Annotated in this window: 92 protein-coding genes and 1 tRNA gene (1 of these 93 only partly in view); 55 read left to right on the top strand and 38 right to left on the bottom strand. The window is 65.3% G+C overall.

Going from position 1 to position 107145, the window contains the following annotated elements:
• Positions 1–421 precede the first annotated feature (421 nt).
• Positions 422–1195, top strand: a complete 774-nt coding sequence (gene surE / locus HNQ08_RS09160) for a 5'/3'-nucleotidase SurE (RefSeq protein WP_184130242.1) — start codon at positions 422–424, stop codon at positions 1193–1195.
• A 300-nt stretch (positions 1196–1495) separates the two neighbouring features.
• On the opposite strand, the gene HNQ08_RS09155 is transcribed toward surE, so the two are convergent.
• Positions 1496–1741, bottom strand: a complete 246-nt coding sequence (locus HNQ08_RS09155) for an antibiotic biosynthesis monooxygenase family protein (protein ID WP_184130240.1) — start codon at positions 1739–1741, stop codon at positions 1496–1498.
• A 10-nt stretch (positions 1742–1751) separates the two neighbouring features.
• Positions 1752–2588 (bottom strand): peptidoglycan DD-metalloendopeptidase family protein, encoded by an 837-nt coding sequence (locus tag HNQ08_RS09150; RefSeq protein WP_229790035.1) that lies wholly within the window; start codon positions 2586–2588, stop codon positions 1752–1754.
• A gap of 61 nt (positions 2589–2649) precedes the next feature.
• Between HNQ08_RS09150 and truA the strand changes: the two genes are divergently transcribed.
• Complete coding sequence (gene truA, locus HNQ08_RS09145) at positions 2650–3441, top strand: tRNA pseudouridine(38-40) synthase TruA (protein ID WP_184130234.1); 792 nt, start codon at positions 2650–2652, stop codon at positions 3439–3441.
• A gap of 19 nt (positions 3442–3460) precedes the next feature.
• Here the strand turns inward: truA and HNQ08_RS09140 are convergent, their stop codons facing one another.
• Positions 3461–4117 carry a class I SAM-dependent methyltransferase gene (locus HNQ08_RS09140; protein ID WP_184130231.1) on the bottom strand — a complete coding sequence of 219 codons (657 nt, stop codon included), beginning with the start codon at positions 4115–4117 and terminating at the stop codon, positions 3461–3463.
• Positions 4118–4214: 97 nt separating this feature from the next.
• Positions 4215–4448: a transcriptional regulator gene (locus tag HNQ08_RS09135; RefSeq protein ID WP_184130227.1), complete on the bottom strand. Its 234-nt coding sequence runs from the start codon at positions 4446–4448 to the stop codon at positions 4215–4217.
• 300 nt (positions 4449–4748) lie between these two features.
• On the opposite strand from HNQ08_RS09135, the gene murA reads away from it, so the two are divergent.
• Positions 4749–6026, top strand: coding sequence for a UDP-N-acetylglucosamine 1-carboxyvinyltransferase (gene murA / locus HNQ08_RS09130; protein ID WP_184130224.1), 1278 nt, complete (start codon positions 4749–4751; stop codon positions 6024–6026).
• Positions 6027–6158: 132 nt separating this feature from the next.
• On the opposite strand, the gene HNQ08_RS09125 is transcribed toward murA, so the two are convergent.
• Positions 6159–6686 (bottom strand): YqgE/AlgH family protein, encoded by a 528-nt coding sequence (locus tag HNQ08_RS09125; RefSeq protein WP_184130221.1) that lies wholly within the window; start codon positions 6684–6686, stop codon positions 6159–6161.
• 91 nt (positions 6687–6777) lie between these two features.
• Positions 6778–9228 carry an endopeptidase La gene (lon, locus tag HNQ08_RS09120; RefSeq protein ID WP_184130219.1) on the bottom strand — a complete coding sequence of 817 codons (2451 nt, stop codon included), beginning with the start codon at positions 9226–9228 and terminating at the stop codon, positions 6778–6780.
• A 333-nt stretch (positions 9229–9561) separates the two neighbouring features.
• Here lon and HNQ08_RS09115 point away from each other — a divergent pair, with 333 nt between their 5' ends.
• Complete coding sequence (locus HNQ08_RS09115; RefSeq protein ID WP_184130217.1) at positions 9562–10659, top strand: alpha/beta hydrolase; 1098 nt, start codon at positions 9562–9564, stop codon at positions 10657–10659.
• Between the two features lie 15 nt (positions 10660–10674).
• Here the strand turns inward: HNQ08_RS09115 and HNQ08_RS09110 are convergent, their stop codons facing one another.
• On the bottom strand, positions 10675–11307 hold the full coding sequence (locus HNQ08_RS09110) for an SDR family oxidoreductase (protein ID WP_184130215.1): 633 nt from the start codon (positions 11305–11307) through the stop codon (positions 10675–10677).
• A 70-nt stretch (positions 11308–11377) separates the two neighbouring features.
• Between HNQ08_RS09110 and HNQ08_RS09105 the strand changes: the two genes are divergently transcribed.
• The gene (locus HNQ08_RS09105) at positions 11378–12052 is read left to right on the top strand and encodes a lysophospholipid acyltransferase family protein (protein ID WP_184130213.1); all 675 of its coding nucleotides are present in this window, start codon (positions 11378–11380) and stop codon (positions 12050–12052) included.
• Here HNQ08_RS09105 and HNQ08_RS09100 read toward each other — a convergent pair.
• Positions 12049–13590 carry an AMP-binding protein gene (locus HNQ08_RS09100; RefSeq protein ID WP_184130211.1) on the bottom strand — a complete coding sequence of 514 codons (1542 nt, stop codon included), beginning with the start codon at positions 13588–13590 and terminating at the stop codon, positions 12049–12051. The genes HNQ08_RS09105 and HNQ08_RS09100 overlap by 4 nt on opposite strands.
• A gap of 231 nt (positions 13591–13821) precedes the next feature.
• Here HNQ08_RS09100 and HNQ08_RS09095 point away from each other — a divergent pair, with 231 nt between their 5' ends.
• From HNQ08_RS09095 to HNQ08_RS09060, 8 genes are all read left to right on the top strand, one after another.
• Positions 13822–14622 carry an ABC transporter ATP-binding protein gene (locus tag HNQ08_RS09095; protein ID WP_184130208.1) on the top strand — a complete coding sequence of 267 codons (801 nt, stop codon included), beginning with the start codon at positions 13822–13824 and terminating at the stop codon, positions 14620–14622.
• Positions 14619–16583, top strand: coding sequence for an AMP-binding protein (locus tag HNQ08_RS09090; protein ID WP_184130205.1), 1965 nt, complete (start codon positions 14619–14621; stop codon positions 16581–16583). Before HNQ08_RS09095 ends, HNQ08_RS09090 begins: the two co-directional genes overlap by 4 nt.
• A gap of 64 nt (positions 16584–16647) precedes the next feature.
• A complete protein-coding gene (locus tag HNQ08_RS09085; RefSeq protein ID WP_184130202.1) occupies positions 16648–17544 on the top strand; it encodes a branched-chain amino acid ABC transporter permease in 897 nt (298 codons plus the stop codon).
• A gap of 87 nt (positions 17545–17631) precedes the next feature.
• The gene (locus tag HNQ08_RS09080) at positions 17632–18705 is read left to right on the top strand and encodes a branched-chain amino acid ABC transporter permease (protein ID WP_184130199.1); all 1074 of its coding nucleotides are present in this window, start codon (positions 17632–17634) and stop codon (positions 18703–18705) included.
• A gap of 162 nt (positions 18706–18867) precedes the next feature.
• On the top strand, positions 18868–20055 hold the full coding sequence (locus HNQ08_RS09075; protein WP_184130196.1) for an ABC transporter substrate-binding protein: 1188 nt from the start codon (positions 18868–18870) through the stop codon (positions 20053–20055).
• Positions 20056–20160: 105 nt separating this feature from the next.
• The gene (locus tag HNQ08_RS09070) at positions 20161–21009 is read left to right on the top strand and encodes an ABC transporter ATP-binding protein (protein ID WP_229790038.1); all 849 of its coding nucleotides are present in this window, start codon (positions 20161–20163) and stop codon (positions 21007–21009) included.
• A 71-nt stretch (positions 21010–21080) separates the two neighbouring features.
• Entirely contained in the window at positions 21081–22235 is a 1155-nt protein-coding gene (locus tag HNQ08_RS09065) for a phenylacetate--CoA ligase family protein (protein ID WP_184130194.1), read from the top strand.
• A gap of 174 nt (positions 22236–22409) precedes the next feature.
• On the top strand, positions 22410–23588 hold the full coding sequence (locus tag HNQ08_RS09060; protein ID WP_184130191.1) for a class I SAM-dependent methyltransferase: 1179 nt from the start codon (positions 22410–22412) through the stop codon (positions 23586–23588).
• Positions 23589–23637: 49 nt separating this feature from the next.
• On the opposite strand, the gene HNQ08_RS09055 is transcribed toward HNQ08_RS09060, so the two are convergent.
• The 6 genes from HNQ08_RS09055 to HNQ08_RS09030 all read right to left on the bottom strand — a co-directional run bounded on the left by HNQ08_RS09055 (position 23638) and on the right by HNQ08_RS09030 (position 31008).
• Entirely contained in the window at positions 23638–23910 is a 273-nt protein-coding gene (locus tag HNQ08_RS09055; protein ID WP_184130188.1) for an M-like protein, read from the bottom strand.
• A gap of 89 nt (positions 23911–23999) precedes the next feature.
• The gene (locus HNQ08_RS09050; protein WP_184130185.1) at positions 24000–25121 is read right to left on the bottom strand and encodes a DUF58 domain-containing protein; all 1122 of its coding nucleotides are present in this window, start codon (positions 25119–25121) and stop codon (positions 24000–24002) included.
• A complete protein-coding gene (locus tag HNQ08_RS09045; protein ID WP_184130182.1) occupies positions 25118–26101 on the bottom strand; it encodes an AAA family ATPase in 984 nt (327 codons plus the stop codon). Before HNQ08_RS09045 ends, HNQ08_RS09050 begins: the two co-directional genes overlap by 4 nt.
• A complete protein-coding gene (locus HNQ08_RS09040) occupies positions 26098–27573 on the bottom strand; it encodes a DUF4129 domain-containing protein (protein ID WP_184130179.1) in 1476 nt (491 codons plus the stop codon). The genes HNQ08_RS09045 and HNQ08_RS09040 overlap by 4 nt, the downstream gene beginning before the upstream one ends.
• 339 nt (positions 27574–27912) lie before the next feature.
• On the bottom strand, positions 27913–29565 hold the full coding sequence (gene rpoD, locus HNQ08_RS09035; RefSeq protein ID WP_268240012.1) for an RNA polymerase sigma factor RpoD: 1653 nt from the start codon (positions 29563–29565) through the stop codon (positions 27913–27915).
• A 231-nt stretch (positions 29566–29796) separates the two neighbouring features.
• On the bottom strand, positions 29797–31008 hold the full coding sequence (locus HNQ08_RS09030; protein WP_342355688.1) for a lipid-A-disaccharide synthase-related protein: 1212 nt from the start codon (positions 31006–31008) through the stop codon (positions 29797–29799).
• Between the two features lie 19 nt (positions 31009–31027).
• Between HNQ08_RS09030 and HNQ08_RS09025 the strand changes: the two genes are divergently transcribed.
• Positions 31028–31525 carry a hypothetical protein gene (locus HNQ08_RS09025; protein ID WP_244977072.1) on the top strand — a complete coding sequence of 166 codons (498 nt, stop codon included), beginning with the start codon at positions 31028–31030 and terminating at the stop codon, positions 31523–31525.
• A 92-nt stretch (positions 31526–31617) separates the two neighbouring features.
• On the opposite strand, the gene HNQ08_RS09020 is transcribed toward HNQ08_RS09025, so the two are convergent.
• From HNQ08_RS09020 to HNQ08_RS09010, 3 genes are all read right to left on the bottom strand, one after another.
• Positions 31618–32469: a carbohydrate ABC transporter permease gene (locus tag HNQ08_RS09020; RefSeq protein ID WP_184130172.1), complete on the bottom strand. Its 852-nt coding sequence runs from the start codon at positions 32467–32469 to the stop codon at positions 31618–31620.
• Positions 32470–32482: 13 nt separating this feature from the next.
• Positions 32483–33430, bottom strand: coding sequence for a carbohydrate ABC transporter permease (locus HNQ08_RS09015; RefSeq protein ID WP_184130169.1), 948 nt, complete (start codon positions 33428–33430; stop codon positions 32483–32485).
• Between the two features lie 285 nt (positions 33431–33715).
• Complete coding sequence (locus tag HNQ08_RS09010; RefSeq protein ID WP_184130166.1) at positions 33716–34975, bottom strand: ABC transporter substrate-binding protein; 1260 nt, start codon at positions 34973–34975, stop codon at positions 33716–33718.
• A gap of 541 nt (positions 34976–35516) precedes the next feature.
• Between HNQ08_RS09010 and gatC the strand changes: the two genes are divergently transcribed.
• The 5 genes from gatC (at position 35517) to HNQ08_RS08985 (ending at position 40582) form a co-directional block, all read left to right on the top strand.
• Positions 35517–35807 (top strand): Asp-tRNA(Asn)/Glu-tRNA(Gln) amidotransferase subunit GatC, encoded by a 291-nt coding sequence (gatC, locus tag HNQ08_RS09005; protein ID WP_184130163.1) that lies wholly within the window; start codon positions 35517–35519, stop codon positions 35805–35807.
• Positions 35808–37085 (top strand): serine--tRNA ligase, encoded by a 1278-nt coding sequence (gene serS, locus HNQ08_RS09000; RefSeq protein ID WP_184130160.1) that lies wholly within the window; start codon positions 35808–35810, stop codon positions 37083–37085. It begins immediately after the preceding gene.
• Between the two features lie 502 nt (positions 37086–37587).
• Positions 37588–39552: an endonuclease gene (locus HNQ08_RS08995; RefSeq protein ID WP_184130157.1), complete on the top strand. Its 1965-nt coding sequence runs from the start codon at positions 37588–37590 to the stop codon at positions 39550–39552.
• Positions 39553–39614: 62 nt separating this feature from the next.
• A complete protein-coding gene (locus HNQ08_RS08990) occupies positions 39615–40139 on the top strand; it encodes a DinB family protein (protein ID WP_184130154.1) in 525 nt (174 codons plus the stop codon).
• Positions 40136–40582, top strand: a complete 447-nt coding sequence (locus HNQ08_RS08985; protein WP_184130151.1) for a hypothetical protein — start codon at positions 40136–40138, stop codon at positions 40580–40582. The genes HNQ08_RS08990 and HNQ08_RS08985 overlap by 4 nt, the downstream gene beginning before the upstream one ends.
• 111 nt (positions 40583–40693) lie before the next feature.
• On the opposite strand, the gene HNQ08_RS08980 is transcribed toward HNQ08_RS08985, so the two are convergent.
• Positions 40694–41965 carry an MFS transporter gene (locus tag HNQ08_RS08980; protein ID WP_184130148.1) on the bottom strand — a complete coding sequence of 424 codons (1272 nt, stop codon included), beginning with the start codon at positions 41963–41965 and terminating at the stop codon, positions 40694–40696.
• A gap of 292 nt (positions 41966–42257) precedes the next feature.
• Here HNQ08_RS08980 and HNQ08_RS08975 point away from each other — a divergent pair, with 292 nt between their 5' ends.
• From HNQ08_RS08975 to HNQ08_RS08965, 3 genes are all read left to right on the top strand, one after another.
• Positions 42258–43436, top strand: a complete 1179-nt coding sequence (locus tag HNQ08_RS08975; RefSeq protein ID WP_184130145.1) for a sugar ABC transporter substrate-binding protein — start codon at positions 42258–42260, stop codon at positions 43434–43436.
• A gap of 176 nt (positions 43437–43612) precedes the next feature.
• A complete protein-coding gene (locus HNQ08_RS08970; RefSeq protein ID WP_184130142.1) occupies positions 43613–45025 on the top strand; it encodes an ABC transporter permease subunit in 1413 nt (470 codons plus the stop codon).
• Positions 45022–46398 carry a sugar ABC transporter permease gene (locus HNQ08_RS08965; protein WP_184130139.1) on the top strand — a complete coding sequence of 459 codons (1377 nt, stop codon included), beginning with the start codon at positions 45022–45024 and terminating at the stop codon, positions 46396–46398. Before HNQ08_RS08970 ends, HNQ08_RS08965 begins: the two co-directional genes overlap by 4 nt.
• A gap of 84 nt (positions 46399–46482) precedes the next feature.
• Here the strand turns inward: HNQ08_RS08965 and pckA are convergent, their stop codons facing one another.
• Both pckA and HNQ08_RS08955 read right to left on the bottom strand, forming a co-directional pair.
• A complete protein-coding gene (gene pckA, locus HNQ08_RS08960) occupies positions 46483–48075 on the bottom strand; it encodes a phosphoenolpyruvate carboxykinase (ATP) (RefSeq protein ID WP_184130136.1) in 1593 nt (530 codons plus the stop codon).
• A gap of 256 nt (positions 48076–48331) precedes the next feature.
• Positions 48332–49744 (bottom strand): coiled-coil domain-containing protein, encoded by a 1413-nt coding sequence (locus HNQ08_RS08955; protein WP_184130133.1) that lies wholly within the window; start codon positions 49742–49744, stop codon positions 48332–48334.
• A gap of 233 nt (positions 49745–49977) precedes the next feature.
• Between HNQ08_RS08955 and recN the strand changes: the two genes are divergently transcribed.
• Together recN and HNQ08_RS08945 are read left to right on the top strand one after the other, a co-directional pair.
• Complete coding sequence (gene recN, locus HNQ08_RS08950) at positions 49978–51702, top strand: DNA repair protein RecN (protein WP_184130130.1); 1725 nt, start codon at positions 49978–49980, stop codon at positions 51700–51702.
• A 90-nt stretch (positions 51703–51792) separates the two neighbouring features.
• On the top strand, positions 51793–52875 hold the full coding sequence (locus HNQ08_RS08945) for a protease complex subunit PrcB family protein (RefSeq protein WP_184130127.1): 1083 nt from the start codon (positions 51793–51795) through the stop codon (positions 52873–52875).
• A 38-nt stretch (positions 52876–52913) separates the two neighbouring features.
• On the opposite strand, the gene HNQ08_RS08940 is transcribed toward HNQ08_RS08945, so the two are convergent.
• The gene (locus HNQ08_RS08940; RefSeq protein WP_184130124.1) at positions 52914–53345 is read right to left on the bottom strand and encodes a DoxX family protein; all 432 of its coding nucleotides are present in this window, start codon (positions 53343–53345) and stop codon (positions 52914–52916) included.
• A gap of 133 nt (positions 53346–53478) precedes the next feature.
• Here HNQ08_RS08940 and recF point away from each other — a divergent pair, with 133 nt between their 5' ends.
• The 10 genes from recF (at position 53479) to HNQ08_RS08890 (ending at position 63566) form a co-directional block, all read left to right on the top strand.
• A complete protein-coding gene (gene recF / locus HNQ08_RS08935) occupies positions 53479–54603 on the top strand; it encodes a DNA replication/repair protein RecF (RefSeq protein ID WP_184130437.1) in 1125 nt (374 codons plus the stop codon).
• Complete coding sequence (locus tag HNQ08_RS08930) at positions 54603–55490, top strand: DciA family protein (RefSeq protein WP_229790039.1); 888 nt, start codon at positions 54603–54605, stop codon at positions 55488–55490. The genes recF and HNQ08_RS08930 overlap by 1 nt, the downstream gene beginning before the upstream one ends.
• A gap of 79 nt (positions 55491–55569) precedes the next feature.
• A complete protein-coding gene (locus tag HNQ08_RS08925) occupies positions 55570–56280 on the top strand; it encodes a MogA/MoaB family molybdenum cofactor biosynthesis protein (RefSeq protein WP_184130121.1) in 711 nt (236 codons plus the stop codon).
• 220 nt (positions 56281–56500) lie between these two features.
• Positions 56501–57340 (top strand): hypothetical protein, encoded by an 840-nt coding sequence (locus HNQ08_RS08920; RefSeq protein ID WP_229790040.1) that lies wholly within the window; start codon positions 56501–56503, stop codon positions 57338–57340.
• A 64-nt stretch (positions 57341–57404) separates the two neighbouring features.
• Positions 57405–58475, top strand: a complete 1071-nt coding sequence (gene truD / locus HNQ08_RS08915) for a tRNA pseudouridine(13) synthase TruD (RefSeq protein ID WP_184130118.1) — start codon at positions 57405–57407, stop codon at positions 58473–58475.
• Positions 58472–58849 (top strand): hypothetical protein, encoded by a 378-nt coding sequence (locus tag HNQ08_RS08910; RefSeq protein WP_184130115.1) that lies wholly within the window; start codon positions 58472–58474, stop codon positions 58847–58849. Before truD ends, HNQ08_RS08910 begins: the two co-directional genes overlap by 4 nt.
• Before the next feature lie 5 nt (positions 58850–58854).
• Positions 58855–59277, top strand: a complete 423-nt coding sequence (locus tag HNQ08_RS08905) for a DUF3293 domain-containing protein (protein ID WP_184130112.1) — start codon at positions 58855–58857, stop codon at positions 59275–59277.
• 405 nt (positions 59278–59682) lie between these two features.
• Entirely contained in the window at positions 59683–60135 is a 453-nt protein-coding gene (locus HNQ08_RS08900) for a GNAT family N-acetyltransferase (protein WP_184130109.1), read from the top strand.
• Between the two features lie 63 nt (positions 60136–60198).
• Positions 60199–61320, top strand: coding sequence for an alanine racemase (locus HNQ08_RS08895; protein ID WP_184130107.1), 1122 nt, complete (start codon positions 60199–60201; stop codon positions 61318–61320).
• A 68-nt stretch (positions 61321–61388) separates the two neighbouring features.
• Positions 61389–63566, top strand: a complete 2178-nt coding sequence (locus HNQ08_RS08890; RefSeq protein ID WP_229790041.1) for a HelD family protein — start codon at positions 61389–61391, stop codon at positions 63564–63566.
• 58 nt (positions 63567–63624) lie between these two features.
• On the opposite strand, the gene HNQ08_RS08885 is transcribed toward HNQ08_RS08890, so the two are convergent.
• Both HNQ08_RS08885 and HNQ08_RS08880 read right to left on the bottom strand, forming a co-directional pair.
• On the bottom strand, positions 63625–64227 hold the full coding sequence (locus HNQ08_RS08885) for a hypothetical protein (protein WP_184130105.1): 603 nt from the start codon (positions 64225–64227) through the stop codon (positions 63625–63627).
• Between the two features lie 119 nt (positions 64228–64346).
• Complete coding sequence (locus tag HNQ08_RS08880) at positions 64347–64967, bottom strand: hypothetical protein (protein ID WP_184130103.1); 621 nt, start codon at positions 64965–64967, stop codon at positions 64347–64349.
• 166 nt (positions 64968–65133) lie between these two features.
• Here HNQ08_RS08880 and pgm point away from each other — a divergent pair, with 166 nt between their 5' ends.
• The 3 genes from pgm (at position 65134) to murJ (ending at position 68910) form a co-directional block, all read left to right on the top strand.
• A complete protein-coding gene (gene pgm / locus HNQ08_RS08875) occupies positions 65134–66768 on the top strand; it encodes a phosphoglucomutase (alpha-D-glucose-1,6-bisphosphate-dependent) (RefSeq protein WP_184130100.1) in 1635 nt (544 codons plus the stop codon).
• 2 nt (positions 66769–66770) lie between these two features.
• On the top strand, positions 66771–67241 hold the full coding sequence (locus tag HNQ08_RS08870) for a hypothetical protein (protein ID WP_229790042.1): 471 nt from the start codon (positions 66771–66773) through the stop codon (positions 67239–67241).
• 82 nt (positions 67242–67323) lie between these two features.
• Positions 67324–68910, top strand: a complete 1587-nt coding sequence (murJ, locus tag HNQ08_RS08865; RefSeq protein ID WP_184130097.1) for a murein biosynthesis integral membrane protein MurJ — start codon at positions 67324–67326, stop codon at positions 68908–68910.
• A 49-nt stretch (positions 68911–68959) separates the two neighbouring features.
• On the opposite strand, the gene HNQ08_RS08860 is transcribed toward murJ, so the two are convergent.
• Complete coding sequence (locus HNQ08_RS08860; RefSeq protein WP_184130094.1) at positions 68960–69532, bottom strand: YdcF family protein; 573 nt, start codon at positions 69530–69532, stop codon at positions 68960–68962.
• A 230-nt stretch (positions 69533–69762) separates the two neighbouring features.
• Between HNQ08_RS08860 and topA the strand changes: the two genes are divergently transcribed.
• Together topA and HNQ08_RS08850 are read left to right on the top strand one after the other, a co-directional pair.
• Positions 69763–72651: a type I DNA topoisomerase gene (gene topA / locus HNQ08_RS08855; RefSeq protein WP_184130092.1), complete on the top strand. Its 2889-nt coding sequence runs from the start codon at positions 69763–69765 to the stop codon at positions 72649–72651.
• A gap of 4 nt (positions 72652–72655) precedes the next feature.
• Complete coding sequence (locus tag HNQ08_RS08850) at positions 72656–72964, top strand: hypothetical protein (RefSeq protein ID WP_184130090.1); 309 nt, start codon at positions 72656–72658, stop codon at positions 72962–72964.
• A 364-nt stretch (positions 72965–73328) separates the two neighbouring features.
• Here the strand turns inward: HNQ08_RS08850 and HNQ08_RS08845 are convergent, their stop codons facing one another.
• A complete protein-coding gene (locus tag HNQ08_RS08845) occupies positions 73329–73883 on the bottom strand; it encodes an SRPBCC family protein (RefSeq protein ID WP_184130088.1) in 555 nt (184 codons plus the stop codon).
• 103 nt (positions 73884–73986) lie between these two features.
• On the opposite strand from HNQ08_RS08845, the gene HNQ08_RS08840 reads away from it, so the two are divergent.
• The 6 genes from HNQ08_RS08840 to HNQ08_RS08815 all read left to right on the top strand — a co-directional run bounded on the left by HNQ08_RS08840 (position 73987) and on the right by HNQ08_RS08815 (position 80217).
• A complete protein-coding gene (locus HNQ08_RS08840; protein ID WP_184130423.1) occupies positions 73987–74739 on the top strand; it encodes an FAD-dependent oxidoreductase in 753 nt (250 codons plus the stop codon).
• Positions 74736–75716: a tRNA (guanine(46)-N(7))-methyltransferase TrmB gene (gene trmB, locus HNQ08_RS08835; RefSeq protein ID WP_184130086.1), complete on the top strand. Its 981-nt coding sequence runs from the start codon at positions 74736–74738 to the stop codon at positions 75714–75716. The genes HNQ08_RS08840 and trmB overlap by 4 nt, the downstream gene beginning before the upstream one ends.
• 90 nt (positions 75717–75806) lie before the next feature.
• Positions 75807–76322, top strand: coding sequence for a cation:proton antiporter regulatory subunit (locus HNQ08_RS08830; RefSeq protein WP_184130084.1), 516 nt, complete (start codon positions 75807–75809; stop codon positions 76320–76322).
• A 32-nt stretch (positions 76323–76354) separates the two neighbouring features.
• Positions 76355–77536, top strand: coding sequence for a cation:proton antiporter (locus HNQ08_RS08825; RefSeq protein WP_184130082.1), 1182 nt, complete (start codon positions 76355–76357; stop codon positions 77534–77536).
• A gap of 69 nt (positions 77537–77605) precedes the next feature.
• Positions 77606–79654, top strand: a complete 2049-nt coding sequence (locus HNQ08_RS08820) for a M3 family metallopeptidase (protein ID WP_184130079.1) — start codon at positions 77606–77608, stop codon at positions 79652–79654.
• Positions 79655–79725: 71 nt separating this feature from the next.
• Positions 79726–80217, top strand: a complete 492-nt coding sequence (locus HNQ08_RS08815) for a CAP domain-containing protein (protein ID WP_184130076.1) — start codon at positions 79726–79728, stop codon at positions 80215–80217.
• Positions 80218–80359: 142 nt separating this feature from the next.
• Here HNQ08_RS08815 and HNQ08_RS08810 read toward each other — a convergent pair whose 3' ends face one another.
• The 8 genes from HNQ08_RS08810 to HNQ08_RS08775 all read right to left on the bottom strand — a co-directional run bounded on the left by HNQ08_RS08810 (position 80360) and on the right by HNQ08_RS08775 (position 90250).
• Positions 80360–81130 carry a 3-hydroxybutyrate dehydrogenase gene (locus HNQ08_RS08810; RefSeq protein ID WP_184130073.1) on the bottom strand — a complete coding sequence of 257 codons (771 nt, stop codon included), beginning with the start codon at positions 81128–81130 and terminating at the stop codon, positions 80360–80362.
• Between the two features lie 138 nt (positions 81131–81268).
• Positions 81269–84337, bottom strand: coding sequence for an AfsR/SARP family transcriptional regulator (locus tag HNQ08_RS08805; protein ID WP_184130070.1), 3069 nt, complete (start codon positions 84335–84337; stop codon positions 81269–81271).
• Between the two features lie 101 nt (positions 84338–84438).
• On the bottom strand, positions 84439–85167 hold the full coding sequence (locus HNQ08_RS08800; protein WP_184130067.1) for an ABC transporter ATP-binding protein: 729 nt from the start codon (positions 85165–85167) through the stop codon (positions 84439–84441).
• Positions 85168–85255: 88 nt separating this feature from the next.
• Complete coding sequence (locus HNQ08_RS08795; RefSeq protein ID WP_184130064.1) at positions 85256–85999, bottom strand: ABC transporter ATP-binding protein; 744 nt, start codon at positions 85997–85999, stop codon at positions 85256–85258.
• Entirely contained in the window at positions 85996–86973 is a 978-nt protein-coding gene (locus tag HNQ08_RS08790; RefSeq protein ID WP_184130061.1) for a branched-chain amino acid ABC transporter permease, read from the bottom strand. Before HNQ08_RS08790 ends, HNQ08_RS08795 begins: the two co-directional genes overlap by 4 nt.
• An 11-nt stretch (positions 86974–86984) precedes the next feature.
• Positions 86985–87845, bottom strand: coding sequence for a branched-chain amino acid ABC transporter permease (locus tag HNQ08_RS08785; RefSeq protein ID WP_184130058.1), 861 nt, complete (start codon positions 87843–87845; stop codon positions 86985–86987).
• Between the two features lie 53 nt (positions 87846–87898).
• Positions 87899–88948, bottom strand: coding sequence for an alpha/beta fold hydrolase (locus tag HNQ08_RS08780; protein ID WP_184130055.1), 1050 nt, complete (start codon positions 88946–88948; stop codon positions 87899–87901).
• Between the two features lie 141 nt (positions 88949–89089).
• Positions 89090–90250, bottom strand: a complete 1161-nt coding sequence (locus HNQ08_RS08775; RefSeq protein ID WP_184130050.1) for an ABC transporter substrate-binding protein — start codon at positions 90248–90250, stop codon at positions 89090–89092.
• A 103-nt stretch (positions 90251–90353) separates the two neighbouring features.
• Here HNQ08_RS08775 and HNQ08_RS08770 point away from each other — a divergent pair, with 103 nt between their 5' ends.
• Complete coding sequence (locus tag HNQ08_RS08770; RefSeq protein WP_184130047.1) at positions 90354–91445, top strand: alpha/beta fold hydrolase; 1092 nt, start codon at positions 90354–90356, stop codon at positions 91443–91445.
• 165 nt (positions 91446–91610) lie between these two features.
• On the opposite strand, the gene HNQ08_RS08765 is transcribed toward HNQ08_RS08770, so the two are convergent.
• Together HNQ08_RS08765 and ffh are read right to left on the bottom strand one after the other, a co-directional pair.
• Positions 91611–91686 (bottom strand) — tRNA-Lys (locus tag HNQ08_RS08765).
• An 86-nt stretch (positions 91687–91772) separates the two neighbouring features.
• Positions 91773–93110 (bottom strand): signal recognition particle protein, encoded by a 1338-nt coding sequence (gene ffh / locus HNQ08_RS08760; protein ID WP_184130044.1) that lies wholly within the window; start codon positions 93108–93110, stop codon positions 91773–91775.
• Between the two features lie 75 nt (positions 93111–93185).
• Here ffh and HNQ08_RS08755 point away from each other — a divergent pair, with 75 nt between their 5' ends.
• The 4 genes from HNQ08_RS08755 to HNQ08_RS08740 all read left to right on the top strand — a co-directional run bounded on the left by HNQ08_RS08755 (position 93186) and on the right by HNQ08_RS08740 (position 98857).
• Positions 93186–93473 carry a nucleoside triphosphate pyrophosphohydrolase gene (locus HNQ08_RS08755; RefSeq protein ID WP_184130041.1) on the top strand — a complete coding sequence of 96 codons (288 nt, stop codon included), beginning with the start codon at positions 93186–93188 and terminating at the stop codon, positions 93471–93473.
• A 213-nt stretch (positions 93474–93686) separates the two neighbouring features.
• Positions 93687–96812 (top strand): DEAD/DEAH box helicase, encoded by a 3126-nt coding sequence (locus tag HNQ08_RS08750; RefSeq protein ID WP_184130038.1) that lies wholly within the window; start codon positions 93687–93689, stop codon positions 96810–96812.
• Positions 96813–96929: 117 nt separating this feature from the next.
• Positions 96930–97742 carry a class I SAM-dependent methyltransferase gene (locus HNQ08_RS08745; RefSeq protein WP_184130035.1) on the top strand — a complete coding sequence of 271 codons (813 nt, stop codon included), beginning with the start codon at positions 96930–96932 and terminating at the stop codon, positions 97740–97742.
• A gap of 65 nt (positions 97743–97807) precedes the next feature.
• Positions 97808–98857: a hypothetical protein gene (locus HNQ08_RS08740; RefSeq protein WP_184130032.1), complete on the top strand. Its 1050-nt coding sequence runs from the start codon at positions 97808–97810 to the stop codon at positions 98855–98857.
• A gap of 105 nt (positions 98858–98962) precedes the next feature.
• On the opposite strand, the gene HNQ08_RS08735 is transcribed toward HNQ08_RS08740, so the two are convergent.
• The 3 genes from HNQ08_RS08735 to ilvA form a co-directional block, all read right to left on the bottom strand.
• On the bottom strand, positions 98963–99586 hold the full coding sequence (locus HNQ08_RS08735; RefSeq protein WP_184130028.1) for a DUF305 domain-containing protein: 624 nt from the start codon (positions 99584–99586) through the stop codon (positions 98963–98965).
• Positions 99567–100466, bottom strand: a complete 900-nt coding sequence (trhO, locus tag HNQ08_RS08730; RefSeq protein ID WP_184130025.1) for an oxygen-dependent tRNA uridine(34) hydroxylase TrhO — start codon at positions 100464–100466, stop codon at positions 99567–99569. Before trhO ends, HNQ08_RS08735 begins: the two co-directional genes overlap by 20 nt.
• Positions 100467–100550: 84 nt before the next feature.
• On the bottom strand, positions 100551–102101 hold the full coding sequence (gene ilvA, locus HNQ08_RS08725; RefSeq protein WP_184130021.1) for a threonine ammonia-lyase, biosynthetic: 1551 nt from the start codon (positions 102099–102101) through the stop codon (positions 100551–100553).
• A gap of 276 nt (positions 102102–102377) precedes the next feature.
• Here ilvA and HNQ08_RS08720 point away from each other — a divergent pair, with 276 nt between their 5' ends.
• From HNQ08_RS08720 to HNQ08_RS08700, 5 genes are all read left to right on the top strand, one after another.
• On the top strand, positions 102378–102602 hold the full coding sequence (locus HNQ08_RS08720; protein ID WP_184130018.1) for an RNA-binding S4 domain-containing protein: 225 nt from the start codon (positions 102378–102380) through the stop codon (positions 102600–102602).
• Positions 102596–103156, top strand: a complete 561-nt coding sequence (locus HNQ08_RS08715) for a DUF1684 domain-containing protein (RefSeq protein ID WP_184130420.1) — start codon at positions 102596–102598, stop codon at positions 103154–103156. Before HNQ08_RS08720 ends, HNQ08_RS08715 begins: the two co-directional genes overlap by 7 nt.
• A gap of 72 nt (positions 103157–103228) precedes the next feature.
• The gene (locus tag HNQ08_RS08710; RefSeq protein ID WP_184130015.1) at positions 103229–103993 is read left to right on the top strand and encodes a peptidylprolyl isomerase; all 765 of its coding nucleotides are present in this window, start codon (positions 103229–103231) and stop codon (positions 103991–103993) included.
• Positions 103994–104123: 130 nt separating this feature from the next.
• The gene (locus tag HNQ08_RS08705) at positions 104124–105929 is read left to right on the top strand and encodes an ABC transporter ATP-binding protein (RefSeq protein WP_184130012.1); all 1806 of its coding nucleotides are present in this window, start codon (positions 104124–104126) and stop codon (positions 105927–105929) included.
• Positions 105930–106002: 73 nt separating this feature from the next.
• Positions 106003–107145, top strand: the 5' portion of a protein-coding gene (locus tag HNQ08_RS08700; RefSeq protein WP_184130009.1) for an ABC transporter ATP-binding protein. 669 nt of this gene lie beyond the right edge of the window; 1143 of the gene's 1812 nt are visible here — the first part of the coding sequence; it begins with the start codon at positions 106003–106005; its stop codon lies beyond the right edge, outside the window.

The following is a 107145-nucleotide window of genomic DNA, read 5'->3' as shown; positions in this document are numbered from 1 at the left end:
CCTACAAGTCGGCCTGGACCCACGAAGCCGCTGTCGAGGAGCTGCGCGCGCAACGCGGACGACAGTTTGACCCCCAGGTCATCGACGCTTTCCTCTCCAACTTCAGTGAACGCGCAAAACTTGAGAAGGTCACTCAATCATCTCCTGATGACCATTCGAACTCCTCAGGTCGATAGAGCAAACACATTTTGAGCCGTAAGTTCGTAGCCGCCTTCCGAGCGGTTTTTTATTGCTGTCAGGGGGTGGGCCACTTGAATGACACTCACTTGAAAGTTTGTCGGCTCCCGCTTAGAGATATTAAAGCCCTGCGTCTCTCCCCGGACAGAAATGACGGGCCCAAACAGAATTCCCCAGGCCCGAATCAGGACATCAAACCTTTTTGCTTGACGTGCAGCAGCTATGTCGAGCGTAGGCTGAACGGATGACAGGGAAGAAGAGTCATATTCTGGTGTCAAATGACGATGGCATTTTCTCGCCGGGAATCAAGGCGCTGGGCCTCGCCATGAGTGAATTCGCCGACGTGACCGTGGTGGCGCCCGACGTGGAGCAGTCCGCCGTGGGCCACGGCATCACCATCCGTCGCCCCCTTCGGTTCAAACACACGGCGTCAGCGGGCTTTGGTGACATTCCCGCATACCGGGTGGACGGCACGCCTGCCGACTGCGTGGTGCTGGGTGTGCACTTGCTGGGCCGCCCCCAGCTGGTGGTCAGCGGTATCAACCTCGGCCCCAATCTGGGCGACGACCTGACGCATTCGGGCACCGTGGCGGCGGCCATTGAGGCGCTGTCGCTGGGGCTGCCCGCCATCGCCTTCAGCCAGCAGAGCGGGCCGGACGGCGAGTACGACTTCAGCGCTGGGGCGGCTTACGCGGCCCGGCTGGCGCGACAGGTGCTGGAACACGGCCTGCCGCCACGCACCCTTCTAAACGTCAACTTTCCCAGCCGCTCGGCCAAGGGGGTGCGCGTGACCGCCGTGGGCCACCACCGCTGGGAGGACAGCGTGGTTACCCGTCAGGACCCCGAGGGTCGTGACTATCACTGGGTGGCCGGGGTCAGTCGCGCTGAGGACGCCCACGATGAGACTACCGATTATGGCGCGGTCCAGCGTGGCTTGATCAGTGTGACCCCGGTTCGGCTGGATCTGACCGCGCGTGACCTGATGGAACAGGTGGGCAGCTATCTGCCGGAGGTTTAGAGGAACTGGACCTCAAGGTGTGCGATGCGAAAGCAGCAGCTCATCCTGGGGTCGCGCTGCTCCACAGCCCATGGGCAACCCCCCTCGTATAAGGGATCTACTTTGCTTACCGCCCGCGCAGTTTGGTTCTTGTTGCCAACCACAACGGGCGGCTTCTCCTGCCTGATGACGTCGGTGCTGTCAGGTTGCTACGGTACTCACCTGCCTCCTCGTGCACCGTATAGGGGAGAGGCATTGTTTTCCGACGTAGGGACTGCGTCTGCCCAGAAGCATCCGCTGCAGGTCCATTCCCAGGTGGACTCAGACCTCTGCAATGACTTCAAAACTCCAGGCTTTCGCGCCGTCTGGGACGCAGAGGTCCGGCCCTGTCCCGCTCCAGCGGCTCGCCACCAGATACAGTCCTGGCTGATCGGGGCTGCCCTGCAACTCAGCCCCCAGGAAGCCGGGATGGGCAGTCAGGCTGCGCAGGAAATCATGCAGGAGCGACTCGGCACCCGTTCCCCTCGCCTCGGTGTAATGCACCCGCTTTGCCGGCTTATCGTTCATGACTCTCCCCTCAGTACAGGCTCAGCGGATCGCGCGGATCCCAGCGCAGGTAGGTGCCAAAATGCAGGTGCGGCCCGGTGCTGCGGCCCGTGCTGCCCACGCGGCCAATTGGCTGTCCCTGTTTGACCAGTTCGCCCTTCTTGATCAGGTTGGCGCTCAGATGCGCGTAGCGGGTAATCCAGCCGTCCGGGTGTTCGATGACCACGGTCCAACCCCAGCCGCGCTGGAAGTCGGGCCTCGATTCCAGCACGCGTCCACTGCGGGCCGCTCGGACAATTGTGCCCAGCGGAGCCACGATATCCACCCCGTAGTGCATCTCGTCCGTTCCTTCCAGCGTGCGCTCGCCAAACCCGCTGCTGATGTACTGATATCCGCTCAGCGGCCACAGCCAGTTGCCCGCGCGGCCCGAAGTGCTGGCCCGGCGCACGGTGGCGGTGGGGGTGCGGGATGAGGACCGCGCCGAACTGGCCGACATCGGTCGGGCTGGAATCCTGACCACCGCGCCCACCTGAAGGGGTTTGCCCCCTGCATACTTGGGATTGGCCTGCAGTAGCCCCGCCAGCGAGACGCTGTAACGCTTGGCGATCACGCTCAGGTTGTCGCCTGAGCGTACCCGGTACTGGGTGGCCGCGCCAGGGCGGGCCGGAAGGGTCAGCACCCAACCGGCCTGCACACCCGTTTTGCCTCGCAAAATCGGGTTGGCGGCCTGCACCTGTGCGACGCTCAGGCCAGCCCGGGCCGCGATCTGGCTCAGCGTGTCGCCGGGTTTGATCCGGTATGAGGTGGCGGCTCCCGCCCAGCCGGTCAGTGTCAGGCCGCAGAGGACGGCGCACAGGACGTTCTTCACGTCCCAGAGCATACCTGCTGGAACCACGATTCGGTGAGACCGCAACGCTACCCTGGTCGCCATGATCGCCTCTCGCCCCGAGTATGCCCCCCCGCCCGGCCATATCCGGCTGCGGCTGACTGTGGCGTGGGACGGTGCAGCCTACGCCGGCTGGCAGTTCCAGCCCAACGCGCCCAGTGTGCAGGCATCCCTGCATGCGGCCTTCGTACACCTGACGTCGGATGCCTTTCGGCCGGTCGCCGCCGGACGCACCGACGCCGGGGTCCATGCCGAGGCCATGCCGGTGCATGTGGACGTTGGGTCCAATTTTGGTTTGCCCCTGCCACGGCTGGCGCGGGCGTTGAATGCCCACCTATCCCCCTCGCTGGCCGTGCTCGGGGTGGAAAAGGCCGCACCAGGCTTCCACGCTCGCTTTTCCTGCACCGAGCGGCGCTACGTGTACCGCCTGCTGTGTGCCCCGCAGCGCCACCCGCTGTGGGAAGGTCGCACGCTGCATGTACCAGGCAGACTGGACGCTGCCGCGATGAATGCGGCCGCCGCCTGCCTGATCGGCACCCACGACTTCGCCGCCTTCGCCACCCAGGAGGACCGCCAGACCGTGCGGGAGTTGCGTGCCCTGAGCGTTGTGCCCGGTAACCTTGTCTGGGAAATTCATGTTGCGGGCGAGAGCTTCCTGCGCCACATGGTGCGCGGTCTGGTGGGCACGCTGCTGCTCGTCGGTTCCGGTAAGCTGGAGGCGGAAGCGGTGACGGAGATCCTGGCCTCCCGGCAGCGGGCACAGGCTGGCGCGAACGTTCCCGCCCAGGGCCTGTATTTCAGTGGGGCCAGTTACGGCGAGGAGGGGAGGTGTTGATGCCAGCGTCGCCCGACCATCAGTCCCGTCCTGCCAGAACCACGTAGCGTTCTTCCTGATAGGCCCGGCCCCGTGCCCCGACGTGCGCGTCCCAGTCTTCCCGGTTGGCGGTCTCGCCCATGAATTCGCAGCGGGTCTGCCAGTCGTCCCACGACGGGCTCCATGCCCGGACAGATACGCGCCACTCACTCAGCACAGCCCAACCCACCGCCGCCAGCCGCTCGGGCACACGCGGGACGTCCAGACGTGGCCCCACATACAGAAAACGGGCGTCTGGCGCGGACACGACATTCAGGTGGTCAATCACCGAGGTTGGCCCCCGGCGCGAAACGATCAGGTCAAAGGGGCCAAGTAGCTCTGAGGGTATTTCGCCCTTGCCATCCCACAGGGAGAATTCAGCATGTGGGGCATTGGCACGGGCCAGGTCCAGCAATTCCGGCAGCCAGTCGTAAGCTGCCCAGCGGGCACACTGGCCGCCAAAGCGCAGGGCGTCGGGACCATGACCGCAGCCTGCTTCCAGCACATGGGTCTCCGGCTGCAGCCGTTCGGCCAGCAGCGCGTCAAAGGTCAGCTCCGGGTCCGGGCCGTCGAGGACACGGGCCCACGGATGACAGTAACCGCCCAGCTCGTGGGCCAGACGGGCATACCACGCCCGTGAATGGGGCCGGTCAGCCACCCAGTCTCCTTGTCGGGAGCGCGCAAGATGGTGATGGTAGACGAGGGTAACAAAGAGGGGCGGAAACGGGCTCCCTCACGTCTGCTCCCCGGCGTCCTTAATCCTCTTCCTCGCTCCCTTCGTTGCCCAGGATGGCGCGGTACTCCTCGATATGGCCGGTCAGCTGTCCCTCGCCGAGTTCGCGGGCAATTTTCTCAATGGCCAGCCGCACGACCTCGCTCTTGCTGATCAGGCGCTCGGGACTGGACAGCTCATAGGCCGTGCGCGTCAGCAGAGCGTCCTGCTCGTCGCTGATGACCACCTGCAAGCGTTTGCGTTCCTTCTTGGGCATGCCTCTCCTGGTGCGGGCCGCGTGGGGATAACCGTGGAAACAGGTCAGATGGAAAGAAAGGCGGCGGACCGTGGGCCGAGCGTAGCATGGGGGTGCACTCACCTCAACATGTTGCTCACTGGATGATCGACGATCCGCGCCCTTAACGGCTGATCATAAGGGAGAGTAGACGTACAGTGAGCAACATGTGTAACATGCACCTGTGGACGCTGGTGTGGTGAATTTCTCCCTGCGCGTCTAGACTGTCCTGGTCTGTTCCGAACTGGCCGCTTCTACCCACTTTCAAGAGGATTGAATCCTATGCAATTAACCCCACTTCACATCAAGGGTGGCCGCGCACTCAGCGGCGAAATTACCGTCCAACACAGCAAGAATGCTGCCCTGCCGGTGATTGTCGCCACCCTGCTGAGCCGTGAGCCAGTGACATTGCACGGCATTCCGCGCCTCAGTGACGTCTACACCATCCTGGATCTGATGGCGCACCTGGGCACGCAGCACAAGTGGGTGGGCGACAACAGCCTTGAACTGTACACCCCCGAAATTCTGAACACCGACGCGCCCTATGCCCTGGTGAGCAAGATGCGCGCCAGCTTTATCGTGATGGGCGCGATCCTGGCCCGCGCCGGGCAGGCCACCGTCAGCATGCCGGGAGGCTGCGCCTGGGGTCCGCGGCCAGTGGACCAGCACGTCAAGGCCTTCCGTGCGCTGGGCGTGACCCTGACCGAGGACGGCGGCAATTTCGATGCGTGGCGCGAGGGCAGCCTGAACGGGCATTTCGTCTTTGAGCTGCTGACCGTGGGCGGCACCCACAACGCCATCCTGGCCTCCGTGCTGGGCGACGGTGTCGTGGTGCTGGACAACGCGAGCATCGACACCGATGTGGTGGATATGGTGGAGTTCCTGAACTCGCTGGGCGCGGACATCACAGGTGCGGGAACCAACACCATCACGGTGCGGGGCGTGCCTGAACTGCGCGGAGGATCCTATACGGTGATCCCGGACCGCATTGAGGCCGGGACGTTCATGATGCTGGCCGCCGCCACCCGCTGCAAGCTGAAGGTCAAGAATGTGCGCCCCGATCACCTGCGCGCGGTGACTGCCAAATTGCAGGAGATGGGCGTGCAGATCACCGAGGACGGCACCACCCTGATCGTCGACGCCACCGGTACAGAGCTGAAGGCGGTCAACGTGACCACCCAGAGCTACCCCGGTTTCCCCACGGATCTGCAGCCGCAGATGAGCGCCCTGCTCGCCACTGTCCCCGGCACCAGCGTCGTGCAGGACCCGGTCTACCCCGACCGGTTGACCCACGTCGCCGAGTTGCACCGCATGGGAGCGAACATTACCGTCAGCGGCTACACCCAGGTCATTCAGGGTGCAAAGCTTCACGCCGCCCCGGTCAAGGCTGCCGACCTGCGCGCTGGAGCGGCGCTGTTCATCGCCGGCCTGACCACAGAGGGCGAGACGGTCATTGACGGCGTGCAGTACCTGAACCGGGGGTACGAGCGTCTGGCCGAACGCCTGCGCGGTATCGGGGCCAATGTGCAGCAGCACGATCTGGCCCTGGCGATGGACTGAGACGCCTATTCAGTAACGCGCCCGCCTCGGTTTGAGAGCGGGCGCGTTCTGAGAGGACTGCGGCCTTGTGCTTCCCCGAGACATCGTTCCAGGGAGTCCGAAAGATTGCCGAGAAGCAAGGTTCTTCCAGAATCAGGCCTGCGCCCCACCCGGCATGATGGTGCTGGGAACCACACCCAGCCGGCGCAGCGCCTCGCTCCAACGGTCCGCCGCCGGAACGGTCCACAGCAGATCCGGCGTGTCCTGTTCCACCCAGACCCAGGCACCTGCCCGCGCTTCCTCGGCCAGTTGTCCGGCGCTCCAGCCGGCGTAGCCCAGCACCAGCATGTAGGGCTGAGCGCTTTCCATCACGGCGCGCAGCACGTCCAGACTGCTGGACACGTTCAGGCCCTTCACCAGCTGGATCTCGCCGTCCAGTTCCAGCGCCTCCGGATACAGGCACCAGCCCAGCGTGGGATCCACCGGGCCGCCCAGCCACGCCGGCACATCCTGGCCTTCGGCCTCGGCCATCAGCTCTGAGACGGGTTGCGGCGTCGGCGCGTTGACGATCAGGCCCATGGCGCCGTTCGCGTCATGTTCCAGCAGCAGAATGACGGTGCCGCCGAAGACCTCGCCGTGCAGGTGAGGACTGGCAACCAGAAAAGTCAGGGGCCCACTCATCGCTGCACAGAATAGCGGGCAGCAGGCTTCAACGCACATCATAAAAAGACCCCCGCCGAAGCAGGGGTCTCCAAGTTATGCAGTAGAGGCTTTATGCGCTGGCGCCCGAACCGCGCCGCGCCGGACGGCGCTTGGTGGGCGGGGCGGCCGCCTCGCCAGCCCGAGGGGTTTCCAGGGCTTTCAGGCCGCCTACCAGAGCGACGTCCAGAACCTGGTCCACCGTCTCGGCAGGGTGGAAACGCATGCTGGAGCGCAGGTGAACCGGGATATCGCGCAGGTCCGGCTCGTTGGCCTTGGGCATGATGATGTGCTTGATGCCCGCGCGGCGCGCGCCCAGCACTTTTTCCTTCAGGCCACCGATGGGCAGGTACCGCCCGGTCAGGGTCATTTCGCCCGTCATGGCCACGTCGTGGCGGGCGGGGATGCCAGTCAGGGCGCTGATCAGGCTGGTGACCATCGCGCCGCCTGCGCTGGGACCTTCCTTGGGAATCGCTCCGGCGGGCACGTGAACGTGAATCTCACTGTCGTCAATGCGGGCGCGGTCGATGTGGAAGCGTTCGGCGTTGCTCTTGATATAGGTCAGTGCGGCGCGGGCCGACTCCTTCATGACGTCTCCGAGCTGTCCGGTTAACACCAGCCCCTTGCCGGGCATGATCGAGGTTTCCACGAACAGGATGTCGCCGCCGACGGGGGTGTAGAACATCCCGGTAGAGACGCCCACCATGTCCTCGCGGTTCTCTGTCTCCGGGGTATGACGGGCCTGACCCAGGTAACGCTCCAGTTCCTTGTCCGTCACCTTGACGCGCTTGACCTCACCGGTGGCGATGCGGCGGGCCACCTTGCGGGCCACTGTGCCGATCTCGCGCTCCAGATTACGGACTCCGGCCTCGCGGGTGTAGTGGCTGATCAGCCTTTCCAGCGCAGCGTCGGTAAAGGAGATCTGATTGGGCTTCAGGCCGTTCTGCGTCAGCTGACGCGGCATCAGGTACCGTTTGGCGATTTCCAGCTTCTCCTGCTCAATGTAGCTGGAGAAGTCGATCACTTCCATGCGGTCCATCAGCGCGGCGGGAATCTGCTCGGGATAGTTGGCGGTGGCGATGAACATCACTTCGCTGAGGTCGAAAGCCACGCCCAAGTAGTGATCGGTGAAGTTCTGGTTCTGCGCGGGGTCCAGTACTTCGAGCAGCGCCGCACTGGGATCGCCCTGATAGGAGCTGCCCAGCTTGTCCACCTCGTCGAGCAGGATCACCGGGTTCTTGGTGCCGGCCGTGCGGATGCCCTGGATCAAACGGCCTGGCATCGCGCCGATGTAGGTGCGGCGGTGACCGCGAATGTCGGACTCGTCGCGTGCGCCGCCCAGGGCGATCCGCACGTATTTACGCCCCAGCGCCTTGGCGATGCTCTGCGCGATGCTGGTCTTACCCACGCCGGGAGGGCCGGTGAAGACCAGGATCGGTCCCTTGTTCACGTCCTCTGCGCTCAGCTCACCGCGTTCGGCGCGCTCCTTGCGGAGGCGGCGCACGGCCAGGAATTCCAGCACGCGGTCCTTGACCTTTTCCAGACCGTAGTGGTCCTCGTCCAGCACCTGCGCGGCTTCCTCGACGTCCAGGCGGTCCTCGCTGCGCTCGTTCCACGGCAGCTCAGTGACCCAGGTCAGGTAGGTCCGGATGACCGAGGCCTCGGCGGCGTCGGGGTGCATGCGGGCCAGGCGGTTGACCTCGCGGTCAATTTCCTTCTTCACGTCGGGCTTGAGGTCCAGCGCGTCGATCTTGGCGCGGAACACCTCGGCCTCATCGCCTTCCTCGCCGTCCTCACCACCCTGCAGTTCCTTCTGGATGACCTTCATCTGCTCGCGCAGATAGTACTCGCGCTGGTTCTTGTCGATCTCTTCCTTGACCTGGGCGCGAATCTTGGCCTGCACGGCCTGCACTTCCTGCTCGGTATCCAACAACGTCAGCAGCGTGCGGATGCGGTCGGTCAGGCGCACGGCTTCCAGCAGCGCCTGCTTGTCTTCCAGCTTGAAATCCAGGTTGAAGGCGATGTGGTCAGCCATCTCGCCCACGTCGTCCTTGCCGTTGATGGTCTGCACGCTCTCGCTGCTGATCTTGCCGTTGCCTGCGATGACCTCGAAGCGCTCGCGCAGCTCTCGGCTCAGCGCCTGCAACTCCACCTGATCGTCAGCGGGGACGGGGAGTTCCGTGATGCTGGCGCGCAGGTGGTCGCCCTCGGTGTACTTGCCCACCTTGACGCGGGCCACGGCGCTGACCAGCATCTGCACGGTGCCGTCGGGGTTCTTGCGGACGCGCAGCACATTGCAAGCGGTGCCCACGTCGTAGAGATCCGCGCCCTTGGGATCATCTACATCCTTGTCCTTCTGGGACACGATCAGGATGACCTTCTCGGCGTTCATGGCCGCCTCGATGGCATTGATGGAGATGGAGCGGCTGGCGTCAATGTGCTGCACCATCGTCGGGTAGATCACGCTGCCGCGAACCGGGCAGACGGGGACGATTTTGGGAAGATTTAGATTCTCGGTGGGCATGGCGGAACTCCTTTGGCCCTTGCAGGTCAGTCGAGAGAGGAGGTTTCCGGTGGCTTTGATACTGATGATTCTGCCAGGAAACTTGAGTGCAACTATATCAAGTTTAGGAAATCAAGGCAAGTGGTTTCTGAAGCTGTGGCGAGTGGCCGGCGGCGTCTGTGTGACCCTTCAAGCGTACTCCCGGTGTGATGACATCAACCTCACGTGAGCTGACGGGAACTTAACCCGGACGGGGGTCGGCTTACGTCGGAGCCCGCTAAGGCCTCCGAGTCTAGGGTGGGGAGACTGGACGTGTCCGTCGCATGTCTCGCCGTCTGGCGCGTAACCTGTGGCATGGTCCAGGTTCGTTTCGTGATTCCTGAATTGCCGCCGCAGACGCCCGAGGGCACCCTTTTCCTGACTGGAACACACCGGAACTGGAGGGATGATCCGGCGGGCTGGACCTTCGAGCGTATGGGCGGTGAAGCTGTGCTGGACGCCCATTTGCCCGAGGGAGCATTGCTGGAGGTCAAGGTCCGGTTGCTTCATGACGGACAGGTTACCGAGGAGGGTGACGTCTGGGGAGGCCGTGCCCCCGCCCATAAGGCCGTGGTGAGCGGCGACATAGAGATTCGCCTCCACCTGGGGGGCTGGCAGGACTCTGGGCAGGGCAGGAGTCGGCCCTCCGCCTCTGCGCCGCCGCGAGAGGAGTGGGAACTGGCGGCTCCCTGGGGACCACAGGTGGTCCGGCTGTGGTGGCCTGCTTCGCCCACGGGGCAACCGTTGCCCCTGTTGATCCTGCACGACGGCCAGAACGTCTTCGACGAGGCCGTGACCTTCGCGGGACAGAGCTGGAACGTCGCCCGAGCGGCCCAGATCCTTGCCGATGAAAACCGTCCGTGCCTGATCGCTGCCCTGAGCGTGAACCACGAACGAAGCCGCCGATACGTGCCCTTTCCCTTTGAACTCAACGGCTTCCAGCCTGGCGCAGACGAGTACCTGGACTGGATTGCAGGGACGCTGAAACCGGCCTTGAGAGAACGCTTTGGTGCGGTGGACGCGCCCCACACTGCCCTGGCCGGGTCGTCGTTCGGCGGCCTGATCACGCTGTACGGTGGCCTACGTGCTCCGCTCGAGTTCGGCACGTTGGGGGTGTTCAGTCCGGCGATCTTCCCCGCCGATTTCGAGCTGTTGCGCTGGATGGAAGGGCGCACGGCCCCCCGAAGTCGCGTCTGGCTCGACATGGGTGACCGCGAGGCCGATTCCTTGCAGGGCGCGGCGGAGATGGTGGCCCTGACCCATGACCTGGCCGCTCGCCTGCGCCCAAAAGTGCGGGAAGTTCAGGTTACCATCGGGGAAAACCACTGGCACGACGAGGCGGCGTGGGCAGCGCGTTTTCCGGCGTTCCTGCGTTGGTGGCTGGAAGGCCTGTCTGTCCAGGCCTCCCGGTAACGCCAGTTCGGCCGGTTACTGAGACGCCAGACCCTCGATGGCGTCCGAGATGCCCTGATCGCCCGCCACAACCTCGAAAGTCTTGCCCACAGTGGACGGTTCGCCCAGGCAGGCCAGTACCAGAGCCGCCACATCGTCACGCGGAATGCTGCCGCTGGGCATGTGGGTGTCCACCGTGACCATGCCGCTGCCGGGCTGGTCCGACAGCCCGCCAGGTCGAACAATGGTCCAGTCCAGCTCGCTGCCCTGCACGTGGCTGTCCGCCTCGGCCTTGACCCTGAGAACCTGTTGCAGGAAGGGCGGCATCTGCTCCGGGCGGTCCACGCCCATGCTGCTGACCACCACGAAGCGTTTGGGTCCACGCTCTGCCAGCACGTCGGTCACGTGCTTAAGCGCCTCACCGTCAATGGCTCTGAAGTCGCCGCCCGCACCACCACCTGCGGCCCACACCACCGCTTCCGCACCGCCCAGCACACTCTGCCAGTCGCCTTCCAGATCACCCATCACGGGTTCTGCGCCGTACAGAGACATCATGTCGGCCTGTTCCTCGCGGCGCACCAGGGCCATCACTTCATGTCCTGCTTTGGTGGCTTGCGCCACCACCCGGCGGCCCACACCGCCCGCCGCACCGATCACTGCGATCTTCATGACCCAAGGCTAAAGCGGGGTGGGCAAAAGTAAAGGGTCTGCCTCCTTACGCTGGGCGTATCCTGCCCTCATGAGCGACGCCGCCCGCCCCGAGCCTACCGGCTCCGTACCGCTCCGCGATTCCACGCGGCCCACCGCCGCGGCCAAGCCTGCTCCAGCCGAGCCAGCACCGCCTCAGGTGGACCCCAGGGTCTACCGCGCTGTTGTGGCCCTGACCTACCTGCCGGTTATGTTCAGCGGCGCCCACCTGGAGGTGCACGGGCGCGAGCATGTGCCGCCCCCCGGGACACCGTTGGTCATCGCGGCCAACCACCGGGCCAACATCGACCCGTTTATGGTGGCCCGCGCCCTACCGCCGGGGCGCTTCGTGCAGTTCATGGCGAAAAAGGAACTGTTCGTGCCGGTCATCGGCTGGATCATCAGCACGGGCGGCAGCTTTCCGGTGGACCGCTCCGGGAACGATCTGGGGGCCGTCCGCATGGCGGTCCGGATTCTGAAGAAGGGCGGCACGGTGGGCATCTTTCCGCAGGGCACGCGCGGCGGCCCGGCCTTGCAAGGCGGCGTGGCCCTCATTGCCGCCAAGGCGCGCGCCCCGATTCTGCCCGCGGGCATCTGCCGCGAGGGCAGGCGCTGGATCGTGCGTTTCGGTGCGCCCATCGAGGCCCAGGGGGGCATCAAGCAGGTAACGGCAGAACTGGGCGAGCGCTTGCGGGAACTGGCACAACCTGTGGGTGAGCGGGTCTAGAGGGGCGTTACCAGGGCCTGCTGACGGGCCTGTGCCCGCAGGACATGCTTCAGGACCTTGCCGCTGGCGGTTTTCGGCAGTTCGGCCACCAGCTGCACCTGCTGGGGCAGGGCGTGTTCCGGCAGGTGCGGCGTGCAGAAGCTGCGCAACTCGTCGCCGCGCACGCCCGCTCCAGGGTGCAGGGTCACGAAGGCGACGGCACAGCTCCCGTCCGCGTGGTCTTGTCCGGCCACCACCACCGCCTCACGCACGCTGGGGTGTCGGTACAGTACGGCCTCAATCTGCGCACTCGATACGCTGTGGCCGTCAATGGTCAGCAGATCGCCTGCCCGGTCCAGAATGTCCACCCGCCCGTCGGGGTGAACCACCGCGAGGTCTCCGGTGTGCAGCCAGCCGCCCTCCAGTGCCCGCCGTGTGGCGGCGCGGTTCTTGTAGTAGCCCTTCATGACCTGATTGCCCCGGATGACGATCTCCCCGGGCGTGAACCCGTCGGCTGGAACGGCCTGCCCATCCTCGGCCACCACGCGCACCTGACCGCCGAACATCATCGGGTGTCCCTGGCGCGAAAGAACACGGGTGTCGGCGTCCGCCGCCTCAAGCTCGGTCACCGTCATCACCGCGTTCGTCTCGGTCAGGCCGTAACCGTGCAGCACCTCGAAGCCCTGGGCGCGCAGGTGGCCCAGCAGCTGCGGTGGCGGGAGCGTTCCAGCCACCAGCAGCCGCACCGGGTGCGGCAGGGTCAGCGGTGCGGCGGAATCTGAGAGCGGGGTCAGGATGGCGGGCGAGGCGAACAGATGCGTGATGCCGCGCGTGAGGAGTGCCCCGCGAAGCTCGTGCGTCTCATGGCCACCCAGCATCACGTGGGTGCCCCCTGCCGCCGTCACCGCCCACGCGCTGCCCCACCCGTTGCCGTGCGCCAGCGGCAGGGCGTGCAGATACACGCTGCCGGGGCGCAAATTCAGGTGGTACAGCAGGTTGCTGAGGTTGATATATGCGTTGCGGTGCGTCACCATCACGCCTTTCGGATCGCTGGTGGTGCCGCTGGTGTAATTGATGCTGATGGGAGAGTCCTCGTCCAGCGTGTCGGGCAGTTCGAGCGGGGCGGGGGAGACCGCACCCAGCCTCGCGTCCAGATCGGAGGCTGTACCAATTTCAGTGATCGGAACTCCGAGTTGCTCCAGCCGCCCGCCCACACGCGCTAAACAGGCGGTGTCCACCAGCGCAACGACCGGATCAGCGTGGCCGGCCAGAAAACCCAGGGCCTCGTCGCTGAAGGCGGGATTGAGGGGTACGATCACGCCCCCGGCCAGCGGCACAGCGTGAAAGGCCAGCAGCGCGTCCGGCGTGTTGGGCGAGATCAGCAGGACGTGTGCCCCACGAGTCAGCCCGCTGGCTTTCAGCAACGTCAGGAAACGGGCGGTCCGTCCGGCCAAGTCGGCGTAGCCCAGTGTCAGATCGCCCGCCTTGATCGCTGGACGACTGTGGTGGATGTGCAGGGCGCGCAGAACGGGTTCAAGCGGGGTAAGCGGAGTTTTCACGGCGGAGCCTCTGGCGGCAGGAGGGAATGGGGTGCTGACCAGTCTGAGGATGACAGCCATGCAGATGTCGATATTGGTCTAGACAGATAACCTTTGAAATGTTCTGGGCCGATGGAATGTCTAGATCAATCAGGGCTCCCGAATCGGATTCGCCCCCCATAATCGTTTCACCGACAACTCTTTTTGAAATCGTCTATACGCCGTTCCTTAAGCCTGTGCCCGCGAGGTGTCATGTCTCAGCCTTCAGCTCCGCAACTCGAAGTTCAGGGGGTCACCCTCACGTTCGGCGGCCTCAACGCGCTGACCGACGTGAGCCTGACCGTGCCGCCGGGTGAGATCGTCAGCATCATCGGGCCGAACGGGGCGGGCAAGACCAGCCTGCTCAACTGCATCAGCGGCTTCTATCACCCAACACGGGGCCGCATCACCTTCGGCCAGCATGACCTGAGCCGCGCCGCCCCCAACGTGGTCACCGGCTACGGCATAGCCCGCGCCTTCCAGAACCTGGAGCTGTTCCGGGGGCTGAGTGTCGTGGAAAACCTGTTGTTGGCCCGGCACACGCACCTGCGTTACGGTCTGCTGGACAGCCTGGTCTTTTATGGCCGCGCCAGTCGCCAGGAGGCCGAAAACCGCGCCTACGTCGAGCGCATTATCGATTTCATGGAACTGGAACAGCACCGCTCGCATCCGGTGGGCACCCTGGCCTACGGCATCCAGAAACGGGTGGAGGTGGCCCGCGCCCTGACCCTGTCTCCGGAACTGCTGTTGCTCGACGAGCCGATGGCAGGCATGAACGTCGAGGAAAAGGAGGACATGGTGCGCTTTATCCTAGACATCCAGCGCGAGCAGGGCGTCACGGTGGTGCTGATCGAGCACGATATGGGTGTGGTCATGGACATCAGTGACCGCGTGTACGTGCTGGATTTTGGCCAATTGATCGCGGGCGGACGGCCCGAAGTGGTGAGCGCCGATCCGCGCGTGATCGAGGCGTACACGGGCGTCGCCGAGCAAAAACATGCGGTGGGGGCATGACCGCCTACGACGTTGGCGATGTGACCGCCCTGACCATCCCCCAACTCCTTGCAAAACGTGCGGTCCAGACGCCTAAAGCCGTCGCCCTGCGCCACAAGGAGTACGGCATCTGGAACGAGACGACGTACGCGGACTATCTGGCCCGGGCGCGCGAGGTCGCCGCCGGACTGCATGCCCTGGGCGTCGTGCGTGGCGAGAAGGTCGCGGTCCTGGCCGACAACATTCCCGCCTGGGTGTTCATGGAAGTCGGCGCGCAGGCGCTGGGGGCCGTCAGCGTGGGCGTGTACCAGAGCAGCGTGGCCGAGGAAGTGCGTTACGTGCTGGACTACACCGACGCCGTGGTGGTCCTGGCCGAGGACGAGGAGCAGGTGGACAAGCTGCTCGAGCACCGCGCCAGTCTCCCCAACATCCGGAAGGTGATCTACGAGGACGCGCGCGGCATGAGCAAGCACGCGGGCGACGACTGGTTCATGTCCTTTGAGAAACTGCTGGAACTGGGCAGAGCGGAAGCGGCCACCATCTTTGACCGTGAGGCCGCCCAGGGCAGGCCCGACGACGTGTGTCACTTCAGCCTCACCTCCGGCACCACCGGGAACCCCAAGGCGGCCATGCTGTCGCACCGCAATCTGCTGTACATGGGCCGGGCGCTGGGTGAGGTGGACCCGCTGAACCCCGGCGACGATTACCTGTCCTTCCTGCCGATGGCCTGGATTGGCGAGCAGATGATGACGGTGGCGGTGGCGCTGGCCAACGCGGTGACCGTCAATTTCCCCGAAAGCAACGAGACGGCCATGAGCGATCTCGTGGAGATCGGCCCGCACTTCATGTTCGCCCCGCCACGCGTATGGGAGGGCATTCAGAGCAGCATGTTCATCCGCATGCAGGAGAGCTACGGCCCCAATCGGGCGCTGTACCGCAAGCTGTTGCAGTGGAGCACCGACGCTGCTGATGCCAGCCTAAGTGGCAAGAAGGCGGGCGGTGCGGCGGCCCTCAAGCGCTGGGTGGCGTACTGGGGCCTGACCCGTCCGTTGCTTGACGGGCTGGGATTCCTGCGCCTCAAGCGCGCCTACACTGGCGGCGCGGCGCTGGGGCCGGACGTCTTCCGCTTCTACCACGGCTTGGGCGTGAACCTGAAACAGATTTACGGCCAGACCGAGAATATCGGGATTGCCTACGTCCACCGCGACGGCGACGTGCGCTTCGACACTGTGGGCAAGATTCTGCCCGGCGGCGAGGTTCGCATCACCGAGGAGGGCGAGATCATCAGCCGCAGTCCCGCCGTGGTGGTGGGCTACTACAAGCGCGACGACGCCAGCGCCGAGACGATTCGGGACGGCTGGCTGCACAGCGGCGACGCTGGACGCCTGACCCCCGACGGCCACCTGCAGGTCATCGACCGGCTGAGCGACGTAATGAAAACGGCGAATGGCGAGACCTTCAGTCCACAGTTCATTGAGAACCGGCTGAAATTCAGCCCCTACATCAAGGAGGCGGTGGCCTTTGGCGACGGTGAGAACGAGGTCACGGCCTTTCTGAACGTCGATCCCCTCACCGCCGGGCAGTGGGCCGAGAAGCGCCAGATCGCCTACAGCACGTACATGGACCTCAGCAGCAAGCCGGAGCTGGCCGAATTGATCCTGAAGGAAGTGCAGGAGGCCAATACCCGGCTGGAACCCCATGAGCGTATCGCCCGGTTCGTGCTGCTGTACAAGCTGCTGGACGCCGACGACGACGAACTGACCCGCACCGGAAAGGTAAGGCGCAAGCTGATCCGCCAGAAGTACGCCCCCATCGTTGCCGCCCTCTATGACGGCTCGGACGCGGTGCGGGTGGAGGCGACGTTCAAGTACCAGGATGGGCAGACCCAGCGCGTGGAGACGGACGTGGTCGTTCACCGCATTCCGGGGGCCGAACAGCGGTTGCCACGGATCAGCGTGCAGGCGCAAGGGGTGAGGGCATGACGGCCCCAGCCTGCCCCACCTCCACCCTCTCGACTGCACACTTTGCACTTCACCGGAGGTCCGAGTGGAACTACTGCCGCAACTACTGATCGCGGGCGTCGTGATTGGCAGCGTCTATGCCCTGGCCGCGCTGGGGTTTGTGCTGATCTACAAGTCCAGCCGCGTGATCAACTTCGCGCACGGACAGATCATCGCCACCGGGGCGTTTATTGCCTTCGCCCTGACGCAGCGTGGGGTCAATTTCTGGCTGGCCGGACTGATCGCCATGCTGGCGACGTTCGTGCTCGGGATGCTGATCGAGCGCGTCTTCCTGAGGCGCATGGTGGGCGAGCCGATCATCGCGGTCATCATGGTCACGATTGGCCTGAGCAGCGTCATCGACGGGCTGATCCACCTGACGCCCTACGGTGCGGGAACCTTCAGCTTCGAGCGGCCCGCGCTGCTGACCGGACAGGGCATCGAGCTGTTCGGCCTGCCCCTCTCAAAGACGCAGATCGCGGGCGTCCTGATGGCGCTGGGCCTGCTGGGGGGGTTCACCTACTTTTTCAATAAGAGCACCCTGGGCATCACCATGCGCGCCGTCGCCGATGACCAGATGGCTGCCATGAGCGTTGGCACCAGCGTGGAGCGCGTGTTTGCCCTGGCCTGGGCGGCGGCGGGCCTCACCGCCGCGGCGGCGGGCGTGATCCTGGGCCTAATGAGCGGCCTGACCCTGGGCGGTCTAGCGGGCATCGGCCTCAAGGTTTTTCCGGTGGTGATCCTGGGCGGTCTGGACAGCGTGGTGGGGGCCATCGTAGGCGGCATGCTGATCGGGATTCTGGAAAATCTCTCGGCGGGCTACCTGGATGGCATCGTGCCGGGGGGCGGTACCCGCGAGGTGTTTCCCTTCATCATCCTGATCATCGTGCTGCTGATCCGCCCTTACGGCCTGTTCGGGACCAAGGAGATCGAGCGTGTGTAGGCGCTGCGGCCTGTCAACGGGGCAGGAGTCTGGCGGTCTGCGGAAAGCCCCTGCATTTGGCCCCACGTCCGCATGGGACGTGCGCTGATGCCCGCTTCCCGCTTCACCCAGACCGGCAATTACCGCACGAAGTACCAGCAGGACCAGACCATCTTCGCCACCTACGCCGAGCAACTGAGCGTGATCGTCCTGATCGGTCTGTTGCTGCTGTTGCCGCTGATCCTGCCCAAGACCATGCTGCGTGACGTGAACATGATCATGATCTACGCCGTGGCGGTGATCGGGCTGAACATCACCACCGGGTACACCGGCCTGATCAATATCGGGCAGGCCGCGTTCATGGGCGTAGGAGCATATGCCACAGCGCTGGCCGCCACGCGGCTGAATCTGCCGTTCTTCCTCGCCATTCCCATCGGGGGAATCGCGGGGGCCCTGGTGGGCACTTTCGTCGGCCTGCCCAGCCTGCGCCTCAAATACTTGTACCTGGCGGTGGCCACCCTGGCCTTTCAGATCATTTTCGAGTGGGGGGTGGGGCACACGCCGCTGCTGGCGCAGGGGGGCGCGATCAGCCTGCCGCAGGTTCAGGTGTTCGGGGTCAAGGCCACCTTCTTCAACCACAATTTCGTGTGGTACTACCTGATTCTGCCCGTGCTGGTGGTCATGGGGCTGCTGTGGCGCAACGTACTGCGCACCAAACACGGAAGATCGCTGATCGCCGTGCGGGACAATGACCGGGCTGCCGCCGCGATGGGCATCAACCCCGGCACCGCCAAGATCATGGCGTTCATGATCGGCTCTTTCTACGCGGGCATCGCGGGCGGGCTGTTCGCGTACTTCCAGAAAGCCGTGGTGATCGAAGATTACGGCTTGCACATCTCCATCCAACTGCTGGCGATGGCCATTGTGGGCGGCCTGGGCAGCCTGCCGGGGTCCTTCCTGGGGCCGCTGTTCATCGTGACCCTGGACCGCCTGGTGGGCAACGGCAGTCAGTGGCTCGGCTCGCAGAACCTCTTCCCGGCGGGGGTGGACGTGGCGACAGCGTTGCGCCCGCTGTCCTTCGGCCTCGCCATCGTCCTCTTCCTGATGTTCGAGCCGCGCGGACTGGCCAACTGGTGGCGCCTGTCCAGGCTCTATTTCAAGAAGTGGCCGTACAAGTTCTAGCGGTCCCGTGAGCAGAGCGAATGGCCCAAGATCAAGCGTTCATGCAATGCAGCGACGGGCAGGCGCACTTCTGACCGACGCGGAACGAAATGAACTCGAACACCTCCCAATCTCAACGCCTGTTTCTCTTTCTCGCCCTCTCACCCTCTGGAGGATCCACCCATGAAGAAAACCCTGCTGCTGTCCGCCCTCGTTTCCCTCTCCTTCGCCGCGGCCCAGAAGACGGTCACGCTGCCGTGGTCCGGGGCCATCACCGGGCCGACGAGCGATGCCGGGGCCAGCTACGCGGCGGGCGTCGAGGACTACTGCAAATACGCCAACGCGCAGAAGATGCTGCCGGGCATCACCCTGAACTGCGTCACGCGCGATGACCAGTACAACAACGCCAACACCCAGCGCAACTTCGAGGACTTCGTGGGCAACCTGAATGCCCCGGTGTTCCTGGGCTACGCGACGGGTGGAGCCTTGCAACTCAAGAGCGTGATTCAGGAGACCAAGATTCCCACGCTGACGGCCAGCTATCACATCGGCATCATCGACGCGCCGGACAACACCTACACCTTCTTGCCGGTCAGCAGCTATTCCGAGAACATCGTGGCACTGATGGAATACATCGCGAAAAAGGAGCGCGGCGCGAAGGTAGCGCTGGTCGTCAACCCCAGCCCCTTCGGGCGCGATCCGGTGGTGGACGCCCGCAAGGCCGCCGAACGCCTGAGCCTCAAGATCACCGACGTGCAGGAAGTGGGCGGCAACAACTTGGACAACACCGCCCTGCTCAAGCGGCTGGAGTCGCAGGGGGCGAAGTACATCATCAACCAGAACACCGCCGGGCCGGTGGCCAACATCCTCAAGGACGCCAAGCGCCTAGGCCTGCTGGGCAAGATGCAGTTCATGGGCGCGCACTACACCGGCGGTGAGGACCTGACCAAGCTGGCTGGGGACGCTGCCAAGGACTTCATCTGGGCCACCAGTTACTACCTGTACGACGAGGGGAACCAGCCCGGCATCCAGCTGGTCAAGAAGATCGGCGCACAGTACAAGCGTGCGGGCGACACCATCCGCAGCGTGCATTACACCAGCGGGATGCAGGCCGCCGCCATCGCCATCGAGGCCATGAAGCGCGCGGGGAACTCCCCGGACGCAGCCGGGGTCTACAAGGGCCTGATCAGCATGAACGGTACCAGAGCCTTCAACCCTGGTTTTGCCGTTGGCCCGGTGACCTTCAGTGCCAAGGACCACATCGGCGCCGAAAGCCAGCGCCTGCTGCAGGCCGACGCTACCGGCAACTTCAAGGCGATCACCGGGGCGCAGCGCAGCGCGCTGTTCCAGCTCATTCATCCGATGAAATGAGGCGCCTCGCCTGACTTACCCCTGCTGGAATTGCCTGGGGAAGGAGGCGCGTGACCCACGCCTCCTTCCCATTCCAGCTTGCCCCCGCCCTGGAGGCCCACGCCCATGACCCTCTCTTCCCCCCAACCCGCTTCTGCCCCGCCCGCCCAGACCTCCGCCAGCCAGGATGACCTGACCGTCAACAATGTAGAAGTCGTCTATCACGATATTATTCAGGTCTTGCGCGGCGTGAGCCTGACAGTGCGGGCCGGGCAGGTCACGTCGCTGCTCGGGACCAACGGTGCGGGCAAAACGACAACCCTGCGGGCGATTTCCGGCCTGCTGAAACCCGAGAACGGCAAGATCAGGGAGGGCACCATCTCCTTTGCGGGCCGGACCCTGAGCGCCCTGAACGGCACCGAAGTCGTCAAATCCGGCGTGGTGCAGGTGCCGGAAGGCCGCCGTGTCTTCAAGCACCTGTCGGTGGAGGAAAACCTGCGGGCCGGGGCGATCCTGGGGCGGGGCAACTGGCATGCTGATCTGGAACGTATCTACACCTACTTTCCCAAGCTGCCCGCGCTACGGCACAAGCAGGCCGGGTACACCTCCGGCGGCGAGCAGCAGATGATCGCCATCGGGCGCGCACTGATGGCCCACCCACGCGTGCTGCTGCTGGACGAACCCAGCCTGGGCCTCGCGCCGCTGCTGGTGGCCGAGATCTTCGACAACGTGCGCCGCATCAACCGCGAGGAGGGCCTGAGCGTGCTGGTGGTGGAGCAGAACGCCAACATTGCCCTCCGGAACAGCGATTACGGCTACGTCATGGAAAACGGCCGCATCGTGATGGAGGGCCTCAGCGCCCAGCTGGCCAGCAATCCCGATGTCAAGGAGTTCTACCTGGGCGTCACCGAGGGCGGCGCGCGCAAGAGCTTCAGGGACGTCAAGAGCTACAAGCGGCGCAAACGCTGGATGTGAGGGTGGGGCGCCGGGAATCGGAGACCGCCACACAGGCTTGACCGCTTCACTCCTCCCGCAGAGGATACCCAATGACCAATACGCTCCAACCGAGTACCACTTCCCCCCCGCATCAGACCGAAGTGCTGGCCAGGCTTAAACACCTGCCTCTTTATCGCGCTGCCCTTCAGAATCTCCCCGAAAAAACAGACTGGGCCGACGTTCCCTTCCTGAGCCGCGAGAGACTCACGCAGGCGTTCGAGGCGGGTGAACTCGCCCATCCCGACGCCGTGCGCGTTCACCTCACGCCGCATCCGGGTGGGAGCTGGCTGCCGGAATATGCGACGCGGGCCGACATTGACGCGCATGGGCGCGCGGCGGCCTCCGCCCTGGCACGGGCTGGTGTCCGGCCCACAGACCACGTTCAGATTGCCTTCGGCTACCACCGTTTTGCGGGCGGCTGGATCATGCAAGACGGCCTCGAGCTGCTGGGCGCCAAGACCCTTCCCTTCGGCCCCGGCGAGTCCGAGGCGCAACTGGAGGCCATTCAGAAACTGGGTGTGCGGGTGCTCGTCTCGGCCCCCAGTTTCGCCCAGCGGCTGGGTGAGGCGGGCGCGCGGGTGGAGTTGCTGATCTCCTCCGGGGAGCCGCTGACCAGCATCGTGGGTCGGCGGGAGCGGGTGGAGGCGGCTCTGGGCGGCGTGGCGCTTGACGCCTACGCCAGCAGCGAGGCCGGAATGATGGCCCTGGAAACGCCTGAAAAGAACGGCCTGCGTGTGCTGGAAGACTGGGTGTATCTGGAGGTGATCGATCCCGAAACCGGGGCGGCCCTGCCCGAGGGCGAACGCGGCGAACTCGTGGTGACCCATCTGTGCAAGCAGGCCATGCCGCTGCTGCGGTTCCGCACAGGGGATCTGACCCGGCTGGAACGGCGTGCGGACGGCGTTTACCTGCCCGGCGGTGTCTTCGGCAATGTGGGCGGCATGCTCAAGGCCAAGGGCGTCAAACTGTTCCCGCGTGAGGTTGCTTTCTGGTTGGCGGGACACGGGCTGGACCATACTCAGCACACCCTGCGGCTGTGGTCACAGGCGGGGGCGGATCGCCTGGGTCTGACGGTTCGTGGAAACCCGTCTGCTGATTTGGACGCGTTGCGGGCCGATTTTCAGCGCCGGTTCGCTCTTCGCCTGGACGCGCTGGAGATCTCCGAAGACCACGAGGGTCAGGGTGTGGTGGACGGGCGCGAATAGCAGCAGGAAAAAGCCCCACTTCTGTTGTGGGGCAGCCGTGCCTGACTTCACCCGGTCAGGTTGGATTGTTTGGCCCCTTCAGCATGGGCCCTGGGGCTGTGCAGTGCATGTGAATGGCGTTGGGTTGCTCTTGAATGAGTGCATAGCGCAACATCATGTGATAGATCGAGGGTTGTGACTGGCCGTAAGAAGCAGAAAATCAGGATCGCCCGCCCGCCTGCGCGTGAGGAAGCTGAGGCCGGCGGGAACTATTTTGGAATTCGCCCTGCCAAACTCGGTCAACGCCTGGAAGGTCTGAGCGCGCTGACCAAGCCCGGCGTTCGCGGCTTTGCGGGTGTGGAAGCGGCCCAGGAGTTGCTAGCGCAGACGATGCGGAAGGACCGGGTCTCCGGTGAAGTGCTGGATCTCACGGCGGCGGGCGGCCTGCTGGGCAGCCTGCCCGGCGTGACCCTGCGTGCAGTGGAGGGTTCGGCGGCGGCGCTGGCCGTGCTAGAAGCTGCTGGCCATGAACCAATGGCCGCTGTTCCAGGCGACGCGCTGCAGGAGCGCTGGCCAGAGCGGGCGCGAACGGTGGCCCTGACGCTGGCCGGCGACCGGGGCAATGCCTATGTGCTCGCACAGGTGGCCTGGGCGCACGCGCAGACCCCGCCGGGCGGCACGCTCTACCTGGCCGGAGACCGCGATAAGGGCTTCGATCGCTACGTCCGTGCGGCGGGCGCGGCCTTTGGGACGGGGGAGACGGTGGCCCGTGACGGCGGTATGCGCGTGGCCCGACTGGTTCGCCGTCCCGGCCCTACGCCTCCCGTCCCGGAAGCGGAAAAATACGAGGCATTCGGGGTGCAGGTGATTGGCCTGCCCGGCGTGTTCAGCGCCAGCAAGTCGGACAAGGCCACGACGTTGCTGCTCGAAACGCTCGATGGGTTGGATCTGGCCGGTCAACGAGTGCTTGACCTGGGCTGCGGCGCGGGGTTGATTGGGGCATGGGCGGCCCAGCGTGGAGCGGACGTCACCCTGGTCGACGGCGATCTGCAGAGCGTCCGCAGCTCACGGCAGACGTTAGAGGCCAACCACCTGAATGGTGAGGTCATTCACTCGGATGTGGACTCGGCTCTGGGCGAACGAACCTTCGATTTCATCCTGACCAATCCACCGTTTCATATCGGGCGCGGCGTGGTCTTGGACGTGGCCCTGGAGTTTCTGGCCACGGCCTCACGCCGCTTGAAGGTGGGTGGAACGCTGTATCTGGTGGCGAATGAACCCCTGCCCTACGAGACAGCTCTCCAGAAGATCGGCTCTACACAAGAACTGGCGCGGACGGGCGGCTTCAAAGTCCTGGCCGCCACTCGGGGCTGACCTCCAGACTGCTGGACCCTGCCGCGCCATCCCCTGAAGGCTGAACTGCTCAGGGGGTCATTTCTTCATCGGCGTCACCCATGTTGGTGCTGGGCGGATCACTGGCGTCCATGCTCAGGTCCGAGGCGACGTCCTGCTTGTCCATGCCGCGTTCACGGTAGTCGTCGGTCTCGCGACTCTCGGCTTTGACCTCGGCGTCCAGTTCCTCACGGACATCGGTGTGGCCCATGAATTGCAGCTCCACATTGGTGGGTTCCTGTTTCTCACCGGCTGCCGTGGAGGGCGCGGGCTTCACGTCGTGGCGGTCGTCATTCTGGGTCATGGTCCTACGCTACCAAGCAGGCCTGGGCACGGGCCTGAGCGCTTCCTTCATCTTGGCAACAGGCGGAGGAAGGCAAAAGGAATGCCGCCTCAGCCACCCAGTCGCAACACGCTCTGATTGCCGCGCAGCACGAAGACCAGGATGCCCGCCCCGGCCAGTACCCCGGCCTGCCGCTCCAGGTTCCTGACCGAGTCGGGAGCGGCCACCCACTGGCGGCGCGGCTTCTCGCCGGGTTCCAGGTAAAAGCCCTCGGGCATGGCGACGATGGCGACCCGACTGGCGGTGGCCCGCGCCCGCATGGCCCCGGTGATCAGAGCGGGCGTGGGGTTGGCGCTCAGGATGATCAGGTTGCCCCCACTGCGCGTGGGCGGAATGACCGGAGCTGCGTGGTCTGGCCGAATCTGGGCCAGCCGCAGCAGGGCAGAATGGAGCGCCTCGGCGTGGCGGCCTGCCGGAGTCGCGCCGTCGTTCGTCGCCACCGAAACGGGCAGCTCCAGGGCCAGGGCCTCTTGCACCAGGCTGGCCGCCAGCCGCACGGCACTCTCGGTGTAGACCTCGCCCCCACTGCTCACATCCAGATAAACGGTCACGCTGCTGGCCGCCGTGCGTTCGGGTTCGCGGACACTCAGGGTGCCGCTGCGGGCACTGGAGCGCCAGTGGATGCGGCCCGGTGGGTCGCCCGGCACGTAATCACGCACGCTGCGCAGACTGATGGGATCGTCCAGCCCCAGCCTGCGGCTTAGGCCACCCTCGCTCAGTAGGGGGCGCAGCAGGTCCGGCAGACGCAGGCCGTGGGGACCGGGAAAGACGTCTAAGCGCTGCTGGGCGGCCACCGGAACGCTGCGCCAGAACAGGCCCAGCGGATCGGCCCAGTGGAGCGTCGCGCCCGGCCACTCGTAGACGCCCCGGCTGTTGAGGGTCACGCGGGTCTGGACCTCGTGACTCTGCGTCCCCATGACCTCACCAGACAGGCGCACGGGTGTCTCCGAAACCACCGTGCGCGGCGTAGGGTCCTCGATCAGATACCGGACCGGGAGGCGGCTGTGAAGTTCAAGCTGGACCGTGAGCGGCAGACGGGTGCCCTGAAAGCCGTTCGGCGGCACCTCCCGGCGCAGGGCGACGCGCGGTGGCGCACGGTAGGCCCACCACAACAGCGCCGCCAGCAGGGCAAAGACGCCCAGCCACAGCAGGGCGGTCAGCAGCAGGTTCACCGGCGGGCAGCGCCCTCGGCCTGCAGCGGGGCAGCCTCGACGGGCACCGGCTCGGATCGCAACACCTCGCGGACCACTTCCTCGGCGGGCAGACCCTGCAGCCTCGCCTCGATCCTGAGGCTCAGACGGTGGGCCAGAACGCCTGGAGCAGCCCGCTGCACGTCATCGGGGGTCACGTATTCGCGCCCCTCCATCCACGCCAGCGCCTGAGACACCCCCTGCAGGGCCAGGCTGGCACGTGGGCCACCGCCGAGGGCCACGGCAGCATGCGTGCGGGTTCGGGCCGAGAGCGAGGAGAGGTAGCGCCGCAAATCCTCCGAAACATGCACGGCCTGAACCGCCCGGCGGGCGGACAGCAGATCGGCGGGCACGGCCACAGGTTCCAGCGAGAAAATGGGGTGCTGGCCCTGCAGGCGCGCCAGCATGGCCACCTCCTCGTCCAGGGTGGGATAACCCACCGAAAGTCGCAGCAGAAAGCGGTCCAGTTGCGCTTCAGGCAGGCGGTAGGTGCCCTCGTTCTCGATGGGGTTCTGGGTGGCGATCACCACAAAGGGCTGTTCCAGCGTATGGGTCACGCCGGACTCGGTGACCTGCCCCTCGCCCATCGCTTCCAGCAGCGCGGACTGGGTTTTGGGGGTGGCCCGGTTGATCTCATCGGCCAGCAGGACGCCAGTGAAGATCGGCCCAGGCACGAACTCGAAGGTGCCGCTGGCGGGGCGGTAGACGCTCACGCCAGTCACGTCGCCGGGCAGCAGATCTGGAGTGAACTGAACGCGGGTAAAGGTCAGGCCCAGGCTGACGGCCAGCGCGCGGGCCAGCATCGTCTTGCCCGTACCCGGGGCATCTTCGAGCAGAACGTGGCCTCCGGCCAGTACCCCGGCCAGGGCCAGTCCGGACACGTCCGCCTTGCCCACCAGGACGCGGGCGATGTTGTCCAGGATGGAGCGGGCAAATGGTTGTGAGATGGGCGTTTCGGTCATGGATTTTCCTTGTTTGCGAGGGAGGCTTCGTCGGGGGGATCGTGCGGTGGAGGCAAAGTGGGAAGCACCGTTACCAGCTCGTGCGTCGCCGCTTCGGCCCCGGCCGCGTCCTCGTCGGTCACGCGCCCGCCGTAGCGCACTGGGCCATAAGCGCGGGTCAGCGTGTCCAGTGGCCCGGTCAGCACCGTGTCAAGGGCAGAGAGGCGCGCCGCGTAGCCCGCCGGGGTTTCCGCCGCCATCCTGCCGCGCCCATGCTGCCGCAGGGCCTCCTCAGCCTGCCGGTAGGCGAGGCGGACACGGTGCAGGGGTGCATGGGGGGAGGAAATGAGGCGGGTGTCCGGTCCTGACGGGTCCTGCTCCTCGCCATCCTTCAGCCTGTTCTGGGTCCAGTTGAGCCGGAACAGCGCTGCGGCCACCAAGAAAAGCACCACCAGGCTGAGCCACAGCAGGCCTTGCACAAAGCCGCTGATGTCGATCTGCCTGCGCCCGGTAATATTGCTCAGCATGGCTGCCAGGGCATTGTCGCGGCCGGGAACGGGCTGTTGCGCCGCACCCGAACCTCCGCCGTCGCCGCCGGACAGCAGCACGCCCGCCGCCAGCCACAGCGCCCCGGTCAGCAGCAGGCCCGCCACCATCAGCATCTCGATGAGGCGGAGTTTGCGTCTCTGCTGCTGTCGGAACCTCATCATCAGTCCGCCGCCCGCCAACAGCAGCAGGAGCCCCACCAGCAGAATCGCGTCAATGGGCAGATAGACGTTGTTTATGCTGAACTGGAAGGGCAGTTGCAGGCCGGGCGTGGCCGGGGGGGCAGGAGTCTGGGTGAGGTTCGGAGGCGTCGCCTGGTTTGCCGGCGGTGACGCCTGAACGGTAGATGGTGACGGCGGCTTCCCCGGATCTGCCCAGTTCACCGTCTGACGCGGCAGCAGCACGGAGCAAATCAGCAGTACGGCCAGCGCCGCACCCACCGTCCACCACACACGGGATGCCGGTTTACTCGGACCGCTGCCCCTACGCTCGTCGCGGCCTGGCACGGCCAGCAGCCCCCCAGCCAGGGCCAGCACCAGCCCCGGCTGCGGGGCCAGCAGCCCGATCAGCAGGGGCGCGAGCAGTGCAGTGCGGCTGCGCCGCAGCCCATCGCTGATCCGGCTCGCGGTCCAGTTCAGGGCCAGTGCCACGAAAAACAGGGCCAGGTAATGCAGGGCCAGACCCACCAGCGCGGTCCGGCCCGTTGCCAGGGCGGCTGGGGCCAGGGCCACCGCTGCGCCACCCACGATCAGCAGGCTGAGCAGCAGGCGCCCCTCCTCCCAGCGCGGCCAGCGCACGGCGAGGCCAAACAGCACGCATAGCAGCGCGGTCCCCCACCACGGCAGCCAGCCTGCCGTCGCCAGCGGGAGCAGCGCCAGCCCGTAGGCCCGCCAGGAGACCCGGGCGGGCGCGTCGAGCCAGGATTCTTCATGCGGCGCGGTGGTCAACCGTCTTTCCCAAAGGTCATCTTGCCTGGAGAATACGCGCTCCGATACAGGAAAGTTGCCGGAGTCGGGGGCGTAAGTCGCGCTTGTTTTGGGGCATCGGCTTTCCGGCCCAGAGGAACTGCTCTCGCGCAGCCCCAAGCTCGACGAGGGGGCCATTGTTATCAAAAGGGGCCAGGATCGGCAAAAGTGCAGAAGCTTGGACAGCGCGGTCGCCGCCTCATTTTGCAGCTGTCGGTCAGGAATATCGCAAAGGAGGAAAGTGGGAGCCACCTCCCCGCTCAGGGAAAAGAAAAGACCCGCCCCAGATTGCGTCGGGAGCGGGATCAGAAAGCCTGTGGTTCAGTCCAGGAAATCGCGCAGCTTGCGGGTGCGGCTCTCGTGGTACTTCAGCTTACGCAGCGCCTTGTTCTCGATCTGGCGGATGCGTTCGCGGGTAACATTGAAGCGCTGGCCAACTTCCTCCAGCGTGTGTTCGCGGCCATCCACGAGGCCTTTGCGGAACTTGAGGACCATCGCCTCGCGCTCGGTCAGCTTCGACAGCGCCTTTTCCAGTTCCTCACTGAGCAGGGTCTTGGCGGCGTTGTCCACCGGGGAATCCAGATTGTCGTCGGGGATGAAGTCGCCGTAGAAGCTGTCCTTCTCGTCGCCGATGGGGGTTTCCAGCGACACCGGCTCCTGGCTGACCTTCTGGACCTCCTCCACCTTGTTGGCGTCCCAGCCCGGTCCCATCGCCTCGGCGATTTCCTCGTGCGTCGCTTCACGCGAGAGCTCCTGCTGCAGCTGGCGGGCTGTGCGGGTCAGCTTGTTGATGGTCTCCACCATATGCACCGGAATGCGGATGGTGCGCGCCTGGTCCGCGATGGCGCGGTTGATGGCCTGCCGGATCCACCACGTCGCGTAGGTGGAGAACTTGTAGCGGCGGCGGTACTCGAACTTCTCCACTGCGCGGATAAGCCCCTGGTTGCCCTCCTGAATCAGATCCAGGAAACCCAGGCCGCGTCCGGTGTACTTCTTGGCAATGCTGACCACCAGGCGCAGGTTCGCCTCGATCAGACCTTGGCGGGCTGCCGCGCCGTCCTCGACCTGACGCATCTGGCGGCGGCGGGCGCGGTCTTCCATTTCCAGTTCTTCTTCCAGAACCTTTCGGGCTTCTTCGCCTTCCTCGATGCGGCGGGCCAGCGCGATTTCCTCTTCCAGGGTCAGCAGCGGCACCCGCCCGATCTCGTGCAGGTACTGGCGCACCGGGTCATTGCTAACGGCACGCGGCATGTCGTCAAAGTACTTTTCCTCATCGTCGGGCTGGTTGGCGGAGCGGGTGGCGGCGGGGCCGTCCTCAGTTTCCTCGTCGTCGGCCTCTTCCTCGTCGTCCTCGTCAGCGTCCTGCACCTCGATATTCTGGGCGGCCAGATACAGCTGCAAGTCCTCGAAGGCGTCCGCGTTTTCCGGGTTTTCCGGATCAAGGCCGTTGGCTTCCAGTGCGGTGGCCAGCGCCGTGGCGATGTCCTCGGAGGCCAGCACGCCTGCCGCCTTGCCCGTCTTGAGCAACTCCTGAATGCCGGGGTGCGCGTAATACGGCTTGTCCGCCACGCTGACCTTGGGCGCAGCGGTTGCCTTGCCTGCCGGCTTGCCAGCTGGTGCCTTGGCCGCCGCAGGCGCCGTCTTCTTATCGGTCTTGGCGGGTGCCTCGGTATCAGCGGCTTTCTTGGTGCTGGCCGCCTGCTTAGTCTTTGGTTCAGCCGCAGTGCTCTCGGCTTTTTTGGGTGCAGGCTTCTTGGCGGCGGCCTTGACAGAAGCCTCGCCTTCCGGAGCTACTTTCTTGGCGGACGCCTTCTTGGCTGGAGCGGCCTTGGCCGGAGTTTCTTGCACAGGGGCGGCTCTGGCGGCGACTGGCTTGGCCCCGCCCACACGGGCGCGCTTCTTGTCGGCGGGCTTGGGGGCGGCCTGCGGATTGTCAATTACGGGATCGGGTGCTGCTTTGTTGGACTCTGCCATGCGGCCTCCTGCGGCAAGAGAATGGGTCAATCGGGTGAAGGCGGAATTCGGGTCGTCAGGAACTAGACCGGATGCCGGAACGCGCCAGTCTAGCAAACGCATTTGCGGGCCATCGCCCGCCCAAAGGCAGTCGTCCATTTTACCATGCCACCGATCAGTCCGCCAACAGAGGAATACGTGGCGAACAGGGAAAAGGTTTCCGTCATTCAGAGGATGAAGAGTCGGTGGAGTTCAGATGTGCGGACTGTGAACTTGAGGCCGGCCGGACTGGGCCAGCGCCTCAATCTCCGCGGCGATGACGGGCAGGGCTCCGGCCGGGCCGACGCGGGTCAGGCCAGCCAGCGCCGCGCCCGCCCGCCGTGTTCCCTGACTCAGCAGGGTGCGGACCTCTGCTGCCAGCGCCGCCGGGTCCGCCTCCACCACCCTCAGGGCCGCACCCAGCAACCGCCCCTGTCGCCGCGCAAACCCTACGGTGTACTGGGGGCCGCCCGTGGCGAAGGCGACGACGGGCACCCCCAACCCCGCCAGTTGCTCGTTCGCCGTGCCGGAAGTGCCGATGGCGATGTCTGCCGCCCGAGCCACCGCGCCGAACGCTTGACGCCACAGGACCACCTCGGCCGCCTCACCCGTTGCCCTGGCCTCGGTCTCGCTCTGGACCTGGAGCGTCCAGCCGTCTGGCAGCGTCACCGCGTTCCAGGTGTGCGGCCAGGCCACCAGCGGTGTCACCTCCGGCAACAGGGCAGCGGCACGCAGCATCACGGGCAGGCTCTCGCGGTGGTCCCCGCGAGAACCGGGCAGCAGGGCGAGGACCGGACGGGCTGCGGAGAGATGCAGTTCGCGTTCTGGCGGGGGCAGCACGTCCATCGCGAAACTCCCGGCGAAGCGGGCCGGGACACCGCGCTGCTGGTAGTACCTCTGGGTGGCGGCGTCCCGCACGAACACGGCATCGGCCCGGCGAGCCAGCCGCAGTTCATAGGGCAGGGGCCGATTGGCTCCCAGGGCATTGAGTTCCTGCAGGGTGCCGCGCACGCCCAGGCCGTCCAGATACTGCGCGCTCAGCAGTGGCTGTACGTGAACCAGGGGCAGACGGTTCTTCCTGGCGGCCACCGTGCCCACCATCAGCGCATAGGCGTCCCCCACGACGATGATGGCGGCTGCGTCGCTGGCCCCGCGCACGGCGTCCGTCCACTGGCCCAGCGACTCGCCGATCAGCCCGGCGCGCAGGTCCGCCCACAGGTTGTCCAGACTGCCGAAGGGAAAGCCCCCACTGGGCAGCCGCAGTACGCGCCCCACCCGTCTGGCCCCGTTGAGCTCCGCGTACGCCTGCCCCTCGCCCACCAGCGGGGAAGAGAGGACGGGACGCTTCAGCAGCCCCGCCAGCCGCGCCCCGATCAGATCTTCTGCCGTGCCGTTGGAGATGAAGAGAACAGGGGCCGGGGTCACGTCAGGCAGCATAACGTGAATGTTTCATTCCTGGGCCCGCTTCCTCGCGCTGACATGGTATGAACAGGGCCAACATGTCCGCCACGAGCGTCTTCCGGTGAGTGAATTCGACGAGCTACAGGCTGCCATCCGCCGTTATGTCCACGAGCGTCAGGCTGAGGAACAGGCCTGCCAGGCGTTCATCAACGCGCTGTACCACGCCCTGCGCACCGCCAGCGGGCCGGGCCTGCCGCTCAATAACGTGACGCTGGATTTCACCAGCGACCCGGCCAACCGTCTGCGCCCCGTGCCCCCAGGAGGCTTTTATGCTGCCTGGCTGCGTCTGGGACTGTGCGAGGTGCTGGTGCGGGTGCGCCGGGTGGCCGGGGCCTTTCAGGGCGAGTACGGTGAAGGAGGCTGCTTCCGTCTGGAAGAGATTGGCGAGGACGCCCTGATTACCCTGGCGCGTGGGATCATCCGTGATGTGGCGGATACGTATGCGGGAGTAGAGCGAGAGCGGATCAGGCCGCTGAACTGAGGCGGGCGGAACGTGACCGCTGCGCTGGTTAACAGAAGAAGGGCGCCTCTCCAGTTCTTCGGAGAGGCGCCCTTACGAAAACGTCTGAAGCTTCAGCCCTTGACGGCTCCCGCAGTCAGGCCGGAGACGATGTTGCGCTGGAAGATTAGAACCAGCGCGATCAGTGGAATGGTGACCACGATGCTGGCGGCCATGATCGGCCCCCACGGTTGATCGAACTGCGACGCGCCGGAGTAGTTGGCAATCACCACGGGCACGGTGCGATTGGTACTCATGAAGGTCAGGGCGAACAGGTATTCGTTCCAGGCGTTGATGAAAGCCAGCAGGCCGGTGGTCACCAGCGCAGGCATCATCACCGGGAACAGCACCCGGAACAGTGTCTGCAGGGGGCTGGCGCCATCCACCAGCGCCGCTTCCTCCAACTCACCCGGAATGTCGCGCACGAAGGATGTCAGCACCCAGACCGTGAACGGAATGGTGAAGATCAGGTACGAGACCATCAGGCCGATGGGGTTGTCGAACAGGCCAAATCTCGTGATCAGCGTGAACAGACCGCCCAGCACGGCGATCTGCGGAAATACGCTGACGGCGAGGATGATGTACATGATGAACTGCTTGCCCTTGAAGCGGAAACGCCCCAGCGCGTAGGCCGCGAACGAGCCGAACAGTAGGCTGACGGCGACAGCACCCACGGCCACAATAGTGCTGAACAGCAGCCCCCGCCGGAAGCTGGGGTTCGTCAACACCTGCGTGTAATTGTCGATGGTGGTGGGCGCGGCGATGAATTGCAGCGGCGGCAAGAAGAGATCGGCCGCCCGCCGGAAGCTGGTCAGCACTGCCCAGGCGAAGGGAAACAGCAGGTAAACCGCGATCACGATCACCAGCAGGTAGAACAGAGTCCGCTGGAGGTAGAACAGTCCGGGATTGGTGCGTTTCAGGTTCATAGCTGTCCCCTCCTCAGTCGAACTTCACGCGGAAGGCGGTCACGTATACGACCACGATCGCCATGATGATGATAAAAATCGCCACCGAAACGGCGCTCCCGGTGCCCAGCAACTGGTTGTCGATCAGTTGCTGACGGGCATACCCGGTCATGCTGGTGCTGGCCGCCACGTTCGCGCCCAGCATCACGTACATGATGTCGAAGACCCGCAGGGCGTCCAGGCTGCGGAACACCAGGGCCACCAGCAGCGCGGGCCGTAGCAGCGGCAGAGTCATGCGCCAGAACTGCGTCCATTTGCTTGCGCCGTCCATGTCGGCGGCCTCGTACATGTCGCCCGGCAGGCTTTGCAGCCCGGCCAGGATCAGCAGCGCCATGAACGAGGTGGTTTTCCACACGTCCACCGCGATCAATGCCCAGATGGCCTTGGACGGATCGGCCAGCAGCGCCTGACCGCCCAGCAGCCCCTGGCCGATCAGCCCGAAGGAATCGTTGTACATGTAGGCCCACATCTGCGCCGAGACCACCGTGGGAATCGCCCAGGGAATCAGCATGGCCGTCCGCAGGAAGGAGCGTCCCGCAAAAGCGCTGTTCACCACCAGTGCGATAATCATGCCGAACACGGTTTCCAGGAACACCGAGAACACTGTGAAGATCAGGGTATTGCGCACAGCGGTCCACCACTGCGGATCTTGCAGGAAGCCCAGCCCGATGCCCTCGGCGGTGGTAAACCAGAAATTTTCCAGGCCAATAAAGGTGGCCTGGCCCGGCGTGGTCAGGTTGGCCTCCTGCGCCGAGAAAAAGATCGTGCGGTATAGCGGGAAGCCCGCAACCAGCACGATAGCGATCAGGGTGGGCAGCAGCAGGATGATGGCCGTCCGGGCACGGGACGCCTCGATACCGGGGGACCGCTTGCGGCTGGCAGGGGGCGCAGCTGGAGGCTTGGCGGGCGCGTTGATGGTCATGGTCTGTGGCCTCCTTGTCCCTGAAGGATGGAATCCCGAAAACGGTCGGGATACCCCGTGATGCTCAGAAGAAATGTGCTGTCGTGAAATATGGCTGCTCTGACGCGGTGTCTTCAGCTTAGCGGTCGACTTTGGCCCTATTTTGAAGGTGTTGCTGCAAAAGCGGTTGGAACGGAAAACTCTCAACCATTCGTCTTTGATTTGCTGGCGAGTCAAAAAAGGGGACGCCCCGATCCACGCGGGCGTCCCCAGCTCACCTCACGGTGAGGGGTGGGTGGACCGCGCTTACCAGCCGCGACCCTTGATGCGGGCCAGGTCTGTCTCCAGCTTCTTGACGGCAGCTTCGCCCTTGGTCTTGCCCGCCATCACGTCACTGACTGCGCCGGCGAAGGCCTGCGAAACCTGGTTGTACTTCAGCTTGGTGGGGCCGGAAGGACGGGCCACTGCGCTGGTGAACACATCCAGCAGGCTGCCGAAGAAGGGGTTGGCCTTCAGGACGGCCTGATCCTTGTACAGCGCAGGGCGGGTGGGGTTGTACGCCCCTTCGACGGCGCGAATCTTCTGCTCTTCAGCGCTGGTCAGGTAGCGCACCAGGTCGATGGCGGCGGCCTGGTTCTTGGAGTACATGCTGACGCCCAGGTTCCAGCCGCCCAGGGTTGCTGCGTTCCCGTTGCCACCGCTGGGCAGGGGAGCCACGCCGATCTTGCCCTTCACCTTGCTGTCGTCACTCTGGCCCAGCGCCCAGGCGTAAGGCCAGTTGCGCATGAAGGCCGCATTGCCTGACTGGAAGATGCCGCGCGCTTCTTCCTCACCGTAGGTGGTCACGCCCGCCGGGCTGATCGACTTGACCCAGCTTGCTGCGGTGTCCATCGCCTTGGCAGCGTTGGCGTTGTTGATCGTGATCTTGCCACTGTCATCCACGATGGTGCCGCCGCCGAAGGACACGAGCCATTCCAGCGCGTCACAGGTCAGACCTTCGTAGTTCTTCCCCTGGAACACGAAACCGGCAAACGTGGAGTTGGCCTTCTTCTCGCCGTCCTGGATCTTCTTGGCCATCGTCGCCAATTCGGTCCAGGTCTTGGGCGCGGCGCTGTAGCCGTACTTCTTCAGCAGGTCGGTGCGGTAGTACAGCAGTCCGGCGTCTGTGAACCACGGCATGGCGACCAGCTTGCCGTCCACAGTATCGGCAGCGATAATGCTCTTGAAGTGCGCGTTGACTTCAGCGGCCGGAATCTTCCCCTTCAGGTCCACGAAGTGCTGGGACAGCAGGCCGGGCCAGATGATGTCGAGCTGATACACGTCAATGGCGTCGCTCTTGGCTGCCAGCTGCTGCTGGTACAGGCCCAGGCGGTCGTTGGTCAGGTTGGGGCTTTCGAACACCTTGACGGTGTTGCCGGTCTTCTTGGCCCAGCGCGCTGCGCCGTCCTTGCAGAGCTGAAGTTCCTGCCCCACGGTTCCGCAGGCCAGAGTGACCTGAACGGCATCAGCCTGGCTCGAAGCGGCGATAGCGGCGGTCAGGGTGACAAGTGCAATAGCTTTCTTCATGAATCCTCCTGTGTGGACGGGCCGAGCTTGCCTCGGCCTTGCCACTTCCCCTCGGAAGCGGTTCCACGAATACGCAGTTGTGATTCAGGAAGGCTACACCGCCCGTTGCGGGGTGTCAATGTGACTTTTCCCAGTTCTGGGTTTTAAATTTGAGAGTTGGGGGCGCTATAAGTCGCTTTCAGATGGTGTGCAACAGCTCCAAGCTCTCCGTTGAATCGGTGAGTTTTGTGAAGCTTCTGGGCTAGGAACCCTGACTCTGGCTTATCTGGAGTGGCGGCTCATCATAACGATGGCCCGCCCATTTCATTCGGGTCATAGGATTGAGATGGGCATGCGCTTCCCGCTGGCGACCTTCGTTTCCTGACTGGCAACAACGACTCAGAACCCCAGCGCTGCTGGATGACCAACGGCTTAGACCGTCACGCGATATCCGGCCGAAAGATGGGGCTGGGGGCTGGGCTGTATGTTACCCGGAGCTTCCTGTCTGGGCTGGCCGGTGAGTGCAAGCCAAACGCAGCGCAGGGAATCTATACTGCCGTCCATGATTGACGCGGCCCAGATGGATCACCTCGCCAGCCTCGCGCGGCTGGAACTGACCCCCGATGAGCGGGAAGCCATGACCCAGGACCTCAGCCGCGTGCTGGGCTACTTCGAGCAACTGCGCGAGGTCGACACGAGTGGCGTCGAGGAAATGCAGCGCCCGGTGAATCTGGTGAACGTTCTGCGCGATGACCTGTCTGGTGCGGCTTTCCCTCTATCTGTTATTGAAACGCTGGCTCCCGAAACGCAGGACGGCTTTATCCGTGTGCCCCGCACTGTTGAGGCCGACTGAATGTTGGACCTGAAATTCATCCGTGAGAATGCCGGTGCCGTCAAGCACGCCATCAAGGTTAAGGGCGTCAACCTTGATCTTGACGAACTGCTGGCGCTGGACCATGAGCTTTTGGGAGTCAAGCAGCGCGTCGAGGCCATGCAGGCCGAACGCAATGCCAATGCCAAGCTGGTTCCCAGAGCCACACCTGCCGAGCGCCCCGCCTTGATCGTCAAGGGCAAGGAACTGGGTGAGGAGATCAAGGTGCTGGAACCGTCCCTGCGCGCCCACGAGGAGCAACTGCGCCAGCTGCTGCTGCGCGTGCCGAACATTCCACTGGCCAGCGTGCCGGTGGGCGGGGACGACTCAGAGAACGTGGAATTGCGTCGCCAGGGCACCCTGCCGGAATTCGACTTTGCCCCTTTAGATCATGTCGAACTGTTGGAACGTCAGGGCTGGAGCGATCCCGAGCGGGTCGCGCGGGTGTCGGGCAGCCGCAGCTACCTCCTGAAGGGTGAGGCGGTGCTGCTCGAAATGGCGGTGCAGATGTTCGCGCTGGATTTCCTCTCTGAACGCGGCTTTACTCCCCTGAGCACCAGCGCTCTGGCACGCCCGGAAGCTTTCCTGGGCAGCGGGCATTTCCCGGGTGGTGAGGATCAGGTCTACAAGATCGAGGGCGACGAACTGATGCTGGCCGGGACAGCGGAAGTGCCAGTCAACAGCCTGTACGCAGGAGAACAACTGCCGCTGAACGCCCTGCCGATCACTTACGCCGCCATCAGCGCAGCCTTCCGTAGTGAGGCGGGCTCGGCGGGACGGGACGTGCGCGGGCTGATCCGGGTGCACGAGTTCCGCAAGGTCGAGCAGTACGTCCTGTGCCGCGCCGACGAGGCTGAGGCGCTGGAGTGGTTCGACAAGATTCTGCAGAACGCCGAGGACCTGCTGACGGCACTGGAGTTGCCATACCGGGTCGTGCAGAACTGCACTGGCGACATGGGTGCGGGCAAAGTGCTGATGTATGACCTCGAAAGCTGGGTGCCCAGCGAGAACCTGTACCGTGAAACCCACAGTTGCAGCTATCTGGGCGACTGGCAGGCCCGCCGCACTGGGCTGCGTTACCGCGACGAGGAGGGCAAACTGACCTACGCCTATACCCTCAACAACACTGGGATCGCCACGCCCCGCATCCTGGTGCCGTTGCTGGAAAACCATCAGCAGGCAGACGGAACCATTCGCGTGCCAGAGGCGCTGCGCCCCTATCTGGGGGGGAAGACCAGCCTCGGCAGGCCTGTGCGCTGAGGGCAGATTTGCGGCGCTGAGCTCATAAAGGTAGTGGCTGCGTGATCGACTCGCAGTTCCACGTAAGTTTTTGACTGTGGTGGGCGGCAAGGTCACCCCGGTCATGCTGTCCTCTGGCATGGTCATCGGGTTCGGCAAAGTCCCTGTTCACAACACAGGCTTGATTAGAGCTGCCGTCCTTCGAAAGGCGCTCATCGCAGTCTTCAAGGCTCTTTTTGAGTCCTAGGACGTGATGACCCGGTCCATTTCTTGTTGCATGGAGCAGTTGGACGCTGATGCTCCTATTCATGCTGCCCTTACTCTGAGCGGCAATCAGTGTGGCCCACAGAGTCTCAGCAAGCGCATCTTGAATTTTCTTGGTGATCTCCATGAGGAATGCGAGGGGTCTCTCTTGCAGCGCCTGTCGAGGTATGTTGAAAGCTGTAAGTTCGAAATTTGCACCACGTGAAGGTGGCCTGGGGCTACCGTGCCCGTCTCACACCCCTTCCGCTACGCTGTCGACATGGACATTCCGCCCGAAGTGCTGCAGGAGACGCATGCCCGCTTTATCAGCCGCGACGCCGAGCGAACGCGCACGCTGGAACGCCTGACTGTGGGCGGCCCGATGGCGGCTAATTCGCAAGAGCAACTGGAGGCCCGCCTGACCCGTCTGGGCGTGCCCTATGCCGATGCCTGCTCGCTGGCCGAGGGCCGCGAGAGAATGGCGGCGGTTACTGGGCGCTGGCCGGGCAAGACCCGTATCCAGGCCGAGCGTGTACTGGGGGCCAACGATCTGGTGGGCGTGGCGTACCTGGATCTGGCCCGCAGCGCGTCCCGGGCGGTGGGGCGGGTAGTATTGAAGGACACGCGGGGCCGCACCGTTGGCTTCGGCACTGGGTGGCTGTGCAGCCCGCGCGCCATCCTGACCAACCACCATGTACTGGAGGACATCGCCACTGCCCGGCTGGCGGTGATCGAGTTCAATTACGAGTTGCTGCCGGACGGCGAACTCGCCACCCCCGTCACGCTTCCTCTTGATCCGGAGACGCTGTTTGTGACCTCCGAGTCGCTGGACTACTCGCTGGTGGCGGTGCGCGGAGATACTTCCGCTTACGGCTGGCTCCCGATGATCGGCAGTGCCGACAAGACCGTGCTGGGCGAGGCCCTGAGCATCGTGCAGCATCCCGGCGGCGAGACCAAGCAGATTGCCCTGCGCGAGAATCGGCTGGTAGACCTGCTGCCCGATTTTTTGCACTACGAGACCGATACTTCTCCTGGCAGCAGCGGCAGCCCAGTGTTCAACGACGCCTGGGAGGTGGTGGCCCTGCACCACAGCGGCGTTCCGCGGACCGATGCCCAGGGCCGCACCCTGCGGCGCGACGGCCAGCCCCTCCAGCCCGGAGATCCGGACAGCGACATCGACTGGATCGCCAACGAGGGTGTGCGCGTCAGCCGCATCCTGAACGACTTGCGAACCCGCGCTGACGCGGCGGACAGTGCCCTGGTGGCAGAGGTGCTGAGTGGCAACCGCCCGCCTATCATCGTCTCCGCGCCTGCTGTGCCTGGCCAAGGCGTGCGCGAGGCCATCAGTGCCCTCGATCTGGGTCTGGTGACTCCTGGTCCGGATGGTGTGGCCAGCTGGCCCGTCACCCTGAGCATCAAGGTGAGGGGGGGAGAGGCGGGGCTCCCCCAGCCCGTGCCGCAGCCCGAACCGGAGCAGCCCGGCGCTTACCTCGACCCGCAGGACGAGGCGAAAGCAGCCGCGTATTACGAGGGGCTGGCTGTGGACAACACGCCCCAGGCCCGCTTTCTGGCCCTTTCACAACTGGTCACGCGCACCCATACGCAGACGCCGCGCTATTCGCCCGCCAGCGAACTGTACCCGGCGGTAGACGTGTGGCCGGACGGCAAACTCCGCAGCCTGTACAGCGCCCGCGAACACACCCCCGAGGAACTGATTGCCGCCGATCTGGCCGCGCAAACCCGCCGCACCGAACTGGCGGCCCGCGAGAGTATCGCGCTTGACACCTTGGAAGAGGCTTTCCCATACAACTGTGAACATGTCGTGCCGCAAAGCTGGTTCAGCAAGCGCGAGCCGATGCGCGGCGATCTGCATCATCTGTTCGCCTGCGAACCCGACTGCAATTCGTTCCGGGGCAACACACCGTATTTCGACTTTCCCGACTACGGCGAGGCGCTTCGGAGCGACTGTGGCCGCCGCGATCCCGGCGAATTTGAACCCGCTCACGGTAAGGGCGCTGCGGCGCGGGCCACCCTCTATTTCCTACTGCGTTACCCAGGCGTGGTGCGCCAGTACAGCGCCCGGCACCTGGACACGCTGCTGGCGTGGCACGTGGCCACCCCGCCCGGCGACTGGGAGAGGCATCGCAACGCCCTGATATTCGCCCGTCAGGGCAACCGCAACCCTCTGATTGATCATCCGGAATGGGGTGCCTTGGTGGACTTTTCGGAAGGGCTGGGCCGCTAGTCTTTGCCAACTGCGACGCGGGGATGCGGGAATGCCCGGCCCCAACTCTGTACACTGCGGGCATGTCACAATCCATGTTCGATCCTGCCGTCCTGAAAGCGATGGGCCAGACCCCCGAGGAAGTTCGCACGCGCCTGAGCGTAGAGCTGGACCGTTTTGAGACACAGTTGCGGGGCCGCGAGGCCGACTGGAACACAACCCAGTCGGGCCGAGAATGGTCCCCCGCACAGGAAGCCGAACACGTCCTGAAGATCGACAACAGCATCGTACCGTTGCTGCGCCTGCTGATGTCCGACAAGGCGTTACGGCCCATGCCCCAGGTGCCGGGCGAGATCGTGGACGGCAAGCGGCAGTCGCCCATAGCCCTGCTGCCCAGCGACGAGGGTCTGCCCTTCGAAGCGCTGGACACCGAGTGGGCCGAACACCGCCGGAAACTGGAGGACATGGCCGCCCAAGTTGCAGAGACGCCGGGGCGCACCTTCTGGCACCAGTTTTTCGGCGAGATTGACGCGCTGGACTGGCTGCGGATGGTGACCATGCACATGCGCAACCACCGCAAACTGCTGGAGGAGAGCGCCGCCGCATGACCGACACACAGAACCCACAGTCCCAGACGGACAAAGGCACGCGCGGGCACGAGCTGGACATCCACGTCACCTTCGCCCACCCCCTGCCCGAGGCGCAGGCCCTAGCCGCCCTGCTGGTGCTGGACGGCTTCCGCGTGGAGCTGTACCGCCCGCATCCCGCACCCACCCGCCCGCCCGGCGAACCTGTGCCGGAGCCGGAAGAGACGCCCGACATTCCCTCTGCCCGCCTGACCGGCCCCCTACGCGACCCAGAGGCGGTGCGTGCGGGCCTCAGTGCTCTGCTGGGCAAGGACGCCCGCTACGTGGAAGTCGGCGTGCGCGGATTTTTGAGAAGCACCACCGGGCAGACCGACTGGATGCCGTGGCGGACAAATAAGGTCCTGAAACGGACCGAGGCGGAGAAAGTCGGGTTTGAGGAAGCGGTGCGGTACGTGCTGGAGTGAGAGATGGGAGGAACGGTCAGGCAGAGGTGGTCAGTTCCTCCCGTGATTCTCAAACCTGAAAAAATCGGGCGAGACAAGAAGCATTCTGTCGGCCTCTTTTCCCTCAGTCCTCTATCCGCTTCTTATTGCTCCGCTTTCCGGCTTCATGTCCACCCGGGGCCGTGCGGCCAGCGTCCAGATCAACGCCAGCACCAGCACCGCGCCGCTGAGCAGGTACGGTGCCCCATGGCTGACTGTCTGGTACAGCCCAGTGCCGATCAGCGGCCCGGTCATGCGCCCCAGGGCCAGAGCGCTGCTGTTCAGACCGGCCACCGCGCCCTGCTGGTTGGCTGGAACGCTCAGGCTTAGGGCGGCGCTCAGGCTGGGAGACAGGATCGCGCTGCCCACACCGATGACGGCCAGCGCGGCGGTCATCGGCCAGTAAGCATGTGTTTGCGGCAGCAGGAACATGCCCGCCGCCATCACCGCCAGACCCAGCGAGATCAGTGCGGTGGGCTGGATCTTCTTGCTCAGGGGCCGGATCGCGCCACCCTGCACCAGCGCCGCCACGATCCCGAAGACCGCCAGCATGCCGCCTACCGTGCGGGCCGTGTTGCCAGGAGTCAGCTTCAGCGTGTCCTGCACGTAGAACGCAATGGTCTGCTCCATTCCCACGCTCGCCAGGGTGGACAGCGCGCTGACGGCCAGGAACAGCGGAATGGCCCCGCGCGTCAGCAGAGCGCGGCGATCCCCCTTGCCCATCGGTACCGAGTCGGCGCGGCGCGTTTCGGGCAGCACCCTGTAAGCGACGGCGGCGGTCACCAGTCCCAAGACGGCGGAGAAGTAGATTGGGGTGGTCAGGCTGAAGGTGCTCAGCAGCCCGCCCAGTGCGGGGCCGAAGACCACGCCCAGCCCGAAAGCCGCGCCGATCAGGCCCAGGCTGGCCGCGCGGTCCTTTTCACTGCTTAAATCCGCCATCATCGCCTGCGCGGTGGGCAGCGTGGCGCTGCTCAGGACCCCCCCAATCACCCGCGAGGCCACCAGCAGCCCAAACAGGGCGCCACCCGCCAGGGTGCCCTGCAAACCCAGATGTGCGAAATAGCCGAACAGCCCGAAACTGAGGGAAAAGCCCACCAGCCCCATGAGCAGCACTGGCTTGCGCCCCACTCGCTCACTGCGCGCACCCCAGATGGGCGAGAAGACAAACTGCATCAGGCTGTATGCGGTGGAAAACCAGCCCACCTGTGTTTCGCTCAGGCCCAGTTGCCGGCCCAGCGGAGCCAGGATGGGAAATAGCACACTCAGGCCCAGCATGGCCGTAAAGATGGTCAGAAAAAGAATGACCTTTGTGCTGGCGGCAGGTCTGCTGCCGGTCGTCGGTGGAGGAGAGACGGGCTCGCTCATTCCCGGAGTGTACATCCAGACCGAACGGTAAGTAGGCAAATCAGGAAGGAGTGAATCTGACGAGGTGATGAATAGATGCTGCGGAACCTGTCCCTGTCGGTCCTGGGGTGTATGGCGTATACTTCTCGATGGGTCCATCCCATCGTCGAGTTGTCCACGACATGCTGCCGTTCCAGAGCAGTCCGTAGATTCCCTTGCAAATTGCAGCGGATCAAGGCGTTAAGATGGGTTGTCCCACAATCTGACCCACATTGGAAGCGATTCAACAATCGCATTGATCAAGGAGAAGAACATGAAGAAAGCACTGACCATTCTGTCCCTCGCTCTGCTGGGCCAAGCCAGCGCCGCCAATATCACGGTCTGGACCCACTTCGGTGGCGCCGAACTGAACTGGCTCAAGGATCAGGCTGCTGCCTTCGATAAGAAGGGCAACAAGACCACCATCGTCAGCGTGCCCTTTGACCAGATTCCCGACAAGCTGATCCAGAGTGCCCCCAAGGGCCAGGGTCCCGACGTGATCGTGACCCTGCCACAGGACCGCCTGGGCCAGCTCGCGGCGGCGGGCGTCATCGAGCCGATGGACAAGTACATCACCAGCAAGACCGACTTCGACAAGACCGGCCTGCAGGCGATGACCTACCAGGGCAAGCTGTTCGGCATCCCGATGTTCGCCGAGGCCGTCGCTCTCGTCTACAACAAGAAGTTGGTGTCCAAGGCCCCCACCACCTGGGCCGAGTTCCTGAAGACCGCGCAGGCCAACACCGGCAACGGCAAGTTCGGCTTCCTAACGGATCTGTCCAACGCCTACCAGAACTACGGTGTGATCAGCGCCTACGGCGGTTACGTCTTTAAGAACACCAGCGGCACGCTGAACACCAAGGATATCGGTCTGGCAAACGCTGGAGCCGACAAGGCCAGCGCCTTCCTGAACGATCTGCGCTACAAGTACAACCTCGTGCCTGAAGGGGTGTCCGGTGACGTGGCCAAGGGCGCCTTCACCGACGGCCGCCTGGCGATGTACCTAACTGGCCCGTGGGACATGGGGGACATCAAGAAGGCGGGCATCGACTACGGCATCGCTACCTTCCCCACCCCTCCCGGCGCGACCGGCAAGTGGAGCCCCTTCGTGGGCGTGCAGGGCACCATGATCAATGCCTACAGCAAGAACAAGGTGGCGGCGGCGCAGTTTGCCAAGCAGATCAGCTCCAGTGACGCTCAGTACGCCTTTAACAAGGCGGGCGGGCGCATTCCGGTCAGCCTGAGCGCACGCACCAAGCTCAAGAGTGACCCCGTGGTGTCCGGCTTCGGCAAGGCCATCAGCGCGGGCACCCCCATGCCCAACGTTCCGGCGATGGGCGCCGTGTGGGCTCCCTGGAGCGCCGCGATTGCCCAGAGCGTGCAGAAGCCCAACCCGGACTACAGCCAGATTCTGGACAAGGCCGTGCAGGAAATCCAGGGCAACATCAAGTAAATTCGGCTCTTGAAGTCGAGGCGGACGGGCAGGTCGAGCCCGTCCGCCTTTTTGTGGGGCCTCCCTCTAGTTCAAAGCTGCCCGTTGCAGCACAATGTGAGGGGCTTCACGATGAATGGTTCTAAGATTGTCCCTGACAGCCACACAGCCTCATTCAAAGGAGACGGCGCATCCCCATGACCGCGATTCCACACCCCCCCCGTTCCCGTGCCCGCTCCAACGTTCCCCCGGAAGGAACGCGAGGCGTGCTGCTGGCGGTGCTGATCCTGGCCGTGATGCTGGGCGGCGCCGTGCTTCTCGCATGGCTGCTGAGCGGTCTGACCGCCCGGCTGTATCCGACAGCGCCCCCATACATGATCCTGATTTACGGGGCCGCCGTACTGCTGCTGCTGCTGCCGATTGTGCTGCGGCTGTTTCCGTGGATGGTCAACTGGTATTACCTGTTTCCGGCGCTGGTTTTTCTGGCAGCCTTCACGATCTTGCCCATCGTGCTGACCATCAATTACGCTTTTACCAACTACAACGCGGTCAACAGCGGCAATCCGGATTCGGCGCTGCGGACCACCGCAACGCTTGGCCCGGACAGACGCGTGGTCACGCTGGCCGAGACGCCACAGTCGACTAGCGTGCAGGAGTACCTGCGTTGCAAGACGTCAGACTGCGCGGGTGCGACGCTGGTGCTGTTCGACGAGCAGGCGTCGGTGCCCTTCAGGGCCAAGATCGCCAGCGTGAACGGTCTTCAGGTGACGCTGGCCTCTCTATTCACCGCCAACATTGAGGTGGCAAGGGCCACCCGCCTCAACAGCATCGATTACATTGGTCTGGCCAACTTCCGCGAGATCTTCGCCCAGGCCAGCCGCGCGCTGATTCCGGTGTTCATCTGGACCGTGGTGTTCGCATTTTCCACGGTGACCATCAATGCCATCGCCGGGCTGATCCTGGGCATCCTGCTGTACAACAAGAACCTCAAGGGCCGTAACGTTTACCGCACGCTCCTGTTCTTGCCGTGGGCCATTCCCGCCGTGATCAGCGTGCAGATGTGGGTGGCGCTGTTTAACCAGCAGTTCGGGATCGTCAACAAGGGGCTGGGCCTGCTTGGCTTCGCTGCCGTGCCGTGGCTGGGTGATCCGCTGTGGGCCAAAGTGAGCGTGCTGGTGGTCAACCTGTGGCTGGGCTTCCCGTACATGATGACGGCCACCATCAGCGCCCTGAGCACCATCAACGACGATCTGTACGAGGCCGCCAGTATCGACGGGGCCAGCCGCTGGCAGCAGATCGTGAACATCACGCTGCCGCTGTTGCGCAACAGCTTCACCCCCATTCTGCTGTCAGGCTTCGCCTTTAACTTCAACAACTTCGGCATCATCTACCTGCTCACGCAGGGCGGGCCGGACCAGCCGGGCCGTGAGGCCACCGCGCGCAGCACCGACATTCTGCTGTCGTGGGGCTACAACACGGCTTTTGCCTCCAGCGGGCAGTCCAACTATTCGCTGGCCAGCGCCATCGCGCTGATCATCTTCTTCCTGACCCTGGCGATCAGTCTGGTGAACTTCAAGGCCGCAGGTGTGTTTGAGGAGGCCCGTAAATGACCACCCTGCCTACGCACAACGACGCTGCGCCGGAGGTCTACGTTCACCATGAGCCGGGGCTACTGAGAAAGGCCCTGCCGTGGCTGGTGACTGCCGCCCTGGTCATCGCTCTGGGGACATTGGCCTTCTATCTGAACAGGAATATGCAGGGCCGGCCCAAGAGCTTCACCATCTATTTCGTCGAACGCGGCTGGATTCGCTTCCTGCTGTTCCTGCTGGCTGCCAGTGGCGTGCTGGCCCTGACCAGTCTGCTGGGTCAGCGCATCGGCATGGCCCGCACCGGGCGCAAGGTCAGCTACAGCGCTGTTCTGGGTGTACAACTCACGCACCTGTTCCTGATTCTGGTGGTGCTGGTGGCGATCTACCCGCTGTTTTACGTGCTGGTGGCCGCCTTCGATCCGCGCAACAGCCTGTTCGCCTTCCCGGATTTTTCCAATCCCAATATTCTGTACAAGACAGGCCTGCTGCCCCGCCTGGAAGTGCTGAGTTACGAGAATTTTCAAAAACTGTTTGAGGGTGTCACCATTCCGCTGTGGCAACTGTTGCTGGCCGGACTTTCCGGCGCGGCGCTGACCGCTCTGGCGATCCTGGCGATTGTCGGACGCGTGGGGCGCGAGAGCGAGAGCCTTAACCGGACCCGCACCTGGGCACTACGGGTACTCATGGTGGCCGTGGCCGTGCTGGTGATCTTCATGGGGCCTGCGCAGTTCGGGGGCAGCACCAACGAGAGCAAGTTCCTGCTGTCGGTGCGCAACACGCTGCTGGTGTCGGGCATTACCGGCATCCTGGCAATCCTGCTCTCCACCACCGCGGGTTACGCGATGGCCCGGCTGCGCTTCCCGGGACGCTTCCAGACGCTGCTGTTTTTCATCTTCATCCAGATGTTCCCGGTGTTCCTGGCGCTGGTGGCCGTCTACTCCCTGATGGTGATCCTCGGCCTGAGCAACACCTTCACCGGACTGATTCTGGCCTACAGCGGCGGCGCGATCGCTTTCAACACCTGGATCTTCAAGGGCTACGTCGAGAGCCTGCCCGAATCGCTGGAGGAAGCCGCGATGGTGGACGGCGCGACGCGCTGGCAGACCTTCGTCCGCGTGGTGCTGCCGCTGTCGGGCGGCATTCTGGTCTTCATCTTCCTGAACCAGTTCATCGGCACCTACGCCGAGTTCATCCTGGCGAACATTCTGCTGACCGGCGTGGAAAAGTGGACGGTAGGCATCATGCTCCTCTCGTTCACGCAGGGTCAGTTCAGCACCAAATGGGGCGTGTTCGCTGCCGCCGCCACTCTGGGGGCACTGCCCATTGTGGCGCTGTTCTACGGCTTCCAGGGCTATTTCGTGGGCGGCACGGTGTCGGGCGGGGTCAAGGAGTAACGACAGGCCCAATCTTCTTTTCAGCTTTAAAGGAAAGCCCCCGCATCAGTCGCGGGGGTTTCTTCGTGCCTTCACTGAAAGTCTCTAGCCCTGGACGTCCGGATCGGGCATGCTGTTCGTCACCGACGCATCCACGCCCGCCTCAAAGCGCTTGAAATTCTCGCGGAACATGCGGGCCAGCTTCCTGGCCGTCTCGTCGTAGGCGGCCTTGTCAGTCCAGGCGTCGCGGGGATTGAGGACCTCGCTGGGCACACCCGGCACCTGGGTGGGAATTTCCAGGTTGAAGAACGGTTCGCGCTCGAACGTCACACTGTCCAGCTCACCGCTTAGCGCCGCGTTGATCAGGGCGCGGGTGTGGGCGATACTCATGCGCTTGCCCTGGCCGTACATCCCGCCGCTCCAGCCAGTATTCACCAGCCAGACGGTGGCGCCGCTGTCCTCCACCTTCTTCGCCAGCAGGCGGGCGTACTCGCCGGGGTGCCGGGGCATGAACGGTGCGCCGAAGCAGGTGCTGAAGGTGGGGCTGGGCTCGGTGACGCCCTCTTCCGTGCCGGGGATCTTGGCGGTAAAGCCGCTGATGAACTGATACATGGTCTGGTCCGGGCTCAGGCGGCTGATGGGCGGCAACACGCCGAAGGCGTCGGCGGTCAGGAACACCACGTTCTTGGGATGACCCGCAATGCTGCCCGGCTGGATGTTGTCGATCTGCGTGATGGGATAGGCGCTGCGGGTGTTCTCGGTCAGGCTGTCGTCGTCCAGATCGGGCGTGCCGTCTTCCCGCAGGACCACATTTTCCAGCACGGTGCCGTAGGTCTGGGTGGTGCGGTAGATGTCAGGTTCGGCCTCCGGATTCAGGCGGATCACCTTGGCGTAGCAGCCACCCTCGAAGTTGAAGACTCCGCTTTCCGTCCAGCCGTGCTCATCGTCGCCGATCAGCCTGCGTGCCGGGTCTGCGCTCAGGGTGGTCTTGCCCGTTCCGCTGAGGCCGAAGAACAGCGCCACATCGCCGTTCTCCCCTACATTGGCCGAGCAGTGCATGGGCATCACGCCCTGGTCTGGCAGCAGGAAGTTCATGACGCCGAAAATGCCCTTCTTGTTCTCGCCCGCGTACTGCGTGCCGCCCGCAATGATCATCCGCTTGCCGAAGTTGACCAGAATGAAGGTCTCGCTGCGGACCCCATCCACCGCCGGATCAGCCTTGAAGCTGGGTATGTTCAGCACGGTCCAGTCGGCTTCAAAATCGGCCCGCTCTTCCGGCGTGGGCCGCACAAACATGTTGTGGACAAAGAGGGAGTGGTAGGCCATCTCGGTGATCATCCGCACGGCGATGCGATGCTTCTTGTCGGTGCCTGCGAAGACCTGCTGGACAAACAGCTCACGTCCCTCGGCGTGCTTTGTCATTTTTGCCAGTAGGCGATCGAAGACCTCGCCACTGATAGGACGGTTGAAGCCCTCCCACCACACCGCGTCGCGGGTCTGATCGTCCTCGACGATGAAGCGGTCTTTGGGGCTGCGTCCTGTTTTGTCGGTGTGAACGGTCAGCGGGCCGGTGGCAGCCTTAACGCCCTCACCCAGCCGGACGGCGTGAGCGTAGAGCTCGTCCACGCCAGGATTCAGGTGGACGGTGGCATTCTCAATGCCGAGATCGGTCAGCGGACTGTTTGCAGTCAGGCTCATGGGATTAGCTCCTTAAAGAAAAAGAGGCCGCGCGGCGGCTTGGCACACTGAGACGCGGCTGAATTGGTGTATCGACGAACATCACGATTGTGGCCTAGGAAGCGGTTCCAACCCAACCTTTCGGGTGTCACGATGGGGGAAACAATAAGATGAGGTGTCCGGTCCAGACAGACACAGCCCTGACCCAAGCACATAAGAGCCAGAGGGGGTGGAAGGAGACCTTCTCCTTCCACCCCCTCTGGCTTGCACCCGTGACTCAGTTTGTTTTGGGCTGAGTGTCCTTGTCGGCTGCTGTCTTGGCGACGTCCGTCTCGCTGGCGTTGGCAGGCTTGCCCGCTTGTTCCTCGGCTTGTGTGCGGGCGGTGGCCGGAGCGCCTGGCTCGGTGGAGGCGCCCCAGGTTCCGCCGGTTGTACCTGCGCGGGTGGACGCCGCCGCGCCGGGGGCGGGCGTCGCCGCCGGTTCCTCAATCTGCTCCAGCCACGCCGAGCCAATCACGTTGCGGGCATTGCGGCTAAAGCGGTGAAGGTTCTCGGCTGCTTCGGGACTGACCATGCCCACGGCGTCCAGAATGGCCTTGCGGGCGGCGGGCACGCGGGCCAGCACCACCGCGCCGCCACCCAACAGCAGCAGGGTCATGATGCCCACACCCAGGCCTCCGCCGCTGTTGTCACTCTTACGGGCCAGTCTGGCCTGCTTCTCCAGCGTCTTGAGTTCCTTATCCAGCTCTTTTTGCAACGGCGAAACTTTCTTGGTCACGGCTTTCTCCAGTTTTTTGGTGTTCCAGTTCTTACCGCCTGCGCGCAGGTCCTTCTCGGCCTGACGGCGGGCGCGGCTCAGGGCCTTCTCGGCGGTACAACGGCGGTTTTCTAGCGTGTCGCCAGTATCGATCAGGGTGTCCTGCATCCAGCCCTGGAGGTTGCTGAGCAGGCCCACTCCACTGTCCTGAACGGTGCTCAACAGGCCCAACCCGCTGTTCTGAACGTCATCGAGCGTGTTGCTGGCATTTTTACGAGCAGACTTCAGAGCGTCCTGGGCTTGCTTGCTGCGCTTGTCCGACATCTGCTGGGCGTCTTTTTCCAGACTGGCGGCCCGCTTTTTCGCTTCCCTCTGCGCTGCTGCAGCCCGTGCCTGAGCCTCTGCCGAGAGTTCGGCCGCGCGTTCCTGAGCGACGGCGGCCAGCTGGCTGCCGCGCTTCTGGACGGATTCCGCCAGTTCGCTGCCACGCTCCTGTGCTACCTCGGCCAACACGCCTCCGTGTTTCTGTGCGGTTTCAGCCAACTCAGCCGCTTTTTCCTGGGCGGTGGAGGCCAGCTCTACCGCTGCCTCGCGGGCCGTTTCCAGCCAAGCCTGCGCCTGGGGCGCGCCCTCCTCCTTCCAGGCTTCTAGGACGGTTGATCCACGCTTGGCGGCTTCCAGGGCCAGGAGCTGCGCCGACTTCTGCGCCTCGTGCGACACGAGCTGAGCGGTCTGCTGGGCCTGCGCTGCGGCGTCGGCGAGCGCGGGCTTGACCGTGCTTTCCAGGGTGTCCTGGGCATCGATCCAGGCGTGCCGAGTGCCGCCCACTAGGGAGCGGCGGACGTCCTTGTTCAGGGCCAGCGCGGCCAGCCCGCCCAGCAGCAGCAGGCTGCGTTTGCTGACGCCGCCGGTGGATTCGTATTTCATGGACATGGTGAACTCCTTTGCGTCCGTCGCCGCGGGGCGGCACGGACAATGTTGCCATTGTGCCGCGCACGGTGAGGGGCAACGTGGGGGAAATGTAACGGAAGATTCATGGTTGGTGAGAATTTGCCTCCGGCGCGCCTGATCTGCCGGTCTACTTCGGCGCGCGACCTCAGGGGTAGGAAAGCTGCCCGGCCTCACACTCCGAAACCCCCGCCCACTAAAGTTCTAAACTGCGCAGGATGACCCGCAAGGCCCGCGCCCCGCGCGCTGAGAAAACTGCCACTCTGTCCAGGCCGCCCACATCGGCTCCGGCGGCCCTTGCTGGCCCCGCGCTGGCCCGGCTGGAGGTCCGTAACCTCGCCACCATTCGTGAACTGGAACTGGACTTTGCTGGCGGCCTGAGCGTCTTTACCGGCGAGACGGGCGCAGGCAAGAGCATCATCGTGGACGCGCTGGGGCTGCTGCTGGGCTCACGGGCGAACACAGACCTGATCCGGACCGGCGAGAATGATCTGCTGGTTACGGGCTTCTGGAATGAGGAGGTGGGCCTCAGCAGTGCCGATCAGACCAGTGGCGATCAGCGCAGCGCCAGCCGACGTCTGGCGACCCAGGGGCGCGGCGTAGCCCGGCTGGACGGTGAGGTGGTCAGCGTGCGCGAATTGCAGGAATGGGCGCAGACCCGTCTGACGATCCACTGGCAGCACAGCGCGGTCAGTCTGCTGGGACCGGCCAACCAGCGCGCCCTGCTGGACCGGGGCCTGCCCGATCACAGCGCCGCCTATACCCATGCTTACCGCGAGTGGCAGGAAGCCCGGGCCCGGCTGGAGCGGCTGCGCACCGGTGAGCGCGAACGCGCCCGGCAACTGGACCTGCTGACCTTCCAGGCCCGCGAGATCGCCGAGGTGGCCCCCCTGCCCGGCGAGGAAGAGCCCCTGCAGGCCGAGCTGAACCGCCTCGCCAACCTGGAAACCATTGCCCAGAGCGCGGCGGGGGCTCTAACCTTGATCTCGGACGGCGATGAGAACGCGCTGGGCTTTCTGGGCGAGGCGGTGCGCGCCCTGAATGCCAGCGCCCGTTACGACGAAGCGAGCGCCGCGTTGCAGCAGGAACTGCGTGCGGCCCTGGACAGCCTGCAGGCCGTGTCCGGCGAGCTGCGCGCGGTGGCCGAGGACGGGGCGGCGGACCCCGAGGAACTGGCCCGCGTGGAGGGCCGTCTGGGCGCGCTGGGCAAGCTGCGGACCAAGTATGGCCCCACGTTGGAGGATGTGCTGGAATTTCAGGCCGGGGTGGAGGAGGAGCTAAGAGTCCTGACCCGTGACGAGCAGGATGCCGGAACCCTGGATGCCGACGTGGAGGCCTTGCTGGAGGAGCTGCGCCGGGTTGGCGCCGCGCTGGATAGCGCCCGCAGGGAACGCGCCGCGCCGCTGGCCGCGGAACTGGTGGCGGTGATTCGCGAACTCGGCATGCCGCACGCCCGCCTGGAATTCCAGCTGTCCCCACTGTCCGAACCGGCCCTGTACGGCCTCAGCGACGTGACCATTCAGTTCACCGCCAACCCCGGCGAGGATCTGGCCCCGCTCTCGGACGTGGCCTCCGGGGGGGAGCTGTCGCGCGTGATGCTGGCGATCAGCACCGTGCTGGGCGCAGATACCCCTGCCGTGGTCTTCGACGAGGTGGACGCCGGGATTGGCGGTGGCGCGGCGCTGGCTGTAGCCGAGCAGTTGTACCGTCTGGCCCGCAGCCGTCAGGTCATGGTGGTGACCCACCTGGCCCAGATCGCCGCCCGCGCAGACCACCACTTCAAGGTGGAAAAGGCGGTGGAGGCGGGACGCACCGTCAGCCGTGTGCGGCCCCTGTCGCCAGATGAACGCCTGGAGGAGATTGCCCGCATGCTGGGCGGCAACACTTCCGAGGCTGCGCTGGGGCACGCCCGCGAGCTGATGACGGGCGTGCCCCAGCGCTAAATTTCCTCTTCTGCGGGCCACTGGGCCGCATGTGCATTTGCCCAAGGCCGCGTTCAGGGTGTCATCAGACGCGCTGCCTAAGCTGGGAGCATGAAGAAATCCCTCCTGCCCGTCCTTCTCCTGAGCGCGGGTCTGTTCAGCGCCTGTACCATGACCGGTCCCAGTAATCTGCGGGTCCATGAAGCGCTGCTGTACGGCGGCGCGCAGGAGCGCATCGTATGGGTCTACGGCTCGTTGACGGGTGGCGCGGCAGGCAGCCTGAAGCTGGGCGGCCAGACCGTGGAACTCCGATCCCAGATAGAGGACTCGGTGGCCACTCCCGGGAGCCTCAGCGTGGCTGGCAAGGCCACCTACCGCCAGCCCACCTCCACCATCGCCGCCCCGTTGAACGTTACCCGCCGCACCAACGGTTCGTTCGACGTGGTCACCCCTGGTGGCCTCAGCGCGGTGTACTACACGGATGGGCAGAACTGGAGCAAGCTGAGCGGTCTGAGTGGAACGGTGGGGTCCAGCGCCGTGAACGGGCTTCAGGGGGCCGGGCAGCTGACGTCCGAGGAAGCGAGCGTGCTCAGTGCGGCGCTGCTGGGTCAGGGGCCACTAGCGGTAGGCGTGCTGGCCGATGTGCCTGCCGCCGACGCTCCGCTGGCGGTGGAACCCAGGCCCACCGAGTACCGCCGTACCGCGCTCTACGTGCTGCCGAATGTCGTCACCGTCGCGGCAGGGCTTCCGCCGTCAACTGGATCTCTGAATCCTCTGCCGTCCTCTCCCGCCCAGGTGGCTACAGGAGCGCGCGTGAACTTCACCGAACTCGTCAGCGGCACCCAGTCGGGCGTCACTGAACCTACCGTCACTGTGGCCGCCACACCCGCCGAGGCTGCCTCCCTGTATGCGCAGGCCTATTCGCGTCAGACCGGCGCACCCACCCCACCTGATCCCGGCAACGCCACCCTGGTCGGCGTGTTTCTGGGCCAGCGTGCCACCGGCGGCTACGGTGTAACCATCACCGGGGCCAGCGCGTCAGGCGGTACCCTGACCCTTGTTGCGCGGCTCCGTGCGCCGCAGGCGGGGGCCATCACGACGCAGGCCATCACCAGCCCGTGGACTATCGTGCGCGTGGAAGGCAAGTACCAGAACGTGCGGGTGGTGGATGAGGCGGGCAACCCGCTGCGCTGAGTCACTCTGCCACATCAGGGAGGCTGACCGGGTTGCCGTCAGCCTCTTTTTCTGCCGGCTACGCGGACCGGGGGCCGGACCGCGCCGCTCCGGTCCTTGAGCGCCGGGGAGCCTGGCCCGCCCACCATGACGGCCAGACTGCCCACGAGCAGCAGCAGTGGAACTTCCAGTGCCGCCAGGCTGAGGCGCCCAGACAGCAACGGTGCCAGGGTCACACTAGCCGTGATCAGGGCCAGCGTCCCGGCCAGTCCGCGTGCGCCCAGACCCAGCGCCAGCAGCGGCCCGCCCACCAGTTCCAGCACGGCCGCCAGCGGCGCGAACAGCAGGGGAAGGGGCACGCCCGACAGCTGGTAGGCTGCCGTGACATTCCCCAGCCCCAGCTCAAAAATCTTGTGAAAGCCGTGCCAGGCGAACACCATGCCGACCGCCACGCGAATCAGGGCCAGGGCATATTCGGGCTGTCGCCGCATGTGTGCAGTGTAACAAGCTGCACATTAAAGCGGATCACGTTGCGGGGACCACGCCCATCTTCAGCGCTTGCCAGCTTTAGACCGTGCCCATCCCCGCTCCATGCCACAGAAGCCCGCGCCCGTCCGGCTTAGAATGAACCCTGTGCGCCTGGAGTCCCTCTCAACTTTGAATTACCGCAACCTCGCGCCGTGCACGCTGTGCTTTGGAGCGGGCGTGACCGGCGTGTTTGGCGAGAACGGGGCAGGCAAGACCAATCTGCTGGAGGCCATCTTCCTGGCCCTGACGGGTCAGACCGACGTGGGCCGCCTGGAACAGCTGGTGCAGTCCGGTGAGCGCGAGGCCTACGTGCGCGCCGATCTGGAGTCGGGAGGCAGCCTGAGTGTGCAGGAGGTGGGCCTGGGGCGCGGGCGGCGGCAGCTCAAGGTAGACGGCGTGCGCGTTCGCGCAGGCGACCTGCCCCGCGGCAGCGCGGTGTGGATCCGCCCGGAGGATTCCGAACTGGTGTTCGGCTCGCCCAGCCTGCGCCGCGCCTACCTGGATTCGTTGCTGTCGCGCCTGAGCGCCCGCTACGGCCAGCAGCTGGGCCGCTACGAGCGCACGGTGTCACAGCGCAACGCGGCCCTCAAGGGTGGCGAGGAGTGGGCGATGTCGGTGTGGGACGACGCGCTGGTGAAGCTGGGGACCGAGATCATCGCCTTTCGCCGCCGGGCCCTGACCCGCCTGAGCGAACTGGCGACAGCGGCCAACGCCGCGCTGGGCAGCCGCAAGACGCTGGAACTGACCCTGCTGGAAACCACCACGCCCGAAACCTACGCCGCCGATTTGGCTGGGCGCCGGGCCGAGGAGCTGGCGCGCGGTTCCACGGTCAGTGGTCCGCACCGCGACGATCTGGTGCTGACCCTGGGCGGCTTTCCTGCCAGCGAGTATGCCAGCCGGGGCGAGGGCCGCACCGTGGCCCTTGCCCTGCGCCGCGCCGAATTGGAACTGCTGGCCGAGCGTTTTGGTGAACAGCCCATCTTGCTTATCGATGATTTCAGCGCCGAGCTGGATCCCGGACGCCGGGCCTTTCTGCTGGAGCTGGCGGCGGGCGTGCCGCAGGCCATCGTGACCGGCACCGAACGTCCGCCCGGTGCGTCGGCGCAGTTCTGGGCGCAGTCCGGACGGTTCACGCCGGTGGACGTGCCCCCTCTGACCGAGCTGGAGGCGGACGACTCGGCAGAAGATGAGCTGGCCGCTCTGCCACTGGAGGTGCGTTGATGGCCTGGGACCGATACAACCGAGAACGCTACAACCGGGGCCGCCGTCTGAGCGGGCCGCGTGGTCTGGGAGAGCTGATGGGTGCGACGCTGGGCACGGCGCGCATCGCCAAGGGGATCGGACGGGCACGGGCGATTCTGGCGTGGCCGGGGGCAGTGGGTCCCGAGATTGCGCGGATCACCCGGGCACGCACCCAGCAGGGCAGCGTCCTGTTCGTGGATGTGCGCGACAGCGCCGCCGCCCATCACCTGAGCATGCAGCGCCATCATTTTCTCAAGGCCCTGAACGCCCTGCTTCCCGACGCACCCCTGAGCGATATCCGCTTCAGCGTGGGCAGTGTGCGCGAGCCGGTGATGGCTCCTGCGCCGCCGCCCTTGCCGGCCCCGGACCGCGCCCGTGCCCGCGAGCTGGTGCGGGAGGTGGGGGAGGACTTGCGTCCCGCCGCCCTGCGCGCGGCCGAGGCCATCACCCGCTCACGCCGGTGGCGAGAGGAGCAGGGCTGGCGGCCCTGTCCGGTCTGCGGCGAGGCCAGCCAGGAGCAGCCGTGCCGCGCCTGCTGCCTGACCCTGGAAGACCCCAACGTCATACGGGCTGCCCGCGTCCTGATGGCCCAGCCCGAACAGCTGAGTGCCCTGCCCGACACCCTGGGTGACAGTGGGGCCAACGCGGCCCGCTACCTGGCGTTGCAACGGCTGGAAGGACAGCTGGACCTGCTGGCCCTGGAATGCGTCCGCAGCGGCCAGGAGAACGGCTACCGCGAGTTCCTGGCGCAGCAGGCGGGCATGTATCTGTCGCTGTACCTGCGGCGCCCACGGGCAGACCTGAAGCGTTCGGACCGCGCGCTGCTGCCCGAGCGGGCGCGCAACGTGCTGAGCGCCGGGCGCTGAGGGAGCGGAGTTTAGGCGCTGGCGAGGTCGAATCCCCGTCAATGGGCCTAACCCAGCGTGGCGACGGTATCGTGAACCCATGACGGACGCCTCCCAGCAGCCTGCTTCCCAGCAGCACCGCGCCGCCGCGCCGCGCCATGTGCGCGTGGCCGTGCTGACCATCAGCGACACACGCACCCCAGAGACCGACACCAGCGGTCAGTATCTGCTGGCCGAGCTGAAGGCGGCGGGGCACCATGTGGCGCAGTACCGCGTGGTCAGGGACGACGCCGTGGAGATCCGCACCGCGCTGGTGCAGTTCGTGCGCGAGGCGACGGTGGTGCTGACCTCCGGGGGCACCGGCCTGACCGGGCGCGACGTGACCGTCCCAGTGGTGGAATCCATGCTGACTAAAGCCATCCCTGGCTTCGGCGAACTGTTCCGCATGCTCAGCTACCAACAGGTGGGCGGCGCGGCCATGCTGTCGCGGGCGCTGGGCGGACTGTGCCGAGGTTCGGCCATCTTCGCCATGCCGGGCAGTCTGAATGCGGTCAGGACGGCCTGGGAGGGCATCCTGCGTGACGAGATCGGTCACCTGGCCTTCGAGATTGAGCGCCACGGTCAGCCCGGCGTGGTGACCCCGGCTGGATCGTCCCTGAACGGGCAGGTGGCGCCCGTGTCGCCTGAGCCTTCCGCTGTTCGGTCACCCACGGAGGGGAAGGAATCTCCGGAGAAGGGGACGCAGCGGTCCACCGTTCCGGCTGCTCCCGTGTCCCGGCTGGGACGCCACAAGAAGGAGCCACCGCTGTGACTCACCGCTGTGTCCTGCCGCATTGATCCTGGGGTGGATTTCTGGCTGGCAAGAGGCGAGGGTGTTTCCGGCGTGCTGTCCATGACTTCTGCAATGTCGTCTGTTCGGACCCCTTCGTCGTCCCACCCCATCTTCTGCCAATCTTCCATTCCAGCCCGCCCCTGGGGGATACTTTGGGCCGGGCTGGCGGCGGGCCGGGCCACCCACGAGGAGAGGAGACGTGCGAGAGTTGGAGGTTCTACAGGCCGGACTGGGCGGCTTCGGCTCGCTGCTGGAGCTGACCCCACTGACGGAGGTCACGGGCGTGTATGCCCTGTTCCTTGGCCTGATCGCGCTGCAGTGGCTGGTGCGGGTGGGGCGCGAGGCCCGGCTGGGCTACCTGCCACGCGTGGCTTGGTGGGCTGTGCCCGGGCTGGCGCTACTGCTGCTGACGCCCACGCTGGACGTGCCCGCGCTGTTTGGTCTGGGCGCGGCGGCGCTGCTGCTGGCTGAATTCTGGCCACTGCCGTACCGCCGTGTCTCCAGACGTCCCTCGCCCGCGTGGCCACTGGTCTCTGTCCTGGTAGGTGCGGTGCTGGCTCTCAGCGTGCTGCAGGGGGAGCATTCCGAGCCGCTGGCCTTCGTGGCGGCCATGTGTGCGCTGCTGGCAGGCCTGGCTGGGCTGCTGGGGACCGCGTTGTACCCGGCAGGCGGTGTACCTGCCAGGGCGCCCCAGCCCCCGTTGAATTTCCAGACGCGCTGGCACCCCACCGTGACCCCGGAGTGGCCGGACCTGAGCGTGACCCTCAGCGAGCAGGGCGCGCACCTGAAGAACATCTCCCCGCGTCCGCTGCGGCTGGCGGGCTGGTCCCCCGCAGGAATCAACGCGTGGTACCGCGTGCGCGGCCCCGACGGTCAGGTGCTGTCCGAGCTGCGCGCCGGTCAGGAAGCGCTCCTGCCCGTGGGCGAGCGCGACAGCGGCGTGCGGGTGTGGTACGGCCCTGACAAGTCGCCGGACGCCCACCTGTTCCGCGCCGACTGGACCCCGCTGGGACGCGCCGACGGGCGCGTGCTGAACTGAGGACGCCCGCATCCCCTGGCCTCTCACGCCCGCCGCAGGAAGCCGGGATAGGCTGGGCGACATCGTGAGTCTGGTGTTTGGATGGGCGGCCCTGCGGGCGTTGACGGAAGACGTGGGAACCGGCGGGCGGTTGCGTCAGGAGCCTCAGGATTTCCGGGTAGAGGAGGTCGGGGCCTACCCGCTCTCCGGCGACGGCGATCACCTGTACCTGCACCTGGAAAAGACCGGACACACCACCGCCCATGTCCTGCGCGAACTGGGCACCCAATTAGGGGTGCGTGACCGCGATATCGGCGTGGCGGGCCTGAAAGATCGGCATGCGGTCACCACGCAATGGATCAGTGTGCCCGCCAAATACGAGCGGCGGCTGAGCGAGTTCGCTGTGGACGGCGTGCGGATTCTGGACACCACCCGCCACGGCAACAAACTGGGCATGGGCCACCTGCGCGGCAACCGCTTTGTGGTTCGCGTGCGAGATGCGGCGGGCGGCGCGTCTGCGGCCGAGTCCACACTGAACACCCTCAGCGCCCAGGGCGTGCCCAACTACTTTGGTCCACAGCGCTTTGGCCTGGGCGGCCTGAATGCCGAGGAGGGGTTGCGTGTGCTGCGCGGCGAATCGCGCCTGCGTGACCCGCGTGTGCGCCGCTTTCTGGTTTCCAGCGTGCAGAGCGCCGTGTTCAACACTTTCCTTAGCCTGCGCCTGGAACGCGGCGTCTTTGCCTCGCTCCTCGCGGGCGACATGGCCAAGAAGCACGATACGGGCGGCGTCTTCCTGGTGGAGGATGCCGCCGTCGAGTCACCCCGCGCCGCGCGGGGCGAGGTCAGCGCCACCGGCACCCTGTTCGGCAAGAAGACCAAACCCCTAACCCTGGACGCCGGAGCGCTGGAGGCCGAGGCGCTGGCCCACTTCGACCTGACGCCGGGGGTGTTCGCCTCCCGGCGCGGCGACCGCCGCCTGACGCGGGTGTTCCCTGAAGAGGTCAGTGTGACCCCGCAGGAGGATGGCTACACCCTGGCCTTCACCCTCCCCAAGGGCAGCTTTGCCACCAGTGTCTTGCGCGAGGTAATGAAGACCGAGGTAGACAGCGCTGAGCCCATTGGTGCGGAGACCGATGAATCAGGCGGTGAGGAATGACGCCCAGAGCGGCAGTGCTGGCGGCCCTGCTGCTGTTGCCAGGCGCGGCAGCCCAAAATCCCGCCGGGCTGAGTGCCGATCTTAAGCTGATGCCCAGCTACGGGGGCGCGCTTCTGACGGGCCGGGTCAATGCGTCCAGGCCGGATGACCTGATGGGTGTCTGGAGCAGCCTGGGCCGCGCCCGATTGATGAAGTGCACCCCCCGCTGCGAGGTGGTCAAATCCGTACCGATCAGCGGCAGCCTGATCCTCAGCGGCAGCTCGGGCTACCGGGTGGTGCTGGGCGGCACGTTTAAGGCAGGCCAGAAGGTCAGCATTGTCCTGCGCTTTCGCCAGGGTGTGATCCTGAACCAGACTGCCATTGTGGGGCGCTAGACGCAGTGAAGGGGGAGCAGCGGACCGCGTTCCTGGCTGCAACTTACGGTACAGGAAGTGAGCGCTTCCAGCTTGTCACCCATCCCTGCGTCGCCGCGCTGTCCTGGGCCGCTGGGACGTGGGTCATCGTCACCGCCTGGAATCCGGGAGGACAACCTCAATCGGAAGCGGATAACAGGCGGGCTGAGCAAAAATTGCTCGCCTTGCTCGTTTCCCACCCACACCTTCCCGCAGTCAACGGCGAGGGTGAGTGGGCCGAGCCGTCTGTGATTCTGCCCGGTCTGGGCCTGCGCCTCGCAGCTGACCTGGCCTGGAGATTCGGGCAGGCCGCCGTTCTTTTTGGAGTGGGTCAGAGGGTAGCCCTGGTGTGGCTGAACAGGGACGGCGTAAGGCTGGAAAGATTCTGGGCGCAGCGTTCCGAGCACTGAGCGTTTGCGAGCGGGTCACGCCCGTCGGGCTGGGAGAGAATCTGCCCACTGGTTCTCGTCCTCGTCACTGTCGATTAAGCCCGTAGCCCATTCTGGCTTTGACTTGATTTGCTGACGTAATTGCAGAAGCGAGCTTACATCCTGACCTGGGCGCCGGCGTCTGCTTGCTATCCCGTGGTCCAGGCCAGGCTTTATGAACGCCTTCAGATCGGCGCCAAGGGTTTTCTCCGTGCCGTGACTTGCAGACTGGCCAGCCCATTTGCGTTAAGGTGCTCTGTTGCTGCGGGGCGGCCTCTTGTGTTGCCGATCCCCAGAGCGTCGCCTCCGATGTCAAATGTTTCTCAAGCGGGATGGGGGCGGCCATGACACACCAGCCCTTACGCTGAGGGCCACAGGAGGGGAAGAATGACCACTCAAACCCTGAACATCAACAACCACACGCTGGGCTCAGGGGCTGCCGACAGTCTCAGCGCCGAGGACGGCCAGCGCGTGGCCGAATTCCTGCACACGCATCTCGACGAGTACGGGGACGCCTTGGAAGACATCCAGGCGTGTCTTGCCTACGCACGGGAACGCGGCGGCAGTGTTACGTATGCCGAGGAAGACGGCAAGATCCTGGGCGCGGTGATCACCAACCGCACGGGCATGAGCGGCTTTATCCCTGAAAACATCCTGGTTTACATTGCCGTCCACGGCAAGACGCGCGGGCGCGGTCTGGGCCAACAATTGATGGAAACGGTGCTGGCGAGCGTGGAGGGCAACGTCGCCCTCCACGTTGAACCCCACAACCCGGCTAAAAAGCTGTACGAGCGGCTGGGCTTTACCAACAAATACCTTGAAATGCGGCTGACCCGTTGAGGGCGTTCCGCTGCCCTCGGCCCCTTTCCTAATCGTCTCAATTTTATCTGAGGAGGTGACCCAATGGCCTACCTGACCCTGGACCGCCCCAAGTTGCAGGCCAACTTCAATTTTCTTGAAAATCTGCTTGGTGGACACCACATCGACTGGGGCATCACCACCAAGCTGCTGTGCGGCCACAAACTGTTTCTGAACGAGGTCATTCGCCTGGGCCGCCTAGAACTGCTGGACTCGCGCATCAGCAACCTGCGGGCCATCAAGGAGCTGGCGCCAGAGGCGCAGACCGTGTACATCAAGCCGCCCGCCTCCGCCCTGATCGAGGAGCTGGTGACGTGGGCGGACGTGAGCTTCAACACCGAGCTGGAGACCATCCGCGCCATCTCCGCCGAGGCCGTGCGCCAGGACCGGCAGCACCTGATCATCATCATGATCGAGATGGGCGATCTGCGCGAGGGCGTGCTGCGGGAGGACATTGTCGAGTTCTACGAACAGGTCTTCCAGCTGCCGAACATTAAAATCATCGGCATCGGCACCAACCTGAACTGCCTGAACGGCGTGATGCCCAGCGAGGACAAGCTAATCCAGTTGGGCCTGTACAAGAAGATTATCGAGTTGAAGAACAACGTGGACATCCAGTGGGTCAGTGCCGGGACTACCGTGACCATCCCACTCTTAATGGCGGGCGGGTTGCCCCAGGCCATCAACCACTTCCGTATCGGTGAGGCGCTGTTCTTCGGCCAGGATCTGGTGGCCGAGGACACCTTCGCTGGAATGCACGACGACGTGCTGGAATTACACGCGCAGGTGATCGAGCTGGCCGAGAAGCCCACCACGCCGTCCGGCACGCTGGGCAAGAACCCGTTTGGGGTGACCGCCGAGAGCGAGAGCAGTGCGGGAACCAGCCACCGCGCCATTCTGGATGTGGGCTACCTGGACATCTCCCCCCAGTACCTGGAGCCGGTGGATGGGCGCCTGGAAGTGATCGGCGGCAGCAGCGACATGCTGGTGCTGAATGTGGGCGACAACGAGGCCGGATTGAAGGTAGGCAGTTACGTCACGTTTCGCCTGAAATACATGGGGGCGCTGCACCTGATGAACTCGACGTACATCGACAAGTTTGTGTTGGACGAAGCGGGGGAGCAGATTGCCGAACTGCCTCAGCCGGAACTGGTGGGGGGGGGCTGACCCACCCTATCCGGCACAACCCTCAACCTCCCTTTTCGCGCCGCCCAGACCCCGTATTCTGGGCGGCGATGTCTGCACCTGCTTCTGCCCGCCCACCTGTCCACGATTCCCACCCCGACTTCCAATCCGAAACCGCGCACTTAAAAGGCACGGTGGACGCCATGCTGCGCCAGATCGACTTCTGGGAAGACCGCGACCGCCAGATGGGAGCGGATCTGGAAACTAGCATCATCCTGGCCGACGAGGCCGGGGAGCACGCGGCGATGCTTTCGCCGCACGTCCATCACCCGTATTTCGGCAGTCTGAAGGTGCGCGTGGGCGGGCGCGAGCAGACGCTGTACATCGGCAAGCACGGCTTCCGCGACGTGAAGGGGCCGCACAGCGTGGTGGGCTGGGACAGCGAAGTGGGCAGCCTGTTCTACTCCGACGCTCTGGGCTGGACGCCGCGTCGGGGTGGGCAGGGCGTAATCAAGCGGCGACGGCAGCTCGACATTGCCGCCAAGACCCTCCACCGCGTCACCGATCTGTATGACGATGAGGCCGGCGGCGACACCGGGGGCCGCGAGGAAGTGCTGTTGCGCAGGTTGGAAGAGGGCAGCACTGCCGGTATGCGCGACGTGGTGGAAACGCTGCAGCCCGAGCAGAACACCGCCATGCGTTACTCCGCCGGAACCCCGGTGATCATTCAGGGGGCGGCAGGTTCGGGCAAGACCACCATTGGTTTCCACCGTCTGGCGTGGATGACCAATGCTGAGCGTGGGCCGCAGCAGGCGCGGGCGGAGGCCTGCATGGTGCTGATGCCCAACCGGGTGCTTGCCACGTACGCCGCGCGGATTCTGCCTGAGCTGGGCATTGGGGCCGTCAATGTGACCACCCCCGAAAGCTGGGCCATCGGGCTGCTGGGTCTGGAGAAGCTGGAGGTCACCGACCGCACGCTGACCCTGCTGCTGACAGATCACGACAACACCCGCCGCGCACTGGCGTGGCGACGCGCCAAGCTGCTGGGCGACGCCCGGATGCTGGACGTGATCCGCACTCACCTGTGGAATCGCTTTAACGCCGCCCTGCGCGGTCAAGCCCTGCGAGAGGAGGTGGCCCTGAACCAGCGTGAGCCCCAGACTTTCGCTCTGACCGACACCGAACTGCACGCCATCCTGCGAGACGTGTTTGCTGCCGATCCCCTGAGCGGCTACCGGACTGGTTTCCGCCGGGCCGTGGAAGACCTGGCGTTGTCGCAGCTGAATGTGCCCGATGATGAGGAAGCCAGCGTGCTGCGCCAGCTCTCGGCGCCCATCACGGCGCTGCTGGGGCGGGTTTTCGCCAGCACCACCCCCGTCACCGAGGCCCGCCGTCTGCTGGGCAGTCCCGAAGCCCTTCGCTCGAGTGGCCTGCTGACCGAACGCGAGATCGCTCTGCTCGGTACCGATCCACTGAGCGGCATTCCCACGCCACGCCGCGCCCACGCCGACGCCACCGAATTGCCGCTGATGCTGGCGGTGCAAGCCTTTACAGGGGGAATCGGGCGGCAGGACGGGCGCAACCTCGAACCCTTTGACCACGTGGTGCTGGACGAGGCGCAGGACTACTCGCCGCTGCTGTACGCCCTGCTGGGACGCGCCACGCGCCCCGGCCACCTGACCGCACTGGGGGACCTGAACCAGGGTATGCACGGCTACAAGGGGCCGAGTAGCTGGGAGGCGGTGCAGGCCGTGCTGCCCGGCGCCGAGGTGCTGACATTGGGCCGCACTTACCGTAGCACCCGCCAGATCACTGAACTGGGAGCGCGCATCGCTGCCACCTACAACCGCGCCGCCCAGGTACAGGGTGTGGACCGCGACGGGGCGGAGGTGCAGCGCTACACCGCCCCGGCAGACGCCCCCTACGGCGAGTTGCCGCTGATCGCGCAGGCGGTCAAGGACGCGCAGGCTGCCGGGCACGTCAACATCGCCATCGTGACCCGCCGTGCTGTGGACGCAGACCGGCTGGCTGAGGCCCTGCGCGACCACGACACCGACGCCCAGCCGATCACCACCCAGGAACACCGTTTCCGGGGCGGACTGGTGGTGCTCCCGGTCAGTCTTGCCAAGGGGCTGGAGTTCAGTGCGGCCATCGTGAGCAGCGCCAACGCCCACACTTACGACGAGAGCACCGAGTATGAGCGGCGCCTTCTATATGTCAGCGCCAGTCGTGCCCTTCACTGGCTGGCGCTGGTGAGTGTAGGCGAACTGCACCCGCTGGTGGCGTAAAAACGGACATAAACAAACCGCCCCGATGTGGGACGGTTTGTTTTCAACAGTCAGACTGTCAACGGGTGCAATCCGCCACAGGAATTGCCTGGACGCTATCCACCACTTCACTGAGCGTTCCATCGGCGCTCATGGCCTGAACGCTGACGAACGTTGCACCTTTGACAGTGAACGTATTGACTGGTGTCACGACGATAGCCTGGGCTTTCAGCTTGTCGCCGAGACTGAGCGGGGCCACTCCATTTCCCAGCGTGAACTCAAAGCGAGTTGGATTCGATGACTGAATGTTACCCAGCGGCCCAGAGAAGATCGTCCCCGTTGCTGGGGTATCACGGCCGTCTAGCCGAACCCCAAATCGATTGATGGTGCCAGAGAAATCAACGTCCACGCTCATACGAGTGTTCAAATTGTCGCAAATCACCGAGGAGCCCTTTGCGTAGGTGGCACCTGTTTTCGTGTCGGTGTATGCCGTCGGGAGGGTGTACTCACTTTGATATGACAACAGTTGTAAGTTGCTTACCGGAGTGATTCCCGTCCCTGGATTTGTAGGAGTTATCAGTACAGGGTTGGAAATAATCCCAGGATCAATAGTAACCTCGACCCCACCACAGCTCGCCAACACGCCCGTCAGTCCCACTGCTGCCATCAAGAGCTTTTTCATACTACTCAATGTGACTTACCAAGCTGACGCCCGCGTGACCCCTACCTTCAGCAAAGCTAAGGACACCTCATGAAAATGCCGGGAGCCTCACGGTCCCGGCGTAAATCAATCGGAACGGTTTACAACTTGAGAGGTTGGGCGACGTTCTGCAAGGTGCATGACCGGTAAACTGGAATGACGCGCAGATTACGGCTGTCAATGGTGAAATTAGCTGTAGCGGTATTGATGGTCAGTTCGGTGTAGAAGCCACCCGGTACCTTGTCTTGACCAGTGACCGCCTTGACAGGACGTGGGTCCTGCTCGACCGGCGTTACAACTATGCTCTGGGTGCCGACGCTGCTAGGCAGGAACGCCCCGGTAGCCGAGTTGGCATCGAAGATGACGCGGTAATTACCGTTAGGCAACGTCTTGAGTTGCTCGGAAGGAACGTTTTTGTTGAATGCGGAATCATAGGTGTTCGTATTCGTTCCCTTTAGCTTCACATCCACTGATTTGATATCACCTACAGCCGCGAACTCGACCACCACCTGAGTTGAGTACTTACGCGCCGTATCGCTGGGATTGGTGACGCTGTCGCATCCCGCATATTGGACGGTTGGAGTGAGGGATGAGGCGTACTCTGTCTTTAAATCCACGATACGTGCGCTGCCGCTACCGTCAGGTGCACTGCCAGACGAGCCACAGCCCGCTAGAAGTCCAGTCATTCCTATCGCTGCGGCGGCCATCATCATTTTCTTCATGCCGCCACTGTGACCCATCCCACGCGCGAATGGGTGATCGGAACATTTACAAAACGTGAGCTTGATCGTGCTGGCGGGGCATTTGAGAAGACACCGCCTTAAAGCGTTCCCGGCATTTTGCTCATGGAATCGGGCGGTCTGGAACAGGCCCGTTAAACTGCCCCCTATGACCCTCAGCGAACTGGCCGGAAAACCCGCTCCTCAGAGCCTGCTGACGAACATTCCACGTCTGGTGGCGCATTACTACGAAACGCGCCCGGATGTCAACGATCCACTGCAACGCGTGGCCTTCGGCACCAGCGGCCACCGGGGCACCAGCCTGAACGGGACCTTCAACGAGGCGCACATTCTGGCGGTGGCGCAGGCTGTGGCAGAACACCGTGCCGCAGCGGGCATCAGCGGACCGCTGTTCATGGGCCTGGATTCCCACGCCCTGTCCGAACCCGCGTGGATGAGTGCCCTGGAGGTCCTGACCGCAAATGGCGTGCGCGTTTGCGTGCAGCCCGGTGTGATGACCGCCACACCGCTGATCAGCCACGCGATCCTCGAACACAACCGTGCGGGCAAGGGGGGCACGGCGGACGGCATCGTGATCACGCCCAGTCACAATCCCCCGCAGGACGGCGGTTTCAAGTACAACCCGCCCAGCGGCGGACCCGCCGACACCGACGTGACCGGGGCCGTGCAGGCCCGCGCCAACGCCATCCTCGAGAATGAAATGCGCGACGTGAAACGCCTGTCTCTCGAAGACGCGATGGGCAAACTCGAAGAGTTCGACTTCATCACGCCATATGTGCGCCAGTTGCCGGAGGTCATCGACCTGGAGGCCATCAAGGAGAGCGGTGTACACGTCGGCATCGATCCGCTGGGTGGGGCCAGCCTGCCGGTGTGGGAGGCGATCCTGGCCGAGTATGGTCTGAACTTCGAGATCGTGAACCGGACCGTCGATCCCCGCTTTGCCTTCATGAGTGTGGACAAGGACGGGAAGATTCGCATGGACTGCTCCAGCCCTTACGCGATGGCCGGGCTGCTTCGTCTTAAGGACGATTTCGACGTGGCGGTGGGCAATGACCCGGACGCCGACCGCCACGGCATCGTTACGGCCGACGGCCTGATGAACCCGAATCATTATCTGGCCGTGATGATCGACTACCTGTTCCAGCACCGTCCCGGCTGGCGACGGGAAGCGGGCGTGGGCAAAACGCTGGTCAGCAGTGCCCTGATTGACCGCGTGGCTGCGGGGCTGGGCCGCACTCTTGTGGAAGTTCCGGTCGGCTTCAAATATTTCGTGGACGGGCTGCTGACCGGCGATCTGGGCTTCGGTGGCGAGGAATCCGCCGGGGCCAGCTTCCTGCGCCGGGATGGCGGAGCCTGGAGCACCGATAAAGACGGCGTGATTCCCGGCCTGCTGGCAGCCGAGATGACGGCCAAGACGGGCAAAACGCCCAGCCAGCGCTTTGCCGACCTGACCGAGAAATACGGCGCGACCGCCTATGACCGCCAGGACGCGCCTGCCACGCCCGAGCAGAAAAAGATTCTGGGCAACCTCTCACCGGAGGACGTGAAGGCGCAGACTCTGGCCGGCGATCCGATCACCGCGCGACTGACCCGCGCTCCCGGCAACGACGCGCCCATCGGCGGCCTGAAGGTGACCACCGCCGAGGCGTGGTTCGCCGCCCGGCCCAGCGGCACCGAGAACGTGTACAAGATCTACGCCGAGAGCTTCAAGGGTGCGGAGCATTTGAAACAGGTGATGGAGGAGGCCCGCGAGGTGGTCACCGAGGCGCTGGGGGGCAAGTAGGGGTGGGGGAGACTGATCCTGGAAAGACAGGGGCCCATACCGTCATCACCCGAGAGGAACTGCTGGGTGTGGAGTTCGACTGGTTCGCCGCCGACATGCGCGGCCATGTCGCGCAGTTCATGGCGGCGGGCGACACCCAGGTTCCGGAGGCGGCCCTGGCTTCCGAGGAACTGCTTGAAGCCCTGCACGTCTGGATCGACACCCGCCCTGAAGCCGAGCCGCCCAACGCTCCGGCGGGTGGCTTCGACGAACACCTGACCCCTCCTCAGCGCCGGGGCGCCTATGTCTATGATCGTGTGCCGGAACAGGCGGGGATTTACCGCCTGGTAGCTGCGCCACGTCAGCCCTTCACGGTGCAGGATCTTCCCCCCCACCTTTGCGACTACCTGCGGGGACTGGTGCTGAACGTGCACTTCGGAGAGGCGAAGTTACGCGTCGGCACCGACGGAGTGGCGGAGGTGGGCGAGGCGTAAAGGCCACTGGGGAGCTTCCGGTTTTGCCCAGCTCCCACCCGACTCCCCATTCCTGCCACCCCAATCCACTACAGTTGGCCGCGTGACCGTTCCACCCGCCGCCCCTGATCCCCCCGAATCGCAAAAAGGCCCCGCCCGTCCCGCTCCGCTGCCGCGCAAATCGCTGCGGGCCAACACCCTGATCGTCATGCTGGGCACGTTGGGTTCGCGGCTGTCGGGCATTGTGCGGACGCAGATCATGGGGTTGTTCGGCAATACCTTGCTGGACGCCTTTCTGGTCGCTGTCAAGGTTCCCAACCTGCTGCGCGAACTGCTGGCCGAGGGCGCGCTGGTCAATTCTTTTATTCCTACCTACAAATCTCTGGATGCCGCTGGGAGAAGAGACCTGGCCCAGACCTTCAGCGGTGTGCTGATCGCAGTCAACCTGCTGCTGATGGCCTTGGGCATTCTGGCCGCGCCATTCATCGTTGACCTGCTGATTGCCGAAACGCCCAACGTGGACCGCGCCGTGGCCGTGTATATGACGCAACTGGTCATGCCTTTTCTGATGCTGATCAGCCTGTCCAGTATCGCCATGGGCCTGTTGAACGCCGACGAGCACTTTCGCGAGAGCAGTTTTGCGCCGGTGGCCTTTAATCTGGCCAGCATTGCGGCGCTGTTCATCCTGCCCAACACGGCCACCTGGCTGGCCTTTGGCTGGTTGATCGGCGGGCTGGCGCAACTGGTGGTTCAGCTGCCCGCGCTGACCCGCTTCGGGCTGCTGCCCACGCCGAGTCTGAAGCCCAACCCGGCGCTGCTGCGGGTGTTGCGGCAGATGGCTCCGTTTACCTTGACAGCCGGAGCAAGGCAATTTCTGAACCTGTACGTGACGCGACTGCTCAGCGATGCGGGGCGGTTCCAGCCGGGCACCCAGGCTGGCTACTTTTACGCCGAGACCCTCTTTACCACGGTCAACGGTCTGCTGGTGGTTTCACCCGCGCTCGCCCTGTTCCCACGCTTTTCCGAACACGCGGCGGCCCGTCACTGGACTGCCTTCAAGGCGCTGACCGTTCAGGGAATCCGCACCACCACCTTCCTGGCGGCGCCCATGAGCGCGCTTCTGGTGGTCCTGGCGCCCTATGCGGTCAGCATCGTCAACATCTCACGCGACTACAACGTGGCGCGTTTCGAAGCGGCCAGCGACATTCTGACCGGGTGGAGTCTGGCCCTGGTGCCCTGGGCCATCGTCACCGTGTTGCTGCGGACCTTTTACGCCCGCGAACGCACGATGGAGGCCGTGACCGTCAGCGCCGTGGGTTTCGTGGTAGAGGTGGGGCTTTACCGCCTGGTGGTGCCGCCGCTGGGGCTACTGGGTTTTGGCGTGAGCACGGCGCTCAGCGGCATTCTGATGGCCGGGGCGCTGGCGTGGCTGTACCGCCGTGCCCTGGGCTTTCCGGGCCGCGAAGTCGCGGCGCATCTGGTACGGGTCTTACCGCTGTCCGTGATCACGGGTCTGGTGGCGTGGCTGGCCCTGCGTTTCGTGCCCTTTATTCCTGCGCCCGGCTTTATCATCCCTGGGCTTATCGGCCTGAGCGTGGCGGGCGGCGCGGGTCTGGCCGCCTACCTGCTGGGCGCGTTGCTCCTGAGAATGCCGGAGATGGGGGGCCTGCTGCGCAGACTGCGGCGCTGAGCCACAGGCAGCCTCGCACGGATCCCGGTTTGGGTGCAATCGGAAGGCGTTACAGTCGAATACCAATCAGGGCGTAGGCCACCAGCGCCACTTTCTCGCGCAGCAGGTAACTGCGGTTGACGTTGGCGCTCAGGGGACTGGCGCTCACGTTGGCCTCGAGGCCGATTGCCCGTGCCAGGGCCAGGGCGCGCGGGGCGTGGGCCTCGTCGGTCACGAGCGTGATCGGCGTGTGGGGCAGCAGCATGGTCCGGGCGTAGCGCAGGTTCTCGATGGTGGTGCGGCTGCGGGTCTCTGCCAGCAGGGCGGTTGCCGGGACACCGTGTTGATTCAGATAGGCCGTTCCAACCTCGCCCTCGCTGAACGGATCGTTGGGGCGCCGCCCGCCCGTCACCACGATCTGTTGCACGCCGCCGCCCCGGTACAGCGCCAGCGCGTGGTTCAGCCGCCGCTGGAAGGCTGGACTGGGCCGCCCCGCGTACTGCGCCGCACCCAGCACAATCAGCGTGCTGTACGGACGCTCGGCATTGGGCACTCGCAGGTTAGGCAGCGCCAGAAAAACGATGGCCAGCAGGGCCAGGATGACCAGTGGAAGAAGAGTGAGGGTGGACCCTCTGGAGTGCATGACCGGCAGCGTAGCATGAAGAAAAATTTAAGGTGTCACCGTGGCTCTCAGGTCTAACCAGTGTCACGGGCCTCATCTGCCCCTGTTGACAACGTGTCTTTTGCGCCCTATCTCCCGAAAGCAGTTCAGAGGCCGTGCTACCCTCGGGCCTGCCTTTCAAATGTCAGGTTACGGTGACCTCGCCGGATCTGGCCGTCCCGGAAAAGAGCGCCCCAGGAGAGTAGCCCCCTATGTCCAAGACCCTCGTAATCGTCGAATCCCCCGCCAAAGCCCGCACCATCGAGAAGTACCTGGGAAAAGGGTACGCGGTGGAATCTTCGATCGGGCATATCCGCGACCTGCCCAAGAGTGCGGCGGATATTCCCGAAAAATACAAGGGCCTGGCCTGGGCGCGCCTGGGACTGGACATTGAGAACGACTTCCAGCCCCTCTATGTGGTGTCGCCTGAGAAGAGGCAGCATGTCGCCAAGCTGAGGAAATTGGCCGCCGACGCCGACGAGATCATTCTGGCAACAGACGATGACCGTGAGGGCGAGAGCATCGCGTGGCACCTCTACCAGGAGCTGAAGCCGAAAGTACCGGTCAAGCGTATGGTCTTCCACGAAATCACGAAAGATGCGATCCAGGCGGCAATTGCTACGCCGCGCCAGATCGACACCAATCTGGTCGAGGCACAGGAGGCCCGCCGCGCGCTGGACCGCCTGTACGGTTACGAGGTCAGCCCGGTGCTGTGGAAGAAGGTGGCGCCCAAGCTGTCGGCGGGCCGCGTGCAGAGCGTGGCGACGCGCATGCTGGTGGAGCGCGAGCGCGAGCGAATGCGTTTCGTGAGCGGCTCTTGGTGGGACCTGCTGGTGACTGGCCGCACGGTGGAGAACGCCACCTTCCCCGCGCGCCTGACCGACGTGGCGGGCCAGAAGCTGGCGGTGGGCAAGGATTTTGACCCCCTGACCGGCAGACTCAAGCCCGATGCGAACGTCCGTACGCTGTCTGAGGCCGAGGCCCGTGCCCTGGCCGAGGGCCTCACCGGAGGGACGCTGACGGTAATCTCCGCAGAGGAGAAGCCCTTCACGCAGCGCCCCTATCCGCCATTTATTACCTCCACCCTTCAGCAGGAGGGCAGTCGCAAGCTGGGGTTCGCCGCCACCCGCACCATGCGCGCCGCCCAGCGACTGTACGAGGGCGGCTACATCACCTATATGCGGACGGACAGCACCAACCTCTCGGCAGAGGCCGTAACTGCCGCACGCACGCAGGTCTCGCAGATGTACGGTCAGCCCTACCTGTCGCCGCAGCCACGCGTGTATGCCAAGAAGGCCAAGAATGCCCAGGAAGCGCACGAGGCGATCCGCCCAGCGGGCAGCAGCTTCCGCACGCCGGATTCACTCCGCGGTGAGCTGGGCGGCGACGAATGGCGTCTGTATGACCTGATCTGGAAGCGCACGGTGGCTTGTCAGATGGCCGACGCGCGGGGCCGCAGCCTGCGCGTGCGTCTGGGCGGTAAGGCCAGGACGGGTGAGGAGGTGGGGCTGAGCGCCTCGGGCCGCACCATCGACTTTCCCGGCTTTCTGCGCGCCTACGTGGAGGGCAGCGACGATCCGAGCGCGGCGCTGGAAGACCGCGAAACGCCGCTGCCCCCACTGAAGGAAGGCCAGCGCGTGACCGCCGAGACCGTGAAGCCTGAAGGGCATGAAACCCAGCCGCCTGCCCGCTACACCGAGGCCAGCCTGGTGCAGGCCCTCGAAGGCGCGGGCATTGGCCGCCCCAGCACCTACGCCAGCATCCTGGGGACCATCCAGGACCGGGGATACGCCGCCAAGAAGGGGCAGGCGCTGGTGCCCAGTTGGACGGCCTTTGCCACTTCTGCGCTGCTGGAACACCACTTCGGGAATCTGGTGGATTACGATTTCACCGCCCGGATGGAGGAGGATCTGGACGACATTGCCGGGGGCCGTGCCCAGCGGGTGCCGTACCTGAAGCGCTTCTACCTGGGTGACAACGGTCAGGGCATGGCGCTGCGCCCCCTGATTGACCGGCAGATGGGTGAGATCGACGCGCGCGGCATCGCCACCATCGCCGTCCCTCGCCTGGAGGGCAGCGGCATCGAGGTTCGGGTGGGCCGGTATGGCCCCTACATGCAGCGCGGTGACGACAAGGCCAACCTGCCTGAGGATCTCGCGCCCGATGAGCTGACTGCCGAGAAGGCTGAGGAAATCATGAGCCGTCCCAGCGGGGACCGCCCCCTGGGCGTGGACGAGGAGACGGGGCAGCCAGTGGTGGCCCGCGCCGGACGGTACGGTCCCTACGTCACGCTGGGCGCGGAGAACCCGCCGATTCGCACCGCCAGCCTGTTTCCCACCGACGATCTGTCAACCCTCAGCCTGCCGCGCGCCCTGAAGCTGCTCAGCCTGCCGCGTCTGGTGGGCACCTCTGAGGGTGAGGAGGTCTGGGCACTGAACGGCAAGTATGGCCCGTACCTCAAGCGCGGAAACGACAGCCGCAGCCTGACCAACCACGAGGAACTGTTCACGGTGACGCTGCCCGAGGCCGAGGCCTTGTTCAAGCAGCCGCGCTTCGGCAGGGGCCGTACACCGGCGCCGCCCCTGAGCACCTACAAGTACGAGGGCCGCGCCGATATTGTCCTCAAGTCCGGGCGCTTCGGCCCCTACCTGACCGACGGCGAGCGCAACGCCACCCTCCGCAAGGGGGAATCGGAGACCACGCTGACCGCCGAACGTGCGCTGGAGATTCTGGAGGAGCGCGGCAAGGAGCCGAAAGGCAAAGCAGGTAAACCCCGCAAAGCGGCGGCCAAACCCACAACCGCCAAGAAAACTGCCGCCAAGAAGGCTCCAGCCAGGAAAACAGCCACCAAAACGCCAGCGTCGAAAACCACGAAGAAGGCTGCCGCGAAGGCTCCAGCCAAATCCACCTTCACCTGGGCGCAGCTCAAGCCACACATCGGCGTCCTCTCGGTGCAGGAACGGCAGCTCGTGACCGCCACCCGCGAACAGGGCCGCAAGGTGGATGACGTGGCTCCCGAACTGGGGCTGGATGTGAAAAAGGCCAAGGGCATGGCGCTGCAGGCCAGCAAGAAGCTCAACCAGGCGGCGCGCGGAGAGTAAGGGAATGGCCCGCGAGAAGGTTGCCGTTCCCCAGGCCCTGCACCTGACCCGTCTGGGGCAAAGTGCGCCGGGTCAATGGGTGGGTCTGCCCGGCGGCGAACTGCGGGTGATTAATTTAAACGGCAAAGTGGTCGGTGACTCTGTGACCGGCTGGCTGATCTGTTTGAGCGGCGAGGCGGTGATCGATCTTCCCCTCAGCAATTTTGTGCGCCTGCGCCCTGGAGAGGGTTACCGCGTGACAGGCGATGAACCCTGGACGGCCTTCGACACCAAAGAGGGGAGTGTGTTATTGCTCTCGGTGGACGGCGAATAACGGCCAGGGAGAAAGTGGGGCATGATTCGTCCCGCCGCCGACGCCGACTTCAGACGCGTTCACTGGGATTGCCGACAATGTCTCGCCAGCACAGCTGCCCATGCCCTCCGATCAGGTCGCGTTGGTACGGAAGCGAGTGCGGGAACGGTAGCTTCCTCTTGAAGCTATGCCACGCCATGCTGGACTCTGCCGAAAAACCTATGTTGATCGGCACTTGGGCAGCAGTGTCAGCCATCGGCAGCTGCTAGAAACGCGACTCTTCCGCAGAACGAGGAGAGCCGTCCGCTTCGCACCTGTCAGACCCCTTTTCGAAGTGCGAATCTGAAACCTCGCTAGGTTGCCAGAGGCTCTCCGTCTTCCGCCACTATTTCTTCTTGCGCTTGGCGGCTTTCGCAGCCTCCTTCGCCGCTTTGGCCTCTGCCTTCTGTTTTTCCTGCATCTCGCGGCCCATGTCCTCCATCAGCTGCGCGCCCTGGGCGTCCACGGTGCGTTGCAACTGCACCAGGGTGGTGATCACCATATTGTTCAGGACGCGCTCCACGGGCGTTCTGATCCACTTGTAGCGGATCCGTCCGTTCACGGTCAGCGTGACCTCGGTGCCGCCCGGCATGGGCTTGAACTGCCAGCCCTGGGTCAGTTTTTCCAGCGGCCCCACATGCCGCACGCTTTCCCAGCCGCCACGCTGCGGGGCCTGCAACTGACCGTATTTGGCCGTGAAACTCAGACCCAGCAGCTTGCGGGCAAATTTGAAGCGCACCAGGGCGTTGTTGGTCAGGCGGCTCTCGCCGCCCTCGTACTCTGCTTTGGCCAGATTGGGATCCCATTTGACGCGGCGGCGCGGTTCCAGCGCCAGGCGGTAGAGCACGTCTGGGCGGGACCGGACCACGATGGTCTGCTTGATGCTGATGGACTCGGACATAGTGGGGCCACTGTAGCGCGGGGCGGGCGTAGCTGGAGGCCGGGTGTCATGCCATTGGTGTTCTCGCCGGTGCCGCAGCCCAGTTGCTACACTCCGTCCCGTGATGTTTGGACCCCATACCCCCCGCAGCCAGCCGCAGCCGGGACACCTGTATGACGTGGCGGTGGTGGGCGCAGGCCTGGCCGGAACCGAGCTGGCGTGGCGGCTGGCCCAGGCGGGCGCGGACGTGCTGCTGGTTTCGCAGGCCCTGGACCACCTGGGCAACCTGTACGCGCCGACGATTGACGGCGCTGATTTTCCGGCTGGAAGTGTCTTTGCTGAAATCCGCGACCGCCTCGCGCCCGATACTGACGGCTGGAGCTTTCACCGCCAGCTCAAGGCGCAGATCGAGGGCACAGCTGGCATTCACCTGCTGCAGAGCACAGTGACCGAACTGGACGAGCGTGAGGCCGATGTCGTGCTGTCCACCTGGGAGGGACCAGAACTACACGCCGGTCAGGTCATTCTGGCCGTGGGCGCCTTCCTCAAAGGCCGCCTGCTGATCGGCGACAGCATGGAGGAGGCCGGGCGACTGTCCGAGGTGGCCTACGACTTTCTGGCCGACGATCTGGCCCGCTCGGGCGTGTTTTTAGTCGGTGCGGAGGCCACGGCGGCGGCGGTGGAGGGTGCGCCGCCCTACGATGTACGCTTCCTGACGCCCGCGCCCGGTGAGCTGGACGGCTTTCGCCTGACCCGCTTTGACCGCGTGCGCGCCGTGGGCCGGGTGCGGCCCGGCGACTGCTCGTATCACAGTGTGCTGCAGGACGCCGCCCGCCTTGCCGCCGAACTGCTGGATATGGGCGTGGTGATTCCATGATCTTTTCCCTCAGCGACTTTCATTTTCCTGACGCGACCCCCCGCCTGTACCCGCAGACTGCCGGGCGTCCCTGGGTACTTGAGATCGGGTTTGGGGATGGGCGTTTCTGGCCGCACCACGCCGCTATGTTCGCTGAGCCGCCGAATTACCTGGGGGTGGAACTGTCGGGCGTCTCGCTCCTCAAGGCCCAGCGTCGCCTGAAGAGCGCGGGCCTAAACAACGCCATCCTGACCAAGCTGCCCGCCGACGTGCTGCTGCGCGAGGTGGTGCCGCGGGGTGGCCTGGACACCATCGTCGTCAACTTTCCCGATCCCTGGCCCAAGGCAGGCCACCTGGAGCACCGCCTGCTGCGCGCGCCCTTCTTCCAGCTGGCCGCCTCACGTCTCAAGCCCGGCGGCGCGGTGCTGCTGACCACCGATCACGACGAGTATTTCGACTTCGCGTGTCAGGCCGCGCGGGACAGCGGCGTGATGCATGTGGAGTTGACCGGGCCGCCGCCCGCCGCGCTGGAAACCAAGTACGCCCTCAAGTGGCGGGATCTGGGCCTCAGCGCCCAGCACGCCCGCTTCACGCCCACCGCCCACCCGGACGTTCCCCACGGCGACGTCCGTCCCTATCCGGAGGACCCTGAACAAGTGCCACACGCCATTCTGACCCTGCCCGCAGAGTTTACGCCCGCTACCCCCGGCCAGCCCTTTCAGAAGCGGACGGCTCGTGGGGGGGACTGGACCGTCATCCTGCTGGACCTGTATGCCAGCCTGCGCCGCGACGGCTGGGTGGCGCTGGCGCACGTCGTCGAGGGCGAGCTGACCCAAGAAGTGCTGGTCGGCATCACGGCGCGCGAGGACGGCAGCCATCTGGTGCGTCTGGCCAGGTTCGGTGGCCCGATCATCACGCCAGGAGTCAAGGCAGCGGTGGGCGCGGTGACCGAGTGGCTTGAAGAGTCGGGCGGCCGGGTGACCCACCGGGGCTATTGAGAAGCGCGGACGACACAGCTTGGCATGCGGCCCCACGGCACTCCGTACCGTCCCTCAATCCAGCGCCCCGTAAAGCCCTATCCTGAAGGCATGGTGAAGCTGGACGAAACCCCCTTGCCCGGCGTGGGCGTGCGCTATGACTTCGACGGGCGCTTCGGCAAACGCGTGGGTGTGATCACGCACCGCGACGGCCGCCGTGAGCTGTTCGTCTCCCTGAAAGAAGATCCCGACGCCTGTGCCCAGAGCATCGTGCTGGCTGAGGACGAGGCGGAAGTGGTCTCGGACCTGATGGGTGGCAGCACTGTGACCCGCCGTCTGGCCCAGAGCATGCAGGATATCGAGGGTCTGGCGATGGACTGGCTGCCGCTGGCGGCCACAACGCCGTTTGACGGCCAGCCGCTGGGCAGCACCATGTTGCGCACGCGCACCGGGGCCAGCATCGTGGCGATCATCCGTGGCGGCGGAGCCATTCCTGCGCCGGGGCCGGAGTTCATCCTGCGCGCCGGGGACACGGTGGTGGTGGTCGGCACAGCTGGCGGGGTGGTGCGCGCGGCCCGGCTGCTGAACGGAGAGCAGGACGAGAAGGAATTGGTCAAGACCCTGTAAATCAGCCTCCTGGACACCCTGGGAGGTGAGACGTGGAACTCGGCCAACTTTTTCTGGAACTGGGCGGCGTGATCATGTTGCTGGCCCTGGTGGGCCGCGCTGCCGGGCGGCTGGGCATCACGCCCATCCCGCTATATCTGCTCGCGGGGATCGCTCTAGGTGCGTTCATGTCACTGGGCAACGCACCCGAAGAATTCATCCACACCGGCGCGGAGATCGGAGCGGTGCTGCTGCTCTTTACGCTGGGGCTGGAATACACCAGCGAGGAGCTTAGCGGCAACCTCAAGGCCAATGGCCAGATCGGCCTCATTGATTTGGCCCTCAATTTCACGCCGGGTCTGATCGCGGGTGTCCTGCTGGGGTTCACACCCTTGGCCGCCGTGTTACTGGGCGGCGTGACCTACCTGACCTCCAGCGGAATCGCCAGCAAGATCCTGCGCGACTTCGGGCGGCTGGGCAATCGCGAGACCCCGCTGATCCTGGCCGTCTGCGTGATCGAGGACGTGGTGATGGCCGCCTACCTGCCGGTGGTGGCCGCGCTGCTGATCGGCGGGACACTGGTGGCGGTGGGTGTGAACCTGCTGGTGGCGCTGGCGGCTTTCGGGCTGGCCTTCTTTCTGGCGCTGCGTTACGGCCATGTTCTGAGCCGCGTGATGAATGTTCCCAGCGATGAAGCCCTGCTGCTGGGCGTACTGGGCCTGGTGCTGGTGGTGGCGGGCGTGGCGGATCAACTCAAGGTCAGCGCGGCCATCGGCGCGTTTCTGGTGGGTATCGCTCTGTCTGGTGAGGTGGCTGAGCGGGCGCGGCGACAGGTCGAGCCGCTGCGCGATCTGTTTGCCGCCGTGTTCTTCGTGTTCTTCGGCTTGCAGCTGAATCTGTCCGAGGTGCCGGGTGTGCTGCTGCCTGCCCTCCTTCTGACCGTTGTCACCGGGGCCACCAAATTCGCGGTGGGCTGGATCGGCGCAGCCCGCGCAGGCGTGCAGATTCGCGGACGCTTTCGCGCCGGAACCACCCTGATTCCGCGCGGCGAGTTCAGCATTCTGATCGCTGGGCTGGGGCTGAGCCTGGCCCCCAGCCTGGGCCCGCTGGCCGCCGTTTACGTTCTGCTGACTGCCATCCTGGGGCCGGTGCTGTCACGCTTCGATGCACAGCTTGCGCCGCTGCTGGACAGGAAAAAGCCGGAAAAGAGTGCTGCCGCCCCGGGACGCACATGAGGTCGCGATGACTGGACGCACTACCCGCTTCTGTGCAGGCAGGGTTAAACCACTGTCTATACTCGGGCCATGAATCCATCAAGCGTCATGACGGAGAACCCGCTGCTTAACGTGGGTTTCCGTGTACCTTTCGATCAGATCAGGCCCGAACATGCCGAGAGCGCTGTGGACTCCTTGCTGGCCGAGGCGCGGGAAAAACTGGAACGCCTGGCCGAATCCGGCGAACGGCAGTTCAAGAACTTCATGGCCGATCTGGATACCCTCACGGAGCGGCTTAGCACCGTGACCACCATCGTCCATCACCTTGACGGCGTGGTCAGCAGTCCCGAGTGGACGGCGGCCAAGCTGGCGATCCTGCCCAAGACCAGCGAGTTCTACACCAATCTCAGCCTGCACCCGGGCCTGTGGAAGGCGCTCAAGGCATTTGCCGCAACGGACGATGCCAGGGGGCTCGACCCGGTCCGCGCCCGGCACCTCAAACTGACCATTGACAACTTCAAGCGCGAGGGCGCAGACCTGGAGGAAGCCGACAAGGCGCGGTTGCTGGAGCTGAACACCCGTCTGGCCCGCGTGACCAGCGACTTCGGCAAGAACGTGCTGGACGCCACCGCCGCCTACGAGCTGTACGTGGGCGGGGACCGGCTGGCAGGCGTGCCGCAGCGCGTCAAGGACGCCACTCGCGAGGATGCCCGGGCGCATGGCAGGGACGGCCACCGCCTGACCCTGCACCAGCCGATCACCACGCCGCTGATGACCTACGCCGATGACCGCGAGTTGCGCCGTGAACTGTGGGAGGCCCAGCAGCAGGTGGGCAAACAGGATGGACGCGACAACCGGCCACTGGTCAAGGAGATCCTTCAGCTGCGCCGTCAGAAGGCCAACCTGCTGGGCTTTGCCAACTTCGCCGATTACGTGTTGCAGGACCGCATGGCCGGCGGCGGACAGACGGCCCTGAACTTCGAGCGCGACCTGGAAGCCCGCACCCGTCCCGCCTACGAGCGCGAGAACGAGCAGCTGGAAGCCTTCTACCGTGAGCACGCTGGAGCCGACGCTCCCGCACTGGAAGCCTGGGACGTAACGTACTGGGCCGAGAAGCAGCGTCAGGCCCAGTACGATTTCGATGAGGAGGCCCTGCGCCCGTACTTCCCCCTCGACAACGTGCTCAACGGCGTGTTTGAGATCACCCGCCGCGTGTTCGGCGCGTCGGTGAAGGAGGCGCAGGCCCCCGGCTGGCACCCGGAGGTGCGCTACTACGACATTCACGCCGAGGACGGCACGCACGTCGCCTCCTTCTACACCGACTGGTTCCCTCGCGACACCAAGCGCGCCGGGGCCTGGATGAACGGCTTCATCACCGGCGGCCCACGTGAAGGAGGGGTGGACCCCCACCTGGGGCTGATGTGCGGCAATATGACCCCTCCCGGCAAGGACACGCCCGCACTGCTGTCGATCCGCGAGGTGGAAACGGTGTTCCACGAATTCGGCCACCTGTTGCACCACGCCATGTCGCGCGTGCCAGTCAAGTCGCTGAGCGGCACGCGCGTGGCCTGGGACTTCGTGGAACTGCCCAGCCAGATCATGGAGAACTGGGTGATGGAGCGCGAGGCCCTGGATCTGTTTGCCCGCCACTACCAGACCGGTGAGGCGCTGCCCCAGAACCTCTTCGACAAGATGGTGGCCGCCCGCAACTACCGCGCCGCGAACACCGCCATGCGCCAGTACTCCTTCGGCGCAACGGATCTGATGTTGCACGTCGAGTACGATCCGGGCAGTGACGCCGACCCCGTGGCCCTGGCCCGCGACAGCATGGCCCGCTTCGTGCCGTTCCAGCTGCCGGACGACTACTCGATGGTGGCCGCCTTCAGCCATCTGTTCAGCAGCCCCGTGGGCTACGGGGCCGGCTATTACAGCTACAAGTGGGCCGAGGTGCTCGACGCAGACGCCTTCTCGCGTTTCGCCAGCGAGGGGATTTTCAACCGCGAGACGGGCCGCGCCTTCGTGGACAGCGTCCTGAGCCGGGGCGGCGGCGAGGACCCCGCGCAGCTGTACCGCGAGTTCATGGGCCGCGATCCCGACGCGGACGCCCTGCTGCGCCGCAGCGGCCTGCTGCCCGCGTAATCCTCCAGCCCTAGCCATCCGGCTCACCCTGCAAGCGGTGAGCCGGATTCCTGTTGCGATATGCTCCGCAGATGGTCAAACGCGCGTTGCTGCTCGTCGCCGCCCTGACACCCCTGCTGGCCACGTCCGCCACCCAGGCCCAGGCCAGCCCCGAAGCGCAACTGCTGGCCCGGCTGAATCAGGTCAGGGCGCAGGGCGTGAGCTGTCCGGGCAGCGGGCGACGTCCCGTGGCGGGTGCCTTGAGCTTTAGCGCCCCCCACGCCCAGGCTGCCCGCCTGCAGGCCGGATACATGAGCGCTTCCGGGCGCGTGACCCACAGCGGGCAAAACGGCAGCACCCCCCGCGTCCGGGCGGCCAGCACCGGTGTTCACGCCACCAGCGTTACCGAGATCGTGTACATGGGTTCGGGCCTCAATACAGAGGCTGCCATGCTCTGGTGGCTGAGCAGTCCGGTCCATTGTTACTGGATGACCGAGCGGCGCTACACCCACGCCGGGGTAAGCCTGGTGCGGGGTTCGCGCGGCACGGCGTACGTGATCGTGCTGAGCAGCCAGCCGAAGTAGAGGCGGCTGTCGGCCTGCGACTGTGTCTGCCGGCAGCCATTTGTTGTCCGTCTGTGCTGCGGCGACACCGGGTGACTGCGTCGCTAACAGCTCAGGCCATGAGCCAGGGGACCTGGGTGCAGGCCGACATCCGGGCCTCTGCCTACCGGGCGGTCCAGCCCAGGTCAATGTCCAGCACCGCTCCCGTCATGCCCCAGGCGGCAGGGCTGGCGACATAGCTGGCCAGAGCGGCGATGTCCTCGGGATTCAGCAATCGCTTGATGGCCGCACCCTCCAGCATCACCCGGCCCTCAACCTCCTCGATACTGATGCCGCGCGTGCGTGCCTGATCGGCCATCTGGCCCGTGACCAGCGGTGTCCGCACGTAGCCGGGGCAGATGGCATTGACGGTCAGGCCCTGCTCGCCTGCCTCCAGCGCCGCCGTGCGCGTCAGGCCAATGAGCCCGTGCTTGGCACTGACATACGCGCTTTTAAACGGGCTGGCGACGTGGCCGTGAATGCTGGAGATGTTGATGATGCGGCCCTGACCGCCACTCGTCAGGTAGGGCCAGGCGTATTTGGACAGCAGGAACGGTGCGGTCAGCATCACGCGCAGCATGGCGTCCCAGGTGTCCTCGGGGAAGTCGGCCACCGGGGCGATGTGCTGGAAGCCCGCGTTGTTGACCAGGACGTCCAGCCGGCCCAGCGTGGCCACTGTCTCATCCACGGCGCGGCGGCAGTCCTCACGCCGACCCAGATCCGCCCCGATGAACGTCAGGTCGTGCTGGGCAGCGATCTCCCGGCTTTCAGGCCGATCCAGATCGAGAACGGCCACCCGCAGGCCATCATCCCGAAACCGGCGCGCGACGGCGAGGCCGATGCCGCCCGTGCCGCCCGTGATCAGCGCCGTTCTGTGTTCCGATGAGGTTGTCATGGCCCGGAGTGTAGGCCAGGGGCGTTACTGGGGCGTTCGGAATCCAGAGGCTAGGCTGTGCGGGAAACGATAACTGCCCGTTGCTTCTAAAGTGATGGGAGCTTACGGCCCCTGACTGTGGGCCGGGGCAAGGGCTTTCTAGCCAGTCAGCTCCTCGCTGACACGCATGGCTGACTCCCGGCTCCGTTCCCCCAGTGCCCGCGTCTGCGCCAGCGGTTCCAGGTCCAGCTCGTCCAGGGCGCTGCGGAGTTGTTCGTAGACGCGGCGCGCGGCGGCAGCGTTGCCGCGCGCGTGCCAGGCACGCATCAGGGCGTGGGCGGCGCTCTCGTGGGCCGCGTCCAGGGCCAGGGCTCGTTCGGCGGCACGAATGGCATTCCCGATCTCTCCGACATTCAGGGCAAATTCCGCCTCGGCGGCCAGGGCGTCGGGCAGCCGGGCTGCGTAACGCTGAGCCTCGTTCTGCACGTCATTCAGGTCGGAGTCGGCCACCCGGCTCGGCAGGGCCAGCAGCCCGTCCAGGCGTCCGGCCTCTCCGGGCTGGGTGTCCAGCAGCGTGCGGGCGGCCTGCAGATCGACGTGCAGATCGGGGCCAGGCCGCAGGCGAATCCAGTCGCCGCGTTCCAGAAACACCCCGCTGGCTGCGCCCTCCTCCAGCACCTGCCCCAGCGCGTGCAGGGTGACGCGGAAGTTGCGCTCGCCCACGCCGGGATCGGCCCCGGCAAACAGCGCCTCCTGGGCAGCCTCGCGCGCCAGACCGCCGTCATGAACCGCGAGGAGCGAGAGCAGATCACGCGCCCTCGCCCTGCCCCACTCGCGCACCCGAGTCTCGTGGCTGCGTGTGACCGACACGCGGGCCAGCACGGCGATCCGGACGTTGAAGCCCGGCGTCTGATCGAGGTGGGGGAGTGCTGGGTAGCCCAGCGCGTGGGCGATGGGGGTCAGGGCAGTTTGATATTCAGGCTGCGCCTGCGCCAGCCGTGCCAGCAGACGCGCTCGACCGGACGCGCTATCCACGGGTGAGAACAGGCCGCGCCGGGCCAGCAGGAAAGGGTAGGTTGCCGCCGCCTGGGCCGCAGTTTCCGCCTCGCCGCTCTCAGCTGCAAATCGTGCCAGCGCGACGCAGGCCAGTCCGAAGGCGTCGCCGCAGGTTTGGAATGCTGCACTGGCTGCATCCAGACCGGTCCCGTCTGCGGCGCCCGCCACCTGATTACCCAGGGCCGCCGCCAGATGCAGCAGTCCAGCCATATAGCCGTCGCCCCCCGTCTGGGAGAGTGCCTCGGTCTTCAGCGCCGCCGCCCGCGCCGCGTCTCCGGCCCGGCCTGCCAGCGCCGCCAGACCCATCAGCGGCTCGACGCGCAGCCGCCCCGAGATGGGTTGGGCCAGGCTGAGCGCGTGATCGTAGGAGGCCCGCGCAGCGTCCAGGTCTCCCGCTGCCATGTGGGCGTGCCCCAGTCGCGCCAGCGCCAGCGAACGCACGAAAGGGCTTTCCAGACGCTCGCCCTCGGCCAGACCGGCACGGGCGTGTTCGGCGGCCAGAGCGCTTTCGCCGCGCAGCGCGTACACGAACGCCGCCAGCAGCAGGCCCTCGCGGTGGTTCTGGGCCGCCCGCGCGCCGCCCGCCTCGCCACGGGCCGCCGCCAGCGCCAGTTCCAGCGCCCGCTGCAGATCGCCGGAACGCAGGGCCGCGCGTGCGCCGTCGCGCAAATCCGGAGCCAGTGCCAGCGCTTCAGGCAATCGCCCAGCGTTGAGCAGGTTCTCGGCGCGCATGCGTTGCACGAGTGGCAGGCCCGGAGCAAGCGAGTCCGCCAGCGTCAGCGCGTCCCAGGCGGCGTCCGGCTGCACAGTGTCCAGCGCCACCTGCACCTGTCCCAGCGCTCGCAGCAGGGACGTGGCCTGTTCGTACTCGGCCAGGGCTTCGCCGTAACGGGAAGAGAGACGTAGGGCGTCCCCGGCCAGCGCGTGTAGTTCGGGGGTCCAAACCGCGCGGGGCAGGCGCCCCAGGCTGCGCTCGATCAGCCCGGCCCGACCCTGCGCCAGCCAGCCCGCGCCGTGCACCGAGAGCAGCGCCGCTGCCCGCGCCACGTCTCCTGACAGCAGGTTCGCCGCCAGCGCCCGACGGGGCCGTCCGGTGCGCTCGAAATACGCCGCCCCGCGCGCGGCCAGCGCTTGAATCTCGGCGCCAGTCAGTCCGCCGCGCAGATGGGCGCGCAGCAGCGGATGGGCGCGGTAGACCACACCCTCTGAACCGGTCAGCTGCTCCGAGCGGGTCAGGAAAGTGCCGCCCTTCGCCAGCGCCTCCAGCAGCGCCGCGCCGTCGGGCTCGCCCAGGACCTCACGGGCCAGCTCGGCGGTCAGCTCCTCAAAGAGGCTGCCGCGCGTCAGCACCGCGCGCAGGGCGGAATCCAGCGGCCCCAGCACCTCGGAAGCCAGATAGGAAAAGAGGGTCCCCAGCTGCGCCTCGCCGCCGTCCAGATCGGCCAAATCGGCCAGTTGAACCCGGCCCTGCACCGCCGCCTGCGCCAGAAAGCGCACCGCGATGGGCCAGCCCTCGGTGACCGTGTGGGCCAGCCGCACCTCCGCGTCGGTGGGATCGAGGCCTCCGGCGCGCAGCAGCTCGCCCACTTCCTGCCGGGTGAAGGCGAGTTCCGGGGTGCCCAGTCGGGTGACCTCGCCCGCCGCGTCCAGCCGGGCCAGTTCGGGGAGGGCCAGTGGCACGCGTGACAGTAGCGCCAGTCGCCCGGCGGTGGTGCCCGGGAGGCCTCCGCCCAGCAACTCGCGGAGCACATCTCCCGTCGTCCCGCCGCTCCCTGTCTCGCCACCCAGATGCTGCGCCTCGTCCAGCACCAGCAGGCCGCCGCAGGCGTCCAGCAGATCAGCCACGCGGGCCGCAACGCGGCGGGGAGCGGCTCCGGCATCCAGCATTTCGGCCACCACCGCGCCCCCCGGCAGGCTCTCGGCGGCCAGCGCCAGCCCAGCGGCCAGCACCTGTGGATCGGCGTCGTCGGCGTCCAGGGTCAGCCACGCGTGCGTTCCGCTCGCCAGGCTCGCGGCCAGCGCGGTGGTCTTGCCGTAGCCAGCCGGGGCTACCAGCAACAGCACGCGCGCCGCGTCCATTACCGTTTGCAGGCGGGGCCGGGGCAGCGCGCCGCGAACCGCTGGCACCCGCGCCCGCCGCCGCGAGGTCAGGTCACGCCAGTTGAGGGTCATGCCCAGATGCTAGCAAGGCCGTGCTGCTTGGGTCTGACAGCTAGAAGGTTCAAGGTTTCAGGTCGGCAAGCCGTGGCCCAACCTCCGCTCAACCCCCTCCCTTACAGCGCCAGATACGCTTCCCGCACGCCGGGATCGGCCAGTAGCGCCGTACCCGTGCCCTCCTTGACCACCTCGCCATTTTCCAGCACGTAGGCGCGCTGGGCCAGCTTGAGGCTCAGGCCCACGTTCTGTTCCACCAGCAGCACACTGACGCCCTCGGCATGGACGGCTTTCAATGCCCCGAATACGGTCTGGGTCATCAAGGGAGAGAGGCCCAGGCTGGGCTCGTCCACCACCAGCACGCTGGGACAGCCCATCAGGGCGCGGCCCACCGCCACCATCTGCTGCTCACCGCCCGACAGGGTGCCGGCCAGTTGCCCGGCGCGTTCGGCCAAACGCGGAAACAGCGAGTAGACGTATTCCAGTGTCTGCGCCGCCTTTGCGCGGGCTTCGGGGCGCATGGCCGCGCCCAGTTCCAGATTCTCGCGCACGGTCATCAGGCCGAACAGTTCGCGGCCTTCTGGAACGTGGCCCAGCCCCAGGCCCACGATCTGCGAGGGTGTGGCGCGGGTGATGTTCTGCCCGCCCAGGCGAATGCTGCCGCCTGTGGGCCGCACCACGCCGCTGACTGCCCGTAGGGTCGTGGTCTTGCCCGCCCCGTTCGCCCCGATCATGGCGACGAACTCTCCCGGACCAACGCGCACGTTCACGTCCCAAAGCACCCCAATCTTGCCGTAGCCTGCGGCCAGATTTTCGATCAGCAGTTCCTGTCCTTGCTGGATAGTCATGGGGTGGCCTCCGCCCCTGCTGTCCTCCCGGACGGGAGGGGACACGCTGGCCACCACAGACTCCTGGACGCTTCGGTTCCTGTGACCATCACGCTCCTAACCCCTCTTCCGTGCCCAGGTAAGCGGCCACCACCTGCGGGTGCGCAGTGACCTCGCGGTAAGTACCGTGGGCGATGACCTGACCCTGATCCATGACCACCACGCGGTCTGCCAGATCGCGCACCACCGGCATGATGTGCTCGATAAACAGCACGCTGACGCCGTCGGCCCGGACGCTGCGCACCAGATCCACCGCCTCCGCCGCCTCACCGGGACGCAGACCAGCCATCACCTCGTCCAGCAGCAGGACGCGGGGGTTTGTTGCCAGGGCGCGGGCGATTTCCATGCGCTTGTCCTGCAGCAGGGTCAGCTCGTGGGCGGCGCGGGCCGCCTGATCGGCCAGGCCAGTACGCTCCAGCAGGTCATAGGCTCGTTCGCGCGCCTGCGGCAAGGTGGTGCCGGGTTTTCCAAACAGCGCGCCCACCGTCACGTTCTCGTGAACGGTCATTTCCGGGAAGGGGCGCACCACCTGGAAGGCACGGCCCAGTCCGGCGTGGCAGCGGTGCTCCATCGGCAGGTGCGTCACGTCCTCACCCAGCAGTTCCAGGCGTCCTGTGCTGGGGCGGTAGACCCCCGACAGCAGGTTCAGCAGGGTGGTCTTGCCCGCCCCGTTCGGCCCGATGACGGCCAGAATCTCGCCGTCGTGGTGGTTAAAGGTCACGTCCTTGACGGCCTGAAGGCCACCGAAGCGTTTGCTCAGGCCATCGGCCCGGAGCACGACGTTGCCAGTCATACATCGCCTCCGTGCCGCCCGCGCCGGAACAGGCCCATCAGTCCGCGCGGCAGCCACAGGATACTGAGCATCAGCACCAGGCCGTACACCACCAGATAGCCGTTCTTGACGGCGTTGTGCAGCGCTTCCTCGGCCACCCGTAGGACCGTTGCGCCCAGGATCGGCCCCAGCGTGGTGTACAGCCCCCCGAAAATGCTGGTGGTCAGCGGCGCGATGGAATTGGCGAGGCTGAAGGTGTCGAGCGGGCTGATGAAGAAGGTCTTGCCCGCGTATAGCACCCCGGCCAGCGCCGCCAGCACGCTGGAGATGAAGAAGGCCGCCAGCTTGTAGCGCACGGTGGAGACGCCCAGCACCCGCGCAGTTTCCTCACCCTGCCGGATGGCGGCGAAGGCGTGATGCAGTCGGCCCATCCGGACGGCTAGGCTGACCCCAGCGGTCAGTACAAGCAGCGCCAGCGCCAGCAGGTACTGACCACGCGGGTTGCCTCCCAGCAGCGCTGGAACCAGCAGGCCGTTCGCGCCGCCCGCCACATCCTCCGGCAGGTTCTGGATGACCGTCCGCACCACCTCGGTAAAGGCCAGGGTGGCGATGGCAAAGTACATGCCGCTCAGGCGCATGGTGACCGCGCCCAGAATCAGGCTGACCACGCCCGCGCCCAGCGCCGCCAGAGGCATCGCCAGCGGCCATGCCAGGCCGGTTTTCAGCAGCAGCGCATAGCCGTAAGCGCCCAGCCCGTAGAACGCCGCGTGCGCCAGGCTGACCTGCCCGCTCCGCGCCAGAATGTCCCACGACAGCGCCATGATTCCGGCCACCAGCGTGAAGAAGCCGATCTGCAGCAGGAACGCCCCCCTGTCGCCCAGCGGGAGAAAGGGAAAGACCAGGGCCAGCGCGAAGAAGATCGCCAGCGGGATCAGGGCCACAGCCGTAACGTCCGGTTTGCGGGCGGCCTGCCGTCTGGAGACAGGTGCCCTCATGCGGTCAGCCCTCATGCAGCCTTCCTGAAGGAGCGGAGAACCAGCGTGCCGAAGATCATCAGGAAGAACACCGCGTCGCTCCAGCCTCCGCCGCCCGGCACGTACGTCTGCACCAGCGCCTCAGACAGGCCCAGGATCACCGAGGCCCACAGCACGCCGGTCAGATTGCCCAGCCCCGCCATCACGATGATGGCAAAGGCCTTCAGGGCAAAGACCAGCCCCACGGTGGGCGAGGCAAACAGCAGGACGCTGACCAGCACGCCGGCCACTGCCGCCAGCCCGCACGACACTCCGAAGGCAATCAGGTAAACCCGGTCCACCGGAATGCCGATCAGTTGAGCGCCCCGCCGGTTCTGCGCCACCGCGCGCATCTGGCGGCCCAGGACGGTTCGGTACAGCGTGAAGTACAGCGCTCCCAGCAGGACCACGGCCAGCCCGAAGGCAATCGCCTTGGGGCCGCCGATGCTCAGTTCGCCGATGGTGAGGCTGCTGGCTTGGTACGGCGTGGTCACGGTCCGGGTGTTGCCGCCCAGCAGCATCAGCGCCAGGTTTTGCAGCAGGATGCCCAGCCCGAAGGTCAGCAGCATCTGGTTTAATTCGGGGGCCAGCAGCACATGCCGGATGCTGACCCGGTAGGTCAGGGCGCCCACGCCGAAGACCGCCACCGCCACCAGGGGCAGCGACAGCAGTGGGTCCACGCCCAGAAAGGCACTGGCCGCCCAGGCCATGAAGGCCCCGATCATCAGGAACTCGCCGTGCGCGAAGTTGACGATGCCCACCACGCCCACCGCCAGCGCCAGCCCGGAGGCCACCAGCGCGTAGATCCCGCTTTGCAGCAGGCCATTGAGCAGGGTTTGTAAAAAGAGGTCCATTGGGGCTCCGTAAAGTGGCGATGTCCTTGGGTTCTTGCTGTCTGAGAGCAACGCTAGCTGCCGCCCAGATGCTCCAGCAGGGCCGTCCTGAACTCGTCCGGCGCCTCAATGAAGGGCGAGTGGCCCACCCCGGGCAGCACCAGTTCGCGCCACTGGCCGCCGTTGGCCTCGCCGCGTTCCAGCACCGCTCGCGTCTGCGTCAGCATCGGCTGGGGTGGGCAGGCGTCCAGGCCGGGCCAGCCGGGTACGGCGCCCAGAGCGCCCAGCTGGGCCAGATCGAACAGGCTGGCGTTCCCCACGATGGCGTCGGCGTCCCCCCGCACCCACAGCACGGGCGGCGGCGGATTCAACTCCGCGAACGCCGACAGGTTCATGTACCTGGAACTGAAAGCATTGGCCACCCCCGCCGTTCCCGGCGCGACATTCGGCCAGTGTTCGCTGGCGGTCATGTCGCCGGGGTAGAAGCCTTCACCCGTGCGGGTCTTGAGCATCGACGTAACCCACGCCTCTTCTTTGTCCGCACGGGGTTGAAACTGGGCGGCGTTGAAGTAGAACTTGCGCATCACGTCGCGGGGGCTGCCTGCCGTGTCCGAGCGGTCCCCGGCGGCCACCGCCGCGACGAAGGCGGCATTGACCGTGCCGCCGCCCGAACCTGCGAAATCCGGCGTGTTGGGCGTGCCGTCCGCGCCGTGCGTGCCGCCGAAGCCGTAGGGACTGACCGGGGCCACCAGCGTCAGGGACTGAACTCGTGCCGGAGCGTCCACCGCCACGTTCATGACGACGCCCCCACCCATGCTCCAGCCCAGCAGATGAGCGTCCTTCCACTCCAGGGTGTCCAGCAACGCCAGCAGATCGTCGGACCAGTCACGCAGGCCACGTCTGGCGTCGATCGGTCTGGCCTCGCTGTCGCCGTAGCCGCGCAGGTCGGGGGCGACAGCATGAATGTCTTCCGGCAACGTGTCCATCAGGTCACGGAAGAATTCGCTGTCGGACACGTTGCCGTGAACCAGCAGCAGTCGGCGTTTCGTCTCGCCCTTCGCAGGCCGCTCCAGCACGGCGGTCCTCAGGCGCGGGGTCTGAATTGTTCGTGAGGTGAGCGTCATTGGATGTCCTCTGTGTGACCGACCGGGGGTGGCCGCAAATGGAGCCACACCCTGATCCTTCGGACCTTTTCCCTGGGGAACGGGAGGGATCAGGGCGTGGCGGCCTGCGCACCTGACCCGGTGCCCGGTGTCCTTGGCCGTTTATTTGCCCCAGACGACGGGCTTCTGGGAGAAGCTGGCTGGGTAGACCGGCGCGCGGGTGTCGTTCAGGAACTGGAAGTGTAACCAGTTGCCCGCCTTGAACCCCTGGTACTGGGTCTTGAGGCTCTTGCTGAAGGTCAGCGTGCCGAAGGGCGTGGGCATGTTGGTCTTGGCGAGTTCGGCGGCCACCTTGTCCTTGTCGGTGCTGCCCGCCTTGTTGATGGCAGCGGCCAGCGACTTCAAGTTCACGTAGGCCAGCGGCGCGAAGTATTCCTCGGTGACGTTGCTGAACTTCTTCTTGTAGGCGTCCACAAAGGCGCGGCTTTCCTTGTTGGGGCTGGTGGGCAGCCACAGGCTCAGGCCCGCGATGTCGTTGGCCAGAGGATTTTTCTCGAAGCCTACCGGCCAGCTGGGCGGCGTGCCGTAGATCAGGCCCAGCTTGAGGTTCTGTTGTTTGATCTCGGTGGCCAGGGGCAGGGCGTCGGTGTCGTAGCCCACCCAGTACATGATGTCGGGCTTGGCGGCCTTGGCCTTGCTGACCAGTGGGCCGAAATTGCCGCTGCCGGTCTTGAACTTCTCGGTCAGCACGACATTGAAGCCAGCCTTCTTGAAGGCGTCCACGGTGGCGTCGATGCCCGCGCTCCCGAAGGGACCGTCCTCATAGGCGATGGCGATGTTCTTGGCCCCCTGCTTGTCCTTGAGGGTCTTGAAGAAGTCCAGGATGGCCTCGAAATTGTAGTAGGACCAGGGGTGGTAATGGAAGAAATACTTGTGGTCGGCGAAGGCGTCCTCGACGGGCGTGGCGGCGGCCCCGATCCAGGCCATGAAGGTGTTGTACTGCTTGGCCGGGCCGGACAGGGCCACGCTGACCGCGCTGCTCACGCCGCCCGCCATGAAGTCCACCTTGTCCACCGTGACCAACTTCACGAATTCTGGTACCGCTTTGGCTGCGGCACTGGCATCGTCGCCGTACACCACTTCCAGGGGCTTGCCCAGCACGCCACCGGCCTTGTTGATCTCGGCCAGCGCCAGTTCGTAGCCGTTCTTGGCCGCCTGGCCCGAAACGCTGCCTGCCCCCGAGAGGGGAATCAGCACGCCCACTTTCACCGCGCCCGCACCGGAAACCGCGAGCAGCACGCCCGTCAGAAGTAGAGTTTTCATAACGCGGGCAGTTTAAAGGAGCGGCGTCACGGGGGCGTTACAGCAAAACGCCGTCCTCCCACTGTGACCGCCGCGTAACGCTCCACGCCTACCCTCAGCGGTGATGAGCGAGACGCTGCGGGAGGCAAGACTGGAGGCGGGCAACGGGCCAGGCGAGTGGATCTTCTCGGCCCAGGCGACGTTTTCGAGTGTGGACGTGCCGCTGCGGCTGGGCGCGCAGGCGTGGGGCGCGCTCAATGCGGCGCGTGACAATGCCGTGCTGGTCTGTCATTACTACACCGGCACTATGCGCGCGGCGGGAACCAACCCGGACGGAACGCCCGGCTGGTGGGCCGCGTTGATCGGACCGGGACGGGCGCTGGACACGGACCGTTTTTTCGTGATCTGCATGAACACGCCGTCCAACGTCCAGGCGCATGATCCCGGCATCGTCACCACCGGGCCGGACACCCTCCGTCCAGACGGGGAGCGGTGGGGCCAGCGGTTTCCAGTCTGGGATTTCGGCGACCTGCACACCATTCAGCTGCACCTGATGCGGACGCTGGGTGTGGAGCGCTGGCATGCGGTGGTGGGTCCCAGTCTGGGCGGCTTGCAGGCCCTGCAGTGGGCCGCCCGTTGCCCCGAACTCGCGCCGCGCGTGGCGGCGGTGGCGGCCAGCCCATACATCGGCCCAGCTCTGCGTGAGGCTTTCACCCCCTTTTTGCATCAGGTGGCGCAGGTGGGCGGTCTAGACGGAGCCTTACGCATGATCACTTTCTTTGGCCTGGGCGCGGATGGCCTTGAGTCGATGTTCCGGGAGGTCGATTTCAACTCGTACCTGTCCTCCCGTTCGGGAACGGCCAGCCTGCCGCATATCCTGGACATCGCGCGGCTGGTGGGCACGCACGACCTGTCGTCAGTGGCCCCGCACCCCCAGCTGTTCACCCGCTGGGCTGGCGTGGGTTTGAATCTGCTGACTGTGAATATTGCCGTGGACCAGTTCTTTCCCGCCGCCGAGATGCGGGCTTTCGCCCAGGAGTCGGCATTGGCGGGGGTGGCCCACACCCATCTGGAATTTGATTCCGCGCAGGGTCACCTCGGCTGCGTCAACGACACGGTAGCCTTCGCCGCACCCCTGCAGAACCTGTTGGACACTCCCACCCCTTCGATGCTGGCTGGTGCGAGCGCAGTGGATAGCAAGTTGTCAGGAATGTAACCCGTTCGGGTTGGGTCGGCGTCCTCTGGAGTTCTTAGGATGGTTGTGGAGCTTGACTTCGGGCACTTCAAGCTCGACTTCTACCTTAACCCTTGCAGAATCGGATGGTCATGCGTTGCTTGCCAGTCTCAGAAAAGAAAAACTCCGCCAAAGACGGAGTCTGTATGGTGGGTCGTGTAGGACTTGAACCTACAACCCGCTGATTAAAAGTCAGCTGCTCTACCGATTGAGCTAACGACCCGCGCGCCAACAAACCCTCGTATGGGCGTTTTTGCAGCGGGTGTGAGTATACGGAGGGCAGCCTGAACTGTCAATCTCAAGAAAGGTTTAGCGGCGGACGTTGGGCGGCAGATTGGGCATACGTGGCGGTTTGCCGCCTGGACCCTTGCCGCCCATGCGTCCCAGCATCTTCATCATGTCCTTCATCTGCTCGTGCATTTTAAGGAGCTTGTTGATGTCCTGCACGCTATGGCCGCTGCCCGCTGCGATGCGCTTGCGCCGCCGCCCGTCAATGACCTTGGGGTTGCGCCGTTCCTTGAGGGTCATGCTGGAAATCATGGCGTCGATGCGCTGAATCTGCTTCTCGTCCACGTTGAAGCCCTCAGGCAGCGCGCGGCTCATGCCGGGAATCAGCTTGAGCAGGTCGCCTAGCGGCCCCATCTTGCGAATCTGACGCAGCTGGGTCAGCAGGTCTTCCAGGTCAAAGTCACCGGGCTTCTTGACCTCCATCGCCTTAAGGTCTGCCAGCTCGGCGCGCTCGATCAATCCCAGCACGTCGCCCATGCCCAGGATGCGCCCGGCCACACGGTCGGGGTGAAAGGCGTCCAGGCCCGAGATCTTCTCGCTGGTTCCGGCGAAGTAGATGGGCTTGCCCGTCACGCTCCGGGCCGAGAGGGCGGCCCCACCGCGCGCGTCGCCGTCCATCTTGGTGATGATCAGGCCCGACACCTGCACACGCGTGTCGAAGGTTTGCGCCACATTCAGCGCTTCCTGTCCGGTCATGGCGTCCACCACCAGCAGGGTTTCGGTGGGCTGCATGGCCGCCTGCAGATCAGCCAGCTGATCCATCAGCGCCTCGTCAATCTGCAGGCGGCCAGCCGTGTCCACGATCACCAGATCGCGGAAGTCGGTCTTGAGGTGCTCGTCCACGCGGCGGCGGGTCTCGGCGGGGGCTTCCCCGTCGGCCACCTTCAACACGGGCACGCCCACCTGCTTGGCCAGCACTTCCAGCTGATCCCGCGCCGCCGGGCGCTGGGTGTCGGCGGCCACCAGCAGCACGCGGCGGCCCTTGCTCTTGTAGTGCGCGGCCAGTTTGCCGGTGCTGGTCGTTTTGCCCGCTCCCTGCAGGCCCACCATGAACCACACGTTGCCCTCAGCCTTCAATTCAGGCTGCACCGATTTGCCGCCCAGCGTCTGGATCAGCTCATCGTGGACCAGCTTGACCACGGTCTGCCCGGAATTGAGGCTGCCCGACACCTCCTGTCCCACGGCTTTCTCGGAGACCTTCGCCACAAATTCCTTGGCGACGCCGAAATTCACATCGGCTTCCAGCAAGGCCATGCGGATCTCACGCATGGCGGCCTTGACCTGGGACTCGGTGAGCTGCCGTTCCTTACCCACCCGGTCCAGAATGTCCTGCAACTTGTTGCCCAACGACTCAAACATGTGGGCAAATTACCACGCGGGGGCAGGCGTTTTCTGTTAGCAGAAGCGGAGGTTGGGGGGCTTTATGCTGCGGACATGGGCAAACTGGTTCGTGACCGGATTCCGGAACTTTTCGGCGGAATGTCTGGGGTTCTCGATACGGAACATTTTCGTGCCGCCCTCCACACCAAACTGGGCGAGGAGGTCAGTGAATACCTGGAATCGGGCGAGGTGCTCGAACTGGCAGACGTGCTGGAAGTCGTATATGCGCTGGCACGACTCGATGGTGTGGACACGGAGCAACTGGAGACGCTAAGGCGGCAAAAGGCAGAGGAGCGCGGTGCTTTCGCGGCGCGGTTGTGGTGGGAGCCGTCGTCTGGATGACTCAACGTGCGGAAGCTCTTGAATCGTTCCGCTGTCACTGCCAGTGAAATTGGCTGCCTGTCGTCCGCAGGCCACCTTCGGTTTTTGGCGGCGTGCGGGGCAAACTTCTCTCCCCGGCCAGCCCGGCTCCCAGATCGCCCCCGGCATTTTCACCGTCTCACAATAGATGGGTGAGTGACGAAACGGCCCGGTCCATGCGCGTAAACTCTTCCAGTGACCATCTCCGCGCCCAACCTGTCCAAATTGCTGCCCGCCGCCCCGCCTGGAAATCTCCTGCTGCTGCCGCAGGTGGCGCGGGCGGCGTTGTTCGCGGCCTTCCCTGGCCCGGCGGTGTTATTGACCACCGCTGATCGCCTGGGCAACTACGCGTCGGCGGGGGCATTGGGAGCGCCGGTGACGGTCAATCCGGGCCTGCGCGACTGGGACAGCAAGCACGAACATGTGGTGCTGGACGTGAATACGGCGCTCGACTTGTTCCCCGCCCACCCCGAAGAGCACGCCCTGAGCCTGCGCGTGGGACGCAACTACCCACGCGAGGCGCTCCTCACCCGTCTGGAACGCCTGGGCTACGAGCGCGGCGAGGAACCCGGCTATGAATTGCGCGGTGACACCCTGGAACTGCGCCTGGCCCCCGGCGCAGGCCGCCCCGCCGACGCGGAGGGTGACCTGTGGGTGCGCGCCGAGTTCTTCGGTGACGAGCTCGATACCCTGCGCCTGCTGGCCCCAGGCGAACTGACCGGCGAGAAGGCCCAGACCTTTACCCTGGAACCCACCGCCGATTACCTGACCGAAACCAAATGGGACGCCACCCGCCTGGAATTGCTGCCGGGCCGCGTTTTTCTGGATTCCCCGGAGTTCTACGCCTCCAGCCTGGGCGTGCTGATCGATACCCTGTGGCCCAGGCTGGCCGGGCGCGAGGTCACGTCCTTTGGCCGCTCACCGCTGCCACTGCCCGATCTGGACACCGGGCTGAAGACGCTGGACTTCTACCGCGCCCGCCTCGCCGATCTGGAAAAGGATGTGGCCGAGTGGCGGGGGGCCGATTACCGCGTGCTGATTCTGGTCCGCCATGACCGCACGGCGGCGTACTTGGCCGACAAGCTCCTCAATACCCACGAGATCCCGTGGCTCAAGCTGCCCCGCGTGGAGGAGGGTGGCCTGGGCTTTCTGCGCGGCGGAGGAGAGGGCGGCTTCGTCATTCCTGAACACCGCACCGTCGTCATCACCGAAGACCTGATCTACGGCTTCCAGGGCGGCTCTGCGCTGCGCGGCAAGCGGCTGTCGGGCCGTCCGGTCACGGACGCGCTGGGCCTGCATGTGGGAGATTACCTGATTCACCCCGAACACGGCATCGGCCAGTTCCAGGGACTGGAGACGCGCACGGTGCTGGGCGTCACGCGCGATTACCTGAATCTGGAATACCGGAAGGGCGCACGCCTCAGCGTGCCCATTGAGCAACTCCCGGTGCTGCGCCGCCATCCCGGCACCACCGATGATCCCCCCGTCCTGAGCAGCTTCGACAAGAAGGACTGGGCCAAGGCCAAGGACAAGGCCCGCAAGAACGCCGAGGAGGTGGCGGGCAAACTGCTCGTGCAGTACGCCGCCCGGCAGGTGACCCCCGGCAACGCCTTCGCCCCCATTCCGGAGTGGGAGGCGCAGATCGAGCAGAACTTCCAGTTCGAGCTGACGGGGGATCAGCGTATTGCCCTCAAGGAAACGCTGAAGGATCTGGAGAAACCCAACCCGGCGGACCGTCTGATTTCCGGCGACGTGGGGTTCGGCAAGACCGAGGTGGCCCTGCGCGCCGCCCACCGCGTCGTGGGCCACGGGATGCAGGTGGCGGTCCTGGTGCCCACAACGTTGCTGGCCGAGCAGCACACCTCCACCTTCGTCGAGCGCTTCAAGGACCTGCCCGTGCGCGTCGAGGGCCTGTCGCGCTTCACCTCGCCGCAGGCCTCCAAGGCCATCCTGCGTGATCTGGCGGCAGGGAAGGTGGACATCCTGATCGGCACGCACCGCCTGCTCAGCGGCGACATCGAGTTCAAGAACCTGGGCCTGATCATCGTGGACGAGGAACACCGCTTCGGCGTGTCGCAGAAGGAAAAGCTGCGAGCCCTGCGTGGCATGCCCGACATGACGGACGGCAAGCTGGAGGTCCCCGAAGGCGTCAGGGCGGTGGACACGCTAGCGCTGTCGGCCACCCCGATTCCGCGCACGCTGTACATGAGCATGGTAGGCCTGCGCGACATGAGCAGCATCCAGACGCCGCCCAAGGGCCGCAAGCCCATCCAGACGGTGCTGGCTCCCTTCGATCCACTGACCGTGCGCGACGCCATCATCAGCGAGATCGAGCGCGGCGGCAAGGTTTTTTACATCCATGACCGCATCGCCAGCATCGGGGCGCGCAGCCTGTACCTCCGCAACTTGGTGCCGGAAGCGCGCATCGGCGTGGCGCACGGGCGCATGAACGAAGAGGAACTCGAAGAGATCATGCTGGGCTTCGAGGAAGGCGCGTTCGACGTGCTGCTGTCCACCACCATCGTGGAAACGGGGCTGGACATCCCGGAGGCCAACACCATCCTGATCGAGCGCTCGGACCGTCTGGGGCTGGCGCAGCTCTACCAATTGCGGGGACGGGTGGGGCGCCGCGCGCAGACCGCCTACGCCTACCTGTTCTACCCGCCGCGCATGACCGAAAACGCGCAGCGCCGGTTGTGGGCCATCGCTGACTTACAGGATCTGGGCAGCGGGCACCTGCTGGCCGAAAAGGACATGGAAATTCGCGGCGTGGGCAACATTCTGGGCGAGGAACAGCACGGGCATGTGCAGGCCGTCAGTATCGACGTGTATACCGAGATGCTCTCGGAGGCGGTGGCGCGCTTGAAGGGTGAGAAGATTCAGCCCCCGGTCAACATTTCCATCGATCTGCCGATCAATGCTCGACTGACCCCCGAATATTTCGGCGGCGACGACGAGGCGCGAATCGCCACCTATGGCCGTCTCTCAGACGCCCGGACCCTGCAGGCGATCAGCCGGGTGGAGCGCGATCTCCGCAAGAAATACGGCCCGCCCGCCCCCGATGTTCAGAATTTCATCGACCTGGCCAAGCTGAGGCTGACGGCGGCGGCCAAGCGCGTGCTGAGCATCGGTGAGACCATGACCGAGTTGCAGGTGACCTTCGCCTACAAATCCCTGGACTACGACGCCGCCGGACTCAAGCGCTTTCCCCACAGGACCGAGGTGCAGACCTTTCCGCCCAGCGTGAAGATGGAGAAGCGCGGCATCAAGGTGGATGACTACGCGCGGATGCTGATCGAACTGCTGGGGTATTTCGGGTAATTGTCCGGGGACAGCCCATCTGTCTCTGTGTCCTTTCGCCGCAGCACTCGCCGTAAACTATATCCATAATCTTCCTCCCCCAGGTGCGACTCAACTGCTGAAGTCAGGAGGCTGTCAATGGACGTGAACCGTTTGCCGAGGGAAGTTTGGGGCGGGGCCGGGGCGTACGAACGCTACGTGGGCCGCTGGAGTCGCCCGGTGGCGCGTGAGTTTCTGGCCCGGTTGAATCTGCCCGCCGGACGCGCGTGGGTGGATGTGGGCTGCGGAACCGGCGCACTCAGCGCGGCGATTCTGGCGACGGCTGACCCGGCGGAGGTGGTGGGCATTGACCGCGCGGCAGGTTTCATTGAGGCGGTACGGAACGGGATCGCGGATGACCGGACGCGGTTTGAGGTGGCAGACGCCACCCAACTGCCCTTCGCCCAGGCTGGGTTCGACGTGGCCGTCTCCGGGCTGGTCTTGAATTTTGTGGCTGATCCTCCGGCCATGCTGCGCGAAATGAGTCGGGTCACGAAATCCGGCGGAACCGTCGCGGCGTATGTCTGGGACTATGCCGGAGGCATGGGGATGATGCGGGCTTTCTGGGACGCTGCAATCGCCGTCAACCCAAATGACGCGAAGCTGGATCAGGCTGAGCGATTTCCGCTGTGCCAGCCCGAGCCGCTGGCGGCCCTGTGGCGCGAACAGGGTTTACAGGCCGTAGAGGTCTGGGCCATTGATATCCCTACCGTCTTCCGGGACTTCGGGGATTTTTGGGAGCCGTTTCTGGGCCAGCAGGGAGCGGCCCCGACGTATCTGGCATCCGTGGACGCGCAGACGCAGGAGCGCATCCGCGCGTACCTGGAGAACCAGCTCATGGCAGATGCGGCGGGCCATCTGGCGCTGAGCGCACGCGCCTGGGCGGTGCGGGGAACGGTGGGCGGCAGGTAGTTCCCTTGTGCAAGGCTGTCCGCAAAAAGGGGTTGTCGGCTGTTCAAACCCCTTAAAATATCCCCATGACCACTGCGCCCCAGCCTCTTCAGGTTGCCTCAGCTCCGGCTGCGACTTACCGCGCCACCACCGCGCAGCACCTGATCACCATCGCGCTGGCGTGGTGGCTGCTGGGCGGGCTGTTTCTGGACGGTTGGGCGCACAACAATCTGGGCGAGTCGCTGGAAACCTTCTTTACTCCCTGGCACGCGGTCTTTTACAGCGGCTTTCTGGCGGTGGCCGGCTGGTGTCTGTTTCTGGCATCGCGCGGCTGGCAGAGGGGACGGCGCGGTCTGGCCGCCTTTCCCGAGGGGTACAGCCTGGCGGCCATTGGCGTGCCGCTGTTCGGCCTGGGCGGCCTCGGCGATCTGACGTGGCACACGGTCTTCGGCATTGAGGTGGGGATCGAGGCACTGCTCTCGCCCACGCACCTGCTGCTGTTCGCGGGCGGCTCGCTGATCGTGGCCTCGCCGCTGAACGCTGCGTGGCAATCGCCCACGCCACGGCAGGCCCCGCTGGCCCTGCGCTGGGCGGCGGTGCTGTCGGCCACTTCGCTGCTGGCGCTGACCGCCTTTATCCACATGTACATGTGGGGCCTGCTGAGCGTGCCGCAGGGCCTGGGCTGGGTGCAGACGCGCGGCGAACTGAGCGCCGTGCTGCTGACCGCCCTGATGCTGGCCGCGCCTGTGCTGCTGCTGATCCGGCGTTTCGCACTGCCCTTCGGCGCCATCACCGTGATGTACACGCTGACGAACACGGCGATGGCCCTGATGCTCGCTCCCGGCGACTGGCGCATTCCGGGCGTGGCCCTGGCCTGTGGTCTGCTGGCAGACATACTGTGCGCGTTGCTGCGCCCCTCGCCCGCGCGGGTCTGGGCATTCTGGGCCTTCGCCTTCCTGCTGCCGCTGGCGGTGTGGGTGCCCTACCTGGGCGGCGCGGTGCGGCTGGGCCTCAGTAACTTGAGCCTGGAACTGTGGCTGGGCGTGGCGGTCATGACCGGGCTGGGTGGGCTGGCCCTCTCGGCGCTGCTGCTGCCCCCCGCGCTGCCAGTTGAGATTCTGGAACCAGAGCGTTAAGGGGAAGGGGTGGCCGTCGGGGTTCGCCCCTTCACCCCTTCAAGCAGAAGCTGGCGCCAAGTTGCCTGGGCGGTTCTCCTGGGGGCCACGCTGTGACCGTAATCATCAATGCTCCATCCCTGGCATATCCATTTTCATGTCGGGGAACGGCAGCAGGCCCGCGCCCCGTGCCCGCAACAGGGAGGTCATGAACCGGATCTCGCCCCCCTGAACCACCTGCATCTGACGGGCCAGGTGGCGCACCTGGGGCAGCACCTCCGCCTGGAGCGCGGGCGGAATCATGTGAAGTGCCCCCTGATGGTGCCGGGTCATCAGTTGCAGGAACTTCACTTCGGCCTGTGGCACGGGCAGGGTTTTCAAGGACCGCAATTCGGCGTCCGACGCCATACCCATCATCTGGGAGTGAGCAGCGGACATCTGGAAGGTATCGGGCTGCTTCCAGACGGTCAGAAAGCCGCGCATCTGGCGAATCTGCTCCTCCTGCGACAGTTGAATATCTAGCGCCGCCGAGCGAACCGTGCGATCTGTGCTGCGCTGCCGGATCAGTCCGGCCATCGTAATGGCCTGAGCGTGATGGGCGATCATCTGGCGCGTGAAGGTGACCTCGACACTGTCGGGGGTGGGAGCCGGGGCGCGCGGACCAGAGAGAAAGAAAACGCCAGAGCCCACGGCGAGGAGCAGCAACGCCAGTGCGGCCAGCCGCCGAGGCTCACGGCTGGCGCTCGTCATACATCCGCTGCCTGTCCCGGAACGCCGCCTTCTGGGCCTGTGTCGTCGCGACCACGCAGTTCGGGCAACTTACGCCCTCCTCGTAGGCCGGGTGGGCCCGTTCGTCTGGGCCCAGCGGCCAGCCGCAGGAGTGGCACATTTCCGCGTCGCCCTCACGCAGGCCGTGGCCCACGGTCACGCGGCCATCGAAGACGAAGCATTCGCCATGCCAGCGACTGTCCTCCTCGGGCACATCTTCCAGATACTTCAGGATGCCGCCGCGCAGGTGCAGCACGTCCGTGAAGCCACGCTCACGCAGCAGGCTGGTGCTTTTCTCGCAGCGGATGCCCCCGGTACAGAACATGGCGACGCGTTTACCCGCCAGTTCGTCCACATGGGCGTCCAGCCACTCGGGAAACTCGCGGAAGCTGTCAATTTCAGGATTGAGCGCGCCCTCAAAGGTGCCGGCACTGATCTCGTAGCGGTTGCGGGTGTCCACCACCACCACGTCCGGGGCAGCAATCAGGGCGTTCCAGTCGCTGGCCTCCACGTACTGCCCGGCCTGAGAGGTGGGTTCGACCTGGAGCCCCAGGGTCACGATCTCAGCCTTGAGGCGTACCTTGAAGCGCTTGAAGGGCTGTTCCGTACTGTGCGATTCCTTGGCCTCCAGGCGGTCAAAACCGGCCCTTTGCAGAAAAGCGCTTAACCCGTCGATGGCCGCTCGCGTCCCGGCCACCGTACCGTTGATGCCTTCCGGGGCGACGATCAGCGTGCCGCACAGGCCGAAAGTCTGTCCCAGCTCCAGCAATTGGGCGCGCAGGGCGGCGGGGTCCGGAACGCTGCGGAACTGATACAGGGCCAGCACGGTGAACCGGGTGGGGGAGGGCAGGGTGAGGCTCATGCCCTGAAAGCATAGCGGGCCAGCCGGGGCCATTTGGAACCTGCACGGCCCTTCGGCGGGGAGGGCAGCCGCTGCAGGCCGCACTCAGGTCAGAAACAGCCGGTACGCCGGATTCTGGGTCATGTCGTCGGCTGGGTAACCCAGGCCGTGGAGGAAGGCCGCGAAGTCCTCCTCATCCCCGTCCGGCACCTGAATGCCAGCCAGCACGCGCCCGTGGGCGCTGCCGTGGTTGCGGTAGTGGAACAGGCTGATGTTCCAGCGCCCATGCAGGTGCGTCAGGAATTCCAGCAGCGCGCCGGGGCGTTCAGGGAAGGTAAAGGAGTACACGCGCTCGCCCTCAGCCTCCGGGGCGCGGCCCCCCACCATGTGGCGCACATGCACCTTTGCCAGCTCGTCGCCGGTCAGATCGGTCACGGCGTAGCCCCGCGCGGTCAGGGTGTCGACCAGTTCGCCGCGCTGCCCGGCGGAGGCCAGTTGCACGCCCACGAAAATCTGCGCGTCGGCGCGGGGAGCATAGCGATAGTTGAATTCGGTCACAGGCCGCGCGCCGATCACCTCGATGAATTCACGGAAAGCTCCCGGGCGTTCGGGAATGGTCACGGCCAGAATCGCCTCCCGCTGTTCGCCGATCTCGGCCCGCTCGGACACGTGGCGCAGCCGGTCGAAGTTGACGTTCGCGCCGCAGGTCAGCGCTACCAGGGTTTCGCCCTGCAGGCCATGCTGCTCGGCGTACTGCTTGAGGCCCGCCACCGCCAGCGCCCCGGCAGGTTCCATCACGGCGCGGGTGTCGTCGAACACGTCCTTGATGGCCGCGCAGACCTGATCGGTGTTCACGCGCACCCAGTCGTCCACGTACCGCCGCGTCAGGTCAAAGGTGTAGGACCCCACCTGTTTGACCGCCACGCCATCCACGAAGATGCCCACCGCGTCCAGGCGCACCCGCGTTCCCCGCTGCAAACTCTGGTACATGGCGTCGCTGTCGTCTGGCTCCACGCCCACCACCCGCACGTCGGGGCGCAGCGCCTTCAGGACGCTGGCCACGCCCGCGATCAATCCGCCGCCACCCACCGGGACAAACACGGTGTAACTGTCCTCCGTCCCAATCTGGCGCAGCAGTTCCAGCGCCACGGTGCCCTGTCCGGCCAGCACCTGTGGATCGTCGAAGGGATGCACGAAGGTCAGCCCCAGCTCCTTTTGCAGGGTGTAGGCATGCGCTTCCGCGTCGCTGAAACTGTCGCCGTGCAGCACCACCTCGGCGCCACGGGCGCGGCAGCCACCGATCTTGATCTCAGGTGTGGTGGCGGGCATGACGATCACGGCGCGCATCCTCAGCTCCTGAGCAGCGTAGGCCACTCCCTGGGCGTGGTTGCCCGCCGAGGCTGTAATGACGCCCTTTTGCCGCTGCTCCGGCGACAGCTGCGCCATCTTGTTGTATGCTCCGCGCAGCTTGAACGAGAAGATCGGCTGCAGGTCCTCACGCTTGAACAGCACGCGGTTGCCGGTGCGGACGCTCAGGCGGGGGGCCTCGCTGATCGGCGTTTCAATGGCCGCGCCGTAAACCTTGCCGGTGAGCGCCAGGCGCAACACGTCCATCGCGTCCATCTGTCCGGGCTCGAATTTCTGGGTCTGGATCATCTTCCTGGCCTCCCCGCGGCACTGTTGCGGCAAATGTGGCAAAAACGAACCCCCGCGGATCGGGCGGGGGCTAACTCGTGGCAGCGCGTCGGCTGTCAGGTGCTGACCCCTGAACCGCCGGTAATTCGCGCCGTCCTCATGGCGTGAGCATAGGGGAGAGGCCGGGGGGGGCACCCGTGAAGGGGTAGACAAGCGTTCCGCTGCTGGAAAGCGGTGGTGGAAGTCGCAAGAGGGACCTTCTGTCTGTCGGGGCACTTTGCCTGCTACGCTGCCCACATGACAGGCAGGCGAGATGCGGGACAGGACGCACAGCAGGACACCATCGATCTTCAGGACTTTCTGAAAATCAGCGGCGTGGTGGAAACCGGGGGCGAGGCCAAATTCCGTGTGCAGGGGGGCGAGGTCCGGCTGAACGGCGAGATCGAGACCCGCCGGCGCAAGAAACTGCGGCGCGGCGACATCGTGGAGTACGCCGGCGAAAAGCTGACGGTGGACTGGTGACCTCGCCGTACGAGCAGGCGGTGCTGGACTTCCGCCGCCGCAAGGATGAGCATTTCGCGGCCGGCAACGGTCCGGTGGACGCGGCCACCTTTCACGGCCTGCGCTACTACCCGCCGGACCCGGCGTGGACCTTCAGTGTCCCGCTGACCTTCACCCTGCCTGGCCCGGACGCCGAATTCACGCTGGAGACCAACACTGGTCAGCCGCGCACCATGGCGCTGTACGGCACAGTCACGCTGCCCCTGCCCGGCGCCGGGCCCTCCCAGAGCAACCACATCCTGAGTGTCTTCGCGCCGCTGGGCGAGGAGACGCCTGCGCGGGTGTTCATTCCTTTCCGGGACGCCACCAGCGGGCAGGAAACCTACGGTGCGGGCCGCTATCTGGATGCGCCCCTGGCCCGCAGCGAGGACGGCGACGCTCTGGTGTCGGTGGACTTTAATCTGGCCTACCAGCCGTACTGCGCCTACGGTGATGGATGGACCTGCCCGCTGCCGCCGCGTGAGAACGTGTTGCCGGTGGCGGTCCGGGCTGGGGAACGGCTGCCCGAGGCCTGAGCTTCCTGCACAGGTAGCCTCCAACAAAGGAGGGACGCCCGCCCACGCCGCGCTGCTCTAGACTGAACCGCTATGACGAACGCTGTGAAGACCACCGCCCTGATCCTGAGCGCTCTGCTGGCGCTGACCGCCTGCCAGAAGAAGGCGGACGACGCCGCGGCGGGTCCGGATGAAACCACCACCGCTGCTACCGAGCAACCAGCCGAAACGACGCCGGCCACCCCTGCCACCACCACGCCGGGCGAGGTGCCCAGCGGCTACACCCTGGTCCCCCCTCTGACCAAGGAGCCGGTGCGCGAGTTCACGAAGGAACCCGCCATGGCTCTGCAGGACGGGAAGGACTACTACGCGCTCATCGACACCAACCGCGGCCAGATTCTGGCGGACCTGTACGAACAGGAAACGCCCGTCACGGTCAACAATTTCGTGACGCTGGCCCGGGACCGTTACTTTGACGGCATCCGCTTCCACCGCGTGATCGACGGGTTCATGGCCCAAACTGGCGATCCCCTGAGTGTGGATCAGGACAAGAAGGCGCAGTGGGGCACCGGCGGCCCTGGCTACAGCTTCGCCGACGAGTTCCGCACCAAGCTGACCTTCAACTCGGAAGGCGTCCTAGCGATGGCGAACAGCGGCCCAGCCACCAACGGCAGCCAGTTTTTCATCACCTTCGCCCCCACCGATTTCCTGAACGGCAAGCACACCATTTTCGGCAAGGTGGTGCAGGGCGACGACGTCTTGCCCAAGCTGACGCGCACCATGGACCAGAGCAACGCCGAGATCGCAGGAGCCCAGGCCGACGAGATCCTGTCGGTGCGGATCCTGACCAAGAGCTAGGGTCCGGCAGAGGCCAGGCTGAGATGGAGGGGTGGGTTCCATGGGGCCACGCCTCCATCTCGCTTTTTGACCGTCTCAAATGCGCCACATAGCGTATGCAATTGAGGCTGCGCCGCTCTAGCCTGTGGGGATGCCTGTGCCCGTGCCCCCCCAAGAATCTTCCGCGCCGTCCAGACCGTCCTCGACGCTGGGCGTGCTGCGCGTGTACCTGGGGCCGCTCAAGTGGCAGGTGGCCGGGCTGGCCGCGCTGCTGCTGACGGGCACCGGTCTCAACCTGTTGTTGCCACAACTGCTCAGGGCTTTCGTGGACAGTGCCAAGCTGGGCGCGGGGGCCGACGTGGGGCTGATGGCGCGGCTGGCCGGCCTCTATATCCTGCTGGCGATTGGCGTGCAGCTGATGACGGCGGGGGCCACCTACGTCGGGGCGCGGGTGGGCTGGACCGCCACCAACCGACTGCGCGTGGACCTGATGGCACACCTGCTGTCACTGGACATGCGCGAACACAAGGAACGCACGCCCGGCGAGATGATTGAGCGCATTGACGGCGACGTGACGGCCCTGAGCAACTTCTTCTCGCAGTTTGCGGTGCGGGTCTTCGGCGCGGCGCTGCTGCTCGTGGGCGCGCTGTTCATGTTCTTCCGGGAGGACTGGCGCGTGGGCGCGGGCGTGACCCTGTTCACCACCGTCACCCTGATCGCCATGAACCGTGTCCGCAAGCTGGGCGTGGAGCCCACCCGTCTGGAGCGCGAGTCCAGCGCCAGGCTGTTCGGCTTCGTGGAGGAACGGCTGGCCGGGCTGGAGGACATCCGCAGCCTGGGCGCCGGCGGCCACCACCTGAACAGTTTTCTGCGGACCCAGCGGACCTTCTTCACCCGCAGCGTCAACTCCTGGCGGCGGCGCAGCATCGTGTGGCAGCTGAGCATGGCGCTGTTCGCCGTCGGCTACGTGGGCGTGCTCTCGGTGGCCGTGGGCCTGTACGCGACGGGCGCGATTACGCTGGGCACGGCTTTTTTGCTCTACAACTACATGAGTCTGGTGGAAGAACCGATTGACCAGCTCACGCAGCAGTTGCAGGAGTTGCAGAAGGCTGGGGCCAGCCTGGTCCGCGTGGGCGAGATTCTGGCCCTGCGAAGCGCGATTCACGGCGGGACGCTGGAACTGCCCGAGGACGGCGCGCTGAGCCTGGCGTTCGAGGACGTGTCGTTCAGCTATTCCCCTGACGAGCCGGAAGTGCGTGGCGTGTTGCACGGCGTTTCCTTCCACCTGCCTGCCGGGCAGACCATGGGCCTGCTGGGCCGTACCGGCAGTGGCAAAACCACGCTGACCCGTCTGGTCTCGCGCCTGTACGATGCCACGTCTGGCAGCGTCCGGCTGGGCGGCGTGAACGTGCAGGATGTCGATCTGCACGGGCTGCGGCGGCGTGTGGCGGTGGTCACGCAGGACGTGCAGCTGTTCCAGGCCAGCGTGCGCGACAATCTCTCGTTCTTTGATCCGGAGATCACCGACGAGGAGGTGGAGGCCGCGCTGAACGAGGTGGGGCTGGGGACGTGGCTGGCCCGCTTGAAGGACGGCGTGCACACGCCCCTGCCCACCGGCAGCCTGTCGGCGGGGGAAGCGCAACTACTGGCCTTTGCCCGCGTGATGCTGCGCGATCCCGCCGTGATCATTCTGGACGAGCCGAGCAGCCGCCTGGACCCTGCCACCGAGGCGCTGCTGACCGCCGCCATGACCCGCTTGCTGGATGGGCGCACCGCCATCATCATCGCGCATCGCCTGGACACCGTGGCCCGCGCGGACCGCATCCTGGTGCTGGGCGATGGCGAGGTCCTGGAAGACGGCCCCCGCGCCGTGCTGGCCCGCAATTCTGGCAGCCACTACGCCGAACTGCTGCGGGCGGGAACGCTGGAAGAAGAGGGCGAGGGGGTGCTGGCATGAGGGATCTGGTCAGGGCCACCCGAACGCTCGCCTTCCGCTGTCCCCACGACTCACCATCCAACGGAGTTCCCGCATGACCACCGCCCCAACCCAGCACTCCACCACCGCGCCAGACCGTACCTTTGCCCTGACCAAACGGCTGTTCGCCTACCGGCCAGCCCTCTTCGTCTTCAACCTGTTCATGTGGAGCATGGTACATGTGTCGCCCGCGCTGCTGGCGCTGGCCGTCAGCCATGTGTTTGGGCAACTGGACGGCGCCGAGGTGCTGCGCAAGAGCGGGGGCGACCTGGGGCCGTCCATCGCGGCGGCCTGGATCGCTGTCGGGTGGTTTGCCCTGGTGCGGGCCAGCCGTTTCGGCGTTTTCTACGGGGCGTTTCGGGCCTTTATCGAAATCTGGTACACCCTGGACGCGCTGCTGCGCCGCAATCTGCTTGGTTACCTCCTGACCGCCCGGGGTTCGCGCCGCCTGCACGACACCCCTGCCGAGGCTGTCAGCCGCTTCCGCGACGACGTAGAGGACGTGGCCGGGTACGTGGAGGTCTGGATCGACAGCGCGGGCTTCGTGCTGTACTCGCTGGTGGCCATTGTGCTGATGGCGCGCGTGGATCCCACCATCACCCTGCTGGTCTGTGCGCCGCTGCTGCTGATGGTGGTCTTCGTTCAGAAGCTCTCGCCCACCATCCGTGCCTACCGCCGCCGCATGCGCGAGGCCACCGCCCGCGTCACTGACTTCATTGGTGAAACCTTTGGGGCCGTGAGCGCCGTGAAGCTGGCCGCCCGCGAAAGTGGCATGGTGACGCACCTGGGCAGGCTGGGCGAGACCCGCCGCCACGCCGCCCTGCGCGACGTGCTCCTGACCGAGCTGATCCGGGGCGTCAACACCAACATGGTCAATCTGGCCGTGGGGCTGGTGCTGCTGCTGGGCGCAAACAAGATTCGCGGCGGCGCACTTGAGGTGGCCGACTTCGTGCTGTTTATCGGCTTGCTGCCGCGCCTGACCGGGAGCATGGGCTTCTTCGGCGACGCGATTGCCCGTCACCGCCGCACCGGGGTCAGTTACGACCGCATGACCCGGCTGCTGCAGGACGCGCCTGACACGCGCATCGTGGAACATCACTCGGCCTACCTGCACAGCGAGCCGCCTGCACCGCCCGCCGCGCCGCCGCAGTTGCCGCTGGAAGAATTGCGGGTCTCTGGCCTGACTGCCACCCATGAC

Source organism: Deinococcus humi, from assembly GCF_014201875.1.
GTDB classification, from domain to species: Bacteria; Deinococcota; Deinococci; order Deinococcales; family Deinococcaceae; genus Deinococcus; species Deinococcus humi.
Note: the sequence above shows the minus strand (reverse complement) of the source record. Positions and strands in the feature narration are given on the sequence as shown.

Excerpts from the sequence above, each read along its gene's own strand:
- HNQ08_RS08705 (WP_184130012.1), top strand. The coding sequence starts at position 104,124 with ATGCCTGTGCCCGTGCCCCCCCAAGAATCTTCCGCGCCGTCCAGACCG.
- HNQ08_RS08900 (WP_184130109.1), top strand. The coding sequence starts at position 59,683 with ATGACCACTCAAACCCTGAACATCAACAACCACACGCTGGGCTCAGGG.
- HNQ08_RS08785 (WP_184130058.1), bottom strand. The coding sequence starts at position 87,845 with ATGGACCTCTTTTTACAAACCCTGCTCAATGGCCTGCTGCAAAGCGGG.
- HNQ08_RS08800 (WP_184130067.1), bottom strand. The coding sequence starts at position 85,167 with ATGACTATCCAGCAAGGACAGGAACTGCTGATCGAAAATCTGGCCGCA.
- HNQ08_RS08815 (WP_184130076.1), top strand. The coding sequence starts at position 79,726 with ATGGTCAAACGCGCGTTGCTGCTCGTCGCCGCCCTGACACCCCTGCTG.
- HNQ08_RS08890 (WP_229790041.1), top strand. The coding sequence starts at position 61,389 with ATGTCTGCACCTGCTTCTGCCCGCCCACCTGTCCACGATTCCCACCCC.
- recF (WP_184130437.1), top strand. The coding sequence starts at position 53,479 with ATGAACCCTGTGCGCCTGGAGTCCCTCTCAACTTTGAATTACCGCAAC.
- HNQ08_RS08885 (WP_184130105.1), bottom strand. The coding sequence starts at position 64,227 with ATGAAAAAGCTCTTGATGGCAGCAGTGGGACTGACGGGCGTGTTGGCG.
- trhO (WP_184130025.1), bottom strand. The coding sequence starts at position 100,466 with ATGAGCCTCACCCTGCCCTCCCCCACCCGGTTCACCGTGCTGGCCCTG.
- HNQ08_RS09010 (WP_184130166.1), bottom strand. The coding sequence starts at position 34,975 with ATGAAGAAAGCTATTGCACTTGTCACCCTGACCGCCGCTATCGCCGCT.
- HNQ08_RS08930 (WP_229790039.1), top strand. The coding sequence starts at position 54,603 with ATGGCCTGGGACCGATACAACCGAGAACGCTACAACCGGGGCCGCCGT.
- HNQ08_RS08850 (WP_184130090.1), top strand. The coding sequence starts at position 72,656 with ATGGCCCGCGAGAAGGTTGCCGTTCCCCAGGCCCTGCACCTGACCCGT.
- HNQ08_RS09020 (WP_184130172.1), bottom strand. The coding sequence starts at position 32,469 with ATGAACCTGAAACGCACCAATCCCGGACTGTTCTACCTCCAGCGGACT.
- HNQ08_RS08990 (WP_184130154.1), top strand. The coding sequence starts at position 39,615 with ATGTCACAATCCATGTTCGATCCTGCCGTCCTGAAAGCGATGGGCCAG.
- pgm (WP_184130100.1), top strand. The coding sequence starts at position 65,134 with ATGACCCTCAGCGAACTGGCCGGAAAACCCGCTCCTCAGAGCCTGCTG.
- ilvA (WP_184130021.1), bottom strand. The coding sequence starts at position 102,101 with ATGATCCAGACCCAGAAATTCGAGCCCGGACAGATGGACGCGATGGAC.
- serS (WP_184130160.1), top strand. The coding sequence starts at position 35,808 with ATGTTGGACCTGAAATTCATCCGTGAGAATGCCGGTGCCGTCAAGCAC.
- HNQ08_RS08805 (WP_184130070.1), bottom strand. The coding sequence starts at position 84,337 with ATGACCCTCAACTGGCGTGACCTGACCTCGCGGCGGCGGGCGCGGGTG.
- HNQ08_RS08940 (WP_184130124.1), bottom strand. The coding sequence starts at position 53,345 with ATGCGGCGACAGCCCGAATATGCCCTGGCCCTGATTCGCGTGGCGGTC.
- murA (WP_184130224.1), top strand. The coding sequence starts at position 4,749 with ATGCAATTAACCCCACTTCACATCAAGGGTGGCCGCGCACTCAGCGGC.
- topA (WP_184130092.1), top strand. The coding sequence starts at position 69,763 with ATGTCCAAGACCCTCGTAATCGTCGAATCCCCCGCCAAAGCCCGCACC.
- HNQ08_RS09065 (WP_184130194.1), top strand. The coding sequence starts at position 21,081 with ATGACCAATACGCTCCAACCGAGTACCACTTCCCCCCCGCATCAGACC.
- HNQ08_RS09095 (WP_184130208.1), top strand. The coding sequence starts at position 13,822 with ATGTCTCAGCCTTCAGCTCCGCAACTCGAAGTTCAGGGGGTCACCCTC.
- truA (WP_184130234.1), top strand. The coding sequence starts at position 2,650 with ATGATCGCCTCTCGCCCCGAGTATGCCCCCCCGCCCGGCCATATCCGG.
- HNQ08_RS08840 (WP_184130423.1), top strand. The coding sequence starts at position 73,987 with ATGTTTGGACCCCATACCCCCCGCAGCCAGCCGCAGCCGGGACACCTG.
- HNQ08_RS08790 (WP_184130061.1), bottom strand. The coding sequence starts at position 86,973 with ATGAGGGCACCTGTCTCCAGACGGCAGGCCGCCCGCAAACCGGACGTT.
- HNQ08_RS09075 (WP_184130196.1), top strand. The coding sequence starts at position 18,868 with ATGAAGAAAACCCTGCTGCTGTCCGCCCTCGTTTCCCTCTCCTTCGCC.
- HNQ08_RS08860 (WP_184130094.1), bottom strand. The coding sequence starts at position 69,532 with ATGCACTCCAGAGGGTCCACCCTCACTCTTCTTCCACTGGTCATCCTG.
- HNQ08_RS08780 (WP_184130055.1), bottom strand. The coding sequence starts at position 88,948 with ATGACGCTCACCTCACGAACAATTCAGACCCCGCGCCTGAGGACCGCC.
- ffh (WP_184130044.1), bottom strand. The coding sequence starts at position 93,110 with ATGTTTGAGTCGTTGGGCAACAAGTTGCAGGACATTCTGGACCGGGTG.
- HNQ08_RS08830 (WP_184130084.1), top strand. The coding sequence starts at position 75,807 with ATGGTGAAGCTGGACGAAACCCCCTTGCCCGGCGTGGGCGTGCGCTAT.
- HNQ08_RS09055 (WP_184130188.1), bottom strand. The coding sequence starts at position 23,910 with ATGACCCAGAATGACGACCGCCACGACGTGAAGCCCGCGCCCTCCACG.
- HNQ08_RS08985 (WP_184130151.1), top strand. The coding sequence starts at position 40,136 with ATGACCGACACACAGAACCCACAGTCCCAGACGGACAAAGGCACGCGC.
- HNQ08_RS08925 (WP_184130121.1), top strand. The coding sequence starts at position 55,570 with ATGACGGACGCCTCCCAGCAGCCTGCTTCCCAGCAGCACCGCGCCGCC.
- HNQ08_RS08980 (WP_184130148.1), bottom strand. The coding sequence starts at position 41,965 with ATGAGCGAGCCCGTCTCTCCTCCACCGACGACCGGCAGCAGACCTGCC.
- trmB (WP_184130086.1), top strand. The coding sequence starts at position 74,736 with ATGATCTTTTCCCTCAGCGACTTTCATTTTCCTGACGCGACCCCCCGC.
- HNQ08_RS08955 (WP_184130133.1), bottom strand. The coding sequence starts at position 49,744 with ATGTCCATGAAATACGAATCCACCGGCGGCGTCAGCAAACGCAGCCTG.
- HNQ08_RS08755 (WP_184130041.1), top strand. The coding sequence starts at position 93,186 with ATGGGCAAACTGGTTCGTGACCGGATTCCGGAACTTTTCGGCGGAATG.
- HNQ08_RS08975 (WP_184130145.1), top strand. The coding sequence starts at position 42,258 with ATGAAGAAAGCACTGACCATTCTGTCCCTCGCTCTGCTGGGCCAAGCC.
- HNQ08_RS09135 (WP_184130227.1), bottom strand. The coding sequence starts at position 4,448 with ATGCCCAAGAAGGAACGCAAACGCTTGCAGGTGGTCATCAGCGACGAG.
- HNQ08_RS08820 (WP_184130079.1), top strand. The coding sequence starts at position 77,606 with ATGAATCCATCAAGCGTCATGACGGAGAACCCGCTGCTTAACGTGGGT.
- HNQ08_RS09070 (WP_229790038.1), top strand. The coding sequence starts at position 20,161 with ATGACCCTCTCTTCCCCCCAACCCGCTTCTGCCCCGCCCGCCCAGACC.
- HNQ08_RS08745 (WP_184130035.1), top strand. The coding sequence starts at position 96,930 with ATGGACGTGAACCGTTTGCCGAGGGAAGTTTGGGGCGGGGCCGGGGCG.
- HNQ08_RS08775 (WP_184130050.1), bottom strand. The coding sequence starts at position 90,250 with ATGAAAACTCTACTTCTGACGGGCGTGCTGCTCGCGGTTTCCGGTGCG.
- rpoD (WP_268240012.1), bottom strand. The coding sequence starts at position 29,565 with ATGGCAGAGTCCAACAAAGCAGCACCCGATCCCGTAATTGACAATCCG.
- HNQ08_RS08995 (WP_184130157.1), top strand. The coding sequence starts at position 37,588 with ATGGACATTCCGCCCGAAGTGCTGCAGGAGACGCATGCCCGCTTTATC.
- HNQ08_RS08810 (WP_184130073.1), bottom strand. The coding sequence starts at position 81,130 with ATGACAACCTCATCGGAACACAGAACGGCGCTGATCACGGGCGGCACG.
- HNQ08_RS08710 (WP_184130015.1), top strand. The coding sequence starts at position 103,229 with ATGACGAACGCTGTGAAGACCACCGCCCTGATCCTGAGCGCTCTGCTG.
- HNQ08_RS08970 (WP_184130142.1), top strand. The coding sequence starts at position 43,613 with ATGACCGCGATTCCACACCCCCCCCGTTCCCGTGCCCGCTCCAACGTT.
- HNQ08_RS09045 (WP_184130182.1), bottom strand. The coding sequence starts at position 26,101 with ATGACCGAAACGCCCATCTCACAACCATTTGCCCGCTCCATCCTGGAC.
- HNQ08_RS08795 (WP_184130064.1), bottom strand. The coding sequence starts at position 85,999 with ATGACTGGCAACGTCGTGCTCCGGGCCGATGGCCTGAGCAAACGCTTC.
- HNQ08_RS08895 (WP_184130107.1), top strand. The coding sequence starts at position 60,199 with ATGGCCTACCTGACCCTGGACCGCCCCAAGTTGCAGGCCAACTTCAAT.
- gatC (WP_184130163.1), top strand. The coding sequence starts at position 35,517 with ATGATTGACGCGGCCCAGATGGATCACCTCGCCAGCCTCGCGCGGCTG.
- HNQ08_RS09115 (WP_184130217.1), top strand. The coding sequence starts at position 9,562 with ATGGTCCAGGTTCGTTTCGTGATTCCTGAATTGCCGCCGCAGACGCCC.
- HNQ08_RS08720 (WP_184130018.1), top strand. The coding sequence starts at position 102,378 with ATGACAGGCAGGCGAGATGCGGGACAGGACGCACAGCAGGACACCATC.
- HNQ08_RS08845 (WP_184130088.1), bottom strand. The coding sequence starts at position 73,883 with ATGTCCGAGTCCATCAGCATCAAGCAGACCATCGTGGTCCGGTCCCGC.
- HNQ08_RS09025 (WP_244977072.1), top strand. The coding sequence starts at position 31,028 with ATGTTTCATTCCTGGGCCCGCTTCCTCGCGCTGACATGGTATGAACAG.
- HNQ08_RS09105 (WP_184130213.1), top strand. The coding sequence starts at position 11,378 with ATGAGCGACGCCGCCCGCCCCGAGCCTACCGGCTCCGTACCGCTCCGC.
- HNQ08_RS09125 (WP_184130221.1), bottom strand. The coding sequence starts at position 6,686 with ATGAGTGGGCCCCTGACTTTTCTGGTTGCCAGTCCTCACCTGCACGGC.
- HNQ08_RS08740 (WP_184130032.1), top strand. The coding sequence starts at position 97,808 with ATGACCACTGCGCCCCAGCCTCTTCAGGTTGCCTCAGCTCCGGCTGCG.
- surE (WP_184130242.1), top strand. The coding sequence starts at position 422 with ATGACAGGGAAGAAGAGTCATATTCTGGTGTCAAATGACGATGGCATT.
- HNQ08_RS08880 (WP_184130103.1), bottom strand. The coding sequence starts at position 64,967 with ATGAAGAAAATGATGATGGCCGCCGCAGCGATAGGAATGACTGGACTT.
- recN (WP_184130130.1), top strand. The coding sequence starts at position 49,978 with ATGACCCGCAAGGCCCGCGCCCCGCGCGCTGAGAAAACTGCCACTCTG.
- HNQ08_RS08945 (WP_184130127.1), top strand. The coding sequence starts at position 51,793 with ATGAAGAAATCCCTCCTGCCCGTCCTTCTCCTGAGCGCGGGTCTGTTC.
- HNQ08_RS09090 (WP_184130205.1), top strand. The coding sequence starts at position 14,619 with ATGACCGCCTACGACGTTGGCGATGTGACCGCCCTGACCATCCCCCAA.
- HNQ08_RS09015 (WP_184130169.1), bottom strand. The coding sequence starts at position 33,430 with ATGACCATCAACGCGCCCGCCAAGCCTCCAGCTGCGCCCCCTGCCAGC.
- HNQ08_RS09155 (WP_184130240.1), bottom strand. The coding sequence starts at position 1,741 with ATGAACGATAAGCCGGCAAAGCGGGTGCATTACACCGAGGCGAGGGGA.
- HNQ08_RS08770 (WP_184130047.1), top strand. The coding sequence starts at position 90,354 with ATGAGCGAGACGCTGCGGGAGGCAAGACTGGAGGCGGGCAACGGGCCA.
- pckA (WP_184130136.1), bottom strand. The coding sequence starts at position 48,075 with ATGAGCCTGACTGCAAACAGTCCGCTGACCGATCTCGGCATTGAGAAT.
- HNQ08_RS08735 (WP_184130028.1), bottom strand. The coding sequence starts at position 99,586 with ATGACGAGCGCCAGCCGTGAGCCTCGGCGGCTGGCCGCACTGGCGTTG.
- HNQ08_RS09080 (WP_184130199.1), top strand. The coding sequence starts at position 17,632 with ATGCCCGCTTCCCGCTTCACCCAGACCGGCAATTACCGCACGAAGTAC.
- HNQ08_RS08910 (WP_184130115.1), top strand. The coding sequence starts at position 58,472 with ATGACGCCCAGAGCGGCAGTGCTGGCGGCCCTGCTGCTGTTGCCAGGC.
- lon (WP_184130219.1), bottom strand. The coding sequence starts at position 9,228 with ATGCCCACCGAGAATCTAAATCTTCCCAAAATCGTCCCCGTCTGCCCG.
- HNQ08_RS09110 (WP_184130215.1), bottom strand. The coding sequence starts at position 11,307 with ATGAAGATCGCAGTGATCGGTGCGGCGGGCGGTGTGGGCCGCCGGGTG.
- HNQ08_RS08965 (WP_184130139.1), top strand. The coding sequence starts at position 45,022 with ATGACCACCCTGCCTACGCACAACGACGCTGCGCCGGAGGTCTACGTT.